The organism is Chryseobacterium sp. MYb264 (assembly GCF_035974275.1).
Classification (GTDB): Bacteria; Bacteroidota; Bacteroidia; order Flavobacteriales; family Weeksellaceae; genus Chryseobacterium.
Window position 1 is genome coordinate 4,206,627 of sequence record NZ_CP142422.1, and the last position, 115,343, is coordinate 4,321,969.

Sequence of the window (115,343 nt, forward strand, 5' to 3'; positions counted from 1 at the left end):
TCCTCCCCGTAATGCTGATGTATGACTCCCGTCTAAATCTGCACTGGATAAATCTAATTTCGATTTATTTTTTGATAATAGCTTTATCCAGCAATCTTGCCAAATATTTTTTACACACCATTTACGAAAATGATAGAAAACACTTTGATAGGTCAAAACATTCTCTGCAAAAAGACTTTTTACAGGTAAATAAGCCCATTGAACCCCTGTTTTCAGTTTGTATAATATGCAATTTACTATTTCAGCAAGAGGGGCTTTGGGAAAAAATCCTCGTTTTGGCTTAGGAAGATTAGGTACTATTTCATTTTATATTATATCTTTGTCTAGTACTTGGTACATCATCGGCTTGATTTGTTTTTTATGTTTCGCAACACAAAAATAAACAAGCCGTTTTTTATATTAAAAGTTTAAATGACTTCGATTGTAAAGAGCTGTTAAAAAATAATCTTATGAAAAGTAGGTTTTCTATACAGGAAACGATTAAGAAAAACAAAATAGGAGAGCGGAAAAAAATCATCCAAAGTTTGTTTCATATGCATATTAACCGACTTTTTGTATCAGATCAAAGATTGTTTGAAATGATCATTTATGATTATTTACATCGTTATTATAAAACTATTTTTTTTAAAAATATGCAAAAAGAAAATATTTAAATATGTGCTTTTATTGTTTTGGATGATATAGTTAACCTTTTTAAGGTTTTTTAGTTTAAATTTTTAATTATAAGCTCACTATTCTGAAACACAACCCAATCCCAATTTGAGATAATAAGAAAAACAAGAATTCAAACAATCGTTTGATTTTGTTAATATTTATAACCAATTATTTCATAAATGTGATTATTTGGCATTGAATATGTCTTTTTGTAGAATGTCATATTAGTGTGAAATTTATCATATTTCAGGGCAGTCCGCTTAAAAAATCTTAAAGTTTTCATAAAGTTTTAAAAAAGGAATGAAATGTTTTTGTAATTACGAAATATGTTGTACTTTTACAACGCCTTGAATGAGGGAACAAGTCAAGGTAATAAATTTTTTTTCATCATTTGTGTTTTTAGAATCGTATCGCCTGATACGATTCTTTTGTTTTAAGACTATTTTTTCATAGTGAAGTAATAAATCAATGAAGTAGGAATAGGTAACAGAGCCCTCCTGTTGATTGCTTTTCAGAAAGAGGTTATTGGTAAACCCGAAAAAGTCGTCCAGTAAACCCTGGTGCTTATAAATAAACGCTCTCTCGTACAGTCTGTCTTTTTTCATTTCCGGAGAATAATTCTTTAGAGCCGTTTTTACAAAATTTTCATCTTCATAAGCAATAGAATTCAGCAGACTTTTCAAAGTATAATATTCTGTGCTGTATCTTAACTCCAGATTTCCAGAATGTATTCCAATCAGATATCCCACAAAATTGGCCTCCTGTTCTCTTGCGAAACCAAGCTGATGTGAGCTTTCATGCGCCGATGTAAAAGGCAGGAATGTTGAAGGTAATTCCGAATTGTACTGTGCTTCTGCCGTAAAAGGATTGTAATATCCCAAAATTCCTGTAAAGCTCATTACATACTTAAATAGACTCGGTTTGAAAGAATTAATTTGTGGCGCTTTTTTATTAGAAATTAAAGCCGGTAATTTTGATTGTTGATAAAGAATCTCTTTTTGTATCTTTTCCAGATCGGTAACAATGAAAACACCGTTTTTATCCTGACTGACAAGTTTACGGGTTGTTTTACATTTTTCAAGGTATTGCAAAGCCAGTTCTTTTCTTCTTTCCAACGAAGTATCCGACTGATCTCCTTTTTTAAGTTTGTCTATAATCGGAGTCTGGAAATACAACATTCCCCAAAATATCTGATAGATAAAGTAAAAAGAATTGATACCAATTAATAACCGCAGCAGACCTGCATTTCGGGTTTTCTTTTTAAAATTTTTAATGATACAAAATAGAATAAAGGCTCCGAGCAAAACATATAAAACATCTCCTATCGAAAATGGGATCCATGAAAATAAGGTTTGATGAAAACTTTTCTGAATTTCAAAAAAATACTCAAAAAAAGAAATCATAAATTTCAGTTTTGAGAAGACAAAGAACAAAAGAAATTGGGCAAGTAATATACCTGCCCAAAATCTCTTTTTATATACTATTTTTCTATTCTTAATGACCACTTCCTTTGGTGATTTTATCAAGATCAATTCCCTGAGATTTTAAAATTCCGGTAACCCGGATCGCATAGAATGCAAGGTACGCAAAACAGATCACACCAACAGTATAACTCATGTGAATGGTTGTTAAATCTGCTACATATCCCTGAACAAGACTTACAATTCCACCTCCCATAATCATCATAATCAACAATCCTGAACCTTCGTTCGTATGTTTTCCAAGACCGTTGATTGCCAAAGCAAAGATACACGGCCAAAGTGTAGAGCAGAATAAGCCAACACTGGTGAAAGCATATACAGAAACCATCCCTTTTGTAAACATTCCTATTAATAAGGCAGTAATACCGGCAACAGAGAAAATTAAAAGCATTCTCGCCGGATTTCCTTTACTCATAATATCACAGATAATCATAGCGATGATAATAATACCGTAAACATAAAAAGGTTTCAAATCATGATGGGCAATGGCATTTACTAGTAAAAATACTGCAAAAGCCAAATAAGGCGCTAAAAATCGTAAGATCTTTTTGAATCCTGCACTGAAATCGAATGCGTCTACCGCTCCTGTCCAACGTCCGATCATCATCGAAGCCCAATATAATGAAATGTATGGAGCCACATCTTTGGTTTCAAAACCAAGGTCTTTTTCCATATATGCAGGAAGATTACTTGCTGTAGAAACTTCAACACCCACGTAAACAAAGATTGCGATCATCCCCATAATCAATTGTGGATAATGGAAAGCCGATTTTCTGTGATTTCCCGGAGTAGAATCGTCTGTATCTTCAATATTGGTAGGTGTTACTGATGGCAGAGAAGAAAACTTCAACATAACAGCCACCAAAACAAAAGCTACCCCCAGAATAAGGTAAGGAACTTTTACACTTTCAACGCTTACATCTGTACTTGCTGCGGTTGCAGAACCGAAGATGGCAAAAGAAACAATTAATGGCCCGATGGTAGTTCCGAAGTTATTGATACCTCCCGCCATTGTCAATCTTTGAGATCCTGTTTCTGCAGGTCCCACCTCAATTGCTAAAGGATTGGCAACGATTTGCTGTAGAGAAAAACCTAGTCCTACGATGAAAAGACCGGAGATCATTAATGGGAAAGATTCCATATTGGCAGCTGGGTAAAACAATAAAGTACCTGCTGCAGAAATAAGAAGCCCTATGATAAGCCCGTTCTTATATCCGATCTTGTTAATTAAATCTTGTTTCAAACCTTTTGAAACCGCCATATAAATTAATGAACCTACGGTATACGCTACATAAAAGCAGATTTGCACGAGCATACTTTCAGTTTGGGTTAAATCGAATGCCTTTTTGAAAACCGGGATCAGAATGTCATTGCTTGCCGCAATAAAGCCCCAGAAAAAAAATACAGTAACTAATGGTATGAATTGCCCCCAATTAGTTTGCTTTGAATAATTTGACATATTTGTTAAAAATTTCTTAATAACAAATATATATTATTTCTTTTAATTACGGTGATTCACCAAAGTTTTTTTTATTTCTTCAAAAGCCTTTGTTTTCAGCTCTTTCGGAGAATCTGAAGCGGGTAAAATTCCGTTAAAATAGACTTTTACTGTGCCCGGATAACCTTTTGAACTGTCAAACGGAAAAATTTCCTTTAATCCAACGAAGGTATGGATGGCAATAGGTGAATTATGTTTCGAGGAAAGCGTAAAAGCCCCATCTTTAAATTCATCTAAAATTACGGAAGTGTCATCCGGAACACCGCCTTCGGGAAAAATAACGATGTTGTTACCTTCTTCCATTTTTTCGGCACAACGTCGGTACACGTCGGCGCGGCTTCTTGCGCTGCTGCGGTCTACCATTACGCATATCCTTTTATATATGGTTCCGAAAATCGGGATCTTTACCAATTCTTTTTTGCCCACAAAACAAATAGGGTGGTGCGGATACAGAATGCAGGTAAGCATAATATCCATGATCGAAGTATGGTTGGAAATAATAACGTATTGCGTGTTCTTATCTATCTTTTGATCTGAAAGGTGGATGAGCTCGTATCGTAACCCCATTCCGTAAAACATTCCGTAGCTCCAGAATCGGATGAACCGGTAGGCAAACCTGTAATGCTTTTTATGAAAAGATAAAATATATACAGGAATCCCAAAAATAATTGTTAAAACAAATGCCAACAATAGTAACCATACTCTCCAAAAATAGTTTAAGATCTTTACCACACTCTATCCGTTAAATATTACTTTTTTCTTCACTGAATAATTCAGAACCGAAACTAATAAAATGGCCGCAATTTTACTGATCATTTCCGGACTTAATGTGTAAAATCTCAGATTGATATTGTCTTTAAATATCCAGCTGTAAAATACCTGAAAGAAGCCAAGGCTGAATAAGGTGGAAATAAATGAAACCAATATAAAATACGCAAACTCTTTCCTTTTTGAATGTTTTCCCCTTTCAAAAACAAACCAGATGCTTAGAAAATAATTCGTAATAATACCACAGCTTGTAGAAAAAATATTACTTAAAGGATAATGCACTCCGTGATAATCCGGCTCGTGCGGAAATATCTGAGGAAGAAGGGTGCTGAAGGTTTTAAAACTTCCGATTTCTACCACTGCACTTAGTCCTCCTGCAATGATGAAGAATAAAATCTGTTTGTGACGTAGTACTAATTCTCTCATCTATTATATATGATGTGCAAATTTATAACTATATGTTAAACACTTAAAAAAAGATGTTAAATATTTTTGTGAATTAAAATTAATTTCTAAATTTAATCTAACTAATACGGATCGATACTACCTGATAATAAATTCATTTTCAGCTGTTTGTGCTGTTGGTTTTTCTATCTTGTCAGCTGGGCATATTGCCCTGCAATTAAAATTTATTACCGCTTTTTACCCACTTAACCATCATTATTTGTATGAAAAATCAAAACAAATACAGAAAATTTCAGCTTCAGCAAAAAAATATTGAAGCACTGGAGAAAGAAAGTATACGCTTCAAACGCGTATACTCCGAATATGAAAATATGTCCAATGAACTTTGGAATCTTGAAAACTCCACCGGGGAACCTGTGCCGGATGATTTTATAAATGCAATGATACTTCAGACCTCCTATCTGGAAGATGAGATCGAAGATTGGTTGATACAGTTTAATGATAAAAAGACCAAAATAAAACAATAATGCAATCAATAGATTATGCATTTTAAAATAGAGGAGAAGTATTCTTTAGAATGCTTCTTTTTTGTGAATTGCAATTTTTTCCGGCCTCTCCACCTCCTTAATTTTAATCGCGCTCTTCAATATAATGATGGTAATATTTAAAGCAAAATGTAATTATTCCAAAATAAAAGAGCCATTTTCAAAAATAAATAACGGATATTTCAAAATAAATTGGGGGTTCGCAGGTTCAGAAATAACATATATGTCATGTCGAATATCTTATATCTTACAAGATAAATTCATAATTTAGCATCCTTAAACTAAAATGAAAGATATGGTTGCTATTGTTGATAGTGGTTCTACCAAAACAGACTGGGTAATACTCGATGATTTTAAAAAGGTTTTCCTGAAGACGGAAACCATTGGTTTCAACCCGAATTTTATCAGCAAAGAACTTATCGTTCCGGAAATTGAAAAAAATGCCAATCTGACATCCCTTAAAAACTCCGTTACCAGAATATTTTTTTATGGTTCAGGTTGTGGGGTTCAGGAAAACTGCAATACCATTATTAATGAATTGAGTAAAGTCTTTCTGGAAGCAGAAATTACGGTAAGAGAAGATCTCATGGCAGCGGCATATGCAGCGTACCGGGGCAAGCCTGCAATCGTTTGTATTTTGGGTACAGGCTCCAATTCCTGCTATTTTGACGGGAAGAATTTAACAATTAAATTACCTTCTCTGGGTTTTCTGATGGGAGACGAAGGAAGCGGAAGCGCTATCGGAAAACAATTGGTAAGAAGATTCTTTATGCAGAAACTTCCACAGGATTTGCAGGATGATTTTCAGAACACATACCATTTAACAATTGATGAAGCATTGATAAACATGTATCACAAAACAAGACCTAATGCTTTTCTTGCCGATTTCAATAAATTCGTGGTCGATAGAAAAGACCATCCTTATCTTCAGAAAATGGTATATGAGGAAATGCTTAATTTCTTCGATTATCAGGTTCTTCCCTATGAGGAATCAAAAAATGCTGAGGTCAGCTTTATTGGCTCTATAGCCTATTATTACGAAAATATTCTACGTTCTGCGGCAGCAGAGCTTAACCTTAATGTGGGCCAAATCGTACAAAAACCGATAGAAAGTTTAGTCGATTACCATATTAATTATATACTTTAAACAAAAAATAAAATTCTATGTCAAGTAAAACCCACCGCGACGAAAAGAACTTTAATCAGGCCGCGTTAGATTACCATAAGGCGGAACCTAAAGGAAAAATCGAAGTTATCCCTTCAAAGCCACACTCTTCTCAGAGAGATTTGTCATTGGCATACTCTCCGGGGGTTGCCGTTCCTTGTATGGAAATTCACCACAAGCCGGAGACCGTTTATGATTATACGGGAAAAGGAAATCTGGTAGCCGTTATTTCCAATGGTACAGCCGTTCTTGGATTAGGAGATATCGGAGCTGAAGCTTCAAAACCGGTGATGGAAGGAAAAGGCCTCTTGTTCAAAATTTTTGCAGATATCAATGTTTTTGATATCGAGATCAATGAAAAAGATCCGGATAAATTCATCGATATCGTTAAAGGTATTGCGCCGACTTTCGGGGGAATCAACCTTGAAGATATTAAAGCGCCTGAAGCTTTTTATATTGAGCAAAGATTAAAAGAAGAACTGGATATTCCTTTGATGCATGATGATCAGCATGGTACAGCCATTATTTCTGCTGCCGCTTTGATTAACTCTCTGCAGATTGCCAACAAAAATATTCAAGATGTTAAAATGGTGGTAAACGGAGCAGGAGCTGCGGCGATTGCGTGTACCAACCTTTATATTTCTTTAGGTTTGAAGAAAGAAAACGTGTTGATGTGCGACAGTAAAGGAGTAATCAATCATAAAAGAGAAAACCTTACTCCTGAAAAATTAGATTTCATTGTAGAAACAGATATTGATACATTGGAAGATGCGGTAAAAGGTTCTGATGTATTCATCGGATTGTCCAAAGGAAACGTGATGACGCCTGAAATGTTGTTAAGCATGAATGAAAATCCTATCGTTTTCGCATTGGCAAACCCGGATCCGGAAATTGCTTACGATCTTGCGCTTGAAACTCGTAAAGATGTGATCATGGCGACAGGTAGAAGTGATTATCCTAATCAGGTAAACAACGTGCTTGGTTTCCCTTATATTTTCCGTGGTGCATTAGATGTTCAGGCAAGAGGAATTAATGAAGCGATGAAATTGGCTGCCGTTCATGCCATCGCTGATTTAGCTAAAGAACCTGTTCCTGAAGCAGTAATTTTAGCATATAATATTCAAAATCTTCATTTTGGAAGAGAATATTTCATTCCAAAACCATTTGACAACAGACTGATTACAAAAGTATCAAGTGCTGTGGCAAAAGCAGCTATCGAAAGTGGTATCGCAGGAAAAACAATCGAAGATTTCGAAGAATATGAAAATCAGCTTCTTGACCGGATGGGAAGAGATGAAAAGCTGGTAAGGATGATGCAGAACCGTGCAAAATCTAACCCGAAAAGAATTACTTTAGGAAATGCCGAAGAATATAATGTGTTGAAGGCGGCTCAGATTCTTTATGAAGAAGGGATTGCTTATCCTAGCCTTCTAGGAAATAAGCAATATATTCAGGAGCAGATGGAGCGTTTCGGAATTCAGTTGGATGTTCCGATTATCGATCCAAGTGATGATGATCAGAAGGAAAACAGAAAGAAATACAGAGAAACTCTTTGGAAACTTCGTCAGAGAAAAGGAATGAACGAGTACAAAGCGAAGAGATTCGTTCGCCAGAGAGACTATTTCGGACCATTGATGTTGAAGCATGGTGATACAGATGGTTTAATCGTTGGTTTCTCTAAAAATTATGCCTCAGTTTTAAGACCAGTTTTAGAAGTAATCGAAAAAGACAAAGGCGTTGATAAAGTGGCGGCGATGATGATGATCCTGTCTGAAAAGAAACCTATTTTCTTCGCTGATACTTCCATCAACCAAAATCCTACAGCGGAAGATTTGGTTAATATCGCTAAAATGGCAGAGCATACGGTGAAATCTTTTGCGATTGAACCGAGAATTGCGATGTTAGGGTTCGAAAACTTTGCGGCGATTTCTGATACGTCTAAAAAAGTGGCAAAAGCGGTAAGTATCCTTCACGAAAAGTATCCTAAAATGATCGTGGACGGAGAAATTCAGCCGGATTTTGCAATGAATTCTGACCATTTGAGCGATTATCCTTTCTCAAAATTAGGAACAACTCCTGCGAATACCTTTGTATTCCCGAATCTGGAGTCAGCCAACCTTTCCTACAAAATCATCAGAGGAATGAAGGTGGCTCAGGTAATAGGGCCTATCTTGATGGGATTAAGCCAGCCGGTTCACGTTTTGCAGATGCGCTCAAGTGTAGATGAGATCGTTAACTTGGCAACGGTAGCCGTTCTCGATGCTCAGAGAAGAGAGAAAAAAGAAAAATAAATTTAAGTAATAGAAAACCTTCAGGAGCTCAAAACCTTGAAGGTTTTTTATTTTATACCCAAAAGTGCGAAAAGGGATTGGTAATGCTGTTATTTTAGATAATGAAAAACGCTCAACAGAATAAAAGTCAAATATTTTTTTAACGTATGTGATCTTTTCAGCAGATGAATAATAGCTTTTATGCCTTTTGTGGTTAAATAAAAGGTTTAGATAGTTTTTAATTAAATACAAATAGAAAAAAAATGGTTTTGAATACAAAAGCAATTATTTTCGATATGGATGGAACCCTTGTAGACAACATCCCATATCACGAAGAGTCCTGGATTATCTTTTTAAAAGAATATGGAATTATCATAGAGCCTGAGAATTTCTCAGCTCAAAATCATGGAACTTTGGATGAAATGATCATCCGTTTTTTCGGAAATGATTTATCCAGAGAGAGAATTCACGAGTTGGGCCTGGCCAAAGAAAATGCATACCAGCATCTTTACAGGCAACACCTTAAAGAAATGGAAGGCCTAACATCATTTCTTAAAAAATTAAAACAGAATAATATTAAAACAGGTCTCGCGACAATGGGAATTCCTTCTAGCATTGACTTCATTTTAGGCGGATTGAATATCAAAGCCTATTTCGATGAGGTTACCGGAGGAATGGAAGTCCTTAAAGGAAAACCTGATCCCGATATTTTTCTGAAAACGGTTGAAAAATTACAGGTTGATGGAAAAGACACCTTGGCCGTTGAAGATTCAATGGGAGGAATACAGGCTGCAAAAGAGGCCGGTCTAAAGGTAGTTGGAATTACAACTACCCATTCCGAAGAAGAGCTCATGGATAATGGCTGTACTTTCGTGATTCATGATTATGCCAATATCGATTTGAATTAAATAAGAGGCAAGTAAAAAGTAAAAAGTGAAAAGTAAAAAGAGCCAAGTAGAGTAAGTAGGGTTGAAATTTAAAAAGCTTCCATTTTAAAACATCATTTGAAGGGTAGCTGTGATGACCGAAAATACTTCCAGCCTCAACCTTCCCACTTCCTTCCCCATTAAAAAAGACTTCAAAATTTTGGAGTCTTTTGTTTTTTCGTAAAATCTTTAAAATCATCACCTAAAATTAAGTTAAAAAGCATTCCTGTGTTAAATGAAAATATTAATTGGTTTAATTTGCTATATTTGGGAGTTTTAAAAATTAATAATGATATTTTCACTTCAAGGCAATGTTCAGGAACTTACGCCTACCTATGCAGTGATCAACGTACAAGGAGTTGGTTACTATGTAGGTATCAGCCTGATGACCTCACAAACGCTGACTTTAAATAAGGAAACTTTCCTTTTTATTCAACAAATTATTCGCGAAGATGCCCATTTATTATTTGGGTTTAACACTCGTTCGGAAAAAGAAATGTTTAATCTGTTAATAAGTGTTAATGGGGTAGGGGCCGTTTCTGCTCTTATTTTGCTGTCTACTTTAAGCCTGGAAGAGATTGCTGGGGCCATTCTTTCAAAGAATAGTGCTGTCATTCAAAAAGCCAAAGGAATTGGTGCTAAAACAGCCGAAAGAATTATTGTAGACCTTAAAGATAAGGTACAGAAATTCAATAACCCCGAGGAAAATATTTATACACTCACAGATAATAAAATTAAGGAAGAATCGTTATCTGCATTAGAAGTTTTAGGCATTCCTAAGCGTATGAGCGAGAAACTTGCAGACCGAATCATCAAACAAAATCCAGAGATCTCGGTGGAGGAATTGGTAAAACAAATTTTAAAAACTATTTAACATTTGGTGGAAAATAATAAGTATCTGAAAATATTTTTGTTCCTGTCATTCTTATGTATGTCAGTAAGTGCCTTTGCACAGGTACCTGCTGAACCTCCTATTATTAAGAAAGACTATGAACTCGCGGATCCCACAACGTACGAGGCTTTTTATGATATAAAAACCGGAATGTACTATGTATATCCTAAGGTAGGTAATACAATTACCGGGCCACCTACAGCAATGTCTCCGGAAGATTATAAGGAATTTATGATGGCTACCCAAACAAAGGCCTATTATAAAGAAAAATCGGAAAAGTACAGTCTGCTTTACAGAAAAGATAAAGGAGATGCAGCGAAAAAAGGCCTTATTCCTTCTCTTATGATCCGAAATAAGCTCTTTGAGACGATTTTTGGAAGCAATAAGATCGAGATCATCCCGTCTGGGTATGCTTCCTTTGACCTTGCAGGACTCTATCAAAAAATTGACAACCCTCTTATTTTACCTCAGAACCGAACCAGTTTTACTTTCGATATTGATCAGAGAATTCAGCTGGGGTTATTAGGAAAAGTAGGAGAAAATCTGCAGTTAAAGGCCAACTATGATACCCAGAGTGGTTTTGCATTCGAAAACCGGATGAACCTCGTATGGCAATCCAAAGGAAGCTGGAAAGATCTTCAGCAGAAAGGACTGAATGACGTGAATTCACCAAGTGCCGGAGGAGAAGACAAAATCATCAAGAGGGTAGAGTTTGGTAACGTCAATATGCCGCTTTCCACAAGTCTGATCCGTGGTTCCGAATCTTTATTTGGGGTTAAAACCGAATTCCAGTTAGGAAAAACCTATGGAACGGTGGTGCTTTCCCAACAAAGAGGGGAGGCAAGAAACATCGTAGTACAGGGAGGGGGTGTGATGAATACCTTTAAATTCAATGCCCTTGACTATGAAGATAACCAACACTATTTTTTAGATCACTATTTTTTAAGAAACTATGATAATGCTTTAATTAACTACCCACAGATCAATTCAAAAATCAATATTACCAGAATTGAAGTCTGGGTTTTAGATCAGGGAAATAGTGCGCTTCAAAATCAGAAGAGTATTGTGGGGATCAGAGATTTGGGTGAAGCCGCTATAGGTTTTCCGGATAACTCTCAGAACGGACTGTACACTGCCGTTTCAAATGCTATGGGAACAAGAGAGCAGGGGAAAAATTATGCAGGAACTTTCCAAGGGCAAACATTTCCCGGAAGTACGGAGCCTTATCAAAATGGAGAACATTTTATCTATAATACAAAAGCAAGAAGGCTAACCTCAAACGAATTCATTTTCCAGCCACAGCTGGGGTATCTTTCTTTAAATCAAAGATTAAATGATAATCAGCTTCTGGCAGTTTCGTATTCCTATACCATGAGCGGAAGTGAAAAAGTGTATAAAGTAGGGGAGTTCTCTGAGGAGAGTCCTGTGGTTGTAACTAAGGTATTAAGACCAAACTCCACTATAAACACAGCTTCGCCAATGTGGGAATTGATGATGAAAAATATCTATTCCATGGATGCAAGCCAGGTGAATCAGGATGGATTTATTTTGAATGTTTTCTACAGAGATCCGAAAACAGGAGGTAAAGTAAATTACCTTCCTGATACTCCGGTTAAAGACATTAATTTACTTAAATTATTCAATTGGGACCGATTGAATGTAAATGGGGACTTACAAAATAACGGAAGCACAACGGGAGACGGTATCTTTGACTTTGTGAGCGGAATTACCATTCGACCGGAAAGCGGAAAAGTAATCTTTACGAAAGCTCAGCCCTTTGGTTCATACATGTCCCAGATATTGGGAAGTAATGATCCGCAATATGTTTTCTCAGATTTATACAGCCAGCAGAAACAAGTAGCTTCATCAAGTAACCTGGCACAAAGATATACCATCGAAGGCCGTTATAAAGGAACTCAGGGACAGGGGATCTCGTTGGGGGCGGTGAACGTGCCTCAGGGATCCGTAAAAGTGTCTGCCAATGGAGTACAGCTGACGGAAGGAGTTGACTACACCGTGGATTATATGCTGGGAACAGTAACAATCATCAACGAGCAGGTAAAACAGTCAGGACAGGCGATTAATATTTCATTAGAAAATCAATTGACATTTAATACCCAGAGAAAAAGTTTCTTCGGAATCAATTTAGAAAGGAGATTCAATGAAAACTTTACTTTGGGCGGAACAGTGGTGAGATACTCGGAACAACCTCTTACTCAAAAAGTAAATTACGGTCAGGAAGCGGTGAGTAATACCATGGCGGGAATCAATATGATGTATAATAATCAGTTGCCATTCCTGACAAGACTTACCAATAAAATACCGATGGTGAAAACAGAAGCACCATCTAACCTTAACTTCAAGATGGAAGCAGCTTATCTTCTTCCTGGTTTGAATAAGGGGACAAATGATCAATCCTATATTGATGATTTTGAACAGACCACTTCTAAGATTTCATTAAAGGAACCTACGGCCTGGAGCTTGGCATCAAAGCCTGAAAAATCAGGAGGTGTTTTTACCGGGGCAGGTAAAACAAATGATCTTACGGAAGGATACGGAAGAGGTTTGTTATCCTGGTACAATATCGATCCGAGATTCTGGAGTGTTGGTGGCAGGGCTCCTAACGGAATTACTCCACAATCGGTATCAAACCACGCTTCAAGGAGGGTTATGTATTCCGAAATCTATAATAACAGAGATTTTGTTGCCGGAGAGCAAACCTATACCAATACCTTTGATATTTCTTACTATCCGCAGGAAAAAGGACCATACAACGTTAACCCGAATAATGAGACCACTCAGCAGAGATGGGCGGGAATCATGAGACCTATCAGTGTTTCCAATTTTATCAACTCTAATATTGAATATGTTGAATTTTGGATGATGGATCCTTATGCAGATGGAGGAACACTGGGAGCAGATCCAAAATTATTGCTTCATTTGGGTAACGTGTCCGAAGATGTATTGAAAGATGGATACATGCAGTATGAAAACGGTTTGCCTACAGGTTCCACACCATCTACCACAACCAGCTCAAACTGGGGAACTCAGCCGAAACAGCCGCCAATTCTATATGCCTTCTCCAGTGAAGGTGATGACAGAGCAATGCAGGATTTGGGATATGATGGTTTGAGTTCAGATCAGGAAGCGATGAGGTTCGGGAATACTTTCGTAAACCCGGTGACCAATCTTGCTGACCCTGCAGTAGATGACTTCGTTTTCTATCTTTCTGATAAGTTCACGGGAAGTCAGGGGGCTTCAGTGGTTCAGCGATACAAATATTTCAGAGGCCCCGAAGGAAACTCGCGAAGCAATTCTCTTGAAGTGTCTACTCAAACTCCGGACGCTGAAGATATCAATAAGGATTATAACCTGGATCAAACAGAAAGCTATAATCAATATGAGGTTAGATTAGACCAGGCAAGTTTAGCATTGGGAACAGATAATAATATTGTTGACGAGAAAATTGTGAAAGCCCAATTCCAAAACGGGCAGACTGCTGATGTGAAGTGGTATTTATTCAGAATTCCTGTTAAAAATTATGACAAAACAGAAGGGGACCATAATGATGGAGTCCTGAACAATGTAAGATTTGCCAGAATGATGCTGACAGGTTTTGATCAGACTTCTACCTTAAGATTCGGAACCATGGATCTGGTAAGATCTGATTGGAGAACGTATCCTAAAAATATGGCTAAATATGGAACAGATACCGTTGCAGACCCATCTACGGATGAAGGGACTATAAACGTACCTGATCCTAATAATTTTGAAGTAGGAAGTGTAAATATTGAAGAGAATGCGCTAAACCAGCCACCTTACGTTTTGCCTCCGGGAATTGACAGACAGGTATTAAGCGGAAATGCAGGGGCACAAAGACAAAATGAATCTTCATTATACATGAAAGCAAGTAATCTCCCTGCAGGAGAATCTAGAGGTGTATTTAAAAATACTGCTCTGGATATGAGAAGATATAAGAAATTGAAACTTTTTGTTCATGCTCAGGATCCTAAAGACGGAACTTATACGGGAATTGACAAAAAAACCAAATTCTTTATTCGTTTCGGGAATGATGCTACCGATAACTATTACGAATATGAAGCGTCTTTGAGAATTACCCCCAAAAACGCAACCGCCCCTATGGATATTTGGCCATTTGAAAATGAGGTTAATTTAGATATTCAGGATTTTGTTGATGCAAAAATCAGAAGAGATAAAAATTTCCCTACTGATATTGCGAAAAGAATTATGGATAATCAGTTTGATGCTGGAGAAAATTTCAAGAAAATCTATATCAAAGGTCGTCCAAGTTTAGGAAATGTAGCAACAATTGTATTAGGGATTAGAAATGATGGGGATAATAGAAACCAAATAGAGAGAGTTCTATGGGTAAACGAAATTCGTCTTTCAGAGATTGAAAACGATGGCGGTTATGCTGGAAATGCCAGCTTGAATTTCAACTTAGGAGATTTTGCGGTTATCAATACAAGTGCATCGTATACTTCAGTTGGTTTCGGAAATATAGATTCCAAACCGGCAGAAAGAAGCCAGTCTACCCAATCGGCTTTCAGTATCAACGCAGCAGTGAACGTAGATAAATTACTTCCTGAAAAAACAGGGATCAAAATTCCTTTAAACTACTCATATTCGCAGACCATCGAAGATCCAAAATATAATCCTTTGGATACCGATGTTGAGTTTAGTAAAGCAGCCAACAAAGAGCAGCTTAAGAAAGTGGCAAGAACCTATACCCAGCAAAGAAGTATCGGGGTAGTGAACATGCATAAGGAAAGAGTGAATACCAATAAGAAACCTAAATTCTACGATATAGAGAACGTTTCGGTAACGGCTGTTTATAATGACGACTATTACAGGGATATTTATACGAAGAGAAATTACAGACAGTATCTGAGAGGATATGTAGACTATAACTATACCTTCAAACCATGGGTAGTAAAGCCGTTCAACAAAATGATCAGCGATACGGCAAAATCTACAAAATATCTGAAATGGGTTAAAGAGTTTAATTTTAATCCGATTCCGACAAGATTATCTTTCAGAACAGAAGTCGACAGAAATTACAATGAGCTTGAATTTAGAAATATAGAATCCATCTTAAGTGGGAATGTATCGGATGACTTCGGGGCCATTAGAAACAGAAACTTCTATTTCGGATGGCAGTATGGTTTAGGATTTAACTTCACTAAATCATTGAAGCTGGAGATCAACTCCGCAACCAGAACACTGAATGACAATGTGGATGTAAACACCATGGACAACAGTGCCATTTTTGGAAATGTATTCAGATCGGGTAGACCGGTTCTTTACAACCATAGGGTACAGCTGAATTATAAATTGCCGTTCCAGTACTTACCCTATTTGGATTTCATCGATGCGGAAGTGGGCTACGGCTTCACCTATAACTGGAATGCAAGGTCTACTTCTTTGCTTAGTTTTATTGATCCTGATACCAACCTACCGGCGAGTTTGGGCTCGGTGGGGCAAAATACTAATGTGATTCAAGCCACAGGTACAGCAGATTTTTCCAAGTTTTTTGGCCAGTTTAAATACTTTAAAGACATTACAGCGAAACTTCAGAAGCGTAAGCAGGAAATGGATTCGTTAAACAATGTTTATACGCAGCAGTGGGAGAAAAAAAGATTTAAATATAAGAGCTATAAATTCAAAAATAAACTTAGCGTATTTCAGAGTATGGCTTTTTTCCTTACTTCTTTCAAAACATTGGATGTAAGCTACTCTGAAAATAATGGTACCGTTCTTCCGGGATTGGTTTCTGCACCGAATTGGTACGGATACGGACAGACCTTGGGAGGCCCGACCATAGGGTTTCTTTTGGGATCTCAGGCAGATATAAGAAGAACGGCAATTGAAAATGGATGGTTGAGTAATTCAGCTTACATGACGGACCCTTATATCCAAATGTCAACCAAAGAATTAAGAGCAAGTCTGCAGGTAGTGCCTCTTGCCGATTTCAGAATTGATATTAACGCATTGCATACCTATAACAGAAATCTTACACAGTCAGGATTTAATGTGGATGCTATTGTTGATGACCCGAGCAGGCCAGAGTCTTTAGGGTTTAATAACTCATTTGCCACCGATATGGTGACTTATTCCAATTCAGCGATGTTGCTGAAGACATCATTCAAAGATGGAGCTGCGGTTTACCAGGCGATCAGGGAAAATGCAAGAGCAATTTCTCAACAGATGATTGGTATTCAGGGAAATGATGGTTTCAAACAGGGTTACAGTATTGCCAATGCATATGTATTAATTCCAGCGTTCAGAGCGGCAGTGGAAGGTAAATCGGCAAAAGCAATCGGAAATGCCAAAAAGGCGGGATTACCGGTTCCTAACTGGAAGGTTACATACTCCGGATTGAAGAATATTCCTGTGATTAGTGGACAGTTCTCAAAGTTTGATATTTTACATGCGTATAATGCAACGTATACTGCAACGGGAATTCAATCGAGTGTGGATTATTATAACGCAACTTATACAGGGGAGAGATTAGATGTGAATGGAGACTTTATCAACCCATACACATTCTCTCAGGTTGGTTATGTTGAATCTTTCTCACCGCTTATCGGGATTGATGTTACCATGAGAAATAATATGCAGTTTGGTATTCAGTACAACAAAAACAGAATGTTATTATTAGGATTGGTAAACCATACTTTAACGGAAGATGCAAATACGGAATATGTAGTTCGATTAGGATATATCATCCGTAACTTCAGATTAGGAATGACGAATGTGAGAGGAAGAGGTAAAGGAAAAGGAAGCGATTTAAACATTAGAGGAGACTTCTCATTGAGAGACAGCCGAACAAGTATTACAAACATCTTGTTAGACGATTCTCAAATCACGGGAGGGCAGAGATTAATGAATATTAAGCTTTCTGCAGATTACAACGTTTCAGAAAACCTGAACCTAAGAGTATTCTACGAGCAGATGACTTCAAAATATAAGATTTCCACGGCGTTCCCGTTATCAACGGTCAGAGCCGGGATCTCAGCAACATTTACCTTCGGTGAAACCGGTGGAGGTTTCTAAAATAACAAAACGATAAAAATGTCCCTCCAATTGAGGGACATTTTTTATAGGGGGTATTTGAAGCTTATAGAATTTTGAATACATTTGTAAAAATAAAAATTTAAAAATGAACACACCATCAGAATTAAAGTACACTAAAGATCACGAATGGATTAAGATCGAAGGTAATGTGGCTACCATTGGTATTACAGATTTCGCACAAGGAGAACTTGGGGATATCGTATATGTAGATGTAGATACTGTAGATGATGATTTGGAAGGAGGTGCAGTATTCGGAAGTGTAGAAGCTGTAAAAACAGTTTCAGACCTGTTCTTGCCGATCGCAGGAAAAGTGATTGAGTTTAATTCAGACTTAGAAGATGCTCCGGAAACATTAAATTCAGATCCTTATGGAGACGGATGGATCATCAAATTAGAAATTGCTGAAGGTGCTGATCACGGAGAATTATTATCTGCAGAAGAATATCAGGCGATCATTGGATAAGATTTCAAAAATATTTAGTAAGATATTGCCCATTTATTGGGCATTTCTTACTTATATGCTGCTAAAGCCGGGAGAAGAAAACCAGGAATACTGGTTCATGTTCAACGGCCTCGACAAAGTTTTGCACCTAAGCATCTTTGCCGCATTGGGATTTTGCTTTATTGCCACTTTCCCTAAAATTAGATTTTCCTATTTTTTTCAGATCATTCTTATCTACGCCTTTCTTACTGAAATCCTTCAGGAAGAAATGGGACTTGGAAGATCTATGGAAACCCTCGATATCGTCGCAGATACCATCGGCTGCCTTATCGGCTATTACACATACAAACTATTTGTCAAAAAATTCATCTAACACATTCCCGGGAGCAAGGTAGTTTCCAAACATTCCAACTCACCCGAACCTTACCGCTTCTTTCGAGTAATTCATAAGTAGCTTTTTCCCGCTTTCCGCTGTATCTTTTTTCCCCCTTCTTTTTTCAATCCTTCGCCAAAAAAGGATGCCGCTGCAATCGGGGCTAGGGGAGTCTCCCTTTTTTCACATGAGGCAGGAAGCAGGAAGTAAGAAGTAAAAAGTAAGAAGTAAAAAGTAAAAAGATCCAACAAGACAGAGTACTGATTTACCCGAATTGCCCTTCAAGTTCACATCACTTAAAAAACGTTCAATTGAAGCATTTCCCACCCTCAGATCCCCACTCTAAAAAATTCTCCTCCTCTGGAGGAGTGTCAAAAATTCAAAGAATTTATGACGAGGTGGTTCTTCCGAAGCTGCTCCCATCTATATGATAACATAACCTTGCCATCATCCACCATTTAACCCCCAACCTTATAGGTTTTCAAAACCTATAAGTTTTTCTTATCTAATAGAACATAATCCCATTCTACATATCTTCAACTTCATGGTCTCCACTCCCCCCAAACCCACCGACCCCTCAAACTCTACAACCCACGCATACAAAATCCTCGCACAGAAAACCCTTTCAATCAAAAAAAAATCTCCCAATCAATCAGCTCGTTACGCTCAAATATGAACTCAAAGTAAACATTATGTTAAATAAATTAGGATTGTATTGTCCAAAGCCCTTATCTTTGCCCCACTGAAAACGAGAGTATGTCAGTAAGCGCAGAAGAGCTTTTGAATAAGCAATAAATTAAAGATCACTTTAAGATAAACAAATAAAAACTACCAGTTTTTAATTTAAAATAATTTCAAAATTAAATTAGATAAAAGCTTGCGAGTTTAGAAAAAGTTTGTATCTTTGCAGTCCGGTAAAACGGGGAGCAGGAGTGAGGTTGATAAATAATAAACGAAGAGTTAAGGTCATCAAAAAACTTTAAAATTTTCTTCATAAAAATTTGGTCAATAAGAAATAAGTTATTACTTTTGCACTCGCAAATACGGGACGACACTGACAGAAAGATTGTCCTGGTAAAAAAGCGAAAGAACGAAGTTCATTGAAATATAATATAACAACCAAGTAAGGAAAAACTAAAGCGTCAAAACTTTGAGTGAGTCAGAACAAACATACAATGGAGAGTTTGATCCTGGCTCAGGATGAACGCTAGCGGGAGGCCTAACACATGCAAGCCGAGCGGTATTTGTCTTTCGGGACAGAGAGAGCGGCGTACGGGTGCGGAACACGTGTGCAACCTGCCTTTATCAGGGGGATAGCCTTTCGAAAGGAAGATTAATACCCCATAATATATTGATTGGCATCAATTAATATTGAAAACTCCGGTGGATAGAGATGGGCACGCGCAAGATTAGATAGTTGGTAGGGTAACGGCCTACCAAGTCATTGATCTTTAGGGGGCCTGAGAGGGTGATCCCCCACACTGGTACTGAGACACGGACCAGACTCCTACGGGAGGCAGCAGTGAGGAATATTGGACAATGGGTTAGCGCCTGATCCAGCCATCCCGCGTGAAGGACGACGGCCCTATGGGTTGTAAACTTCTTTTGTATAGGGATAAACCTACTCTCGTGAGAGTAGCTGAAGGTACTATACGAATAAGCACCGGCTAACTCCGTGCCAGCAGCCGCGGTAATACGGAGGGTGCAAGCGTTATCCGGATTTATTGGGTTTAAAGGGTCCGTAGGCGGATCTGTAAGTCAGTGGTGAAATCTCACAGCTTAACTGTGAAACTGCCATTGATACTGCAGTTCTTGAGTAAGGTAGAAGTGGCTGGAATAAGTAGTGTAGCGGTGAAATGCATAGATATTACTTAGAACACCAATTGCGAAGGCAGGTCACTATGTCTTAACTGACGCTGATGGACGAAAGCGTGGGGAGCGAACAGGATTAGATACCCTGGTAGTCCACGCCGTAAACGATGCTAACTCGTTTTTGGGTCTTCGGATTCAGAGACTAAGCGAAAGTGATAAGTTAGCCACCTGGGGAGTACGAACGCAAGTTTGAAACTCAAAGGAATTGACGGGGGCCCGCACAAGCGGTGGATTATGTGGTTTAATTCGATGATACGCGAGGAACCTTACCAAGGCTTAAATGGGAATTGACAGACGCAGAAATGTGTTTTTCTTCGGACAATTTTCAAGGTGCTGCATGGTTGTCGTCAGCTCGTGCCGTGAGGTGTTAGGTTAAGTCCTGCAACGAGCGCAACCCCTGTCACTAGTTGCCATCATTAAGTTGGGGACTCTAGTGAGACTGCCTACGCAAGTAGAGAGGAAGGTGGGGATGACGTCAAATCATCACGGCCCTTACGCCTTGGGCCACACACGTAATACAATGGCCGGTACAGAGGGCAGCTACCTAGCGATAGGATGCAAATCTCGAAAGCCGGTCTCAGTTCGGATTGGAGTCTGCAACTCGACTCTATGAAGCTGGAATCGCTAGTAATCGCGCATCAGCCATGGCGCGGTGAATACGTTCCCGGGCCTTGTACACACCGCCCGTCAAGCCATGGAAGTCTGGGGTACCTGAAGTCGGTGACCGTAACAGGAGCTGCCTAGGGTAAAACAGGTAACTAGGGCTAAGTCGTAACAAGGTAGCCGTACCGGAAGGTGCGGCTGGAACATCTCATTTTAGAGCGTCTTTAGACGTTAAACAAAATTAGTATCGCAAGATACACAAGTACTTACTTAAAGTAAAGCTTTAGTTTTTTGTTTGGTTGATTATATAAAAAATATAAAACCCACTAGAAATTAGTATAGGGATAGAGAGATTTTAGATTATAAATTATAGATTTTAGATTTAAAAAGCATTTAAAATTTTCAATTTAAAATTTAAAATTATAACGAAGTCTCGTAGCTCAGCTGGTTAGAGCGCTACACTGATAATGTAGAGGTCGGCAGTTCGAGCCTGCCCGAGACTACTAATTTTGAGTATAAGAGTTTTAGAGTATAAGGGAATATGAGTTTAACGCTCAAACTCTCCCACACTACTACTCATACACTCAACTAGAGGGGGAATTAGCTCAGCTGGCTAGAGCGCCTGCCTTGCACGCAGGAGGTCAAGGGTTCGACTCCCTTATTCTCCACAGTTTTGGAAGTTTGATTTAAAAGTTACGATTGGAGCCAAAAACAACAATTGTTCATCAAACGGAAGAGAAGAAATTAAGATCATTGACATTAACGGTAAAGACATCACAAAGAGAAAACCGAGCACTTATAAGTGCTTGAGTAACCTAAAAATAGGAAAGAAATCGTTAAGGGCGTATGGCGGATGCCTAGGCTTTCAGAGGCGAAGAAGGACGTGGTAAGCTGCGAAAAGCTGCGGGGATTGGCACACACGAATAGATCCGCAGATGTCCGAATGGGGCAACCCGGCAGGTTGAAGACCTGTCACCTCGTAAGAGGAGCAAACCAGGAGAACTGAAACATCTAAGTACCCTGAGGAAAAGAAATCGAAGAGATTCCGTAAGTAGTGGCGAGCGAAAGCGGATTAGCCCAAAAGTTTTTATATATTTAGAAGAATGTTCTGGAAAGAACAGCCATAGACGGTGATAGCCCGGTATTCGAAAGGTATATTAAGATGATAAATGAGTATGGCGGGACACGTGAAATCCTGTCTGAATATGGGGGGACCATCCTCCAAGGCTAAATACTCCTGAAAGACCGATAGTGAACAAGTACTGTGAAGGAAAGGTGAAAAGCACTTCGAATAGAAGGGTGAAATAGAACCTGAAACCGTACGCCTACAAGCGGTCGGAGCCCACAAGTTGGGTGACGGCGTGCCTTTTGCATAATGAGCCTACGAGTTAATTTTACTAGCGAGGTTAAGTAATTAAGTTACGGAGCCGGAGCGAAAGCGAGTCTGAATAGGGCGCATAGTTAGTAGGATTAGACGCGAAACCTTGTGATCTACCCATGGGCAGGTTGAAGCTTTGGTAACACAAAGTGGAGGACCGAACCGGTTGACGTTGAAAAGTCTTCGGATGACCTGTGGGTAGGGGTGAAAGGCCAATCAAACTGGGAGATAGCTCGTACTCTCCGAAATGCATTTAGGTGCAGCGTCGTAAAAAAGTTTATTAGAGGTAGAGCGACTGATTGGATGCGGGGGAGTCAAATCCTACCAATTCCTGACAAACTCCGAATGCTAATAAATGTTCTGCGGCAGTGAGGGCATGGGTGCTAAGGTCCATGTCCGAGAGGGAAAGAACCCAGACCAACAGCTAAGGTCCCCAAATATATGTTAAGTTGAAGCAACGCGGTTGGACTGCATTGACAGCTAGGATGTTGGCTTGGAAGCAGCCATTCATTTAAAGAGTGCGTAACAGCTCACTAGTCGAGCGGTCCGGCATGGATAATAATCGGGCATAAACATATTACCGAAGCTATGGATTTGTAATTTATTACATCTGGTAGGAGAGCATTCTGTTTGCGCCGAAGCAGTATCGTGAGGTATTGTGGAGCGGACAGAAAAGAAAATGTAGGCATAAGTAACGATAAAGGGGGCGAGAAACCCCCTCACCGAAAGACTAAGGTTTCCTCAGCCATGCTAATCAGCTGAGGGTTAGTCGGGACCTAACGCGAACCCGAAAGGGGTAGTGGATGGACAATGGGTTAATATTCCCATACTTGCTCACATTAAAAAGGGGACGGTTCGATGTAGCTACTGGAGACTGACGGAATAGTCAAGGCCTAGCCTTCGGGCGAAGCTGCTGTAGTGAACTCGGATCCAAGAAAAGCCGAAGTGAAGCAACCCGTACCAAAACCGACACAGGTAGTCGAGGAGAGAATCCTAAGGTGCTCGAGTGAGTCGTGGCTAAGGAACTAGGCAAAATAGTCTCGTAACTTCGGAAGAAGAGACGCCATCAGCAATGGTGGCCGCAGTGAAGAGGCCCAGGCGACTGTTTATCAAAAACACAGGACTCTGCTAAATCGAAAGATGCTGTATAGGGTCTGACACCTGCCCGGTGCTGGAAGGTTAAGGAAGGGCGTTAGCGTAAGCGAAGCGTTTGACTGAAGCCCCAGTAAACGGCGGCCGTAACTATAACGGTCCTAAGGTAGCGAAATTCCTTGTCGGGTAAGTTCCGACCTGCACGAATGGTGTAACGATCTGGGCACTGTCTCAGCCACGAGCTCGGTGAAATTGTAGTATCGGTGAAGATGCCGATTACCCGCAATGGGACGAAAAGACCCTGTGAACCTTTACTATAACTTCGTATTGACTTTGAGTAAGTAATGTGTAGGATAGGTGGGAGACTTTGAAGCAGGCACGCTAGTGTTTGTGGAGTCAACGTTGAAATACCACCCTTTACTTACTTGGAGCCTAACTTCTTTTAGAAGGACATTGCGTGGTGGGTAGTTTGACTGGGGTGGTCGCCTCCAAAAGAGTAACGGAGGCTTTCAAAGGTACCCTCAGCACGCTTGGTAACCGTGCGTAGAGTGTAATGGCATAAGGGTGCTTGACTGTGAGACCAACAAGTCGATCAGGTGCGAAAGCAGGACATAGTGATCCGGTGGTTCCGTATGGAAGGGCCATCGCTCATAGGATAAAAGGTACTCCGGGGATAACAGGCTAGTCTCCCCCAAGAGCTCACATCGACGGGGAGGTTCGGCACCTCGATGTCGGCTCGTCACATCCTGGGGCTGGAGAAGGTCCCAAGGGTTGGGCTGTTCGCCCATTAAAGTGGCACGCGAGCTGGGTTCAGAACGTCGTGAGACAGTTCGGTCTCTATCTATTGCGGGCGTTAGATGTTTGAGAGGGCTTGATTCTAGTACGAGAGGACCGAATTGAACAAACCTCTGGTGTATCAGTTGTACCGCCAGGTGCACCGCTGAGTAGCTACGTTTGGAAGAGATAAGCACTGAAAGCATATAAGTGCGAAACTCGCCTCAAGATGAGACATCTTTTAAGGGTCGTGGGAGATGACCACGTTGATAGGCTACAGGTGTAAAGTTGGTAACAGCATAGCCGAGTAGTACTAATTACCCGTAGATTTATAGCCTATTGGTTGCTATTAAACAAGCCTTATAAGTGCGCCACTGGTTTTGCCTTTGTGATGAAATTTACCGATACATATAATTTAAGAATGTACCATTTAACCAATGTAACAATAATTGTAAGAAATAAAATTAATTGTTACACTGTTACATTAACTACATTGTTATATTAAACCATATTTAGGGTGGTTTTAGCGGTGGGGCTCACCTGTTCCCATTCCGAACACAGAAGTTAAGCCCACCAGCGCCGATGGTACTGCTAACGCGGGAGAGTAGGTCGCCGCCAGTTTTTATTAAAAAGTCTCATACTTTAATTAGTATGAGACTTTTTTTTTGCTCGAAACTCAAACAAAGTTACCTTTGCCAGATGCCAGATGCCAGATGTCAGACGCTAGAAGCTAGAAGCTAGAAGCGGGAGAGCCCCGGAGGGGAGATCTGTTAATAGCCCCAGATGTTGACCCGGCGAAAAAGTTCCGTAGGAGCGACCTGTTACTATAAAGAAATCTGCGAATAGGTAAGGTAAATTCCAATCGCAAATAATTAGCAATCTTAATAGATAGGATTACATTTTTGCTTCCGCCGATCCTTTTTATGACCGTAAAATCAAAGATAATTTCCGAAAGCCTAAAGAAGCAAACCAACTCTATGATCTATGGGAAATGAAAATATCATTCGTGCATTCGTGGCAATAAAAAATTGTCATGTCTGCCATTGATACTTGTATTTTTGCCAGAAGCCAGAAGCCAGAAGCGGGAAAGCCCCGGAGGGGCGATCTGTTAATAGCCCCAGATGTTGACCCGGCGAAAAAGCTCCGTAGGAGCGACCTGTTACTATAAGAAATCTGCGAATAGGTAAGGTAAATTCTAATCGCAAATAATTAGCAATCTTAATAAATGAGATTATATTTTAGGTTTCACCGGTCCTTTTATGACCGTAAAATCAAAGACAATCTCCGAAAGCCTAAAGAAGCAAACCAACTCTATGATCTATGGGAAATGAAAATATCATTCGTGCATTCGTGGCAATAAAAAATTGTCATGTCTCCCATTGATACTTGTATTTTTGCTAGAAGCCAGAAGCCAGAAGCCAGAACCTTTTTTAATTTGATAGAAATTTGTGATTTCTTATCCTAAATCAATGATTTCGTCCGCAATCTGGTGTACATTTGTACTATAATTAACAACAAAAAATATTAATACAATGGCTACAAAATGGAACCTAGACCCTGCTCACAGTGAACTTACTTTTAAAGTAAAACACATGATGATCTCTAATATTAAAGGAAACTTTACCAACTTCACTGCAGAAATTGATGCTGAAGATGATACTTTTGCCAATGCAAAGACTACAGCTACTATTCAGACAGATTCTATCTCTACACACAATACGGACAGAGATAACCACTTAAAATCTGCCGAATTCTTCAATGCTGAAGCAAACCCAACCATTACTTTCGAATCTTCTGCATTGAACAACGAAGTAACAGGAAATTTAACAATTAACGGGATTACACAGCCTGTAACTCTTGATGTAGATTTCAACGGGATCAACGTAGATCCATGGGGGAATACGAAAGCAGGTTTCTCTTTCGAAGGGAAAATCAACAGAAAAGATTTCGGATTAAACTGGAATGCAGCTCTTGAAGCGGGAGGTGTAATGGTAAGCGAGGAAGTAAAAATCGCTGGAGAATTACAGTTTGTAAAACAAGCTTAATTAAACTAATTTTTTAGGAGTTCCGAAGGGACGACTTAAATTAGAATAGGATGCCAATTCTATTTTAAATCAAAAAAAAATTAAACATAAAAAGGTTCGGGGATTTCTAATAACCTTGAACCTTTTTTAATGTAATCATCTATAAAAAATGAACCTCAACGATCTACAAAACCTCAGCGAAAATTTCGGAAATACACAGAGAATGCCTGTTCTTTTTTTGGGACACGGTTCACCTATGAACGCGATTGAAGAAAATCAGTTTGTGAAGGGTTTCAGGAAATCAGCAACCGAAATTCCGAAGCCGAATGCTATTTTATGTATTTCCGCGCATTGGTACACCCAAGGAACGAAAGTGACTGCGATGGATATGCCAAGAACGATTCATGATTTCGGTGGCTTTCCGCAGGCTTTGTTTGATGTTCAGTATCCGGCTCCCGGAAATCCTGAGTTGGCACATGAAACGGCGGAGCTGTTAGCGCCTGTTTTGGTGGAAGAAGATCATAATTGGGGGTTAGATCACGGTGCATGGTCTGTTATTAAACACATGTATCCGAATGCTGATATTCCTGTCATTCAGATGAGTATTGATTATACAAAACCTCCGCAATATCATTTTGATTTAGCGAAAAGATTAAATAAACTCCGCGAAAAAGGTATTTTAATGATCGGCAGCGGAAATATTGTTCATAATTTAAGATTAATTGACTGGAGAAATATCAATACAGTCGGAGCTGGCTGGGATTGGGCTATTGAAGCTCGTGAGAAAACCAACAACTGGCTTCTGGACGGAGATTTTCAGCCTATTATCGATTATCAAAAACAGGGAACTTCTTTACGATACGCGGTTCCTACTCCGGATCATTATTTACCATTAATTTACACTTTAGGTTTAAAAAATAAATCTGAGGATCTGGCTTTATTTAATGATGAATTAATTGGCGGTTCGCTGAGTATGACGAGCGTGAGAATTGGATAAATAAAAAATCGGAAGAAAAAATTTCCTCCGATTCTTATACGAATATGGATTTTACTAAATTTTGTGGATAGACACAATGTGTGGCTTCCCCTCAATCGGAGCATAAATTTCCACAACAGCTTCCCAAACAACCTGAGAAGCTCCGGGCAAAGAGGCTAAACATTTGTAACGGTAATTTTTTCCGTTCACCAATTGCGTAGACACTTCCTGTGGCTTATAATTTACGCCCACGAATCCATGTATTGCTTCGTTAAATACGTTTTGATCTTCCGGTGTAAGAGCGTGATATTTTGTCCACCCTCCTGCTAATAATTCTTGTGTTGCCATGATTACTATTTTGTATTAGTTAAAATTCCTACTCTTTTGGCTTTTCGGATTTCGCCCCGTTTTTAATGGTTTTCGGACTCCATGGTCATTATTTTTTTAATACTTTTATTAAGATAAAAACTGAGATCGATTGCCACCACTTTTTATCATGTTTAAAAATTTACTGATATGATCACATGACAAAGCTACCAAAGAAAGAAAAATAATGCTAGCGTACTTATACTCAATTTTATAGCTAAGTAAAATTACGGGGAGTAATTAAAAATTTGTTTATCACTAAAAAAGTAGTAATATTGTTTACCATGAAAAAAACACTTTTACTTTTTTTAGTCTTATTGCCTTTTTATATGACAATTGCACAGGTCATTAAAGGAACTGTAGTGAATGACGCTGAGCAGAAAATTGTGAACGTCGCTATTTATATTGACGGCACAAAAACCGGAACCAGCTCTAAAGAAGACGGGAGTTTTAGCTTACATATATCGTCCAACAATTCAGGGAATATTGTTTTTCAGAAAGAAGGATATGAAACCTATTCTACGCCGGTTTCAGCGGTTCTCAATAAAACGTTAAAAGTAATTTTACTCAAAAGCAATGATATTGAGGAAGTCAGAATTATTCCTTATACAGAAGAAGCGTACAAGAATTTCATCAATTATTTCCTTGATAATTTTATTGGTCATGATCGTGAAAATGTAAGAATTAAAAATCAGCGGACTTTAAAATTTGCTTTCGATAAAAAGAATCAGACGCTTAAGGTAAAAGCTCCGAAAACATTAATTATTGAAAATAAAATTCTGGGCTATCAGATTGAATATAACCTTATCAATTTCGCCGCAGATTTCAATGAAAAAATGGTGAATTATGTTGGTACAAGCTTTTTCAGGGAAACCAAAAATTCAGATAAAATAAAACTTAACCGAATGAATGCCTACGACGGAAATATGCTTCATTTTTTCAGAAGTATTTATCAGAATACGATTTCTGAAGATCAGTTTATAGTCAATCATGTGGTGAAAGTTCCGAATCCGAAATATCCGAATTCAGAAGAACTGGAAGCCTTGAAGAACTTTAAAGAAATGGCGAGAATTTCGAGAGTTGCCTCAGTTCCCGATGATATCTTAAATATATCCCAAAGAAAAAACGCCAATAAACCTTACGCCTTAGCGATTACTAAAACCCTCATCCCAGACGCCGACTATGTGAAAAGAGAGGACGGAAAAGTATGGTTTAGCTTTAAAGATATGCTTCAGGTGAACTATAAGAAATATTATTACGAATTAAAAGGGAAGCAATTTATAAAAACGAAGGAACCTGTTATCATATCCTCTTTTTTGCATCCTGAAGGTGAAACTTTTGAGGTTTCAAAAGACGGAAATATTACCACTCCGGATTTATTGATCACTGAAGGAGATTTTTCTAAAAATAAAATTGAAAATATGCTGCCTCTGGATTATCAGTTGGGAGATTAGTAGAATTTATTGATCTAAATTTAACCGCAAAAGAGACAAACGTTTTTTTTTAGCTATCTGTTTAAGCTATGCAAATGTTAGCAATAGCAAAACTTTATTTAGGACTTTTGCGGTTAAAAATTTTAGTTAAGACTTATTGAACAGCCTGTAAAACATTGATATTCCCATATCCGTAATCTCCATTTTTCGTCGGATAGTACGTTGCAGACTGTCTCATTTTATTCAAGACCTGATCTCTCGTCCAGGAAGGATTTTTAGACCAAACCAATGCTGCAATTCCTGCTGTAGAGGCCGTTGCTACAGACGAACCGCCCACGTAATCTGTTTGCGCGTTGTAATAGCTCAGTACCGGAATATGATTTTCTGAAGCCCTTTCCATTTGATAGGTAAAAGCAATTTCAGCACCCGAGTGGCAAACATCACATTTCTGATTGGAAGTATTTTCTTTGACTCCAGTAATAGCTTGTGTTTCGGGCATCCATGCAGGGAAAATAACGCCGACAAATGTCGTAAAACTTGTGGAAGTTCCGCCCGCACAGAAAATTAGTTTTCCTTTTGAATACGCATATTTTACTCCGTCTTCAATTTTCCCTACTGAGAAAATATGTCCCATCGACATGGAAATAATCTTGACATTGCTGTTATTTCCTAATTCCGTAAAGGCTATTTTTACTCCGTTTTGTTCATGATAACCATCCAAAACCACATTAGATGCCGCTCTGTAAGTTACGAGATTAGCGTTATATGCCACTCCAACCGGCTGTCCCTGGTTATTTCTGGGAGCTGCCATTGCTGAAGCCATACTCGTTCCGTGTCCGCATTTATCTGCAGAACCATCATAACCGGTACTCCAAGGCCAGACAGAATCTACATAGACCCCGTTTTTACTGATCGTTCTTCCGGAAGAAAGTCCGTTGTTGAAACTGTTTCCCAATAAAGCCTGTTCAGGAGAAACTCCGCTGTCGATCAGTCCTATGGTTACTCCGGCTCCTGTGCTGTAACTCCATGCATTGATGATATTGTGTTTTGTGAAAGACCACGGTGCTTTTGCATTGGGAGTTACCGTTGTGTAGTCTGTCGTGCTCAAAGCAGTTGATTCAAATCCGCAGCCAGAAGAACTTCCGCTGGATTTTGCTGCTGTACCGTTGAACTTATTCTCATTTTCAAAATAACGGTAATCCGCAGGCTCCACATAACGGATATTTTTCATCTTTCGAAGAGCAATGATTGTTTCCTGCTTTTCGACCGCCACATCAATCTGATTTAAAAATTGATCTGAAGATAATAAAATACGGTCTGTTTTTCCTTCGTATTTTTTAATTAAATCTAAAATTTGGTTTTCAGTAGCAGTACTATTGGGATCAGAACCTCTGTCAAAAGATGAGCCGAAACCGATGGACGCAATTTTATTTCCCTGAAAGATGGCACTCCATAGAAAATGATCAGAAGATTCTTTCCAGGAAAATTTTCCTTTGGTTTTAATAGTTTCATTAATCTTTTCATTGATCTGTTTTGAGCTTAACGGATCTTTCTGCGCCACTTCAAAAGTAGCGGGACTATTCTGAACGTCTTCCCTGTTACAAGCAGTGAAAACCAAGAACAACATCATAAGGTAAAATACATTTCTCTTCATATAGATAATATTTTGATTGGTTAAACCAAGATATCACTTTATAATGAATTAAATAAAAATGAAATTTTAAGTTTTCTTTAATTTTGTTGAGCCTGAAATGCTTAATCAGTGTAAGGTACTAGAGTGCCTTCTTATAGCAGACACTATTTTCGATGCCAATATATTGTCCGTAATTGGGAATAAGCTTGTAGCCATTGTTTTGATATAAAGCAATGGCTTCAGGTTGTTTCAATCCGGTTTCTAACACACCAAAATTAAAACCGTCCTCTTTTGCCCAAATCTCCAGTTCTGCCAATATTTTTGAGGCGTAACCATTTCCTCTGAAGTCAGGTAAAACAAACATTCTTTTGATCTCAACTGTATCATCTTCAAACTTTTTGAATGCTCCACAAGCAACCGGCTTTTCATCAATATACAAAAGAACACAGTTTTTCAGCTGATTAATAGCATTAAACTGATGATAAAAAGAGTGTTCATCCCCATCACGAACGGCTAAATCCTGATCCAGGAATTGTACTAAATATTGAAAATCTGCGTTGGAAGAGTCTGTTCTTATGATTGTCATCGGATTATTTTTACGGTATAAAATTATTTATTTAAAAGCGAATTAAAGAATAAAACCTAAACATCTGAGTAATTTGTAAAATAAAATTATAGAGTGAGTTTTAAAAACAAAAAAAGACTCCCATTTCCGGAAGTCTTTGTATTATTTAAGTTTAAAATTAATTGACAATAAACCTTCTTTCATTAATTAATTCAGCAATTGCCAGCATATCATCCCCAATGAGTCGGTCATCTTCAAGTTTAGCTACTTTTGAACGAAGAATAGTGAAGTTTTCTTCAATGATTTTTGAACATTTTGCAGGTCTTCTGAATTCTAATCCTTGTGCAGCAAACATTAATTCAACAGATAAAATATTGACTAGATTTCCAAGAACCTGATTGAATTTTCTACCGGAAATACTTCCCATCGACACATGATCTTCCTGACCTAAACTTGTAGGAATAGAATCCGCCGAAGCCGGGAAACACAGTGTTTTATTCTCTGTAACCAATGCCGCTGAAGTATATTGAGGAATCATAAATCCTGAATTTAATCCTGAGCTTTCCGTTAATAATCTTGGTAAACCATATTTGCCTTCCAGCAATAAATAACTTCTTCTGTCGGAAATATTTCCTAATTCCGCCACCGCCAATGTTGCATAATCCAAAGGCATCGCCATCAGCTGACCGTGGAAATTTCCTCCTGAGATCGATTCTTCAGCACTTAAAACGATTGGGTTATCCGTTACAGAATTCAATTCCGTTTCTGCCATCATTTTTAAATGTTCAAAGGCATTTCTGCTCGCACCGTGAACCTGTGGAACACATCTCATAGAATAAGGATCCTGAACTCTGTCACAATATTCGTGAGCCTTCATATTTTCAGAACCTTTCAGAAATTTCAGCATTCTGGCTGCCACTTTTTTGCTTCCTTCAAATGGTCTGATGTCGTGAAGTTCTTTTTTGAACGGACTTTCAGAACCTCTGTATGCCTCAATGCTCATCGCAGCCGTCATATCCGCCAAATCCAATAGATATTCGAATTTTTCTAACCCTTTAATGGCATGTGAAAGGATAAACTGAGTCCCGTTAATCAATCCCAGACCTTCCTTCGGACCTAAAGTCAGTGGTTCAAGATCGTTTTTTTCTAATACTTCCGCTGTATTGAAAATTTCGTTTCCAACCCAAACTTTTCCTAGTCCCAATAATGGCAAAACCAAGTGAGCCAGCGGAGCCAAATCTCCAGAAGCACCTACAGAACCCTGCTCCGGAACCACAGGAATAATATCTTTCTCCAGCATCAGGATCAATCTCTCGATGACCTCTAAAGAAACTCCTGAAAATCCTTTTGACAAAGCATGAACTTTAGCAATCATCATGATCTTTGAAAATTCTTTATCAATCGGTTTTCCTACACCAACAGCGTGAGAAATAATTAAGTTATATTGTAATTGTGCCGTTTCATCAGCAGAAATTTTAGTGTCACAAAGAGGTCCGAAACCTGTATTGATCCCATAAACACATCGGTCTGACTCTACAATTTTCTGAACATTTTGTTGAGATTTTAAGATCTGCTCTTTCGCCGCTTTATTGAGTTTAGCTTTATTTGGAGTTTTACAGATTTCCAGCACATCGTGGAAAGTGAAAACATCTATACCGTATATCATTCTCTAAAAATTTGTCTTAAAATTACACATTTACCCATAACTGGAAAAACTAAATTGGGACTAAAAATATTTTGTTTCACAACTGGTTTAATTTATTATTTTTACGCGCTTAAAACAATTTTAATAACTTATGAAATTCAAAGCTTTACTCCTTGCATTAGGTCTTGTAAGCATGAGTACTTTTGCCCAAAAGGTAAAATATTCTAAAGAAGACATCAAAAAAATGGAAATGTATCTTTTTAATGAAGGATTCAACACTCCATCTCCTAAAAAAACATCCACCGTTATTTTAAAAGACGGAACAACCGTGAAAGGTTTTTGCAGCAAAATTGACACTAAAAAAGGTCAGATTTTCGAAGTAGCCATCAAAGACAGTGTTACGAAAAAACCATCTGTTTTGGAGGCAGATAACATCAGCGAAATGTATTTATTTCCAAACGAAGCTGAAAAATTCATGAAAGTGACAAAATACATGGGCAACATCAGAAATTATCAGACAAAAAAATTGAAAAATACCACAACCAATGGCCGTATCCATTTTGTAAACCAAACAGTTTCTTTGAAAAATAAAAAAGATGATAAAGAATTTTTAATGCAGGTAATCAACCCTGAATTTGATGGTATTATCTCCGTTTATCACGATCCGAGAGCGAAAGAAACTGCCGGCTTTTCTGTGATGGGTTCTCCAAGTCTGGGAGGCGGTGTTATCAAATCTTATTACGTAAAAAAAGGTGACAAAGTACTATGGCTGCACAAAGATGATTTCGAAGATAATTATGATTTCCTTTTCGGAGATAATGCGGAATTCATGACAAAATATCCTAAAAACTCTGTAGAGTGGGATTATTTCAGTTTCCTGGTGTATAAGTATACCGAAATGAGCAACGTATAAAATTTAATTTTAACATACATTATAAAGCTGTGGTAATTCTGCAGCTTTTTTTGTGGCTCTAAATTGCTTAATTTTGTTATATGAATTCTTCGTTAGAACTACAGCTGAAAACTTTACCATCCGAACCAGGCGTTTATCGTTATTATGATAAAAACGAAAATCTGCTGTATGTGGGGAAGGCCAAAAATCTAAAAAAGAGGGTTCTTTCCTACTTCAATAAAAACCTTCCGGGATATCGTATCAAAATAATGGTAGGCAAAATCCAGCGATTGGAAACAACTATTGTTAACAGCGAATATGACGCGCTTTTACTGGAAAATAATCTGATTAAGGAGCATCAGCCATTTTATAATGTCATGTTGAAGGATGATAAAACCTATCCTTGGATCTGCATTAAAAATGAAGAGTTTCCACGAATATTTTTAACGAGAAATAAAATTAAAGATGGTTCGGAATATTTCGGGCCTTACGCTAAAGTACGTCCGGCAAAGATTCTGCTTGACACGATCAAACATATTTATAAACTCAGAACCTGTAACCTGAACCTTGCGCCCGCAAAAATTGAAGACGGAAAGTATAAAGTTTGTCTTGAATATCATATTAAAAACTGTGAAGGGCCTTGTGAAGGGCTTGAAAGCAAGGAAGATTATGATGAGAAAATTGATGCGATCCGTGGGATTATCAAAGGGGATTTCCGAAAAGCAAAGGAATATCTTACTGGGCAGATGATGAAATATGCGGGCAGTCTGAAGTTTGAAGAAGCTCAGATCATTAAGGAAAGACTTGATATTCTGGAAGATTACCAGACAAAAAATACGGTAGTTAACCCGAATATTGATGATGTGGATGTATTCGGAATGACGAGTGATGAAACCGCCGCTTATGTAAATTTCTTTAAAATCAGAAACGGAAATATCATCCAGAGTTTTACGACAGAGATCAAAAAAATTCTTGAGGAAAGCGATGAAGATATTATGGAAGAAGCATTGATTGAAATTCGTCAGAAATTCGCTTCAGATTCCAGAGAAGTTTTATTACCTTTCCATTTATCTCTGGAGATTCCGAACGTAAAACTGATTGTTCCGAAAGTGGGTGATAAAAAACGAATCGTTGAATTATCAGAAAAAAATGCAAAAGAATATCGTTTAGAAAAATTAAAGCAGGTTCAGATTCTGGATCCCGAAAGACATACCAACAGAATTATGGCAGAGATGCAAAAGCTGCTGAGAATGCCTGTGGAACCCAGACATATCGAAGGTTTTGATAACTCTAATATTCAGGGGACTAATCCTGTTTCGGCTTGTGTTGTCTTTAAAGACGGACGACCTAGCAAAGCCGATTACAGAATTTTTCATCCCAAGACTGTAGAGGGGCCGAATGACTTCGCCACGATGGAAGAGGTGATTTTTCGCCGTTATAAGAGATTATTGGATGAAGGGGATGACCTACCACAATTAATTTTGATTGACGGAGGGAAAGGGCAGCTTTCATCTGCCATAAAAAGTTTAAAACTATTAGGACTTTACGGAAAAATAACCATCGTAGGGATTGCCAAACGTCTGGAAGAGATTTTTTTCCCTGAAGATCCTATTCCTTTATATCTCGATAAAAAATCTGAGACCTTAAAAATCCTGCAAAGAGTAAGAGACGAAGCCCACCGTTTTGGAGTAAAACATCACAGAACAAGACGAAAAAACTCAACCATAAAATCGGAATTAGACGAAATTCCGGGGGTTGGTGAAAAGACGATTGAGCTACTTTTATCTAAATTAAAGTCGGTAAAAAGAATTAAGGAGGCAGATTTGGTGACTTTGGAAGAGATCTTGGGGAAAAGTAAGGCGAAAGTGATTTGGGAGTTTTTTAATTCTTAAATTCCATAAAAAAGAAAAATCGTCCTCAGATGAAGACGATTTTTATATTTTACCAATCGGATTTATTTATTTTCCACTGAAAACCTCTCTGGAAAAATCTCCGCTAGCCTGAGGGATTTCAATAACAATATTTCCATTTTCAATATATCCAAGAGTAGATTCTCCATTTGCTAATTTCACTCTGAAAACGTCTTTTTTAGCTGTAGCTTTAAAAGTAGCATAAGGAACAGAGCTGTTAGGATCAGCTAATATAAACTGATCATCTGCCAACTGAATTTTCTGAAGATTAACTTTACCATTCGTAAATTTAGTCGCTGAACTTGTTGTGAAGGTTGTCGTTGCAGGTTCCTTAGTTTGATTTTGCGTAGCAATCTCTTTTACAGGTTCTGCACGCTGAGTATTTTCTACAGCAGCCAGATTAACTGTGGGATTTGACGGACTCACGTTTACCATTGCTTTTTTAACTGCATCCTGGAAACCTTCTTCGAATTCCTTGATATCGGTTCTTGCTTTCGATTCAAGAATTACTTTATCATTACAGTCTTTAAACTCTAATATTACTTTATTCACCAGCCAGCTGCTATCATCTTTTACGTCGGCAAAGATAACATTACAGGTGTTTCCATTGATTTCCGCAGGCCATTGACCTTTACCGGCAGAAATCACTTCGTATTTTTTACCTTTTAAAGACTTGATAAAAAAATCTTTAACTCCGTAATCCCTCTTGAAACTTTCAAGTTTTTCCGGCACGGCAATATATTTATAATCAGAAACTTTTTGTCCGAAAGCAACTGTCAGACAAAAAGAAAATACTACAACTGAAATCTTTTTCATACTATATAATTTCAATATTTTAAAATTAATCATTTCTAAACTCTCCCATATCCAATTTCAAAGAAAAGAAATTAGAATAGAAATTAGATCCTCCAATTCCTGAATTGGTAAGCGCATAATCCAGCGTTAAACCTCTATATCTGATTCCGATACCCGCACTTGGCTGGAACGAAACTTTTCTTTTCAAATCTTCGATATCTGTAATATTCTGGAAGCGGTTGACCCCTAATCTTACAAAAATCATTTTTTGATAACCTAATTCTGCTCCTGCATAAGGCGTTATACTGGCAAAATCTGTAGAGACAAGGGCGGCTGTTTTGGCGAAATCAACATTCAGACCTGCCTCAGGTAAAATGTATACACTGCTGTTGACATTAAAGATTTTACTTGCCCCAATATTTAGTTTTGGCATCGTAAGTTCCATCTTATCTTTAGGAGCCGGGTTGAATTCTTCACCGTTTACGACCGTAGACAATTCTTTCTGATTGACAGTCCAAAAATTGACAGTGGTAGTTGCGTCTCTAAGCATACCTCCCAATTTCCAGCCATTGTCCATTTTATAAATGGCACCAATGTCAAATCCAAAACCATATCCGTTGGCAAATTTCCCCACATTTCTGTACACCAACTTTGCGTTTACCCCAACATCCAATCTTTGGTTTCCTCCGGGATTGAAGGCGTAAGAAAGTACTGCAGCATAATCAGACTGAGAGAATTTCGTGATCTTGTCATAGTCAATATTCCCTTCAGGATCGATCATCTGAGTTGTATTCAAAATATTGTCAACCCCAAGTCTCACCACTGAAACCCCAAAAACACCCGTTTCTAAAACTTTTGCATACGCCAGATAATCATATTTGGCAATGGATTCAAAATATTCTGCGTGCATGGCCGCTCCTTGCCAGTCTCTCTGAATCGACATAAGCCCTGCCGGATTCCACATGGGTGAATATACATCATCCTGATTGGATATTACAGCTCCCCCCATGGCAAGTCCTCTGGCTCCAGCTCCAATATTTAAAAATTCATTGGAATATTTTCTGATAATTTGAGCCTGAGATACCCCAAAAACAAGGGAGAAGGCAAGCAAAAGATATTTTTTCATCATAGATGTCGATGCTTAATTTAATTTTTTTGTTTTCTTAGCTTTTATAAATCCATTGACAATGATTGCCAGTATCATAACACCTGATGCCACGTAAAAAACAGGGCTCATATGTTCCGATTCCCCAAAGATAAAAAAAGCTAGTATAATTCCATAAACAGGTTCCAAATTAACTGTTAAAATTAGTGTAAAAGGCGAAATATATTTCATTAAATTAACCGATTCCAGCATCGGAAAAGCTGTGAAAATACTTGCCAATAAGCATATTAACGCAATATCCCTGTAACTTATTTCATTCATTTGAAATATTTGTCCTGAAAACAAATAAATTATCATCAAAATAAACCATCCGCAGAAAATTTCGTAAAAAATAATATTACCAGAGCTCGTCTTTCCAAACATTTTTCCGTTGAAAACAGAAAATATAGTTCCGAAAATAGCACATAAAACGCCATACATTATTCCTTCTTTGTATTGAAATTCAGTTTTAAATATTAATAAAATACAGGCAACAATAACCAGACCCATCAAAACCTCAGAAATGTCAACCTTTCGTTTAAAAATTATAGGCTCTAAAACTGAGGCAAATAAAGTAGATAATGACAGACAGCTTAAAGCAATCGAAACATTGGATACTTTAATTGAATAAAAAAAACAATACCAATGTAGCGCCATTGCAAAACCAATTGCCGCCAGCTGAAAGAAAATTTTCTTTGAAACTTTGATGCTTTCCTTTTTATAGATTCTGATAAAGGCAAAAAGAAAAACAGCCGCAAAGAGCATCCGGTAGAACACAAGAATTTGTGCATTAGCATGAATCAGCTTCCCTAAAATTGCAGTAAACCCCCACAAAAAAACAATCAAATGCAACCTGAACAGTGCTAATTTATGCATATCTTAACCTCTTTGAATTTCAACATGCAAATGTACAAATAGGTTTTACAAATTTTATAAAAAATTCAAAAATTACAGGGGAAATTTAATCTTAATTAAAAAAGAAAAACCCTGAAAATTTGTTCAACTTTCAGGGCCTTCAAATAATAAACTATTAAAAAAATAAACTAGGAACTAGAGCGTTTTGGGGATAATATACCCCTTACTACTCTGATGTAAAGTTAGAAAAAATATCAGTTATTTAAAAATATTTTTTTGTTAAAAATTTCATAAATTTCTGAAAACCAATAAATTAAACGCTTGTTTTATTTAGATATAAAATCTTGCGAAAAATAGTATCTTTAGACGGAAAAATTAAAATTGTATGGACATTGAATTCAATAAACGGGAAGATCAAAACAGACTGAAGCTTTCAGAAATTAACAGGCTGCTTTCAGAAATAAAAAAAGGCGGTGGAGAAAAAAGACTTCAGAAACTACGTGATGAGGGAAAAATGACAGCAAGAGAAAGAATTGAATATCTTCTTGATAAGAATTCTGATTCCATAGAAATAGGTGCTTTTGCGGGATATGGGATGTATGAAGAACATGGCGGGTGTCCCAGCGGAGGAGTCGTTGTGGTGATGGGATATGTTTCCGGAAGACAATGTTTGGTGGTAGCCAATGATGCTTCTGTAAAAGCGGGGGCCTGGTTTCCGATCACCGGAAAGAAAAATCTGAGAGCTCAGGAAATTGCGATGGAAAACAAATTACCCATCATCTACCTGGTTGATTCCGCAGGGGTTTACTTGCCAATGCAGGATGAGATTTTTCCTGATAAAGAGCATTTCGGAAGAATTTTCAGAAATAATGCCAAGATGAGTGCGATGGGAATTATCCAGATATCGGCGGTTATGGGGAGTTGTGTTGCAGGAGGAGCCTACCTTCCGATCATGAGTGATGAAGCCATGATTGTTGCCGGAACAGGGTCAATTTTTCTTGCCGGAAGCTATTTGGTAAAAGCCGCGATTGGAGAGACTATCGATAACGAAACTTTAGGGGGAGCTACCACGCATTGTTCTATTTCCGGTGTTACGGATTATAAGGCTAAAGATGATAAAGATGCTTTAAACAGGATTAAAAATATTATGAAATCTCTCGGTTCAACTGAAAATGCCGGGTTTGACAGGATTGAAAGTGTCCAGCCGAAAGAAAAGCCTGAAAATATCTTCGGAATTATACCCGTTTCGAGAGCAGAGCAATACGATACTTATGATATCATTAAATGTTTAGTCGATCATTCTGAATTCGAAGAATATAAAGCGGATTACGGAAAAAGTATTGTTTGCGCTACGGCAAGAATCGATGGTTGGTCTGTCGGAATTGTTGCTAACCAAAGAAAACTTGTGAAAAGCGGTAAGGGCGAAATGCAGTTTGGAGGAGTCATTTATTCCGATTCTGCGGATAAAGCGACACGATTTATTGCGAATTGTAACCAGAGAAAAATTCCTTTGGTTTTCCTACAGGATGTTACCGGATTTATGGTGGGTTCAAAATCTGAACACGGAGGAATTATCAAAGATGGTGCAAAAATGGTCAATGCCGTTTCTAATTCTATAGTTCCTAAATTTACCATTATCACAGGTAATTCTTATGGTGCAGGAAACTATGCCATGTGCGGAAAAGCATATGACCCGAGATTAATTGTCGCTTGGCCATGGGCAGACCTTGCCGTAATGGGGGGCGCACAGGCAGCGAAAGTATTGGCTCAGATTCAGGAATCAACATTAAAAAAACAGGGAAAAGATATTTCTGAAGAGGAAAGAAAAAATATTCTTGATTCCATTTCAAAAAAATATCAAAAACAGACGGAATCTACTTATGCAGCCGCTAGATTATGGACGGATGCCATTATTAACCCGGTGGACACCCGAAAATGGATTTCTATGGGAATTGAAGCCGCCAACCATGCACCAATTACTGAAAAATTCAATCTTGGGGTCATCCAGGTCTGAAACCAAATACAATCTGCCTTGCTCCTTAGCAAGGCTTTTTTTTGTTAAAAAATATTAAATAAGGCTAAAGTTTCTAAACAACCTATGATAAAGGTAAGATTTTTGATGTTATTGTAAACTTAAAACTAATAAGCACTACAAAAATTTTTTATTACTAATCCAAAAGGAAACCTATGAAAAAACATTTTGCAGTTCTCATTTCTGTATATGCCATTTTTTTATTGTATATGATGTTCTTTGGTTCAGGCCGCGAAGCATCAGACTGCTTTTACCTGCAGCTAAAACCGTTTAATACCATTCACATGTTTTTTACGGATCGTCATGTCGGGGAAAAAGATTTTATAATTAACATTATTGGAAATGTATTTGTCTTCAGTCCTTTTGGCTGGCTGGGGCTTTGCATCAGAAAATTTAACAAGTTCTTTCCTATCACCTTATTCTTTATTATTACAATTACATTGATTGAGCTCACACAATCGTATACAGGTCGTGGAGTAGCTGATGTAGATGATGTATTCTTAAATACACTCGGAATGGTTATCGGTTTCATTTTGTTTAAATATGCGACATGGAAAAATCTGGCTAATATCAGATTTCATTTTGAATTATATGATAAAACATATAAAGTTCAGACTTCTTAAATTCTTAAAGAGGAAGAGGGATCAGGTACAAAAGTTGGGGATTAGGCCAAAAAGTTTAGATAATGTAAGATGAAATTTTTTGCTCTCGCAGATTCTTTTCCTTACACTTTACATAGTGAACACGAAGCTCCACCGAGTTTTTTTGACAAATAACCATTTCAGGTCTCACCATGCCATTCTACTTATCATAGAATACGAAGATTAAGCAAAAATAGATCAGCATCAGCATCTGTAAAAACCCGTGTATCTGTGGGAAATAAAATATACGTGAATTCGTGGCAAAAAATACATGTAAACAATTTCTCCCCAAGTTTTAGACTTACCCCAAAATAATTGCGATAAACACCAAACATCGTCTTAACACTTCTTAACGAACCATTTTTATTTCTTACTTTTGGTGGATTCAATTTTATGCAATGAAATTATATAAGTTATCTTTATTGATGCTGGTTTTGGGCGGTTCAGCAATGGCTCAGACCCAGAAATTCACAATGGCGGAGGCAGTTAATGGCTTGAGAACGAACTTAGCTGTTAAAAATATTTCACAATTTTCATGGTCGAATGATGGGAAATCATACATTCAGGCAGTGAAAGGCGGATATTTAATTACAGATTTAAAAAATAACAAACAGGATACGTTGGTATCTTTAACGCAGTTGAACAAAAATCTGGGACAAAATAAGCTCAAGGCAGTTCCACAAATCAAGTTCATCAGTAATTCCAACGGATATTACAATGCAGATGATAAAATGGTCTGGGTTGAAAAATCGGGAAGCGACTGGAAAGTGAAAAATTCTGTGGCTGTGGATAAAGAGGCTTCGAATATGAAGATCTTTGGAGATAACCAGACTTTTGCATTTACGGTAAAGAATAATTTATTTGTTAATAAAAACGGAAAAACGATCGCTGTAACAAATGATTCTAATGAAAATATTCTAAACGGAGCAGCAAATGTTCACAGAAACGAATTCGGAATCGATACAGGAATTTTCCCTGCACCCAATTCCGAAAGTGTAGCGTTCTACAGAATGGATCAGACGATGGTGGCAGATTATCCGATCATCGATTGGTCGGTAACACCGGCAGTGAACCACAACATTAAATATCCGATGGCAGGGCAGACTTCTCATCAGGTGACGTTGGGGGTGTTCAATATTAAAACACAGCAAACGACTTTCCTGAATGTGGAAGGTGAAAAAGATCAGTATTTAACAGCGGTTACATGGAGTCCGGATTCAAAATATATTTTCATCGCGGTGCTGAACAGAGGTCAGAATCACATGAAAATGAATCAGTATGACGTAACAACCGGGAATTTAGTTAAAACATTATTCGAGGAAACGAGCGATAAATATGTCGAGCCACAACATCCGTTGACATTCTTCCCGAATTCGAATACAGATTTCATCTGGCAGAGTCAGAGAACGGGCTACAATCATTTATTCCATTATAATTTAGAAAAAGGATTGGTTGCTCAGATCACGAAAGGAGATTGGTTGGTGACTGATATTTTAGGTTTTAATGATAAGAAAAAGGAAATTTATTTCGCATCTACGAAAGAAACGCCTTTGGAAAAACATTTATACAGAATCAACTGGACTAACTTTAAAATGCAGCGTCTTGACAATGCAGAAGGCGTACACACAGGAGTTTTAAGCAGTGACGGAAATTATCTGTATGATTCTTACAGCAATGCCAATATCCCAAGAAGTGTGAATGTTATTAATACGAATACATTAAAATCAAATAATATTTTAACTTCTGAAAATACGTTAAAAAATTATCAGCGTCCGGAAATCAAAAATATTGAATTAAAAGCAGACGACGGAACGCCATTGTACGGAAAGATCATTCTTCCAACGAATTTCGACCCGAACAAAAAATATCCGACCATCGTTTATTTATACAACGGCCCTCACTTGCAGTTGATAACCAATACCTTTCCGGCTTCAGGAAATCTTTGGTATGAATATATGGCTCAGAACGGATATATCATTTTCACAATGGATGGTAGAGGTTCTTCCAACCGTGGCTTGAAATTCGAGCAGGCGGTTTTCAGAAACTTAGGAACAACGGAAATGAACGACCAGATGAAAGGGGTAGATTATCTGAAATCTCTTCCTTACGTAGATGCTCAGAAACTGGGAATCCACGGTTGGAGTTTTGGTGGATTTATGACGACAAGTTTTATGCTTCGTAAGCCGGATGTTTTCAAAGTCGGAGTTGCAGGAGGCCCCGTAATCGACTGGAGCATGTACGAAATTATGTATGGTGAAAGATATATGGACACACCACAGGAAAATCCACAAGGCTACGCAACGGCAAATCTTTTGGATAAAGTTCAGAATCTGAAAGGTAAATTATTAATGATTCACGGAGCGCAGGATGATGTTGTGGTTTGGCAACATTCCGTAAAATTCATCAAATCTGCTGTCGATAACGGAGTTCAGCTGGATTACTTCGTTTATCCGGGACATCCGCACAATGTGATCGGGAAGGACCGAGTGCATTTAATGCAGAAGATCACTGATTATTTTGATCAAAATTTAAAGAAATAAACAACAAATCCAGTCACATCGACTGGATTTTTTTTTGGGAAAGGAAGCTGACGATCGAAGGCGGAGGTTTGATCAGTCTTTAAAAAACGAACTGTGTTAACTTCCAGCTTCCAGCCTCCATCTTCCCTTCTCAAAATCCATTCTTATCAAAGATCAATGTTTCTGAGTTTTCATTACCCTAATTTTGCTTATCTAAAATCAACAATATGGAATTAGGAATAGGAATGTTTGGTGACTTATCGGTTGACCAAACTACCGGAAAATATAGAGACGCAGGCGTGAAAATCCGTGAAATTCTGGATCAGGTAAAATTCATGGATGAGGTGGGAATTGATGTTTTTGCGATGGGTGAGCATCACCGTCCGGATTATGCAGTTTCATCACCTGAAATTGTTTTGGCTGCTGCGGCAAGCATCACTAAGAATATAAAATTGGCAAGTGGAGTAACAGTTTTAAGTTCTTCCGAGCCGGTAAAAGTATATGAAGATTTTTCAACATTGGATTTAATTTCCGACGGTCGTGCTGAGATTTTCGTAGGACGTGGAAGTTTCATTGAATCTTTCCCATTATATGGATATTCTCTGAACGATTACGAACAACTTTTCGATGAAAAATTAGAATTATTGCTAAAAATAAATTCTGAGGAAAACGTAACGTGGTCGGGAAAACTTCGTGCGCCGATGCAGAATCAAACCGTTTATCCGAGAGCAAAAAATGACGGGAAACTTTCGATCTGGAGAGCAGTTGGCGGAACTCCGCAATCGGTTTTGAGTGCGGCTCAGTTGGGAATGCCTTTGGTGGTAGCCATTATCGGAGGAATGCCGATTCAGTTTAAAAATTTAATTGAATTCTATAAACAGGAATATATAAAAGCAGGTCATGATGAATCGAAAATGCAGATTGCGGTTCATTCGCATACTTTTGTAAGTGATGAGCAGAATGTGGTAGACGGATATTTCCATAATTATAAATCTCAGATGGACAGAATTGGTTCTTCCAGAGGTTGGGCGCCTTATACAAAAGCACAGTATGACGGGGGAAGAAGTAAAGACGGAGCTTTGTTCATCGGAAGTCCTGCAGAAGTTGCTGATAAAATTGCTTATATGAAAGAGATCTTCGGAATTACAAGGTTTATCGGACATATGGATGTGGGGGATCCTACGCATGAAGTGATGATGAAATCTATTGAATTGTTCGGAACAGAAGTAAAGCCAACAATCAAAAACCTTTAAAAAAAATAAATATCCGCTGAGCTTTCAGCGGATATTTGCTTTAAAAAATCTATGGTAATCATCCGCCTGGCGGAAAAAATTAATACTTAAAAACGGGTTAAATCCCATTTCGTTAAATACTCTCATAATACGCAATCGCAACCTGAGGATGAAAGGCAAACATGAAGGTTTCCAGCCCATTTTCCGGATCGATATTCTTGCTGAGAAGGTATTTACTGTCTATAATATCAATCAATGCTAATTCCGGAGTATAAAATGTAATTCCAATCTTATGTTTTGACGGATCTTCTGTATTTGAACTGATAAGATCCAGCTTAAAACTTTCAATCGGAAAAAAGGTATTTCCCAATACATCAGGAAGGCTTTTTATCTCGCCGTTCAGTTGTGAAATATAATTCGTGACCGAAGTGCTCAGTAAAAAAGGAATTCTTTCGGCATGCTGATTTTTTGCCAGCAATTCCCAATAATTTTTCGCACGATTTTCTTTGTCATCAAAGACTTGATGCTGAATTTTATATTCAAAATAGGTATCTTCAAAAATATATTTATCCCAAGTCAAAGTAGAATTCTGATCGATAACAATTCGGAATGCCAGTTTTATTTTTGCTTTCATCTTTTTAGATTTTAAGTTTGTTTAAACTCATTTTAAATGTAACCGCAAAAGAAACAAATGACTTTATGGGATTTATTTAAAGTGTTTCAAAAGTTTGAAGAGAAAAAATCAAAAAAATTTTTAACTTATGTGCTCTTTTTTTTATTTAAATACTAAGCTTAAATAATTAAAGTGTTAAAATCTTTTGCATCTTTTGTGGTAAAAAAAGTTTAAACAAGTTTTTTAAATAAAATCAGGACAGTTTTCCACGTCTGCCCTGATTTCAAAACAAATTGATTATGAAAAAAAATAATTAATACTAAGTCTATTAATTGATCTGTAGTATTCGGTTTTCAGTGGATGTTCCGGATGAATTTTCAATTATGATCTTCACCTGATAAACTCCCTGCTTTAAATGATTTCCGCTAAATCTGATTTCCTGTCTTCCTTCTGAAAGTTCCTGTTGGTTAAGAATTGTCCGGATTTTTGTTCCGTTTTCTGCATAAAAAGTTATGGTTACACTTGATTTTTCATCTAAATGAATGAAAAAAGAAGTTTCACTTCGAAACAGATTGGGAGCATTTCTTTTCACGGTGTTTTCAGACTTCAAAAAACAAAATCAACGCGTTTTCGCTCAATGCTTCAAATTCCAGCATTTCCACTTCAGAAAGAAGAATCGCATCTCTGGTTTCCATCAATCGGTTTTGGAATTCAAAAGCACCGTTGATGACCATTCCGAAAATCGATTTTCTCTTTTTGTATAAATTATATTCCTGCTCTTTTCTTCCGTCATACAGACCGATGAAGTTGGGGAATTTTAAATTTTCAGAGATCTGAATCAATATATTTTTTTCACTGAGGTTTAAACTTTCAACTGAAAAAAAGGTCTCAGAGGCTTTATGCTTGAATTCCAGTAGTAGAATATCTGCTTTTTCATTCGGAAGATTGTTCTGAATTTTTAAAGTATCAGTTTCAATCGACTGCAAGGTGAAAACCTGTTCCGAAGAAATGGGCTTTTCAAAATCATTAATTAAAATTTCACCATACAGAACAATGATCAAAATACAGCTCTTTTCCTGATAGTGATAGTCGGAAGCTCCGTTTTCATCCACTATGATTTCGACAGCTCTTTTCAGCTTTACATTTTTCTCCTCCGAAAAAATAGTATTCACCAATGATGAATTTTCCTTTTTCCAAACCGAAAAATCGGATTTAAATATTTTTGACGGACTTTGGACTAACATAACTTTTCAGATGTAAGGGTTCCCATAAGGCACAGATATTCCTTCTGCTTTTGATTTTTAACACTTCACATATATAGTTTCTGTCAACATGTATCTGTGCCGTATATGGAAACAAGTAATAACTAATATTAAACAACCTCTCTAAAATTTAAGCCGAAACTTTTATGGTATGGGTCAGAGAAAAACCTCCGCTGACGCTTCCCGAAATACTGGACATTTCGTTGGAGGTTCCATCACTGAACACGTTATCATTCGCATTATAAGTATAGCCGCTCATTCCTTTGTAGCCTGTACTGGCACCTACCAGCACCACCGCACTGTCACTTCCTTCAGGAAAAGCAATCTGGGTTACCAAAAGTGATTGCCCCGAAGAGCTGTAGACATGAACATGAATATGCGTAGCTCTACCATTATACCAACCCGGAAAAATAGAGGTAAAAGCTACCTGACCGTTGGCATTCGTTGTCTGTCTTCCTCTCAGGAAATGCACCGTTGTATAGTTCGCCGACTGCATTCCCGTTCCGCCGTACTCAGAATAATTTCCGTCTTTATCGCAATGCCAGATATCTACCAGCGCGCCCTGTAAACTGGCACAGCTTGCATTGACATTCTGAATCGTAAGTGTAATCGTTAAAGGAACTCCCGTTCTGTCACTCACAATATCAGACTGAACGAGGCTTGAAGGAGATTTCGTAGGAAACGGACCTTCGGTTTCAGAATTCGTTACAGAACATCCTGTAGACGATGAGCCTGAAGAACTGCCGGATGTTGAGTCCAAAACGTCGTCATCACTTCCGCAATGGATTAAAAGAGGAGCAGCAACAGCAGTTATGCCTGCTAACCCAAGACTTTTTAAAAATCCTTTTCTTGTTACTGTTTTCATAATACGGGGTTTTAAGGGTTTATTATTTTAAAAGACAATTAGGATAGCTTTCCCATTTTTTTCGGTTTTTAAATTTGATACTTCAAATGTATTTTCAAAAAAAATTCCCATGAAATTTATGAGGTAAACCCATAAAATGTGTCGGTAAATGATTGTTTTTTAAGATTTGTTAAGAATTTATCGGAATACCTTAAAATTGTAATACGGTATGAAAAATTCCCCTCCATCGGAGGGGTGGCGAAAATTCGTAAGAATTTTTGACGGGGTGGTCAATAAAATACCTCATTCATAAATTCGGTATCATTAAAATGACAGAGGAGTTTCAAGACAAAAGAATAAGGATCATTTATTCACAATCCTCATCACCTCGGCTTTATACGTTTCCCCAATCGGAATAATAAAATCGCCAATGTGAATATTACGATTAACAATGGTTTTAATATTGTTAACGGGGACGATGTAAGAACGGTGAACGCGTGTGAAATCCTTTTCTGAAAGCTTTTCCAGAATATTTTTCATCGAAGAACGCGCAATGATTTTCGAATGATCTTTTAAATGGATCTGAATATAATCATCCAGACTTTCAATCAGCAGAATATCATCAAAATTGATCTTATGAAGTTTATAATCTGCACGGATCGAAAGATGTCTCACCTCGTCGGTTTCATTATTGGTCTTTACTTTTTCCACTGCCGCCTTGAATCTTTCAAATGAAAAAGGTTTTAGTAAATAATCCACGGCATTCAGGCTGAAAGCATCGACAGCATATTCTGAATAGGCTGTGGTAAAAATGACTTTGGTATTTTGCGATATATTTTTGTAGAAATCCATCCCGTTTTTAGATGGCATTTCGATGTCTAGAAAGATGAGGTCAACAGGAAACTTGTTTAAATATTTCTGGGCATCACTTTGGGTGTTGAAGATCTTTTCAAGAGAAAGATTTTCAATTTTTCCGGCATAATTCTCAATAATTTTCAGCGCGAGAATTTCATCGTCCAAAGCAATGGCTTTTATCATATTTCTTAGATTAAATTAATTTTTAAATCTACTTCAAAGGTCATCCCGTTATTATTCATTTCCAGGGTATGTTTGTCGGGGTAAATTTGTTGTAAATGTTCCACTGTATTTCTCAGTCCTACTTTCAGACTGTTTTCATAGGCTACTTTTTTATTCACAATATGATTGAACACATTGAAACTCAAAATATCTTCCTGTACAATCACTTTTACTGCAATTTTTGAGTTTTCCTCTGCATTAAAACCATATTTAAAGGCATTTTCAATAAAATTAACCAATATAAAAGGGGCAATTTTCAATCCTTTCATATCTCCGATTTCGGTATAAGAAAAATCCAGACTGTTGTCTGTTCTTACCAGTTGAAGGGCAATATAATCCTTTAAATATTCAACTTCTTTATCTAATTCAACGAAATCTTTACTGCTTTCCTGAACCACATACCGCATCACATTTGAGAGCTTTAAAATTCCGTTAGGTGCATCATCTGATTTAAGCAAGGCCAAAGAATAAATAGAGTTTAAAATATTAAACAAAAAGTGTGGTTGAAGTTGATATTTTAAATTTAATAATTCAGCTTTTGCTTTTGATTTTTCAAGTTCTTTTTTCTCATTATTTCTGAAAATAAAAAGGGACGACAGGAAGGAAAAAAGAAAGGGTAGAACGGAGGAAAAGATCATCTGTCGATAAGAACCCTCATTTCTTGGTCCACGATTTTCAAACAGAGGTTGCTCTGGCATTCCTTCTATTGCAAGTGGAGGGAAGTTTCCTTGATGAGGCTGCATCGATGGCGGAGCCATTTCCATTTTTGATGGTTCACCCGAAAAAATATTTTCCGAAGCCAAATAATAAGGCAGAAAAATCATCATTCCGAAGCAGACTAAAATACAAATGGTGAATGCTAAATATTTTTTCTTGTTGTAAAGTTTTGGTAGAAAAATATTCAGATTTACGTAAAAGAAAATAATCACCATCACAAAACGAATGAATTCCCTCTGAAACGGCGAAACTCTGAACACAGATAACGTACCGTCAAAATCCGGAGACGAAACAATCGGAATTGTCAACAGCAATGGAATCAGGATGATATGGGGCCAGAGTTTCTTCACGAATGAATATTTTTATTCAAATATAAATAAAATACAAAGTATATTAGTGTATATAGCTGCTTCAATAAATAAAATGACCTCTTAAAACTTCCGGCCTCCAGCTTCCATCTTTCAGCCAAAATTAGATAATCGTAATAATACTTCCCCGTTCTTCATCCTTCACAATTTCCAACGCGACAGGAATTTTTTCTTTCAGTTCTTCAACATGCGAAATAATTCCCACAATTCGGTTTTCCTTTTGAAGTGCATGTAGGGTTTCAAAAACAATGTTGACCGATTCAAGGTCTTGGGTTCCAAAACCCTCATCAATGAAAAAGAAATTTTTATCCGATTGTGCATTGGCCTGAACACTTTCTGCCAAAGCCAGCGCCAGACTCAGAGAAACCTGGAAAGACTGCCCTCCGGAAAGGGTTTTCACACTTCGGCTTCGTCCTTCATTCATATAATCAATGATTTCAAAATCATTGTTTTCATTCAATTGCAAACTGAGTTGGTTTCGCGTCATTCGATGGAATCTGATATTGGCGTGATCGCAAAGCTGTCGCAGATAAATGGAAGAAACATACTGCACAAAACCGGCTGCTTTAAAGAGATTCGTCATCACTTTTAAATTTTCGGAGCGCTTTTGAAGCGTTGAAAGCTCTTTCAGTAAATCTTCTTTTTTGCGGTATTCTTTTTCCAGTCTTTCGATTTCAGAAGATAGTTTTACAACCAAATCATTGATTTGCTTTAACTGATTTTCCGCTTCATTAAATTCATTTTCTTTGGCTGCAAACAATTCGTGATCAAAAGAAAAATCTTTCAATTTTACTTCCAGTTCGTGAATTCCGTTCTTTAAGGTTTCAAAATCTATTTTAAATTTCTGGATCCGGTTTCTTGTTTCTTCAATATTGATTTTCTGAAGCAAAATTGTCTCGATTTCGATGAAATCATTAAAATTATTTTGAATCAATGAAGTATTGATCAATTCCAGATTCGATGAAATTTCCAGCTTTAATTCTGAAATCTGTTTTTCCAGTTGAGTCAGAATTGCTTTTTCTTCTGCCAGTTTTGGAGAAATCTGTTTTTCTTTCTGAACTAATTCCTGATAATTTTTCTCTGTTTCGGTATTTGATTTTAATAATTTTTGATAAATATTTTCAATCTCTTCCGTGGTTTTATCTGAATAATTTTCCCAATTCAGGATCTTTAAATTAGAACGATTGCTATTGATCTGCTCTTCTTTTTTAGCTTCCTGAATTTTAAATGTTTCAAGTGCCTTTTTATATTTTTCTAAATTTTCAATTTCCCTGGCTAAGTTTTCGCGTTCCTTGGAAATGGTTTGGTTCAATTGTTCAATGTGCTTTTCCGTCTCCAGAGAAAAATTTCTTTTTGCCTCAAATTCAGCTTCTCTTTCAGGATTAAATTCAGTCCAGATAAATTGTTGAATATGATTTTGTAGAGTATTTTGAATTTCAGTGATTGTTTCCTGTTCAGACTTTAATTGATTTTCAAAGATTTTTTTTCTTTCCAAAATCTTATCAACATCTGCTTCCTGTTTCTGAAGATTAACTAATTCCTGATCTACTCGTTGAATGTTTTCCTGAATTTCTTTTAACTCATTATTCACATCGTGAAATTCAATAATATTAGGATGTTCCAACGATCCACAAAGCGGACAGGCTTCACCATGATGAAGTTCAACTGAAAATTTAGACAGCTCTTGTTGAATTTTTAAATGATCGAGTTTTTGATTAAATTCTTTCTTTTGAAGTTCAAGGTTTACTTTTTTCGTTTTAAAGTCTTCCTGAAAGTTTTCAGGAAAAGCTTTTAATTCTTCAGAAATTTGCTGGATCTGTAATTCCTGTTTTTTTATTTTTTCACACTGATCTTCCTGTGATTTCTTTATATTTTTATACTGAATAAACCAGTTTCCAACCTGTAAAAGCAAGGTAGAATCCAATTTTTTCAGCTTTAAAAGTTCGGTTTCTTTAGAAAGCTGATCAATGGTATGCTGAATTTTTTTCCTTTTTTCTTCAACTTCCTTTACTTCATTTGAACCTTTTTGTGTTCTTTCCTGAAGTTTTTTTATTTCTTCCGAATGGGTAAGAATCTGTAAGATGAGATTCAGGTCATTTTCCTGTATTTTAGATTGCTCTAACGCATCAAACTGGGGCTGAATAGCGGTAAGTTGCTCTTTTATGGAGTGAAACTGTGCTTCTGTTTCTTTAACAATGGTATTCTGTTTTTCGGCATCAGATTGCTTGGTCGATAGTTCCTTTGAAAGTTTGTCTTTTTCCACCAGTAATGGAGTGAAAATTCTGGAAAGGCGGTCGTAAAGATCAGTTTTAATTTCTAATAAATCGATCTCGGATTTCTGCTCCGAAAGCTTGCCGAAGGTTTTCTTTTTCTGCGTAAGGCTTTCAAAATCAGCTTTTAAATTTTTAAGCTGAAGAAAATTATTTGAGATCTTCTGAAAATTTTCCTTTGCTTCTGAAAGTTTTTGCTGTTCTGTTTTTAAATTTTCCTTCTGAACCGAAATTTGTTCTTCATTAATTTCTTCAAAACCTTTCAGCTGTCCTTCCAACTGGTCGAGTTCAGATCTGTTTCTAACATTCAGAGAAGCGACATTATTTTGAAGATCAAAACGCTGAAGGTTAAAAATTTCCTTCATCATCGTCGTTCTCTCTGTAGCACCGAGTTCTAAAAATTCTTTGAACTGACCTTGTGGTATAATGATGGTTCGTTTAAAATTAGCATAATTCAGTCCAATAATTTGTTCTGCATTCGAATGCTCAAGAGGAATCCATTTATCATCAATACGCTGATAAAAAGTGACCGAACTCGGTTTTACATCGTCAAATTTTTTAGAATTTCGGCGGAAATCTCTTGTAGCACGGAATAATTTATTTTCAAAATTTAAAAAATCAAACTCAATATAAGAGGTGTTTGATTTTAAATTCATCATATTATACGCTCTTTTATCACGCATATTCAGACGTTCCGTTTCGCCGTAAAGCGCAAAAGAAATAGCTTCAAGAACCGATGATTTTCCGGAACCTACCGATCCGAAAATCCCGAATAAACCTGCATCTGTGAGGTTTTTAAAATCAATAGTCTGTCTTTCCTGATAAGAATAAAGTCCTTCGATGGTGAGCTGAACAGGGATCATGGCTTTATATATTTAAAATTTCGTTAAACAGTTTCATCAGGTCTTCATTGGCTTCCTGACCGCCATTTTTTGATTTAAAATAATCCTGAAACAGAGATTCTATATTTTGATTTAGATTGATCTCATGAACCGAATTTTCATTGAATTCCTGATTTTTAATTTTTGGAATCAGATAGACAATGCCGCTATGAGACTGATACAAAAGTTTCCTTTCATCGGCCGTCAGGAAGGTCTCGCTTTCCAGTGTTAATTCAACAAAAGTATTTGGATTTGCAGTAAGCCATTCTATGGATTTTTCAATAGAATCAAATGTTTTTCGGACTAAATTTTTTCCGTTTTGTAGCTGAATTTTCTCAAAAGAAACATTTTTTCCGGATTCTGCCTGAATAATAGAAATATATTTTTTCTGTCCCGCTTCACTGAAACTATAGCAGAGAGGTGAGGATGAATAGATCACCGGTTTTTCTGCCGTTCCTATATTTTGAAATCCGTGCAGATGCCCCAACGCGGTATATTGAATTTGGGAAGGAATACTATCCGAAAAAATAAGATCCGCATTGCCTATTTTAATAGGTTTTTCACCTTCAGGCTCTTCAAGGATTTCGCTTCCTTTTTTGTTCATATATAAATGAGCGGTGAGAATATTGATGCCGTTTTCATCACAAAGCTCATCCGCAAGTTTTTTCCAGTTTTCCGCTAAAACTTTATTGATTTCCTCTTCTTTATTTTCTCCAAAATATTCTTTTAAACGAATTTCATTCGCATAAGGGGTGTGCAGAATACGAAGTGGCGTTTCTGAATTTTTCAACAATAATTCAATAAAGCCTTCCTCAGATTTTGAAATTGTAAAATATTCATTTTCAAAAGGATTAATCTTTGCTTTCGGATGACCAATAAGAATAATTCCGCATTCACGCGCCAGAGGATCAGGAGCATCGATGAGATTGGGGGAATCGTGGTTTCCCGCAATGGCAATCACGGGACGCTTTCCATTTAATGATAAACGTTTCAGTGTTTTATAAAATAATTCGACTGCTTCAACACTAGGATTGAAATTATCAAAAAGATCTCCGGCGATCAGTACGATATTCACATTCTGTTCATCGGCAATATGAACGATTTCATCCATAACGGAAACCTGTTCTTCAAGTCTTGAAAAACGGTCAAGGCGTTTACCCAAATGCCAGTCGGCGGTGTGCAGAATTTTCATACGATATCATTTTCTTGTCTTGCTTTAAAATCTTCCCGAATTTGCTTTAAACGTGCTTTTCTTTCTGCTTCCGCATTTTGCTGCTTCCGTTTTTTCTGATCGATTTTATTTTTATGTTTTTTCCTGTTGGCTTCGTTATTCTTGCTCATACTGATGTTTTTTCACGATTAATTTTAAATGGAATTGAGTGTGAAAATATATCCAGATCAAAAATACTAAAGATTAATAGGGGAAACAATTTTTCAATATATGCTTGACAAAATATTTTTACGAGGAACCTGCACAAACCTCACAGGTTTCAAAAACCTGTGAGGTTTATCAAGGATGTTTGTAATCACATGCAATTTTATGGGAGCGATTTTAAAACATCAGGGTTTAGAAATGAAATTAATATCTTTACAAAATTATGGAACAGCAATCTAAAGATCCGCTTCACGGAAAAAGGCTCGACGCTATTCTTGAAGAATTGGTGGAATATTATCAGGGCTTCGAAAAATTGGGCGAACAGATCAATATTAAATGTTTTACGGATAATCCAAGTATCAGCTCTTCGCTGAAGTTTTTAAGAAAAACAGATTGGGCAAGAACAAAAGTTGAGAGTTTATACCTTTTTGTCCTCAGACAGAAAAAGCGTGAGGAGAAAAGAGGGGAGAACTAGTATGGGGGAAATTCTTCTTTCAAACGGTTTACTCGATCAATGATTTCAAAAACAGTATATTTGTGCTGTTAATCGTGAACAGAAACTCACGACAAAAAATTAAAGTATGACAATCGAAAACAATCATGTTGTAGCTGTAAAGTACGTTCTTCACACGATAGAAGAAGATGGAACTAAGGTTTTAGTAGAAGAAACAACAGCAGAAAACCCACTTACATTTTTATACGGTGTAGGAATGATGATTCCAAAATTTGAACAAAATATCCTTGGTTTGAAAGCAGGTGATAAAGCAGATTTTGTAATTCAGCCTGAAGAAGCTTACGGTGAAAAACAGCCGGATGCTATTGCTCAATTACCAATTGATATGTTTCAGGAGGCAGGAATTCCGCCAGTAGGAGCGATCTTACCTTTATCTGATAATGAAGGAAATAACTTCCAGGCTTTTGTAGTAGAAGTTACACCAGAAGCTGTGGTTGCAGATCTTAATCACCCGATGGCTGGTAAAGTATTGGATTTCCAGGTTGAAATTTTAAATACACGTCCAGCGACTGAAGAGGAATTGTCTCACGGTCATGCTCACGGGATTGACGGAAACGAAGCTCACTAAGAGTTTTCTAAATAAAATATGAATGTCCGGCAGAAATGCCGGACATTTTTTTTGTTTAAATTATTCTGAGAATTTTACACAATCAATTTTATCGAAGATAAAATCCTTGCGCCTTAAAGCATAACGGTTATAAAAAACTTAGCACCTTTGCGATGACCAACAAAAAAATTATTCTAAAAATACACCACTCACATAAAACCAACGATTCTGAATCATTTTAAATGTTGATAACTCGTGATGAACTTGCTTCTGTCCATCCTGATCAGTATAAAATGCCTTAAACTCTACTTTATTCATTGAGGGTTTATCCACAATTTCCAATTTTGTCCATTCGTTGATTTCTCCCCATTCCTGCAAATCTTTTTTGCTGTGATTTTGTCTTTTGCTTGGCGAAGTGGTTTGCATTAAATAGTCACCATTCGGAATTGCAAATGCCGAAAACCTTGAACGCATCAAAGCTTCTGCGGTCGGAGTATTTTTTTTTCCCGTGTGATAAGGTTGGCAACATTCTTCGTAGGTTTTTCCTGAACAGCAGGGACAATTCATTTTCTAAATTTTATTTAAATACAAATTTACGTGAATATTATTAGTTTTTTGGTTTGCCACGAATTCACGAATTTTATAAACATATTAACAGGAGTAAAGCTAATATCAATAGGGACGGGCTTTAGCCCGTTTAAACAAAAGGAATAATTCCAATTCGGCTTTAGCCAAAACCTAAATAATATATTTCCCACAGATGACACAGATTTTAACAGATGTTTGCGTTTTAATTTTATAATGACTAAAAATCTGCGAATCCGCGAGAATAAATATTCGTGTTATCCATGAAAAACAAAAAAAGCATCCAAAAAAATGAATGCTTTTAAAAATTTATTTAATAAAACCTCTGTTTCTCAATAAAGGCTTAATATCCGGATCATGTCCTGTGAAATCTCTGAATGCCTGATTCAAATCAACAGAATTTCCTACCGAAAGAATATATTTTCTGAAACGGTCACCGTTTTCTCTGGTCAGTCCACCATTCTTAGAAATCCATTCCCAGGCATCATTATCTAAAGTTTCAGACCATAAATAAGCGTAATATCCAGCAGAATAACCACCGCCCCAAATGTGTGCAAAATAAGGGGTATGATATCGTGGAGGAACCGTTGCTAAAGTAAATCCATGTTTCGTTAACGACTGTTTTTCGAAATCTAAAACAGGAATCAACTGACTTTCATTGGTTACTGTATGCCAATCCATATCCAGCTCAGCGGCAGAAACTAACTCGCTGGTCATGTAACCTTGGTTGAAAGTTGATGCTTTTTTAATTTTATCAACCAAAGCCTGTGGAATTGGCTGTTTTGTTTCGTAATGTAAAGCGTAGTTTTTCAAAACAATCGGATCTAAAGCCCAATGCTCATTGATTTGTGATGGGAATTCCACAAAATCTCTAGGTACATTCGTCCCCGAAAGTGATGGGTATTTCTGGCTTGCAAACATCCCGTGAATGGAGTGACCAAATTCATGGAAGATCGTCGTTACATCATCATAACTAATTAGTGAAGGTTTTCCCGGAGCAGGTTTCTGATAATTGTAGCAGTTGACAATTACAGGTTTTGTTCCTAATAAATAAGATTGCTCAACAAAATTACTCATCCAGGCGCCACCATTTTTAGAATCTCTCGTGTAGAAATCTAAATAATAAATAGCAATAGATTTTCCGTCGTGATCGAAAACTTCGTATGTCACAACATCCGGATGATAAACCGGAAGATCTGTTCTTTTCTTGAAAGTTAATCCATAGAATTTTTCAGCCGCGAAGAAAACTCCTTTTTCTAAAACTGTTGTAATTTCAAAATAAGGCTTGATTTGATTTTCATCTAAATCGAATTTCGCTTTTCTTACCTGTTCAGCATAAAAATTCCAGTCCCAAGGTTCAACTTTGAAACCTCCCTTCTGCTGATCGATCAAATCCTGAATATCTTTTGCTTCACGTCTTGCTGTTTCTACGGCTGGTGTTGCAATTTGGTTCATTAAATTGGTTGCCGCTTCGGGATTTTTTGCCATCTGATCCTGCAATTTCCATTCTGCGAAACTTTTTTTACCTAAAACCTGAGCTTTTTTCAGTCTAAGTTTAGCTAATTTTTCGATTGTTTCTCTGGTGTCGTTTGCGTCGCCTTTTTCGGCTCTCAACCATGAAGCTTTGAATAATTTTTCTCTGGTTGCTCTGTTTTTTAGGTTTTGTAAAAGTGGCTGTTGCGTTGTATTTTGTAAAGCCAATAAATATTGACCAGGTTTTCCAGCATTTTTAGCATCAGAAGCTGCTGCTGCAATTTCATCAGCTGAAAGTCCGTCTAATTCTTTAGCATCATTAAAGAAAACGCCGCCTTGTTTTCTCGCTTCCAATAGTTTGTTGGAATATTGAGTAGAAAGTGAAGCTAATTCCTGATTGAATTGCTTTAATTTTTCCTTATCCGCAGAAGAAAGGTTCGCTCCGGCGATTTCGAAATTTTGCTTATAATATTGTAATAATCTTTTGCTTTCAGAATCTAAACCGTTTTCAGAAATCGCTTTAATTCTTTTATAAAGATTTTCATTCAGATACATTTTATCGGAATGTGCTGCAAAAATAGGAGCATATTCTTCGTCTAAAGCCTGTAGAGTAGGGTTGGTATTCGCACTTGTAAGGTTTGAAAATACGATGGTTGCTCTCTTCAGAATTTCTCCGCTCTGTTCTAATGCTACAATCGTGTTCTCGAAAGTAGGAGCTTCAGGATTGTTGGCAATTTTGAGGATTTCAGCGTCGTGTTGTTGTAATCCGAAATCAAAAGCAGGTTTAAAATGTTCATTTTTAATTTTATCAAACTCCGGAGCTTCGTATTGAAGCTTACTTTTCTTCATAAAAGGGTTTGATGCCAGTGAAGCAGGAATCGTGATTTCCTGTTGGGTATCGGTTTTTTTCATTGTAGTACATGAGTAATTAAATGCTAATGCAGAAATTAATAATACCGATGTAATATTTTTCATAAATTAGTTGTTAATAAAGTATAAAGATAATTAAAACTTAACTCATAAAACCATAAACATGAAATCTACACCTCTTTTTATATTCTCAGCCTTTCTTTTACTGTCTTCCTGTAATGATAAACATGAAAGAAGATCCAGCGAAAATGAAAAAACGACATGGGTGGATAAAGTTGTCAGTAAGGACAGCGGACCGCTAAAACAGAAGGAAGTAAGTGGAGAATTTGATGAAATAGAGGTTTCCCAAGCTATTGATGCGGAAATTATAAAATCTGAAACAGAAAGGGTGGTTATTTCTGCTCCTGAAGGTATTATTAATGAAATCCTTGTAGATATCGACGGAAAAGAACTTCATATTCATTACAGACCCGGCATCAGGATAACGAACAGTAATAAAGTCTCCGCGAAAATTTATACAAGAGACTTTACAAAATTAAAAGCAAATTCTGCTGCGAGTATCACTGTGAAAGATAAATTTACTCAGGAGAAAACTGAAGTTGATATCTCCAGTGCCGCAAGTATTTCCGGGGACTTAGAAGCGAATGATTTTGAAATTTCTGTGAGTAGCAGCAGTAGTTTTTCGGGGAAAATATGGGCTGTAGACCTTAATTTGGATGCATCTTCTGCTGCAAGCGTTGATATTTCGGGTAAAGCTAAGAATGCTGATATTTCCTCTTCTTCGGGCAGCAGTGTGAATGCTAAAAATGTAATGGCAGATAACGTAAGAGCAGAGTCTTCAAGTGGTTCAAGCATTGAAATCAGTGCAATTGCGAAAGTGGATGCAGATGCGTCTTCAGGCGGTAGTGTGAATGTGTATAAAAAGGGCAATCTTTCTACTGTTAATAAAACAGAAAGCAGCGGAGGAAGTGTAAGTATAGAATAAGTATAGTATATTGAATTATATAAGTTTCGGCGGCCAAAGGCCGCCGAAACTCTTTATTTTAAATTAAAGGTGGAAACTTTTCTGCCATTAAGAGGTTGGATTGCTCTGTTGTTATTTTTAGGAAGATGTTTTGCAATATCTTCAATTTCATCTTCGGTCATTTCAATCGGAGTTTTGAATACAATCCATGTCACGTTATCAGAGCAGGGAGGTGTTGTAAGTGAGCCTGCATATCTATAATAACTCTTATTTTTAGGATACATTTTTTCCGGATTAAAAATGATGTCAGTATCTTCTTTTCTATCCTTTGCCAATGTTTTGAATACTTTCAGTTTTTCAAAATAAGAATTTTCTTTTCCTTCTTTGACCATGACTCCAAGAACAAGAACGGTTCCGTCCAATGCTTTGTGAACAAAGTGAAGTTCCAGTGGATATCTTACCCCGTCAATCTTATGTTCAGATTCTTCATGTGCATGAAACTGCATCAGGAAATATTTTTTGTTGTCGTACATCACAAAATTTCCGTCTTTAAAATCGAATTGAAGCGTGTGTCCGTTATCATTGATGTCTTTGATGTCACTGTTTTCATAATTAAAACCAATGTTTTTAAGACCTTTTCCGGGAATCACCTTTGAGGTTACAATATTGATGGGCGACTGGCTTTTGCTTTGTCCACATTTTTCGTTTCCGGTCATTTCTCCCCAATGTTCCGGAGATTCATTTCCTTCATAGCCCCAATGTTGTTGGGCATTTGTAAGTCCTAGGGAACATAAGCTGATGGTAAAAATTAATTTTTTCATAAGATGATATATTTATAAAGATACTTGATATTGCAGGAGAACTGCATTTTTTGTTGTTATTTTATCACCGGAAGTGTTGTAAACCGGATGATTCTGATAGGAAGCCGTTATCTTGGAAGTCTGCCCCGAAAGCAGCCAGGTTACTCCCATATCCCAGAAATTAACAGACTGATTGAGTCTTTCAAAATCGGAATGCTGGAGAGATGCATACGGCATTAATGTCGTTTTGGCGATAAGGTTGTCTTGTTATCCTTTGAGCAATGGACAGCAGGTTTTAAACAGTCAGTGATTCAAAATAGCTGATAGAAAAATGTCCGTAAAGGAGTGTGAAAGTAAACCTGAGACGCATAAAATCCGGAACAGATATTTAGGAAAGATTTTAAACAGGTTCTCTAGTACTGTTTTCCATTAGCTCAGCCAAACTTGAATCCTCAGATTTTTAAAAACCTCCAGGTCGTTTAAATTAAATATAAAAGACAGAGATTTTGAGTTAAGAGAAGCAGTTTGACCGCCATTCACAAAACAGGTCATACAATTTCAGATCACTACCTGATCTATGGTGACCGATGATCACATCTGCTTTGTTTCCTGGAAGGATAAAAATAGAAATTCTGTCTAGGGAATAAACAGGACTGCTTAAGTACTCAAGGTGGTCACTATCATCAGCCAGATATAATGTTTCATTATCGGCTTCATTTCCGTCCGCGGTTGTATAATTTTTTTCAAAATATTTTTGGGAGAATGAATGAAGGCGCAACTCATGATTTTTATATGAAATAAAAATGATGTTTGCCAATACCAATATGAATACCGGTAAAAAACAGTTATTATATTTTAGGGAACCTCTGAACATTTGTTACCTGCAAAGGTAGTTCCTAAGAATAAAATATTATAAGAAAGGCAATAGATTTATTATATTAAAAAAAAGATCTGTTTGTTGTTTTTTATGCTCTTTTAGATAATTATGAATTAATTTTCGTCATTTTCCTTATTTTCTGGATAATCATCCAGTATTCCCGTCTCGAAGCTTAAATTATCATAGGCCAGTAATTCTTCTTCACGCTGTAAAATTTCCTTTGTGGTGAAGAGCCTGACCTCATTTTCATTGTCTTTTGCTTTTGCCAGTCTACGGATAGAAGCTTTATCAATGGTCATAAAGCGCTGCCCTAATCTTCTCGCAGCGTATTTACGCATTCCCGTTTCATGAAGAACATCTACCGCCATGTCTACAGCGGTGCCCAATGTTTCACGATAAATATTGTTGATTCCGTTGTTGAGATAATCATAGGCATCAATTCTGTTTTTAGCTCGTACAAAAATCTTCACTTTGGGATAATGTTCCCGCACAAGATCCGCGATAAATTTATTGTCCGCTGGATCATCAAGACAGAGAACCAGAATTTCGGCATCTTCAATGCCTGCTGCACGAAGAATGGGGATTCTGGTAGCATCTCCGTAATAGACTTTAAAACCATAACTTCTCAATAATTTCACCCGGTCAGAATCTCTGTCCAAAACGGTTGCTGATATTTTATTCGCTTTTAGTAAACGTCCGACAGTGCTTCCAAAGTGCCCGAACCCGACAATAATAATTTTCTTTTGAGAAACCTCATTATCCAAAATATTGAAATCATTTTCCTGTTCAGGAACTTCTTTAATAAATTTTGGAGTGATTAATTTATCATTTACAATTAACAGAAAGGGAGTGATACACATGGTAATTGCTGTGACTGCCATCATTTGAGCATTTAGTTCGGGACTTAAAAGATATAGACTTGAAGCATAATTAATCAGTACAAAAGCAAATTCACCTACCTGAGAAAGAGCGAATGCATAAAATAAACTTTGAGGCGTATCTATCCTGAAAAATTTCCCGATGGCAAATAAAACAATGAATTTTACGGCCAATACAGCAAAAACGGTACTGAAAATAAAGAGCGGATCTTTGGCAATCACATTAAAATTCATGGTGGAACCCACACTCACGAAGAATACAGCTAATAATAATCCTTTAAAAGGATCAATTTGTGCTTCCAGTTCATGACGAAATTCGCTGTTTGCCAGCATAACACCCGCAAGGAAAGCACCTAAAGCTGGTGATAAACCTATGGAAACCATTAATTCTGAAACGCCAATCACTAAAAATAGTGAAGAAGCGGTTAAAAGCTCTGTCATTCCGGATTTTGAAACATATCTCAGAAAAGGAACAAAAACATATTTGCCTAATAATATTAAAATAATTACGCCAAAGATAACGGTGGAGGCCTGCAGCCATTCGGGCAAGGTCTGTATTAAAACCTGAATATTATTATCATTGTGTTTCGCTTTATAATTGGCAACAATCGGAAGAATGGCTAAAATGGGGATTACTGCAATATCCTGAAACAATAGGGTGGAAAATGATGCTTCTCCGGCTAAAGTTTTCAGGTTGTTCTTTTCCTGTAACGTTTGTAAAACGATAGCGGTTGAAGACAGTGCAAAACACATTGCTATGGCGACAGCCTTATCAATTCTCCAGCCTGACCACAGAAAGATGACGAAAAGTAAAAAGATAGTGAGAAACATCTGGGTGAGCCCTAATCCGATTATTTTTTTCCGCATCTCCCAAAATTTTCTCGGCTCCAGCTCCAAACCGACCAGGAATAAAAGCATAATAACGCCAAATTCACTGGCGTGCATGATGTCGTTTACATCTTTTCCGGTAAGTCTCAGAACATAAGGTCCAATGATAATCCCTCCGGCAATATATCCTATCACGGAACTGAGCCCCAATTTCCTCGCCAGTGGAACCATAATAATGGCTACGCCTAAGAAAATAAGAGTGTTCATTGCTAAAGTAGATTCCATATTTTTTTATTGATTAAGAAGTTCCATGAATTCTTTTTTATGAAGAATAATATCTTTCTTAGAAAGTTTATTGGCTTCGTAAACGATTTTTATATTTTTAATGTTGGCCTTAAACACATTTAGAGAAACAATAAGTCCGCTGATGAGTTCCTCTACCGTATATTTATACGTGCCTTCTTTGGTGAAAGATCTTTCTTTCCCGCCAGTGGTAATGAGAATCTGAATTTCTTTTCCTTCCAAAGGATTATATTCGCCTTCCTTCAGCCAGTCTCTGTCGAAAACTTCATCTATCCAAAGTCGCAAAAGGGGAGGCATACCGAACCAGATCAGGGGAAACTGAAAAATGAACCGCTCATATTCAACAATTCTTTTTCTTTCCCGAAAAGCGGCAATGTGAAAATCCGGGTATTCTTCATAAAGATCCCGAAGAGTAAAATGCTGATGACGGACGTAGAAATTGATGAGCTCAACATTCGAGTTAGAGTGCTCTAAATAAGGGTGCGCAAAAACTACCAACGTCTTCTTCATAAACCTGTTTTCAGTAAATATAATGAAAAAAAATGAATTAAAGAAGGTTTTTGTGGGATATTATTAATTTTTTAATATTAAAACAGAAGAATTATGTTAAAATAAAGTAAAAAATGTGAATTTATATTTTGTTTTCTTTAATACTTAATTTTAACGCAAAGATTGCAAAGATTGCAAAGATTTTTTTAATAAATTGAGAATATTTTTTGGTTACAAAAGCTTTTCACTCAGCGAAGAAAATGCTGTTTTTTGTTTTAATTAAAAATTACATTTACTAGCCATTTTGTCATTCAGAGCGAAACGAAGTGTAGCGTGGAATCTAAGCAATGCTTTCTAAATTATTTTAAAATTCTTGCCTATATTCCTACGGAATTACAAATATTGTAAAACTTTAGTTTAAATTTTTTAATTAAAAAAAGTCAAAGAAGAAGAATATAGAAGCCGACATTGAGTGAAAATCTACCAGCCTCCCGAAGCACCGCCGCCGCCGAAACTTCCGCCGCCGCCGAAGCCTCCAAATCCACCGCCGCCTGAGCTGCCACCACCAAAACCGCCTCCTCCGAAGCTACCCGGAAAAGGAAAAAATCCTCCGGGATAGTTTCTGCGGCCGCGCCTGCTGATAATAACGTCGTCATCGTAACCACCGCCATTTCCGCCCCCTCTGTTTCTGAAAATAATAATGATGATCACAAAAATAATGAATGCAATAAGAATCGTTTTTAAAATACTCCCGTCATTGGAATCTGGCTCTGCTACCGGTTTAAATTTCCCCTGAACTGCTTCCATCAAGGCCGAAGTTCCGCGATTGATGCCCTCGTACCAACGGTTTTGCTTAAAATGAGGGGTGACGATATAATCTAAAATCTGTCCGGCAACGGAAGCTGTTAAATATTGTTCAACTGCTCTTCCTGGCTGAATGGACATGGTGTGATCCTTCGTGGCAATAAGAAAAACAATGCCGTTGTCAACTCCTTTTTTTCCAATACCCCATTTCTCACCGAACATCGTTGCTAAAAAGTTTATATCTTCTCCTTTGGTGGACGGAATGATGATTACTTCAATTTCCGTTGAGGTAGAATCTGCGAATTTGATCAGTTTACTGTTTAGATCATTTTTTTCCTGATTGGAAAGAATTTCTGCTTCATCGTAAACTGGATAAAGAATTCTGGGTTTGTCCGGAATACTGTATTGTGCTGATACAAAAGTGTAAAAGCATACAAATAAAAATGAAAATACTATTTTAAGAGAAGGTAATTTCATCAGACAATTGATTGGGATTTTCTCCGGTTACAGGAAAATGTTTTTTCAGTTCAAGTCCGGTTTCCAGAATTCCGCTTTTTAAAGCTTTATAATAATTTCCTTTGGCAAATTCAGAAGTGATATAGTCGTGCAGATGATCCCAATACGATTGGTTTACTTTTTCATGAACTCCCACATCACCAATGATAGTAAGGTATTTTTGATCAAAATTAACATGAAAAAGCACGGCATTTCTTTCAGTGGTTTTATTCATGCACAATTCTTTGAAAACCTCAAACGCGGTTTTGGCATTGTCGTCTTCTGTATTAGAATCAATATGCACTCTTATTTCGCCTGAAGAATGTTCTTCTGCCGACTGAATAGCTTCCACAAGGGAAGATATCTGCTGATTGGTTAAAAATCTGTTGTTCATTATTCTGAGAATACTTCAGGGGCTTTATTGGCTCCTGCTTCAGCTTTAAACAGAGGCTTTTCTTTAAAGTTGGTAAAATTCGCCAGAATATTGTTTGGGAAAGTTTTGATCGAAGTGTTATAATCCTGAACAGCCCCATTATAATATACCGTTTCTGTTCTGATGCTGTTTTCAATGGCAATATACTCTCTTTGGAAATTAATATACTGCTGATCTGCTTTTAAATCGGGATATTTTTCTACAACCACCATTAATCTGTTTAATGCACCGGATAATTCCCCCTGCGCTGCCTGGAATTTGGCAATGTCCTGCTCCGTCATATTGGTAGGGTCTACGTTAACAGAACTTGCTTTGGAACGGGCTTCTACTACCTTCGTCAAGGTTTCCTGTTCAAATTTGGAATAGGCTTTTACTGTTCTTTCCAGATTGGGGATAAGGTTGGCTCTTTTTTGATAAACAGTTTCTATATTAGACCATTTTGTATTAACATTCTGTTCTTTTGTAACAAAATTATTATAGCCATTTTTTCCCCAGAAGAATAGTACGGCAACAATAATAAGGAGAGCAATCCCGATGGTTCCGGCGCTCAGACAGCCCTTGTTTTTCATAGTTTAAATTTTTAATTTCTTGTGTTAATCAAATATACAAATTATGTGCTAATTTTGCAGAAAATTATTAGAATGACAACAATAGTGGTGGCAATGGGAGAGAAAAATGAAATTGGTTTCAATAATCAGTTGCTTTGGCATCTTCCGAAAGATTTAAAACATTTTAAAGATCTTACCTCAGGACATCCGATTATTATGGGGAGAAAAACGTATGAGAGTATTGGTAAGCCGCTTCCCAACAGAACGAATATTGTTGTTTCACGAAAAAAAGACTGGTTTGAGGAAGGAATTCTGATAGTTGGAAGCCTGAAGGAAGCTCTGAAATTTGCCAAGAAGATAGATGAAGAAGTTTTTGTGATTGGAGGCGGCAATATTTATCAACAAACGATAGAAATGGTAGATAAATTGGAAGTCACTTTAGTAAAGACTGATTTGGAAGCAGATACTTATTTTCCGAAGATCGATGCGAAAATCTGGAAGAAAACGAATGAAGTTTTCCACGAAAAAGACGAAAAAAATCAATATGATTTTTATTTTCAAACTTATGAAAAGGTTGATGGTAAATAGTTGTTGGTAGATCGTTTTAAATTGGATGAGAAAATGTTAGTAGTTTTAGCTATAAACCATCAATTAACAACTATTAACTACCAACCAAATTTCTTATCTTTGCACTTCTAAAATTTAATAATGAATAAATACATAAAGTTCGGAATATCTGCGTTAATTATTGCAGTAGCAGTTTATCTGATGATGAACAGAAATATTGGCTGGGGAATTGTTTTAGTTATCATTGCAGCATCACCCATCTTACTTTTCTTTAAAAATGAATATATTCTATTGGCATTCTGGCAGTTGAGAAAACAAAATATGGAGAAAGCTGCGGAGTGGTTAACGAAAATTACGAATTACCAGTCTCAGCTTCACAAATCCCAATACGGATATTTTCACTACTTATTAGGTTTAACTCAGGCTCAGGATCACCCGACGAAAGTGGAACCACTGATGAAGAAAGCTTTAGAATATGGTCTGAACATGAAGCATGACAGAGCGATGGCGACCTTAAATCTGGCAGCTGCGGCAATTTCAAAAGGGAGAAAGCAGGAAGGTCAGAAATTGTTGGAAGAAGCCAAAAGACTCGACAGTGCAGGAATGATGACAGATCAAATCAAAATGATGAAAGATCAGTTAAAAATGCCTACCATGCAGAAGCATATGCACAACCCGAATATGAGAAACAGAGGGAAATTCTTTTAATTAAGAAACTTCATAAAACAAAAATCACCTGACATTCAGGTGATTTTTTTGTGCTTTTAAATTTAAAATTACATTTCAGAATTATTGTGCTCGTAACCATAGAATTTTGGGATCTGCCAATGGTATTTTACGGCAAATGTCCGTATGGTAACAATCAGTAAAATGGTGAAAATCTGTATCACGGTATACGAAAAATGGGTAAATTTTGTTAACAGTAAAAACATTGATCCGCCCAGAATGCAGGCGGTTGCATAAATCTCTTTCCTGAAGATCAACGGTATTCTGTTCAGTAGAATATCCCGGATAATCCCTCCGAAACACCCCGTTATCGTTCCTAAACCAATACATATTAAAGGATGGATGTCAACATTTAATCCTTTCTGAATTCCGATAATGGTAAATAATCCGAGTCCGAAGCTATCAAAAATAAATAAGGTCACCTGAAAATTTTTCTCAAAAGACTTAAAAATCATCGTGAAAATGCTGGTGAGAATAATGACGGCACAGGTGAGAAGATCATGCATCCAGAAAACTGGAATATCCAATAAAAGATCTCTTACCGTTCCGCCGCCGACAGAAGTCACAAAGGCAATAATAAGCACCCCAAACGGATCAAGACGTTTTTGCATCGCTGCAAAACTTCCCGACATCGAAAAGGAAATGGTTCCGAGAACTTCTATGGCAAAATTGAACTGTTCGTGCATAATGATAAATAATAAGTAATTGGTAATGAGTAATGAAAATTATGACGTTGAATTTTGAGATAACTTAAATTTATACTTTGTCATTACTTTTACTAATTCTTCACATTCCAGTTTTAAATGTAGAATTTTTTCTTTATTTAAATATTCTAATTCTTCAATTATTTCAAGCCAAAGTTGGGTTTCATCAATTTCCTCAACCACAATACAAAGTTTTGCAAACCTTTCTTTTTCAAATCTTGCTCTGGAAACAGCCCGGTAATTGGCAGCAACTGAAGTTGCAGATCTTATAATTTGTTTTCTAATGATTGAAAGATCATCAGAATAGGGTAGTAGTGACAAAGATTTTATAATAGAAACTGAAAATTTTTTAGTTCTATCTCGAAATATTTGATTAAAATCCATCGCTGTAAAAATTACTCATTACCCATTACTCATTACCCATTACTTATTGCTAATTATTAGACTCTTACCGAATCCGGAACAAGCAATTCATATTCCCCTCCGTGGTTTAAGATTTCTCTCACAATGCTGCTGCTGATGAAAGATTTTCCGGATGAGGTTAATAAAAATACGGTTTCCAGTTTTTTATGAGCTAAAGTTCTGTTGGTATGAGCGATGGCTTTTTCAAATTCAAAATCAGCCGGATTTCTGAGGCCTCGGATGATGTACTGTGCATTTTTTTCAAAACAGTAATCTACCGTTAAGCCTTCAAAATAATCCACTTCCACATTGGGAAATTCTGCAACGGAATTTTGAATAAACTCCATTCTTTTTTCCAAAGGGAACATATATTTTTTCTGAGAATTTTGTCCGATAGCAATAATCAGTTTATCAAAAAGAGGCGCTGCTCTTTCGATAATATCATAATGACCTAAAGTAATGGGATCGAATGAACCCGGGAAAACAGCAATTTTCATATCCTATAAAGTTATAAATTAAGAGTTTTTGAGTTATGAATTTTGTGTAAAATCTAACTTCTAATCTCTAACTTTTAAAAATTATTTTTTCTTTAACGCTTTTTCAACCTCGTTTCCACAAAGGTCGGTGATGGAGATTCCGTAAATTTTTGCCTGTTGCGGAAGGATGCTTGCCGGTGAGAAACCAGGATTCGTATTCATTTCCAACATATAGGGAATTCCATTCATCAAGATAAATTCACTTCTTGAAAATCCGCTCATTCCAAGAGAGTTATAGGCTCTTTTGGAGATTTCTTCTACGCGAATTCTTGTTTCATCATCAATTCTTGCAGGGGTAATTTCTTCGGAAGCCCCTTCGTATTTTGCTTCATAATCGAAGAATTCATTTTGAGGAACAATTTCTGTGATTCCCAGCACAATAGTTTCACCTTTATAATCGATTACACCTACGGAAACTTCCATTCCGTCTAAGAAACTTTCAATTAAAATTTCATCATCTTCTTTGAAGGCAACTTCAGTCGCAGCCAGCAATTCTGATTTTTCTTTCACTTTTGAAATTCCCAAAGATGACCCCGATTGATTGGGCTTTACAAAAACAGGCAATCCAAGATTTTCGATAATTTCATCAACATTGATTTCTTCACCTTTTCTCAAATACACGCTTTTTGCAGAAGGAATTCCGTATTTTGACAATACAGCTAATGTATCTTTTTTATTGAAGGTTAAAGCACTTTGGTAAAAATCACATCCTGTATATTTCTGCCCTATGGCATCCCAATAGGCCTGAAGAATTCCGTTTTCTCCAGGAGTTCCGTGGATGATATTAAAACAAACATCGAATTTTAACGTTTCACCATTATCTAATGTTACCGAAAAATCTCCTTTATTAATGGCGTATTTCTGATCGTTTTCACCTAAAAAATACCACTCATCTTTTAGGATGACTACTTTATATACATTATATAGATCTCTGTCTAAAGAATCATAGATTAATTGACCGCTTTTCAGGGACACCACATATTCGTCTGAATAGCCCCCCATTACTACGGCAACATTTTTTTTGCTCATAACCATATAGTATCAATTAAGGCAAATTTAATCATTTTATATCATGCAATACCTGAAATTCACAAATTTTAAAGCTGAAGATAAAGCCATGAACAGAAATCACTGAGGTGATATTTAAAATGGGCTCTTAAGATACCGCAGTCTCTCTGAAAAAAGTCAGTTTAACAGCTTGACAAAAGGAGTTCAGGGGTTTGTTGTCAGTATAACAATAAGAAGTCTTTTAGGTCGAGTGATATTGCGAGCCGTGAATACTGAGTTTTGTTGTACAAGTCAATTTTGCAGATGAATAAGATACATGATTCACGATTCACGAGTTGCTAATGTGGATTTTGCGTTACAATTAGGAAATGAAATGTGTTAAATAAAAAGCCCATTCTAAAATTATTAGCTATATTTGCCGTTATAATTAAAGTATTTTTAAGTATGCTTAAATCACTTTTCAATTGGAAAGTTTTACTGAATTTAGTTGTGGCCATCGGTGTTTTCGTGGGGTTAGTCTGGCTTACGTTCCGTTGGCTGGAGTACCATACAAAGCATGGTCAGGAAACTCCGGTTCCTAATGTTGTTAATAAATCAGTATACGATGCTGTTAAAATATTGGAAGATGTAGGCTTGGATTATGAGGTAGACAGTGCTACTTACGATCCTAAATACAGACCTTTCCAGGTTTTAAAAATGTCCCCGTCCGCGGGTTCCCGTGTAAAAGACGGAAGAGCCATTCAGTTAAGGGTTAACCCTAGAACATGGGCACCAGTAGCCATTCCGGATGTTATTAATAAATATTCAGGATTAGCATTCCAGAGGATCAGTCAGGTAGGCCTGAAAGTGGGTGATACCATTTACGAACCTAGTATTCAGAAGGATGCCATCATCAGAATGCTCTTTAAAGGAAATGCGGTAAAGCCGGGAACACTGATTCCCCGATTTTCGACGATTGATGTTGTGGTAGGTTCAGGGCCTATGAGAAATATTTCAGTTCCTAACGTGGTGGGGCTTACGGTAAAAGAAGCGAGAGCGGTGATTGCAAGAAGCCTTTTTGAAGTGGGACTTGTAGAGCATGAAGATGGCAGCAAGGATGAATCTGATATTATTTATTATCAGGATCCTGCCGCAGGAGACGTAAGGGACCAGGGGATGCAGATGGATCTTTGGGCGAGTAAGAAAACACCGGCAGAATTGCAGTTTAAGATTGATCAGCTGAATTCTATGTATCGTATGAAAGTAGATACTTCATTACCTCCTGTTCAATATGAAGAAGTTCCGATGCATCACGAACCTGTGTATGAAACACCACCGGCTCCGAAAAAAGAAGCACCGAAACAACCTGAACCTGTAAGGACTGAAGTACCGAAAGCTGTGGCACCGTCACCGGTAAAATCAGCAAATTCTGCAACGGATACAAAACCAAGAACGCCAGCTGGCTCGAATAGCGGTAATTCAGGAAATAATAAACCGGCAAATGCCTCACCGGCAGAAAAACCAAAGGCTAAGAAAGTAGTTGTAGAGTAATACACACTTATTTATAAAAAATATGGGCTTCAACTTTAATTATGTTGGAGCCTTTTGTATAAAAGATTAAATAGAATGTCAGAAGATAACGAAGATTTTTTAGACGAAGAATTATTAGGCTCCGAGAGTATGGAGAATTTTGATATTGACGAGGAGAATAAAGGATTGTATGAGCATCTTAATATTACGGTTGATAAAAGTCAGGAACCTTTAAGAATTGATAAGTTTTTACTGATTTTCAGGCAGAATTCTTCGAGAAATAAAATTTCCCAGACCTGCAGGGCGGGGAATGTCGTCGTTAACGGATTTCCTGTAAAGCAGAATTATCGAGTAAAGCCCGGAGATCAGATTTCTGTTCTGCTGGCACACCCTCCTAGGGAAAATGTTATCGTTCCTCAGAATATTCCTATACATATTGTATACGAAGATGATGATTTGATCGTTGTAGATAAAGAACCAGGAATGGTGGTACATCCGGGGTTTGGAAACTGGGACGGAACACTGGTTAACGCACTGGCCTATCATTTCGAACAAAACGGAGCAAAATCTGATCTCGATAGAGTTGGTTTAGTTCACAGGATTGATAAGGATACTTCCGGATTACTGGTGATTGCCAAGAATGAGTATGCTTTGAGCTTTTTGGCCAAGCAATTTTTCGACAGAAAAACAAAAAGATTGTATTGGGCTTTTGTGTGGGGGAATGTTCAGGATGATGAAGGAACAATTCGCGGGCATATCGGTCGTCATCCGAAAAACAGAATGCAGATGCATACCTATGTAGACGGAAGCCAGGGAAAGCATGCCGTAACGCATTATAAAGTACTGGAAAGATTTAAATACATGACCTGGGTAGAGTGTAAACTGGAAACCGGAAGGACACACCAGATCCGAGCTCATTTTAAACATATAGGTCATACTCTTTTTAATGATGAAAGATATGAAGGACATACCCCTCTGAGAGGAGTGAATCTTCCTAAGTATAAGCAGTTTATCAAAAATGTATTCGAGATTCTGCCCAGACACGCCCTGCATGCGCATACTTTAGGATTTATTCATCCTACCACCAAAAAGGAATTGTATTTTGAAAGCCCAATGCCGAAAGATATGGCGGATGCTGTAAAAAAATGGAGAAATTATTTAGAAAACTAAAAATATATTGAGATTTTTTTTATATTTGTTGAATTGAAATCAAGATTTGTTATGAGAAAACTATATGCTATAGTGTGTTTGGCTCTTTTGTCAAATGCATACAAAGCACAAGAAACATTACCATATTATCAGCAATATCTTCTGGATGGTGAGTTCCTGTTCAACCCTGCACAATACGGTAAAACAGACAATGTTCAGCTCAACCTCAATTATCAAAAACAATTTATAGAATTCAGCGAGTCGCCAAACGTACAATCTATTGGTATGAATGCCAATATTTTTGACAGAGTAGGGGCAGGTATTTCAGTGTTTAGAGATGCAGGTGGTCCTATTTCTGCAGGTGGTATTACAGCAGGTGCTTCTTATTTTATTCCTCTAAGTAGTGAAGGAGACAGAAAAGATCAGTTCTCTTTCGGTACAAGTGTTAGTTTTTATAACATGAATATTGATTATACAAAACTTAATACCAATGATGCTTACGATCCATTGTTACAAGGCAATGAGCAGAATATTTTCATGGCTTATGCCAACTTCGGATTAGCGGCAACATATCATAATATTTTTGCCAATGTATCTGTTAACGATATTGCTTTAACAAATGACGAATCTATCGTTAACGGCCGCGAGCCTTCTCCGATTAAGTTTTTCTTAAACTTAGGATATGACTGGCATGTGGGAGACAATATGTATTTCACGCCGTCAGCATTAATCAACCTTAACACGAACTCTACAAGAACAATTGACTATAATCTTATGGCAACGTTCTTTAATGATATCAACTCATTTTCAGCAGGGATAAGCTACAGATCTGTTCAGAACAGATTTGACAGCCAGCAGCTACAGATTGCCCCGGTGGTTAAAGTTAGATTCAACAAATTTATGGTGGGTGCTACTTATAATATCGGATTGTCTGATATTCAGGAGTATGGCGGAAACTCTTTCATGATTGGTCTAGGATATAACTTCGATAATTTCATTAATCGTAGAGGATATAGATATTAATCAATTTAATTTAAATAAATTTGAGCTCTGATTTTTTCAGGGCTTTTTTTATGATTTATATTCACATTCCGTTCTGTAAGCAGAAATGCAGCTATTGCAATTTTCACTTTTCAACATCTTTGAATTTTAAAGATGAAATGTTGGCTGCCATGAAGAAAGAAATCTTTCTGAGAAAAGATGAGCTACAGAACAAAAATCTGCAGTCTCTATATTTTGGCGGTGGAACTCCTTCAATACTTTCTCCGGACGAAATCAAGTCTTTGATTGATGAAGTGTTGAAATATTTTAGTTTTAATAATGATATTGAAATTACACTGGAAGCTAATCCGGATGATTTAGATAAAAATTTTTTAAAAGGATTATCAAATTCACCGATTAATCGTCTTTCTATCGGAACTCAAAGTTTTTTTGAAGAAGATTTAAAATTAATGAATCGTGCGCACACCGCTTCAGAAGCGGAAGGTTCCATCAAAAGAGCCCAGGATTTTGGCTTTGAAAATTTGAGTATTGATCTTATTTATGGTTCGCCCACTTCGAATTTGGAAATCTGGAAAGAAAATTTAAATAAAACAATAGCGCTGGAAGTGCCGCATATTTCCTCGTATGCTTTAACGGTTGAACCGAAAACAGCCTTAGAAAACTGGATTTCAAAAGGTAAGATTATCAGTCCGAAAGAAGATGAGCAGAATAAAGAATTCTATTATTTATCGGATTTTCTGAAGGATAAGGGCTTTGAGCACTACGAGGTTTCAAATTTCGCTAAACCGGATCTTTATTCAAAGCATAACTCTGCCTATTGGAAATACAACGAGTATCTGGGTATCGGTCCGTCTGCGCATTCTTATAATGGTTTTGATGTGAGAAGCTGGAATATTGCTCATAATCAGCAGTATATAAAAAAAATAAATTTAGGTCTTTTGGCTAAAGAGGAAGAGCTGTTATCTCAGGAAGATCAGTTTAACGAAATGGTAATGATAGGTTTAAGAACAGTTTGGGGTGTAGATTTGGACAATTTAAATAATAAATTTTCTGAAAAAATTCTGGATCATTTCAGACATGAAATTAAATCTAAAACGGAAACAGGACATTTAATTATAGAAAATGATCATCTGAAAATTCCCGAAAAGCACTGGTTTATGGCGGATGGTATTGCTTCGGATTTATTTATCGTATAGTTGGGAAGGTCGAAAATGAAAGAACGGTTTGTGAAAAACTTCCGGTATCCGGCTTCAGGCATTCAACAATTTCACTATTTTTGTATAAAATTTCAACATTATTTTGAAAACTAAAAAGCAAGACTATTCGCATCTCTCAGCTAATCAGCCTATCGGAATTTTTGATAGCGGGGTGGGAGGCCTAACGGTAGCAAAAGAAATAAAAAGACTTCTTCCCCATGAAGATTTGATCTATTTTGGAGATACCAAGCATCTTCCGTATGGTGAAAAATCGAAGGAAGCCATTATCGAATACTCTACAAAGATCACTAATTTCTTGCTGGAGCAAAACTGTAAAGCCATAGTGATTGCCTGTAATACGGCAACAGCAAATGCATTAAATGAGGTCATGAAGTCCGTAGGAGGAAAAGTGCCGGTGATTGATGTGATTAATCCCGTAGCTGAAAAAGTTTCCTATGAAATTCATAATAATGTTGGGGTTATTGCTACAAAAGCAACGGTAAATTCGGGCTTATATAAGAAAAGCATCCGTAAGCATAATAAATGGATTAAAGTGGATGAGCTGGCGACGCCCTTATTGGTTTCGGCTATTGAAGAGGGGTTTAAGAATCATCCGATCACGCATGCGATAATTTATAATTACTTAAGTAATAGTAAATTAAAAAATATTGAAACTTTAATCCTGGGTTGTACCCATTATCCTCTATTGCTTGATGAGATCAAACAATACTATGGAAACCGTGTTCGGGTGATCGATTCTCCGAATATCGTGGCAAATCATCTAAAGATTATTTTAGATAAATATTGTCTTTTAAATGAAGCGAATCATAAACCGAATTATCATTTTTATCTTTCCGATCTCACTAAAAATTTTGAAAAGATCTCTAAAAAATTCTTCGGTAAGACCATTGATTTAGAATTAAAAGTATTATAAAAAAGACTTAATTTAGAGTTTTTTTCCGATTGAAATAGATTTATTATTTATTCGTATATAATTAATAATATTCAACATTTTGGATTATTTGTAGAAAAATTTTAATATTAGTATTTGTTTTCATAAATTCGTGAAATATTGATTATAAGATATTTAAAACAAATTTTTATGAAAAAAATTTTCTTACTGGCTACATTGGGACTTGCTTTCCAAGCATATTCACAAAGTGGTGTAAATACGTCAAACCCTCAGGGAGCTTTTCATGTTGATGGAGCTAAAGATAATAATGCTTCGGGGGCGCCTACTACAACTCAGCAACTTAATGATTTTACAGTAACCTCAATCGGAAGGGTAGGAATTGGTACTACTGCTCCGAATAATAAAGTTGAAATTAATTCAGGGACTGCCAATACGAGTGGTTTACGATTCACTAATTTAACATCTGCAACCCCTGTATCTACAGGGCAGACGATTGGTGTAGATGCTACTGGGAATATTGTTACTTTACCCAATCCTACAGCAACAAGTGTTACTACGGCAGAAGTTGCCTCCGCAAGTGGCGCTGATTTCAGTGTTAATGATACCGGAGAAACTTTACTTACGGGAACTGTTCAGACAATTACGGTTCCGGCAGGTGGAAAAGCTTTATTCATTAATTTTATGCTTGGGATCGATTTAGTGACAACTACCGGAGGAGCTGGGTATTATAGAGCAACATTATATATTGATGGGGTTGCTACCAATACTTATCTTACCATTCAGGAGCCTAATGCGGGATCACAGCTTCAATACACTTTAAATACCGTGAAGTTTCTTACCGCGGGAAATCATACACTTGATATTAGGATGAGAAGAACTGCTAATAACGGAACTGCAGCAGGTTTCAATGCAGGTTGCCGACCTATTTCAATGTCATTTAATGCTTCTTATTTAAATTAATTATTTATGAAAAAGAATCTATTATTTGCAGGTTTTTTAGTAGTAAATACTATATCTGCTCAAATAGGAATAAGTACCAATAGTCCGCAGGGAGCATTTCATGTAGATGGAGGGAAAGATAATAATGTTTCAGGTGCGCCAACTGCAACGCAGCAGCTTAATGACTTTATTGTTACTTCTGCGGGAAGAGTGGGTGTGGGAACTATTGCTCCGAATACAAAGTTTGAGATTAATTCAGGAACATCCAATGCTAGCGGCTTAGCTTTTACAAACTTTAACTCTACAGCCCCTATATCTACAGGCCAAACATTGGGTGTTGATTCTTCCGGGAATGTAGTGTCATTGGCAAATCCAGCAGCTGCAAGTGTAACAACGGTAGAGGTTGCTTCTTCCACAGGGACGGCTTTTAATGTTAATGATTTAGGTTATACAGCTGTTACAGGATCGAGTCAGTCTATTACCGTTCCTACCGGAGGAAAGGCTGTTTTCATTAATTTTATGCTGGGTATTGATTATACTTCTTTTCCGGAAGGTAGCGGAGGTGGCTATTATCAGGCAACGCTGTTTATTGATGGATCTCCCAGCACTGTATACCAGAGAACACAAGAAAGAGATACTACAGGTTCTCAAACTCAGTACACTTTAAATACAGTTAAATTTTTAACTGCAGGAAGTCACACCTTAGATGTACGAATGATCAGAGCTTTAAATAACGGTACGACCTCAGGAGCCAATATGGCCTGCCTTCCTATTTCAATGTCATTTAATGCTTCGTATATAAATTAATCGGTTGATTGTAAAAAAAGCTGTTTCATCACGAAACAGCTTTTTCTTTTTACTATGCTTCCAGAATCACAGTTTCACTTTTCAATCGTGATTTTGGAGTAATTTTGGGTTGATTACTGTCTTGTTCAGATCTTTCGCCAATGCTTACGGCAAATAATGTTTCGTAATTTTCATTGTTGAGAATATGATCATATTGAGCATTTTCAATACCTTCCATAGGAGTAGAATCTATTCTCATTTCTGCACAGGCAGACAGGAAAACGCCTAACGATAAGTAAACCTGATGCTTCAACCATGATTTAACGGCATCATTTCCTTTTGACTTTACAAAGGTTTTATAATAATTAATAGAACCTTCCGGCAAATTCCCTTCGATCTGTTTTTCAAAATCTTCAGGATTTTTTAATACTTGAAATACAACCAAATGACTGCTGTCCAATATTTTTTCTTTATTCCAATACGAGGCTTCTGCTAATTGTTCCCTTACTTCAGAATGGTTGTTTACAAAAACAAAATTCCAGGGCTGGCTGTTGATAGAAGATGGACTTAACTGTAAAATTTCCTTCAGCTGCTGAATTTTATCTTCACTAATTAGTCATTCCTTAAAAACCAAGTAATATTTTGATTATCAGTTTTATGCACTTATATTTCGTAAAAAATCGTTGTAAAAAATTGCAATAAATTGTATTTTTAGGATATAAAAAGTGGCAAAATGTTAGGCAAAATAAGAGAGGATTTACAGCAGAATTTATTCAAGACCAGGCTTACGGAGCTTATTAATATGGAGCATCCGGTGGTAAAATTAGCTGGGGAGATTTCCTGGGATAAAATGGAGTCAGAGTTTGAGAAATTATTTTCAGAAAACGGAAGACCTTCTATTGCTATCCGTAAAATAGCAGGAATGCTTTTGCTCAAGGAAATGTTTAAAGAAAGTGATGAAAGTGTAATAGAGAGATGGATTGAGAATGCGTATTGGCAATATTTTACCGGAGAAACCTTTTTCCAGACAGAGCAGCCTTTCGATCCGAGCAATTTTGTACACTTCAGAAAAAGAATTGGAGATAAGGGTTTGGAATTTCTTTTGGGACAAAGCGTTTCTCTCCATCCCAAAGCCAAAACAGAAGATGAAGTTCAGGTAGATACGACGGTTCAGGAGAAGAACATTACCTTTCCTACCGATGCCAAATTAGCAAAAAAAGTAATCGACAATTGTAGAAAAATAGCAGAAAAAGAGAGCGTTGTACAAAGACAAAGCTACAGAAGAGTGAGCAAACAATTATTGCGGGACGCTTTTTTTGGACATCATCCCAGAAGACAGAAGAAGGCAAAAATGGCGAGGAAAAAGCTCAGGACGATTGGTAAAAGAGTTCTTCGGGAATTGGAAAGAAAACTTCCTAAAGATGTTTTGAAAGGCTACGAAGACGTTTTTAAAATTTACCTTAAAGCACTCACCCAAGAACGTACCACGAAAGATAAAATTTACAGTCTTCACGAGCCACAAGTTGCGTGTATTGCGAAAGGAAAATCGGGAAAAGCATACGAGTTTGGGACAAAAGTAGCAGTAGTAAGAGGTCGGAAAACAGGGATCATCAGCTCGGTAAAGAGATTTTCTGGCAATCCTCACGATAGTAAAACTCTTGAAGAATCATTGGCACAGAGTGAGAGGGTAAGAAAATCCGTTGGCGGAACAAGACCTACGAAAGCCACTACAGACAGAGGATTTAAAGGAATCAAAGAAGTGGAAGGAACAGCAATTTTGCTTCCCGCAAAAAAAGAAAAAACAAAATATGGGCAACAAGTAGCCAGATTAAGATTCCGGGCAAGAGCAGCCATAGAACCTTGTATCTCTCATTTAAAAAGAAACCACTCCTTAGGATTAAACTTCCTGAAAGGAGTGGCTGGAGATATTAATAATGCATTATTAGCAGGGATTGGATACAATTTGAAGATGAGATTGAATCAAATCAAACAACAAATTCTTCTTTGGCTCGAACTTGTTCTCCGAATCTTTTTAGGCAAATATAATTTTCAAAGTCAAAAAACAGCTTTTTAAGGAGCGACTAATTACTCCTTGTGGATTATACTTTTTAACGGTATATCTCGATTTCATTTTTTCTAAAAAGCTCATAATTTTAAACTATATTTTTTATAGTTACAAAACTAATTTAAGTTTAATACATTTGCAATAACGGTAAAAAATGATAGTATAAAATATGTATACGATAGATAATAAATCTTATCCATGCTGCACAAGTGTGACCATGAAATTTATAGGCGGAAAATGGAAAGCTGTTATTTTGGTACACCTGATGGATGGCGCTAAAAGATACAATGAGCTGAGAAAACTGATTCCTACGATTACAGAAAGAACCTTAAGTCTTCAATTAAAACAATTGGAAGAAGATAATGTAATCAACAGAAAAGTATATACTGAAAAGCCACCTTTGATGGTGGAATATACGCTGACAGAGCTTGGAAATACTCTTATTCCCGTACTTGAACTGATTACAGAGTGGGGAAGGGGAGCCGATAAAATATCAAAAAAAATAATCAAGGATATTCCCTGATTATTCTGTTATTTCTGTATTTTCTTCTTTGTTAGGTTCAAAAAAACTGAAACTTACATTTCCATATTTTCTGGTATCTGTCAGATTCGGATGATCAAATTTCATTCTACTTTGATGTTCTACCACAAGAATTCCGTTTTCTTTCAGGTATTTGTTATTTAAAACCAAAGAGATCAGTTCGTGGTATTTTTTCTCTTCCATTTCGAAAGGAGCATCAGAAAATACGATCTCAAAAGACTTTTTATTTCTGAATTTCTTCAACCAATCAAACACATCGCCACGTTGCACATTTACTTGTAAATTAAATCCTAATTCAGAAGCAGTGGTATTTAAAAATGCTGTGTGCTTCGGATTCATTTCCACAGACGTTACGTCCTGACAGCCTCTTGAAGCAAATTCAAAGGAAATCGAACCAATTCCTGCAAAAAGATCCAGCACAGAAATCGACTGCATATCGTAAGTGTTTTCCAAAATGCTGAACAGCGCTTCTTTTGCAAAATCCGTAGTGGGTCTTACATCAAAATTTTTCGGAGCGGCTATTTTCTTGGCTTTCCATTTGCCTGAGATTATTCTGTACATGTTTTTAGTTGTTAGATTGTAGGTAATAGGTTGCAGGTTAGGAACTAAGACCTATCATCTGTTACCTGCGACCTAGTTTAATATAAAATTTTTATTAGGAAGATTATCAAATACAATTTTCAGATTTTTTACGAACTTTTGTAATTCTGAAATGAAGGTTTCATTTTCAGTAGTTTCTCCATAAGCGTAAAAGCTGGTTTCATTAATGCCGAAGCCTATTTTACTTAACGTAAACATTACAAAATAAAGAAAATCAACTTCTGAATTGATATCCAGATTGTTGTATAGGATAATTTTTTGATTGTCTATAGCGAAAAACTCACATTGATTATGATAGAGATTAATGTGAATTTCTTTATTACTTTTATTGTTGATGGAATTTAAAAACTTTTCACCTGAGAAATTAAAATGAACCGGAATGGCCAGCTCTTTTATTTTCTTGTACAAATCTTTAGGAAATGTATAGTAAAACTGAATTTTAAACTTTTTATTTACGGAAAGCATTAATTCTTCATTTTCTTTATCTACAGGAGCATTAAAGGAAATCAGATCAAAGCCCGCCTCATGCTCCGAAAAACCTTCAGGCATCAGGGTAAAATGATTCAGCGCTGAAATCACAGAAATTTCATCAAATCTCTGCTTAATTAAAACCTCTTCTAACTGATGAGAAATAAAATTTTCCGGTGTTTCTTCGTTGACAAAGTAGGCCTTTTCCTCCAAAACGTTTTTATTCTTTACGATTTGGTAGATTAAGCCGTCTTTGATAAAAAGTAAATTAAGTACGTTCATATTTCGATTCCTGCAAATTTAATGAAATTCTACCATTACCGCACCCGATTGATGGTGAAGTATTTCTTTATTATAAAAATCAAGACCGGTTTGGCTTTCTAAAACATCTAAGACCATTCTTTGCAATGTCCCATCCCCAATACCATGAACAATTTCCAGTCTTTTAAGATTATTTTTTCTGCAAAAAGCCATCACTTCCAGTAATTTTTCTTTCTGAATGAATAATCTTTCAAAGCTATCATAATCATTCGGATTTTTAACTAAATTATGAAAATGAAGGTCTAAAACCAAATGATTTTTATGATGTTTTTTAGAAACTATTTTTTTAGGTTCTGCTTTTTTTACAATTTTTATATTTTCGTAAAAATCAATGTTTTTAGGAACAAGTTTCTCTCTGGGATATTGATGAGTGAAACCATATTCATCCTTAAAAACCACAATATTTCCCTTCGTGGAAGTGACAATGCCTTCCAGATCCTCATCAACTACAGAAACTTTATCGCCAATCTTCATTATTAATTCTTTGGTCCCAATTCAATTACTTCCAAATCTTTTATCTCGGTATTATCCACCACAAAACGCATCATGGTTCGTACTTTATGCCATCCCTGTTTTCCGCATGCACCGGGATTGAGATGTAACAAACTGTTTTTCTCGTCATACATGGCTTTCAAAATATGAGAATGTCCTGAAATAAATAATTGGGGTGCTTTTTCAGCAATTTCAGCTTTAGCCAGTGGCGTATATTTTCCGGGATAACCTCCAATGTGGATCATCAGAACCTCAAGGTTTTCACAAAAAAAACGATTCACTTCAGGAAATTCAGAACGAATTTTTGGGCTGTCGATATTTCCGTAAACGCCCTTTAACGGTTTAATTTTTTCAAGCTGTTCAATCACATCCATGTTTCCAAAATCACCACAATGCCAAATTTCATCTGCCTGCATGGCATAATCTAAAATTCTGTCATCAATGTAGGAATGAGAGTCGGAAAGGAGAAGTATTTTTGTCATTATTGGAAATTCTCTGCAAATTTATGAAACTAATTAGTTTTTATAAAATTTCACCTACAAAGTAATTTGATACATCCTCGATTCCTCTTCCCAGGGATGATACCCCTGCCCGATATATCGATAGCCATATTTTTCATACAAACCAATATGATCGGTGCAAAGATTCAGATATTTAAAGCCTGCTTCCCTTGCATCTTCTTCTGCTTTTTTTAAAAGGATAGAGCTGTATTTATGTCCACGGTGTTTTTCATCAATAAATAAGGCACATATCCAGGGATAAAGGTCTATTCTGCTGATAAAATCATTTGTAATTAATCCGGCACAGCCAATAATTTCATGGTCTTTTTCCAGCAAATACCATTGTGGTAAATCCTGTTCTGCACCAATGGCATGAGTAATTGAATCTTCATACATTTTCGGATATACTTCAGACCAGCTTTCCTGAAAATATTGTATCGCCTTATCTTTATATTCCGGCTGTTGTCTTATGGAAATAATTTTCATTTGAATGTTTATTTTACGTATTAAAATTCAAATTTAATTAATAAATACTGAATTGATTAACTTTGAGAAAATTTAAAAAATATGAAGAAGAAATTTTCTTTTTTCCTTTTTCTTTTAACGGTGGGTGCTGCCAACGCACAGGTCGAAGAGAAAAAACTGGACGAGCTGGTTCAAAATACCTTAAAAACTTTTGACGTTCCGGGAATGTCTGTCGGAATTATCAAAGATGGAAAAGTGATTTATTCTAAAGGGTTTGGCGTTCGTTCGTTAACCACAAAACAACCCATGGACGATAATACTTTAGTTGGAATTGCTTCCAATTCTAAAGGTTTTACGTGTACGGCTTTGGCGATTTTGGCAGATGAAGGAAAACTGGATTGGGATGATAAAGTTTCAAAATATATTCCTGAATTTCAGATGTATGATGCGCATGTTTCCCAAAATGTAACGATCAAAGATTTGGTAACGCACAGAGCTGGTTTAGGTTTGGGACAGGGCGATCTGATGTTTTTTCCTGAAGGCGGAAATCTGACGGTGAATGACATTGTTCATAACGTAAGATATCTGAAGCCTGAAAATCCTTTCAGAACGACTTTGGATTATAATAATATCATGTTTATTGTTGCCGGAGAAGTTATCCACAGAGTTTCCGGATTAAGCTGGGCTGAATTTATTGAGCAGAGAATTATGAAACCTGTCGGAATGACTTCAAGTTTTGGAAGCTACAACAGAGCAAAGGCAGTTGCTAATAAAATTGATGCACACGCGCCGGTAGATGGAAAAGCAATCGCTGTTCCTCACGATTGGAATGAAACAGGAAATGCAGCGGGAGGAATTATGAGTAATATCAAAGACATGACGACGTGGGCAGAATGTCTATTAAATAATTTCACAACCAAAGACGGTAAAAAATTGGTTTCAGATAAAAATGTTCAGCAGCTTTGGAGCTTACAGATTCCAGATAAAGTGGCGGCTAAAAATCCTTATGACACCAGCTTTTATGGTTACGGAATGGGTTGGTTTCTAAGTGATGTGAAAGGGCATAAGCAGATTCAGCATACAGGCGGATTGATCGGTACGGTGACTCAGTTTACTTTGATTCCTGATCTTAAATTAGGAATTGTAGTATTGACTAATCAACAATCAGGTGCTGCTTTCAACACCATTACAAACACCGTGAAAGATTCTTATCTTGGAGTGGCAGACAGAAACTGGTTGAAAACTTACGGCGAACGAATGATAAAAGTGGATGAACTTTATGATAAACAGAAAAAAGAAGCTTTTGCTAAATCTGAAACCTTTAAAAAAGAGAAAAATCTTCATCCAAAATCTGAACAGTTTGTAGGAACTTACCATGACGTTTGGTTTGGCGATGTAGATATTGCTCAACAAGGAAATATGTACAGACTTTCATGTAAAAATTCTCCACGGTTAAAAGGTGAATTATTGCCTTTCTCCAATAATTCTTTCATCATCAAATGGGACGACAGAAGCTATGATGCCGATTCTTACATTATATTTAATTATGATGAATCCGGAAAAGCACAGTCTGCAAAATTAAAAGCTATTTCTGATGTTACGGATTTCAGCTTTGATTTTGATGATTTGGATTTAATTAGAAAATAATTTCAACAGGAATTATTCCTTTAAACCTGAGTTTGATTAAAATAAATAATTTAAAATATTAATTTTAAGATTGTTAACATGTATGCCGATAGCGTGGCTTCAGCCCAATGATAAAATCCCAAATCAAATAGGGGCTTTCATACAAATTGATTATAAATTTCGGCTAAAGCCTCTAGGAGTCTCATCTTTTTTAGACGGGCTGAAGCCCGTCCCTATCAATCTGGTAGAATATTTTACTAATCGAACTCAGGTTTTAAGACATTAATAGATAGTAATTAAATCTTAGCGTTAAGAAAAGAGTCACTTCATTCAACGCAAAGATTAGATTTACCTATTTATCGCTACCCATAAGGGATTACCCAATGAAACTAAGGTTGCTTAATCAGCTTTTTGCTTATTTCTCCTATTTTAAGAATATAATTGCCTGGCTGAAGGGTTCCACAGTATATTCTGCTATTATTAATCAGCCCCGACTGTATTTGTCTTCCACTGAGATCAAAAATTGTATATTCTTTTTCTGAAGTACCTTTTACCGTTACAAATTCTTTTACCGGATTCGGGAAAATGCTGAAATTATTTTTAAGGCTAACCTCTGAAGTATTCAGGGTATCAAGCTGCCCTGTAAAAATTGCATTCGCGAAAATATCTCCCACATACATCGTGTTATTATTAATTATTATTCTTGAGGCATGACTGAATAGAGAAGAAGTGAGGGTTACCGATACATTGGGAGGACTCTGATTCAGATTAATCTTTGAGATATTGTTCTCTTCTGGTAAGGCTACGTAAAGTTCATTATTTCTTGAAGCTAAACCAGAAGGATAGCTGTAAGTATTGAACTGATGAACCAGCGTATTGCTCCCCGGAATAGTGAGATTCATTTTAGAAACCCTGTCCAGTATTCGCTCGGTATAGTATATTTCATTCCCGATGATCTCGATATCAAAAGGTTTCTTAGCTTCTGTAACGACTATCGGAAGAGATGAAGGTTGGGAAACATCAAATTTAAAAATCTGATCGGAGCCTGATGAGGCAATATAGAGATCATTATTCAGAAACTCTAAACCAATGGGAAAAGTAATTCCGTTAACAAGGATTTCTGAATCTGTTCCCGGAGAAGCAAGGTTCTTTTTTCTGATTCTGTTTCCATTGAATTCAGAGATGTAAAGGACATTATCCTTTAAAGCAAAACCATAAGGTCTGAGAATATTTTCAACAACCGCTACGGGAGGAAGACTGGGGTTAAAAAGATCTACTTTTACGACTTTATCCTGATCGTAAAGTCCGATGTAAAGTATATTCTTATCGATAAGCATTGCATTGGGACCGCCTGCGAGATCCATTAATTTTGTTGCGACGTTCTGAGCACGTATTTCAGTATTGAAAAGCATAAGGAACAAGATACCCAAAAAATGGAATTTTTTTTCACTTTGTTTTTATTTAGAATAATTAAAGACAAAATTACCCCCATGGTTTTATAATCCCAAGTCTATCTGTCACAATTTTTAAAATGACAGATAAGTTCAAAATGACAATTCCTGTATTTTTTTAATTAAAATATATATTTAAAGCATGGAAAATAAGTTAATTATCGATTTGTAAAAAGTGTAACGGTTAAATTGCTCTGTTTTTAGTAAATTATTTTATTTACTCCCCGGTTTTTGTATGTTTAAAAAAAACATATTTTTCCGAAATAAAGATAAATTTATTCCTTTATCCTCCTAGCAACCTTTTTTTTGAAGGGTAATAGATTCCTGTTTTAGCTGTGGGTGAAAATAGGATTTTACTTAGAGTTTTAGTTTACTGGTGCTTACGATTGGTTTGGAACTTTTTTATCTTAAGATGTGTTGAGGGAAATCACGAATGATAAGTGAAAGATACATTAAAAAAGAGGGTAGATCGAGCTGAAATCAGTTTACGGTCTATTATAAAAATTAGGTATTCGGGATCATTTAAAAAAAGGAAAATACTTTATGTTTTCAGCTTCTTTTTTAGAAGGCAGATGAATTCTCTGTGTAAAGCTACATCCGCCTATTGATTCTTCTGAACTCAATGCAATAGGCTTTGCTTTTACATCACATTCTGGAGACAGGAAAAAAGGTAATTCCTTATTAAGATATCAATACATAAAACACGAGTAAAATGTGAACAGGCTTTTCAATATGGCGCCCACAGTAAAATATCTCTTTTGTCCTGTGAAAAGAGTAGTTGTAAAGGCTAAATACTAAAAGTTTCGGACTATTATTAGATTTTTCCCGGATCATAGAAGAATAGGAGCTTCTTTTTAGCCCCATCGAATTCCGACCAGGAATTGCAGTCGATCTCAAAACCGGCAACACCGCAGGTCGGGAAATGGAAAATATCTTCTGACATAGAATTGGCAAAATTGGAAATCCCGTTATTGTGGGAGAAAAATGCAACCGATTCGTGGCTGTCGTCTAAATCATAAATGACCGATTCAAAATTACTTTCTGAAGGATGATAAAGTTTTTCATCAGTCATGATATGGATATGGTAAGTCTGATTGAAAATTTTACATGTATTCAGTGCCCGAACCGCCGGGCTCGAAACAAAGGAATCAATAGAAATGTTGTTTTCTTTCATAAACCGTGACATGTGCATGGCCTCTTCTAATCCTTTGTCTGCCAATGGTCTGTCGAAGTCCTCTGTCTCTTCCGGCCAGTCGCTCTTTGCATGTCTTACGAGGATGAGTTTCTTCATATTTTCGTTTTTGGAAAATTAAAATTAGAAAAAAAATAACGGAATAAAACATGATTTATAAAAAAATCGATGTTGGGAATAAAATCATTAAAATTTACTAAATTTGCAGACTTATGGGACAGATCCTTGCAATAGACTATGGAAAGGCTCGTTGTGGCATTGCTGCGACGGATGATATGCAGATTATAGCGAGTGGTCTGGATACGTTACAAACTCCTTTATTGGTTGATTTTTTGAAAAAATATTTCAGCGAAAATAAGGTAGATGAATTTGTAATCGGCCTTCCTGTAGATTTGAGAGGAAATATTTCAGAAGTAGAAACTGACATTTTAAAGTTTATAGAAATTTTTCAAAAAGAATTTCCGACTGTAAAAGTGAATCGTCTGGATGAAAGGTTTACCTCAAAAATGGCTTCGTTTTTTATTTCTCAAAGTGGAAAAAGTAAAAAACAGAGACAGGAAAAGGGATTAATAGATAAAGTAAGTGCAACCATTATATTGCAGAATTTTTTAGAACAAAGAACAAGATGATTTTACCGATAAGAGCCTTTGGGGATTCAGTTTTAAGAAAAGTAGGGAAGGATATTGATAAAGATTATCCGGCGCTACAAGAGTTGATAGACAATATGTTTGAAACGATGTACAGTGCAAACGGTATAGGGCTGGCTGCACCGCAAATCGGGTTAGACATTCGTTTATTCGTGATAGACGTTACTCCTTTAGCAGATGATGAGGATTATGAAGATATTAAGGATGAATTGGCAGAGTTTAAAAAAGTTTTCATTAACGCAAGAATCTTAGAAGAATCTGGTGAAGAATGGAAGTTCAATGAAGGCTGTCTTTCTATTCCTGATGTGAGAGAAGACGTGAAGAGAAAGGAGACTATCGTTATTGAATATTATGATGAAAATTTTGTAAAACATACAGAAACTTTTTCCGATATTAGAGCCCGCGTAATTCAGCATGAATATGATCATATTGAAGGGGTTTTATTTACCGACCACTTAAGTGCTTTAAAAAAGAAATTGGTGAAAGGTAAATTGACGAAAATTACTCACGGGGACGTAAGCATCAGTTACAAAATGAGATTTCCAAAATAGTTTTGAATAATTAAAAAAAGAATAATAAAACGCAAAAATGCTGGTGTACTGAGCTTGACGAAGTGCATAGGCTAATTGCAGAATTTACAAAAAATAAAATTATGCTGTTAGAAAAAATAATTTCAATTTCCGGAAAACCAGGACTTTTCAAATTAGTTTCTCAATTAAGAAACGGATTTATTATTGAAGATGTTACCACTAAGAAAAAAGTAAGCATTGGAAACTCAAGCCAGGTAAGTTTGTTGGATAATATCGCGATGTTCACTTTTGATAAAGAAGTTCCTTTGTTTGAAGTTTTTGAAAATATTGCTAAAAACAATGAATACAAACAGGCTATCGCTCACAAATCCAGTGATGCTGAATTAAAAGACTTCATGTTAGCTTCACTTCCAAACTACGATACAGAAAGAGTATATGCTTCTGACATCAAAAAATTGGCACAGTGGTACAATATTCTTCAGAAAGCAGGATATATTACTCCGGACAGCTTCGTGAAAGCTGAGCCTGAAACATTAGACGGTGCACCGGCTGAAGAAGTAAGCTTAGAAACTGAAGCTCCTAAAAAAGTGGCTCCTAAAGCTGAAAAACCGGCAACCCCGAAAGTAAAAGCAACGGCAGCTCCGAAATCAGCTCCAAAAACGACGCAGTCTAAAAAAGGATAATTCTTTTTTGAACTCGAAATATCAACCTCATCAGAAATGATGAGGTTTTTTATTTGGTCATTACTAAAGGGGGAGGATTTCTGAAAAAATGCCTTTGGGAGTTACAGGAATTTTATCGAGGATGAAATAACAGGATTGCACGAATGCATCGACAAACTTAGCAGGACAATGTTGAAATTAGCGGTTACTATTAGAATTATCACACTGAACCTGTCGAAGTGTGTGGCTCCTTCGCGAATAACCAACAAAAAACATTTCATACTTTATCGATCTTTTGTTTCTGTATCAAAGAACATTAATCCCTAAATTTGTAAGACTTGAATTTTCAAATTATGAATACCAAACAGGAAAAACTGGAAGCTTTCGGAAGATTATTGGATATTATGGATGATCTGCGTGAGAAATGCCCGTGGGATCAAAAGCAAACCCTGGAATCGCTTCGTCATTTGACGTTAGAGGAAACCTATGAACTTTCGGATGCTATTTTACAAAACGATTTACAGGAGATAAAAAAAGAGTTGGGAGATGTGCTTTTACATCTTGTTTTTTATGCTAAAATTGGTTCGGAAAAGGAGAGCTTTGATATCGCAGATGTTATCAATTCATTAAACGAAAAACTGATCTTCCGTCACCCTCATATTTACGGTGATACCGAAGTAAAAGATGAAGAAGAAGTAAAGCAGAACTGGGAAAAATTAAAATTAAAAGAAGGCAATAAATCTATTTTGGGCGGAGTTCCAAAAAGTCTGCCGAGTTTGGTAAAAGCCTATAGAATTCAGGATAAAGTGAAAGGAATTGGTTTTGAATTTCACGATGCCGAAGATGCCTGGAAAAAAGTAGATGAAGAAATTCAGGAGTTTCATGCGGAAACAGATTTGGATAAAAAAGAGCAGGAATTAGGCGATGTCTTTTTCTCGTTGATTAATTATGCAAGAATTTCAGGAATTAACCCGGATTCTGCATTGGAAAGAACTAATTTAAAATTCATTTCAAGATTCCAGAAAATGGAACAGCTTGCAGCTGAGGCAGATTTTAAATTAGGTGAAATGACTTTGGAAGAAATGGATGTTTTGTGGGAAAAAGCGAAGCGTTTACAGTAAAAAATGAAAGTACACAATCCGACACAAAATAGATTGCAATATTTATTGGAATTTAAGCAGACAGAAAGAAAATGGCATTTTCCTGTTCTTGCAGCATTATGTATCGGAAGCTGTTTATTCATCGGTTATTTTTTAGGAAAACCGAATTACGGAAGCCTTTCCAGCTTGGGAGCATTAACGATTCTATATTTCACATCGGCGCCCATTACGCAAAGAATGATTCATCTGGTGACTTGTGCTTTTGGAATGGTTTTCTCGTTTACGATAAGTCTGTTTTTTGGTTTTAATGTCTACTTTTCAGCATTATCATTGGGGATAGTTGCATTTCTGGCTCATTTTATTTCATCTTATTTTAAAATTCCGCCGCCTGGAAATTTTTTCTTTATCATGGTTGCAGCAATGGCAAGTACCTTCAAATTTGATTTGGAAATGATTCCTACAAGAGTAGGACTGGTTGCAATGGGAGCCATTTTATCGTGTTCTTTTGCCTTTATCTATTCAGTTTTTGTTGAAAAAGGAAAAGTGGTAACAATTCCGAGAAGAGCATTTAGTAAAAGACGTTATACCAAATTTGTAGAAAGTACGATTATCGGGATTTTCATGGCTTTAACCTTAATTATCGGTCATGTTTTAAAGTTCAATAATACGTATTGGGTCTCTATTGCGGCCATTGCGATTATTCAGGGACGAAATTTTGAACATGTGCGACAACGAAATATGCACAGAATTTTAGGGACTTTTATTGGAATAGGTCTTGCATGGCTCATTCTGTTATTTGACCCTGAAAAGATTGTGACGATCGTTATTATCACCATTTTACAGTTTATCATTGAATTGATGGTGGTGAGAAATTATGGTTTAGCGGTGATTTTTATTACTCCTTTAACCATTCTTTTAGCAGAAACGGGAAGTGAGATTCATCATAATGTGGAACATTAGATGCACGCCAGATTGCTGGATACGATCATCGGAAGCCTGATAGGTCTGGCAGGAGGTTTTTTCCTTCACCATAAGAAGATTATTAATAACGTAGAGAAAAATATCAGATTCTCTTATTTTCAGTTTAAAAAATTAAAAAAATGAATATGTTGCGAACTCTTATCTTATCAGCATTCTTTTTGTGGAGCTGTAATCCGAAAGCTCAGGATTCGCCGAAAAATGAAGCATTACAAGTGGAATTTTCTTTACCTAAAAAGCTAAAAGAGGTTTCCGGAATCGCTTTGTCTCAGGATAAAAAAACAATTTGGGCCATAGAAGATCAGGGAAATAAAAATGTTGTTTATGGTTTGGATCTGCAGGGAAAACAAATTGCAGATGTTTTGGTGGAAAATGCAGAGAATAACGACTGGGAGGATATTATAAAAGATACTCAGGGAAATATCTATATCGGCGATTTCGGAAATAATGATAACAACCGCCAAAACCTTGCCATCTTAAAATTGGATCTGAAGGATGCTTCTCAAAAAAGTACGGAAGTTACTCAAACCACAAGATTTCATTATGAAGGTCAAACCGAATTTCCTCCAAAAAAATCGAATTGGCTGTATGATTGTGAAGCTTTCATAGAAATGGACGGAAATTTTTATCTTTTTACCAAGAACAGAAGCAAAGGTTTCGACGGAACTTTTCTTGTTTTTCAGGTTCCTAATAAAGAAGGCGATTTTGAAGCAAAATTGATTGCCCGATTGAAGCTAAAAGGTGGATACAGCGATGCCGCGATCACTTCAGCCGCGATCAACAGTACAAAAGATAAAATCGTTTTGCTTAATCATAAAAATATTCAGGTTTTAACCGGATTTACGGCTAATGATTTTTCTAAAGTAAATATCCAAAAAATCTCTTTACATCATAATTCTCAAAAGGAATCTGTTGTTTTTCTTAATGATAAAACATTGCTAATTGCTGATGAAAAGGATAAGAAAACGGGAGGGAATGTGTATAGATTTTCTTTTTAAGTATGTAAAGCTTATTTTTGCAAAAATTAAATTCATGATAATATGATAAAAAGAATAGTTTACTTTTTTTTTGCTTTAAGTATCATATCATGCAGTACATCTGATGAAGTTTTAGAAGAACAAAATAACCTACAGCAGGAAGACTTGCAGCCTGAGAAAATATTGCCTCCATATGTTTATACTAATGCCACATTTAGTACTGGAGGGTATTTTAAGTGTATATATGATAATGGCAGGCTAAGTAAAATATATGGTAAGTATGTGAAATCACAAACTATACAGTTTCCCGATACATTTAATTCAGATACATTCATTAGTTTAACTTATAATAATGATCAGGTAAAGCTAGAATATTCAGATAATTCTGATGAGTTTATTATTTACGAAACCGAAAATAATAGGCCTGTAAAATCAGAATTATATGTATATGATGAGCTGGTAACTTCCACAAAATATACTTATGAATCTGATAAAATAATGATTTATAAGGATACATACAATAAGAATAGGGAAGAGTTTATCACGTACTTCTTTGATTCAAATAAAAATTTAACTAAAAGTGAAAAATTGGAAAAATCTGGTGGTGTTGAAACTAAATTAACAGTTACTAATTATTCCAATTTTGATCATGCAAAAAATCCATTCAAAAAGTTAAGCTTGATAAATGATAATTTTTTTGAGAAAAGCTTGTCAGCAAATAATTAGTCGCTCCTTAAAAAGCTGTTTTTTGACTTTGAAAATTATATTTGCCTAAAAAGATTCGGAGAACAAGTTCGAGCCAAAGAAGAATTTGTTGTTTGATTTGATTCAATCTCATCTTCAAATTGTATCCAATCCCTGCTAATAATGCATTATTAATATCTCCAGCCACTCCTTTCAGGAAGTTTAATCCTAAGGAGTGGTTTCTTTTTAAATGAGAGATACAAGGTTCTATGGCTGCTCTTGCCCGGAATCTTAATCTGGCTACTTGTTGCCCATATTTTGTTTTTTCTTTTTTTGCGGGAAGCAAAATTGCTGTTCCTTCCACTTCTTTGATTCCTTTAAATCCTCTGTCTGTAGTGGCTTTCGTAGGTCTTGTTCCGCCAACGGATTTTCTTACCCTCTCACTCTGTGCCAATGATTCTTCAAGAGTTTTACTATCGTGAGGATTGCCAGAAAATCTCTTTACCGAGCTGATGATCCCTGTTTTCCGACCTCTTACTACTGCTACTTTTGTCCCAAACTCGTATGCTTTTCCCGATTTTCCTTTCGCAATACACGCAACTTGTGGCTCGTGAAGACTGTAAATTTTATCTTTCGTGGTACGTTCTTGGGTGAGTGCTTTAAGGTAAATTTTAAAAACGTCTTCGTAGCCTTTCAAAACATCTTTAGGAAGTTTTCTTTCCAATTCCCGAAGAACTCTTTTACCAATCGTCCTGAGCTTTTTCCTCGCCATTTTTGCCTTCTTCTGTCTTCTGGGATGATGTCCAAAAAAAGCGTCCCGCAATAATTGTTTGCTCACTCTTCTGTAGCTTTGTCTTTGTACAACGCTCTCTTTTTCTGCTATTTTTCTACAATTGTCGATTACTTTTTTTGCTAATTTGGCATCGGTAGGAAAGGTAATGTTCTTCTCCTGAACCGTCGTATCTACCTGAACTTCATCTTCTGTTTTGGCTTTGGGATGGAGAGAAACGCTTTGTCCCAAAAGAAATTCCAAACCCTTATCTCCAATTCTTTTTCTGAAGTGTACAAAATTGCTCGGATCGAAAGGCTGCTCTGTCTGGAAAAAGGTTTCTCCGGTAAAATATTGCCAATACGCATTCTCAATCCATCTCTCTATTACACTTTCATCACTTTCTTTAAACATTTCCTTGAGCAAAAGCATTCCTGCTATTTTACGGATAGCAATAGAAGGTCTTCCGTTTTCTGAAAATAATTTCTCAAACTCTGACTCCATTTTATCCCAGGAAATCTCCCCAGCTAATTTTACCACCGGATGCTCCATATTAATAAGCTCCGTAAGCCTGGTCTTGAATAAATTCTGCTGTAAATCCTCTCTTATTTTGCCTAACATTTTGCCACTTTTTATATCCTAAAAATACAATTTATTGCAATTTTTTACAACGATTTTTTACGAAATATAAGTGCATAAAAACTGATAATCAAAATATTACTTGGTTTTTAAGGAATGACTAATTATAGAAAAATAGAAGGGACCACGGAGTTGTTAAATACTCAAAATCCTTTTCCTAATGGTAATTTCAATTCAGAATGGACTTATCAGTATGATTCAAACGGACAGGTATTACTATACCATTCTTTATAAAAAAATCCGCAGAAAATTTCTGCGGATTTCTTATAATTAGTCATTCCTTAAAAACCAAGTAATATTTTGATTATCAGTTTTATGCACTTATATTTCGTAAAAAATCGTTGTAAAAAATTGCAATAAATTGTATTTTTAGGATATAAAAAGTGGCAAAATGTTAGGCAAAATAAGAGAGGATTTACAGCAGAATTTATTCAAGACCAGGCTTACGGAGCTTATTAATATGGAGCATCCGGTGGTAAAATTAGCTGGGGAGATTTCCTGGGATAAAATGGAGTCAGAGTTTGAGAAATTATTTTCAGAAAACGGAAGACCTTCTATTGCTATCCGTAAAATAGCAGGAATGCTTTTGCTCAAGGAAATGTTTAAAGAAAGTGATGAAAGTGTAATAGAGAGATGGATTGAGAATGCGTATTGGCAATATTTTACCGGAGAAACCTTTTTCCAGACAGAGCAGCCTTTCGATCCGAGCAATTTTGTACACTTCAGAAAAAGAATTGGAGATAAGGGTTTGGAATTTCTTTTGGGACAAAGCGTTTCTCTCCATCCCAAAGCCAAAACAGAAGATGAAGTTCAGGTAGATACGACGGTTCAGGAGAAGAACATTACCTTTCCTACCGATGCCAAATTAGCAAAAAAAGTAATCGACAATTGTAGAAAAATAGCAGAAAAAGAGAGCGTTGTACAAAGACAAAGCTACAGAAGAGTGAGCAAACAATTATTGCGGGACGCTTTTTTTGGACATCATCCCAGAAGACAGAAGAAGGCAAAAATGGCGAGGAAAAAGCTCAGGACGATTGGTAAAAGAGTTCTTCGGGAATTGGAAAGAAAACTTCCTAAAGATGTTTTGAAAGGCTACGAAGACGTTTTTAAAATTTACCTTAAAGCACTCACCCAAGAACGTACCACGAAAGATAAAATTTACAGTCTTCACGAGCCACAAGTTGCGTGTATTGCGAAAGGAAAATCGGGAAAAGCATACGAGTTTGGGACAAAAGTAGCAGTAGTAAGAGGTCGGAAAACAGGGATCATCAGCTCGGTAAAGAGATTTTCTGGCAATCCTCACGATAGTAAAACTCTTGAAGAATCATTGGCACAGAGTGAGAGGGTAAGAAAATCCGTTGGCGGAACAAGACCTACGAAAGCCACTACAGACAGAGGATTTAAAGGAATCAAAGAAGTGGAAGGAACAGCAATTTTGCTTCCCGCAAAAAAAGAAAAAACAAAATATGGGCAACAAGTAGCCAGATTAAGATTCCGGGCAAGAGCAGCCATAGAACCTTGTATCTCTCATTTAAAAAGAAACCACTCCTTAGGATTAAACTTCCTGAAAGGAGTGGCTGGAGATATTAATAATGCATTATTAGCAGGGATTGGATACAATTTGAAGATGAGATTGAATCAAATCAAACAACAAATTCTTCTTTGGCTCGAACTTGTTCTCCGAATCTTTTTAGGCAAATATAATTTTCAAAGTCAAAAAACAGCTTTTTAAGGAGCGACTAATTAGTCGGTTGCTTTCTTTTTAAAACGTCATTCCTAAAGCTGCCGAAATTCTTCCGCCGTCTGAGCCATAGAAATAGTTTAATCTTGCCGAGAACATTTCTACAACGCTTAGCCAAACTCCTCCACCCACAGATTGATGCCATTTTTTGGAATATTCTCCATCATTCCAGACTCTCCCGAAATCATAGCCAATCAAGATTCCCATATTGGCAGGAACAATATTATTTCTTACTCTTCCGAAATCCCAACGAATTTCCGAGTTGTTGGTCAAGTAAGACCTTCCTGAAAATCTGTCGTTTCTGAAAGCTCTCATTCCATTGTTTCCGCCAATGCTCGCGGCCTGATAAAATTCAAAATTATTATTGCTGATCCACATACCGTTGCTGGAATTCGCAAAAACGAAATTTCCTCTAGGATCAATTCTGTGATCAATGGTAAAGGTTCCCTGGAGTGCAAAAAAGTTTTTATCCAGATTGGACAGATTGGTTTTCCATTGCAGATTGGCCAAAAATTCCATACCCAAAGTCGGAAAGGCGGTATTGTCAAGATTTTTATACCCAAAAGTGTAGTTGGCACCTCCAAAATACTGATTATTGAATACCTCAGGATTTACATCTTGCGAAACATCTACAAAGCGGTTTCCTTTTCGCTGAACTTTATTATTTTCAAAATTCAGTTGAAATGTATTCTCAATATTTCCCCAGCTTTTTCTTGAAATAGACGGTGAAAAATAGATCTTCGAAATTCTGGCTCTGTTGTATTCCCGTTTTGTTTCCTGCTTGTCATACGGACTTTCGTTTGATAATCCGAAGAAGTTTTCGGAAAATCGGGGGGTACTGTAGAGTGCATCTACATTAAAGTCCCAGCCCCAGATCGCTTTCTTGAAAATTCCTTTATACGCTGCGTTGAATCCTGCGGTTGCTGTATAAAAATTAACCTTTAGCGTATGTCTTTGGGTAAAAGGGTCGCGGATAAAGTTATTGACAGTATAAGATCCCAGTAAACCTACAATCACACCATCATCGGGATTAAAATCTAAACTGGGATAGCCCGCAAAGAAGTTGTATTTCGGATGTTTATAGTTATAGGTATTAATATCATAGTCATCAGAGATGTTTTTCGTGACTCCGTGTGTGTTGTACGTGTTTTTCTGAGATTTAAAGTCGTAAATTTTAACTTTACTGCCATTGGTAACATTATAAGTGTCATGATTATACCCTCCAATCAGTCGGATGGTCATTTTAGGTTTTCCATCTCCTGAAACATCGTAAATATCATCATCTTCCAAACCGTAGATCCAAAGCTCTTTGGTTTTAGAATCATCGTATGTTTTTTCAAATACCAATTCGGGGTTCTCCTGTTTTTTATCTAATTTATATTGTTTTACATTCACCGTATTTCCTGTCTTTGTAATTACAAATTTATCCGGATGTACTGTTCCCGTTAGCGGAACTTTTTCCTGTAAAACATCAAAATATTGACTTGCATAGGTCTGTAATTTAAGTTTTCGGGCTTTTAATTTTCTCTGAATATCAGCAATTGTTTCATCTCTTACTTCTTTCGGCAGGTTGTCAAAAGCTTCATCAATATCTTGATCACTAAGATGATCCTGAATATATTTTGCCTGCTCTATCCATTCGGGTTCTGTAGAGCCTTTTAAAAAAATCAAATCCAAAGGATAAGGTTCCATCGCCAGCCATTTTACGCTTTTAATATCGTCTTTAAAGGACTTCATATGTCGAATCGCAGGAATGTTCATAATGAGCTTAAAAGCAGCACCGTCATATTTACTGAATGCCTGATCCCGGTCCCGCGGGATCGGTTTATAAATGACTTTGTCGCCATCCTGATATTCTGCCCATTTCCATTGGTCAGAATGCCTGTCCCAATCTCCGATTAACATATCAAAGATTCGGGCGCGGATGTATGATTCCTGATCGATGGAATATTTATAACTTTTATTCAGGTTTTTCAAAACATCATCTGTAGAAACAATATCTTTTGCATTGCCTAATGATGCCAGTGTTTTCGGATCTGTAGAAAAACGTTCTTCGATCATATACATTTCGTCTCCGTAATGCTCGTTATATTCTCCCAAAGCCTTTTGCTTCGGGATATAATATAATCTTGGGTTGCTGTGGAAAAGATTCACTTTATCCGCCAGATTTCCTACTGAAAAAGGCGTAAAAGGATGATTGGTTGTATAAAAATCAAGCAAGAACTTTTCAGGAAACGTATTGTTCAGTTCATTTCCGAAGGTACTTTTTTTGAAAGCGACATTGTTAAGAAAACGAACCGCGCTTTTTTTTACCCCTCGCATCACAAATTCCTGTCCGTCCTGTGCTTTTAATCTCAAACTGTTAGACTGGTTGCCACCACCTTCACGGAAAGGTGTATAACCGCCATCCAGTGTGGCAATATCAGCGGTTGGCAGATCGATGGGCATTCCGTAATATTTTCGGTAATGTTCGCCCCACAGCCAAGTGTAAAATCCTCCTTTTTCCGTTAATTTTTTAGGATAAATGGTGGATGAAACATGAGAAGGAATTGAGCTTGGAAAATCATTGATGAACTTTTTGGGCTTATCAAACACTTTTATCTGAGCTAATTTTTCGAATGTATTGTCTTTTGTAGAAAAATATTCTACATCGGCACTTTGATCTTTTCTGATATTTAAAACAGCAAAACCGCTTCCTCCGTAAGAGAAATCAGTATCTTCTGCAATCGTCGCCGGATCCGTTTGTGAGCCTGCACCGCTAATGATTTGTCTGATATTTCTTTCCTGATGATATTGCAGATTATGATCGTGTCCGGAAACAAAAATAATATGGTCTTTATCCTGAACTATACTTTTTAATCTTCCGGCAAGATCGGCGTAATGTTGATTGTTAATATCCTGTGGATTGGCTCCTGAAGCGTTTCTCAAAATATTGATCGTCGTAGCAATTGCCGGAGCCGGAATTTTACCCTTAAAAGGAAAAAGATGAGTTTTTGCAGAATTATAGCCTGCATGAGTTCCGCTGCTGATAATCGGATGATGAAGGGCTACGATAATTTTTTTATCCTGATTTTTATTAATTAAATCTTTAAATTCAGTGAAAAGATCTTCGCGGGTCTTGATGTCGCAGTTTTTATTGATTCCCGGATATTTGTCCCAATTGGCGAGTGCCCATTCGGTATCAATAACGATTAATTTAATATCTTTTGTTAAGTTGATATCATCAATTCCGCATGAATTTTTGGGAAGAAAAGCCTTTTTATCATTAAAATAATTTTTAACGAAATCTTCCTGAGCCTTTAAACCGTTCAACCCTTGATACCAGTCGTGATTTCCGGGAATGACAACTGTTTTACCTTTGAAATTTTTAGTAATATCGAGCTGATTTTCCAGTTTTTGCTTTGCCAATGCATACTCTTTGCTGGATTCTTTGGGCATTCCGCCGGGATAGATATTATCTCCCAAAAAGATCAGCATAGAATTTTTATCGGCAGAATCCAGCTTCGAGCGCAAAAAATTCAGGGTATTCTGAGCTTGGGGCTCGTCCGAATTACCGGCATCACCGATAAGGAAAATTTTAAAGTCATTTTCAGATGGGATATCAAATTTTTCTACTTCAGATAAGTTTTTACCCTTTTTTACGTTATAGGTTGCGCAGGAATACAGAACTCCGGCAGACAATACTACTCTAAGGACAATAGAAGTATTTTTTAGATGAGTTTTAAAGGATAAATTCATAAATTTACATTAACAAAAAATCGGCCATGAGCATTTTACAAAAAGCCAAAGATTACGTTGAAATCTTATTCAAAGATAAGTTATCTTCTGTATATTTTTATCATAATTTTATCCATACTACGTATACGGTTAACAAAGCGGAGGAAATTATGAAAAACACACCGGTCTCTACAGAAGATCAGGAAAAAGTGTTGTTAGCGCTTTGGTTTCACGACACGGGATATATCGAATGTGCGCTTAATCATGAGGAAAAAGGCGTGGAGATCATGAAAAATTTTCTACAGAAGGAAAATTATCCTGAACAAAAGATTGAGGAGATCCAAAAACTCATTTTGGCGACTAAAATTACCTATGAACCTCAGAACTTATTGGAACAAATTGTAAAAGATGCCGACTGCAGTCATTTCGCAAGTCATGATTATAACGATATTTCTGATGCGCTGAGAAAAGAGTGGGAGCTTACCAATGTAAAATGTTTCTCGAATGATGAATGGAACGCAGGGAATCTTGAAATGCTGAAAAACAAGCATCAATATTATACGGAATACGCGAAGGCCAACTGGCAACCGCTGAAAGAGAAAAATATTAAGAAAATTGAGAAAAAACTAGAAAAAGAAGAAGATAAAAAGGAAAGTTCGGGAAGTAAAAAGGAGAAGGAAAAAGAAGTGAAACCGGATAGGAGTGTGGATACCCTATTCAGGGTAACTTTGAATAACCATACCAGACTGAGTGATATTGCAGACAGCAAAGCGAATATTTTACTTTCTGTAAATGCCATTATCATATCGGTTTGTCTTTCTGTTTTAGTTCCTAAATTAGATGCTCCGAAAAATTCTCACCTGGTTATTCCGAGTTTTATTTTGTTATTGTCCAGTGTTTTAACAATTATTTTTGCCATTTTATCCACAAAACCGAATGTGACAAAAACAAAATTCACGAATGAGGATGTTCAGAACAGAAAAGTAAATCTTCTCTTCTTCGGAAATTTTCATCAGATGTTGTTTGATGATTATCATAATGCAATGAAAGATCTGATCAAGGATCGCGATTATATTTATGATTCTATGGTGAAAGATCTTTATTTTTTAGGGAAAGTTTTAGACAGAAAATACAAGCTCTTATCCACCACCTATAAGATTTTTATGGCAGGAATCATCATTTCTGTGTTGTCTTTCGGGTATGCGTTTTTGAGTCTTTAGTGGTGGAAATTTAATTTAAACAAAAGAAAAATGATTGTCAGACAGCGTGCCAATTGGCTGAGAATGTTATTTATATGGAGAGGTTCTGTGTTGAAGAAAATTATCGTTCAGCTTTCCGTGATTTTGCTGTTCTCTCTTTTTATTTATTTTTTTAAAGGAAGAATTTTTGATTATAAAGTTCATCTTAATCCTACTATTTTCACGTTAATAGGATTGGCTTTAGCTATTTTCATGGGCTTTTGCAATTCCGCGAGCTACGACCGGTTTTGGGAGGGACGAAAATTGTGGGGATTACTGGTAATAGAAACCCGATCTTTGACCCGGCAGATTTTATCTTTTGTTCCACATGTTTCCAAAGAAGAGAAACAACAAATTATAAAACTGATCTCCGCATTTTGTTGGGCTTTGAATTATCAATTAAGAGATAAATCGGATACGGGAAATTTGTCCCAATTGCTTTCTTCAGAGCAGATGGAGCAGATAAATGGGAAGAAATTTATCCCCAGTATTATTTTAGGTTTTATTGCCGATTGGCTTCAGGAACAACATCGAAAAGGGAATATCGATACGATTATTTTAACTCAAATGGATGATGAGCTGAATCAGTTTTCCAATATTTCCGGAGGTTGCGAAAGAATTTATAATACACCCTTGCCTTTTGCATACAGTGTTTTGCTGCACCGTACCGTTTATTTGTATTGTTTCTGGTTACCTTTCGGGCTGGTGGATACTTTGGGTTGGATGATGCCGCTGATTGTTTTGTTGATAAGCTATACTTTTATTGCGCTGGACGCTATTATTCAGGAGATTGGCGAACCTTTTGGAGAAGAGGAAAATGATTTAGCTTTGAACAGTATTTGCAGAACCATCGAGTTTTCTATTTTTGAACAGGCAGACATTCCGCAAGGTGAATTGAAAAAGCCAGATTCTTATTTTGTGGATTAAATATGAGTTAAGGAAACCCTCAATGCTAATAATCCTGTAATCCCCTGCAAATCTTCAACTCTTAAAAACTCAATATCACTCTGAAGAATTCCTTTTTTCTGCAGTTTGGTGATGTATTCCAGATATTCCTTTTGGTTTTCCATTCCGAAATAAACGATGGTAATTTTTCCGGGACAGGTAATTCTTTCGTCAGAATCTTTCACATGCGCTTTATCCAGACGTTTTTTAATAATCTCGTAATAAGAATTATAAGCACCGTCAATATCAAAACGTTTTTCATCCATTCGGAAACGGATATCTACCTTTTCATTATAAACAAAAATCAGTGAAGCGATATCTAAAGGAATCGAAAGATCCTGTTTGAAATTCTGAAATTCCCGTTCCATATTGCAAATGGTTTTCAGCTGCCAATATCTCAGCTTATGAACAACTTTTGAAGAATATTGGAGATCGGGAGCGATATTCTGTCCGATAAACAAATTATGCTCAACACCATCAGATTTAAAACGCTCATAATAATGTGGGAAAATCTGCTGTGCTTTTACCTGACTTTCATCCAGCATGTCTGCTAATTTTCTGTTAACAAGTGTTATAGACTCGTCCAGGCTTCTTCTGTGGTTATAGAATAAATGATTCTGACTGAAAATTTTAGAAAAATATTCTTTGATTTTTTCCTTTGCATTTTCAGAGCTTTTTACTTCAAGCTTACCTTGTAGATAAGGATGAATTTCGTCTCTCAGCAATCTTTGTAAGCGTTGTTCCGTGTCTGCCTTAATTTCATTATTCAGTTCGTTTTCAAAAATATCCAAAGCCAGTAAATATTTCTCAGAATCTGAATTAATGATTGAAAAAATATCGTGAAGGCAATCAATTTGCTCATTAAGATCTTCCAACATTAGATTAAAACGTTTTTCTGAAGAAGAGCGAATATCTGAAAAGCTGAAAAGCGGCGTGAGATTTTTAAAAGAAATCTGTTTAAGGGTGTATATTTTTTTTGCTAAAAATGCGTTGAAATACTTTTCGGCTTCACTTCTGAATTTCCAGACAACACTGTCGTGAATTGTGGTATATTCGCGCTGAATAATGGCTTCAATCTGATTGTTACGCTCGAAACTGAATCTTGAGAGTGAGAAAAGAATCATATCAACAAAAAATTCCAGTTTTTTGAGTTTTAAACCATTTAAGCTGTTAGGCTGAGGTGAAGTAAATTCCATGATCGCCAGCAATTCGTTATCTTTCATAATCGGAATCACCATAAAACTGTTGATATTGTTATCTTTTAAAATATTAAAAGATGGCATTTTTTTGATATGGGAATCTAAGTTATCAACATTTGAAACTACAATTGGTTTTGAATTATAGCTGAAATTTTCAAAGGCAGTTTTCCGAACCTCTTCATCAAAAGTATTGATCCAGAAATCGAGAATATGATTGGTGAATACATTTTCGTAGATCGGAACTTTATCAAGTCTTTTTTCCTTTTTATTGAAAAGCATTAATCCAAAATTCAGCTCGGAAATATCGAAGTAAGATTTGAAAATTTCGGTTAAATTTTCATCGGGAATCAGATTTTCAGGATCAATTTTAATCATACTGGATTTCAGATCCGATAACGCTACTTCAGAAGTACAGTCAACCAGCGAAATAATAGAAAACCCGCTCAAAACCCATGATTTTGTGGGGAAATATTTTTTCCATAACTTGATATCGTCAAGATTTTCCAACAGCATATTGATGGTATCTTCATCCGGAATTTTCACTCCGTCTGTAGGATAAACTTCACTAAAATCTGAGTTTACCGTAATTTTATAATGCTTCATAATTCCCTGTTGATTGGGAATGTCATAATAGAATGGGATAGAGGCTTTTATATCGCGCTTAAAATACGTTTGCACGATCAGACAGCAGCAGAAAACGTAGAATTCATCATCGTTGATGTTTCGTAATTCGATTTCAAAATCCTGTCCGGCATCTTTCAGAATATTTTTAAACCTTTCGGTATAATTAAATGTAATATTGGAGAGCGGAATACTTGCGGCCTTTATTTCATTGTTGGTAAGTCCGGTCGGAAAAAGATCAGCCAAAAGCAGTTTGATGAGGTCTTCGTATTTGTCGATTAAACTTAAATCCTGAAATCCATCTCTCAGTTCCTGAAAATTTTTGGTTTTATCGATTAGCGATTCAGCGTAATTGACACGATACTCCAGTCTGTCGTTATAGCGGATATGCTCCAGCACGTCCAAATATTTTTTGAACGAAATGTAAACCTGAAATGGAGAGTCTTTTTTGTGCAGATTTGCCAAAGCTGAAATTTCAAGTAAAGTTATGAAAAAAGCGGGATTTGGAAGTTGTGTATTTTTATTATTCTTCTAAATGTTCGAATAGATTGTTATCAGATTTTATTTAATTCCCAAATTCAACATCAGAAAAATCAGGCTTTGGAAGATTTTTATTCTTTGTAGAGAAAAGTGAATTATTTTTGATTTGTTTTAATGAAGAATATCTATTTTGTAATATTTAAAGCTCTTTCCATTGTCTGAGGTTACTTTAATCAGTATGTTGTTTTTCCTAGCCCAAACAAGTTGATGAATATTAAACTGATCAGACATAAAACTTCGTGATTCTTTAAAATAATCTTTACTTGCATTACTTTCTAAAACTCCTATTTTCATCATAAACCTGATTATAAAAGTAGGTGATATGGCTGTTGTCGGGAGATATAAAAATTTGATCAATTCTATCATCGCCTGGTGACAGAATCTTGGAAATTTTACCACTGGCTTTATTGATCAGCTCAAAATCGCTAAATCCTAATCCTTCGCTTACGGTGTTAGAAGCAACTGCATACATATTTAGGGAAGGATAAAATCCTAAATATTCGTACCGGTTTTCGCCTTCTTTGCGATTCATTGCATTGTCACTTTCCTTTTTAAATTGTAAAATTTTATGATTTGTTTCCAAATAGAAATTATCACCATTCATCTTTGGTTTCTTGTTTATGATTGAATGATTGGGCTTATCATATTTTTTAAACTCTAATTCGGTTATTTCTTTTAATTTTAATGGAGGATTCAGATCATATTTATCTTGAAAGCCAAAAGATTGAAACTGCTGATTTTCAAAATTTACGATTTCTTTACGGTTAGATTCTGTACTTATTTTCTTTGTTTTTTGGCAATAAACCAAAATGAATAGGATAGGGATTATGAATATTTTTTTCATCATTTATTTTTTAGCATTTCTAGTTCTTTAAGGGTAAATAAGAATTGCTATCTATGAAAAATGAGCTCTTTTTCCCATTGTCATCAATAGTAACAATCTCTATATTTCCTGTTATAATACCGTTTTTATAATTTTTTATGCAATAGTTGGTATGTGTATTACTGAGAGTTTCTTTCCAAACACCTTCTTTCAAATGATTTTTTATTATACCAAGCAATCCGTTTTCATTTACTTTTCTCAAGTTTTAGCCATTTGTTACTCTCAAATCTTCCTGATTTTATATAATAAAATTTTTTAATCCTTTTTACATATATTGTATTTATAATACTATCACTTGAACATATGCCTTCTCCTATATATTTCAATATTAATATTTTGTTTTTATTTTCCTTTAATGAGTATTCTCCCTCGCAATAAGCTTCTTGAGAATTCTTTGTATCTAGCCTTAAGAATACTTTATCAGTATCAAAATAAAAATCAAATTTCATATTAATTATATTCTCAGTTCCAATTTCTTCTACTTTTGTTGTAATGGTGTAATTACCATTAGGAAAATTTTGAGCATAACTATTAAAAAATAATATAAATGCAAAAACAGAAATGGTTTTTCTCATTAGGTTCATTTACTTGCATTTCAATTATTACACTTGACCAATTTAACAGTCTGTGGACTATCCGTCCTATTAAATTGAGAAATAACATTTATTCTTTTTTTGCTTTTAGTATCATAAATGCCATACCATATCAGATCAATTCCTCCTTTGTTTTTTACAATTTTACCTATACTTTCATTTTTTGAAATGTTAGTTTCATCTATTTCATTTTCAGATGCAAGTGGAGGTGACATGTCTTGAGCTGAATATTTTATATAGTAGGTGTCCGCTTCCTTACCTTTTTCTAAGTTGAATTCTATAAAAATTGCTGGAGGTGCTACAGCTATAATTCCATCTAAGTTTTTTTTATTTTGAAAAATTTCTAAACCGCTATTTGGTGTTGCACAATCAATTTGCCAAGAGCCTATTATAGAATTATCGGTATTTTCACCAGCAATAAGAGCAATATCTTTTTTCTTAATATCAGAACTGATTAATGAGGGGTTAAAATCTCGGTCAGTAAACAAATATTCTTTATTATTTTTATCTAAATAGCTAATGTTCAAATTTTTATTTTTTTTATTGGCTTGATAAATATGTGTTTTGTTAGCAAAATTTGATAGATTGGTAGGCAGCTCAATGTCTTTAACAAATTGTAGTTTTTCTGAATTAAATTGATATACAAAATACGAAGTATACTCTTCTGTAAAACTTGGTAAAAGTAAGATGCCTTCAGCGTCTGAGCTATTATAAAGTACATGAATATCCTTTTCAGCAAATTCATAGGAACTGTCGTAGAAAAAATTGATATTAAGTGGTTGCCAATCGCTGACAGTTTTATTTTTTAAACTATACTGAATATAAGCCCGTTCTTCTATATACTTAATTTTAAATTCAAAATCTTGAAATTTTATATTAAGACTTTTTACAGGCTCTTCGCTATAATTACTTGTTATATCTAATGTTTTTATTTCATTATAGATCGTTTTATTATCCTTTAAATAAGTTGATTGTATATTTTCATTTGAAGTTTTTTTACAAGAATAAAAAATATTTAGAACGAATAGTACTAAAATCAATTTAAAAGAGAGGTTAATTTTTTCCATTAAATTCATTAATTTTTCCATTTTTAGCTGTTTTTATTTGGATATTGATTTCTTCTGAACTTTGATCATCAAACGATTTATAATTTATATAGTAACCAGGATTACATCTTCTTTTTTGTGAATCTCTAATTTCAAAATGCACATGTGGTGCACATGTTCCACCGCTTTGAACACCCGACGTCCCACTTAGAGCTACTGGCTTAGATATATCTTCAATTATATCTCCTTTTTTTACAAGTACTTTCCTTAGATGTCCATAAAATAGATAAATATCACCATCTTCATTATACCCAGAGTCTTGTTTACTTTCTTTTTGAGGATATTTTAATTCATAATTACGTTTATGTTCTAAAAAAGTTTTTTTATCAAGTATTTTTAAAGTTAGGGATATTCCGTAACCTGCTGTTGCTGGATATATAATATTAGTAACTTCAGCTTTAACACATGCATATACTGATGAGCCTGGTATTGCAAATAAATCTAATCCTTTATGTGGTCTTGTACCATTTCTAGCGTTAAGACCAAATAATCCCCAGTGTTTTCCCGCATAGTTTACAATACCGTTTGTTTGGCTTTGGGTGAAGATAGTACATATTGGATTGTTTACAGGATCATGCCATTTTCCATTACTAACTTCATCTATTTTGGGTTTAATAGGTTCTTCATCACAGCAATAATATTCAAACTCTTTTAAAAAACCTTTTTTTAAATGTAAATCACTTTTACCATCAAGTTCCTCTTTTAAAAATTTTTCATAGTTTAATTTACAAGCTTGTTTTGTTTCGCTGGGTTGTCCGTAAGGAGCGTCTGGTAGGCTTGCCCAACACAAACTGGATATTAATAATGCTTTATCCCAATTATCATCAATTATTAGTTTTATAATATCTCCATAAGCATCATTGAATTTTTGACGACTCGGTATTGGTTTTCCGTTTTTATCATGAAAAAATTTATTAGATCTTTTTTGTACATAATTATGTTTTAGTATAATTATACATAATTTATCCTGCGATTCTTGATTAAAGCTAGTAATACTATATTTTTTGATGTAATTTAATTTTTCAGAGTAATGCCATTTTTTATTTTGATCCATATAATATCCTTGAAATCCTTTATATGTATCTTCCATAATTTGATATGCTCCTGCTGCTGTTGATGAATATCCGTTAGCAACTATAGTTATTTTAGGGTGGGAGCTCATATCTTTATTATAAGGAGGCTTAGTAAAATTTTTCTTACTAAATAATCTGGTATAACCCACTTCTCCAGATGCTCCTTCTCCGACTCGCAACATTCTTATAAATGCTCTCACTTTAGCTTCACATTCACAAACTTTATTATCTTCTTGTTTTTTCTGCTCTTGCTTTTTCACCCCAACCGTACTCGGTTTGGTTTCTATTTTTGTTCTTAGGGCATCATCTCTTAAATTTAAAACAGAAGAATTAACGGTTTCCGATGTATATCTAATTTCTATATAATACTGCTGATCAAATAGATCGCCACCTGCTTCATACATCTTCTCATCAATCTTAATTTGATGAAGCGAAACATCACTACTTATGGTTACATATTTTTCGTATACGGGATCATCAAAAGCGGCATCATCTTCAAAAAGCGTAAGTTTTATCGTTTTTCCTTTCATGCCCTGAGATCGGATTTTTGCATAAAAGGGAACATTTAATTGTAAATCTTTGAGCGGTTGCTGACCAAGCGTCACAAAATGGGCACTCAGAATTTTCCCTTTCGGATCAGCAGCTTTTGTTTTTGCTCTTTCTGTTACGGGTGTTTTGAAGGCATCTTTTTTAGGCTTTTCAGGAGCCGGAACAGGTCGCTTATGAGGTTCTTTAGGTTTGGGAGGAAATTTTTCCGGATACTTTTGTTCGATAGCTCGTTGAATAGGATTATCGTAATTGGGGTTTAGGATATTCACATTCTTACTTTCACCAACCATTTTTCCGTAATAATCTACTGTAACATAGTATTCATGATTTTTCCCTTCATTTTTATCACCTTTTGCCACCTGCATATCTGCAATTCTTGCCGCCTGAGTATACAGAGGAAGATTAAATGCGACTTCGGCCTCACCGTCTTTTACCGTTTGACGAAGAGGAATCATGTTAATTTTATTAATTTCATTGATCTTATCGTGCCCGCTTCCCGCCGCATCATCTTCCCAAAGAGTGAAAAATACAGTTTCACCTTCCATTTCATTGCAATAGGCTCTTGCAATGATGGTGTCCATATAATTTAAGGATTTTGTAATCTTCTGATAGTTTCTGTCCAAAAGGTCAATTTTGGTTACTTTAGGTTTTCCTGCTCTTTTTGTCTTAACCTGAAGTTCACCATAATCGTTCCCTCTTGTGACCACTATTTTAATCCCTTCTCTAACCAGACTTTTTTGGTTAAAATTATACGTGACCGTATCACCTGTCTTTGTATTCTGTCCTGTTTTGCGCCATCTGCTTTTTTCCAGCACATAAATTTCCCAATGAACCGGTGTAATTGAGATAGGGGAGGTTGGGTGAGAAATGGTATTACCAAAATCAACCGGAGAAATACTGTAGATGATCTCTTTTCCTATTTCTGGATTTGTTTCCCCTGATATTTTTAAATCTGCCATTGTACCTGTCGTATTTTATGAATAAAAATTGTCGCCATCCAACTGCTCATTAAACCTTCTCAAATCCACCATCGGATTGATATACTGATGTACTTTTGCATCCGCATTTTTAAAATTTTGCTTGCTGAGCTCCTCCCGTTGTCCGTGATCTTTAATTTTTATTTTTCCGCCAATGGAGCACTGGAGCTCGGAAATTTCTGTTAATAAAGCATTTCCTAATACTTTTACATCCGTATATACTTTCTGCCATTTTCCGGCAGGCGCAAAAGTACAGGGCTGATTATTTTTTAATGAACAGTTCCCAAAAGGAGCTGCTGGGGGATTAAACTGGAGATCATTTTCAGTGACGGCTAAGTAATCAGGAGCGTGACCTTCATTATTCAAATAATGTTTTTGATGACTGCTCACTTTAAATTGTGGAAACTGAGTTCCCTTATCACATATCGCTTTTCCTTTTTGGATCACGAAAAGTTTACCGTCATGTTCGCCTGCTTCTTTCTCCTTGGTTTCTTTTTTTTCCTGTTTTTCCTTTTCTTGCTGGTCGTTTTCAGGTTCCTTTTCAGGTTCGGGTTCAGAACTTTCAGTATCGATAGAGTTTTCCTGCTCCAGTTTCTTCTTCTTTTCCAATTCTTCCATTCTGCGAGCATAATTCTCACTGATTTCTTTGGCTTCGTGTTCTTCCGGAACGGTAAGGATCATGCCTTTTTGTACTTTGTATGTTTTCATCTATTATTTTTTTGTGTCGTTGGTCGTTGGTTTCTTGCTGTTAGTTGTTAGTTCTTGGTTGCTGGATGCTGGTTTAATTTGTTGAAATCAAGCCTTTCAGCGATTAACTATAATATATTATTCCCGCTGAATTTTAATTTTGGTGGTTTTCTTTACACCAAAGAAGTAAGAATCAATAGCGATATCTGCCCTCTGGAGTGTTTTATAATTTTTGTCCAAATAATAAGTCGCATTGAGCTGAGATTCCAGGAATTCACTTTCATCATGTTCATCATGGCTGTAGTTCAAATGATTAATAAGTTCCTGTTGACTTCGCGGATCGATGCATTGTCCATTTTGGCGGATCTCTATTTCCTCAGAAGAAGTGATGAGGTATTCATTTTTGTATAAATTGCGGTAGATCGAAAACATTTCCCCGGTTTCTGCTTTGCCTTCCCTGAATATTTTATAATAAGGTGCCAGCATAAACTGTAAAGTGAGATCATACCGATACGTTGCGGTAAGTTCGTCCTCATCTTCTATGGTCTCATTTACTTCATTAATATATGTCAGAGAATAGAGATCATCATATTTTTTGAGTAAATCGTGGCGGATCTCTTTCCAGTCACGACGGATTTCCCGATAATTGGATATGCCTGTAATTTTTCCGTTGCAGTCAATTGTGAGCTCGGCAGGAGAAAGACAAGAAGAACATTTTAATGCTAATTTGTATAATTTGCTGTTCGGTTTTTCTCCGTTTAGGGTAAGTATTTTTTTGTAATATCTGAAGTGATACTGCTCGTCAGTTTTAGAAAGATAAATCAGATAGTTTTTATAAGTCGTTTCGGCAGTTAGCACGTCATTGGAAAAATCTTCAATAATAATATGGTATAAACATCCACCACGCGAAAAGTCCGGATACAAAGTATTGTTTTCAAGCAAATGCCGAATATGGACCTGCCTTTCTTCTCTTTTTTGATTTCGCATTGCGATGATATTTTCTACATCATCTTTACCGGGAATAAAAATTTCCTGTCTATGTCTTAAAGTATGTCCTAAATCACGGGAGTCTTTTGATGCGTGCTTATAATGAAAATATTTCAGCATTTCAATATCAGGAATGTCATAAAGGGCGGCAATATCTTCCAGCGTTTCCCCTTTTGTAACCGTATGGGTCTTCAAAAAGAAACTCATAATGTCTCAAGTCTATCGTGAAACATTATTTCTATGTAGGAAAATGCCCGGTGGAAAGGGCAGAAAACAGAATCATTCTGAAAATCAGCTTTTTTCATTATCGTGTGTTTTATATTTCAAATGTAAAAAATAAAAATCAGATAATGAGTATTTTGGAATAAAAAGTTCAGGTAGGAATTATTTTATGAAAAAAGAAAAGGAAAAAGGTAAAGGTTAAAAGAGCCAAGTGGATCGCACTAAGATGAGGTTTCCAAGTATGGGTTTTGGTTTGCTTTCAAAGATAAACTTAAAATATATAAGGTATTATTCTACAAGAGAAAATAAAATTTGTTTCCCTGTCCTAAAAGGTACAAGCTTCATTTTCTTACTTATTTTGTTTATAAGATCAACTACTGGAATCTTCAAAAGGAAAGGACAAATTCTGTGTAAAATATATTCAAATGACACTCTTTAGAGATTGGGAAATCATTTACTCTATAAAGAGATTGAAATGGTATAAAAACCATCGAAGGCAAAGAATATAATATCAAAATATAACTCAACCCTAAGTTTTCAACCAACAAAAAAGCACAACATGAATGCTGTGCTTTTGATTTTTATCTTAAAGATTGATTTTACAATCCGAAAACTCCCGCGAATAAATCAGGAGCAACTCCTAAAACAATTACTGATGCGATGATGCAAACAGCAACGATATTATAAGTCAACGTTACTTTTTCTGAAGATTTGAATGTGCTTTCTTTGAAGAAGAACATAGAAATGATCAGTCTTAAATAGTAAGCAATAGAAAGGGCAGAACCCAAAACTGCTACGATTACTAAGAATACTCCATGATTAGAATTCATTGCCTGAGAGAATAAAGCAAATTTCCCCATGAAACCAGCCGTTAACGGAATTCCAGCCATTGAAAGCATTGAAATTGCCGCTACTGTTGCTAATAAAGGTTCTGTTTTTGCCAATCCTTTGAAAGCTCCGAAAGAAGTTTCTCTTTTTAGTTTTTCAACATAGATCAGACACATGAAAACACCTACTGTTGATAAAGCGTACGCAAATAAATAGAACGCCAGATTGTAAGTAGAAAGGCTTGTCATTCCGAAGAATACCAACCCAATGTATCCCGCGTGAGAAACTGAAGAATAAGCCAACATTCTTTTTGCATTCGTCTGAGCAAGACCCATAACGTTTGCCAAAAGCAATGTGATAATTAAAAATACTCCGAAAACATTGATCCATTCTTCTGTAACACCTCCGAATCCGATGGTCATTAATCTGAATAGAGCGAAAAATCCTGAGATCTTCACTACACTTGCCATGAAAGCCGTAATCAATGAAGGGGCTCCGAAATACACATCAGGGCTCCACATGTGGAAAGGCGCTAATGCTACTTTGAATGCCAATGCACAAAGAATTAATAAAACTCCTAAGATGAACATGACATTGTGAGGATTTGATACTCCGAAATCCTGGATTTTATATAAATCAAAACTTCCTACACTTCCGTAGATAAACGCGATACCGAACAGTAAGAAACCTGTTGCGAAGGCACCCATCAGGAAATATTTTATGGAAGCTTCGTTTGATCTTAAATCAGTTTTATTAGCTCCCGCCATTACATATAAAGGAATAGAAAGAATCTCAACTCCTAAGAATAGCGTTACCATGTTTTGGTATCCGAAAAGGATAATTCCGCCACACAATGCGAAAAGCATCAATGCATATAATTCTGACTGGTGACTTCTGTGGTTGCTGAAAGCAAAACCTCCCAGAAAGAATAACAATAATGTGGTTACGATTGATATTTTTGTGAATAACGCGGTATTTGCGGTATAGTCGTACATGTGTTTGTACTGTCCGAAGAAAGCACATTCCGGCATGAAACTTACCCATAATGCGATGATTAATCCCAAAATCCCAATGTATCTTGCGAATTTCCCTTGTTCAAAAACTCCTGAAAATAACGCAACAACTGCCGTTAGGAAAACAATAATTAAAACACTCATTTCTTAAAATATCAAATTAGCTTACCATTGATTGGTAGATAAACTTCAACGAACTATTCACCATTTCGATTATCGGTTGTGGGAAAATACCAAATACAATCACAAAAACCGCTAAACTTGCCAATACAGAGAATTCTACTGCAGATAAATCTTTTACTGTGCTTAGCACTGCATCATCACCTTGCCCGAACATTGCTTTTCCGTAGAATCTCAATAAGTATACAGCGCAAAGAATTACCGTAAGACCAGCAATTACCGCTGCCAATCCGTTAAAATCATATACTGCTTTCAACAGGATAAATTCTCCGATGAATCCATTAGTCAATGGAACTCCCATTGAACCTAATAAAATGATCAAGAACAACACGGCAAACTTAGGAGCAACTTTCGCCAAACCTCCCATTTGTCTGATGTCTCTTGATTTAAATCTCTTATATAAAATATCACAACAGTAGAATAGACCTGCCACGTTGATACCGTGAGCAAAAGTCTGTACCAAAGCTCCTTCAGCACCTTCGATGTTGAAAGTTCCTCTTAAAGTAATCACCGCTGAAGCGAAGATACCTGCCACCATTAATCCAACGTGAGAGAAAGAAGAATACGCAATGATTCTCTTCATATCTGTCTGGATGATCGCGATCAAAGCTCCATGAACAATTCCTACAATAGCAAGGATAATTACAATCTGTCCTGAAATTCCTGCAATTGGAAGGGGAGTGATTGGTAATAAATAACGCATAACTCCGTACACCGCCATTTTAAGCATGATACCTGATAAAAGCATCGATCCTTGAGTAGGTGAATACGTATATGTATCCGGTTGCCAAGTATGGAAAGGGAATACTGGTAATTTCACTGCAAAAGCAAAGAAGATAAACCAGAATACCACAGTCTGTTGTGTTTCGTTTAATTGAGCATTATATAAATCTGTCAGTGCAAAAGATGCAGAGTGGTTGTAAACATAAATCAACCCAGCTAACATGAATAATGACCCAATGAATGTATATACGAAGAATTTCGTAGTGAATTCCATTCTTTTATTTTCCTGACCCCAAAGTCCGGCGATGAACCAGATCGGAATCAAAGTTACTTCCCAGAAAATGTAGAATAACAATCCGTCAAGCGATGTGAAAACTCCTACAAGCCCGAACTGCATTAGCAAGATCAAACCGTAGAATGTATTTCTGTAGCTTACATTTTCATTAAAAGAAGATAAAATAATGATTGGCGCTAAAATATTCGTCAACAATAAAAGAAGTAAACTCATCCCATCGATACCGAAGTGAAGAGAGCTCTTCATAAATTGTGACCAAGGGTAATTGATCTCGTGCTGCAATACGCTGTCTACTGTTGGCGTAAAATCAAAATCCGCCGTAATGTAGAAGGTAACCAGCATCTGTACCAATGCAATTCCCAGTGCCAAATATTTGCTGGATTTATCTTTCCATGCAAAAACTAATCCCGAACCTACTAGAGGTAATAGTAATAATGTTAATAATAAACCAGACATTATTGTAATATAAAGTTAACAATCAGTATAATTCCCACAGCTAAAGACATGATCAGAATGTAGTTTTCCACATTTCCGTTCTGAATACGCTTCATCGCTTTTCCGCTGTCTTCAGCGCCTTCTCCTACGAAGTCTACAAAACGATCAAGAATACCTTTATCAAACATCTTTCCTCCGCGTCCTAATCCTTCAACAGTTTTTACAATTAATGCATTGTAAAGTTCGTCAATATATAATTTTTTAGCAGACAGTTTTTCCCATCCTGTGTACTGTGCCTCTGGTAACGCTTGTTTTTTCTTATTGACATAAGTATTTTTAACGATAAACCAAACACAGAAGAACATGGCAATTGTTGCTCCTAAAAGAATCATTTCAGTACCAAACGGAACTCCCGAAAGAGTAGCTTCCATTTGTTTAAAGCTTTCCTCCGTAAGAACCGGCTTCAACCACTCCATTAATTTTGCATAATGACCGTGACCGATGAAGTGAGGAAGGTTAATTAAACCACCTAAAACAGAAAGAATAGCCAACACGATTAATGGTAATGTCATATTCGTAGGACTTTCGTGTAAATGGTGTTTTTGTTCTTCAGTACCTCTGAACTCTCCGTGGAAAGTTAAATAGTATAATCTGAACATATACGTTGCAGTAACAGCTGCTAAAATGAATAAGAATACCCAATAAATTGGATTTTTAGCAAAAGCTGCTACTAAAATTTCGTCTTTAGAGATCATCCCCGATAATAAAGGGAAACCTGAGATTGCCAATGTTCCAACCAAGAAAGTTGCGTGCGTGATCGGGATGTATTTTTTCAAACCTCCCATGAAACGCATGTCCTGCTCGTTGCTCATTGCGTGGATTACAGAACCTGCTCCCAAGAACAATAATGCCTTGAAGAAAGCGTGCGTCATTA

100 protein-coding genes, 2 tRNA genes and 3 rRNA genes (2 of these 105 cut by a window edge) are annotated in these 115,343 nt (G+C 36.4%); 50 read left to right on the forward strand and 55 right to left on the reverse strand.

Translation table 11 applies throughout. From position 1 onward, the window contains the following. Positions 1-300: the 5' portion of a transposase gene (locus VUJ46_RS18350; RefSeq protein WP_326985111.1), read on the reverse strand. 492 nt of this gene lie to the left of the window's left edge; 300 of the gene's 792 nt are visible here — the first part of the coding sequence; the start codon lies at positions 298-300; its stop codon lies off the left edge, out of view. 149 nt (positions 301-449) lie between these two features. Here VUJ46_RS18350 and VUJ46_RS18355 point away from each other — a divergent pair, with 149 nt between their 5' ends. Continuing rightward, on the forward strand, positions 450-653 hold the full coding sequence (locus VUJ46_RS18355; protein ID WP_326982149.1) for a lantibiotic dehydratase C-terminal domain-containing protein: 204 nt from the start codon (positions 450-452) through the stop codon (positions 651-653). A gap of 318 nt (positions 654-971) precedes the next feature. Here the strand turns inward: VUJ46_RS18355 and VUJ46_RS18360 are convergent, their stop codons facing one another. The 4 genes from VUJ46_RS18360 to VUJ46_RS18375 form a co-directional block, all read right to left on the reverse strand. Beyond that, positions 972-2,057: a DUF3810 domain-containing protein gene (locus tag VUJ46_RS18360; RefSeq protein ID WP_326982150.1), complete on the reverse strand. Its 1,086-nt coding sequence runs from the start codon at positions 2,055-2,057 to the stop codon at positions 972-974. Positions 2,058-2,148: 91 nt separating this feature from the next. Continuing rightward, on the reverse strand, positions 2,149-3,594 hold the full coding sequence (locus VUJ46_RS18365) for a sugar MFS transporter (protein ID WP_326982151.1): 1,446 nt from the start codon (positions 3,592-3,594) through the stop codon (positions 2,149-2,151). Positions 3,595-3,636: 42 nt separating this feature from the next. Further along, entirely contained in the window at positions 3,637-4,365 is a 729-nt protein-coding gene (locus VUJ46_RS18370) for a lysophospholipid acyltransferase family protein (RefSeq protein ID WP_326982152.1), read from the reverse strand. Positions 4,366-4,368: 3 nt separating this feature from the next. Next, on the reverse strand, positions 4,369-4,827 hold the full coding sequence (locus tag VUJ46_RS18375) for a GtrA family protein (protein WP_326982153.1): 459 nt from the start codon (positions 4,825-4,827) through the stop codon (positions 4,369-4,371). A 242-nt stretch (positions 4,828-5,069) separates the two neighbouring features. Between VUJ46_RS18375 and VUJ46_RS18380 the strand changes: the two genes are divergently transcribed. The 15 genes from VUJ46_RS18380 (at position 5,070) to ygiD (ending at position 27,257) form a co-directional block, all read left to right on the forward strand. Next, positions 5,070-5,333 carry a hypothetical protein gene (locus VUJ46_RS18380; protein ID WP_326982154.1) on the forward strand — a complete coding sequence of 88 codons (264 nt, stop codon included), beginning with the start codon at positions 5,070-5,072 and terminating at the stop codon, positions 5,331-5,333. A gap of 313 nt (positions 5,334-5,646) precedes the next feature. Beyond that, entirely contained in the window at positions 5,647-6,498 is an 852-nt protein-coding gene (locus VUJ46_RS18385; RefSeq protein WP_326982155.1) for a BadF/BadG/BcrA/BcrD ATPase family protein, read from the forward strand. Positions 6,499-6,515: 17 nt separating this feature from the next. After that, positions 6,516-8,807 carry an NADP-dependent malic enzyme gene (locus tag VUJ46_RS18390; RefSeq protein ID WP_326982156.1) on the forward strand — a complete coding sequence of 764 codons (2,292 nt, stop codon included), beginning with the start codon at positions 6,516-6,518 and terminating at the stop codon, positions 8,805-8,807. A 242-nt stretch (positions 8,808-9,049) separates the two neighbouring features. Further along, a complete protein-coding gene (locus tag VUJ46_RS18395; RefSeq protein WP_326982157.1) occupies positions 9,050-9,694 on the forward strand; it encodes an HAD family hydrolase in 645 nt (214 codons plus the stop codon). Between the two features lie 307 nt (positions 9,695-10,001). Further along, complete coding sequence (gene ruvA, locus VUJ46_RS18400) at positions 10,002-10,586, forward strand: Holliday junction branch migration protein RuvA (protein ID WP_326982158.1); 585 nt, start codon at positions 10,002-10,004, stop codon at positions 10,584-10,586. Positions 10,587-10,643: 57 nt separating this feature from the next. After that, positions 10,644-17,681, forward strand: a complete 7,038-nt coding sequence (gene sov, locus VUJ46_RS18405) for a T9SS outer membrane translocon Sov/SprA (protein WP_326982159.1) — start codon at positions 10,644-10,646, stop codon at positions 17,679-17,681. Positions 17,682-17,787: 106 nt separating this feature from the next. Next, entirely contained in the window at positions 17,788-18,165 is a 378-nt protein-coding gene (gcvH, locus tag VUJ46_RS18410; RefSeq protein WP_326982160.1) for a glycine cleavage system protein GcvH, read from the forward strand. Between the two features lie 25 nt (positions 18,166-18,190). After that, positions 18,191-18,517, forward strand: a complete 327-nt coding sequence (locus VUJ46_RS18415) for a VanZ family protein (RefSeq protein WP_326982161.1) — start codon at positions 18,191-18,193, stop codon at positions 18,515-18,517. Positions 18,518-19,689: 1,172 nt separating this feature from the next. After that, positions 19,690-21,206, forward strand: a 16S ribosomal RNA gene (locus VUJ46_RS18420). 215 nt (positions 21,207-21,421) lie between these two features. Continuing rightward, positions 21,422-21,495 (forward strand) — tRNA-Ile (locus VUJ46_RS18425). Positions 21,496-21,586: 91 nt separating this feature from the next. After that, positions 21,587-21,660 (forward strand) — tRNA-Ala (locus VUJ46_RS18430). 158 nt (positions 21,661-21,818) lie between these two features. Further along, positions 21,819-24,573: ribosomal RNA gene (locus tag VUJ46_RS18435) — 23S ribosomal RNA — on the forward strand. Between the two features lie 176 nt (positions 24,574-24,749). Continuing rightward, a 5S ribosomal RNA gene (rrf, locus tag VUJ46_RS18440) occupies positions 24,750-24,857 on the forward strand. Together the 16S, 23S and 5S rRNA genes with 2 tRNA genes alongside form the textbook arrangement of a ribosomal RNA operon. A gap of 911 nt (positions 24,858-25,768) precedes the next feature. Then, the gene (locus VUJ46_RS18445; protein ID WP_326982162.1) at positions 25,769-26,281 is read left to right on the forward strand and encodes a YceI family protein; all 513 of its coding nucleotides are present in this window, start codon (positions 25,769-25,771) and stop codon (positions 26,279-26,281) included. Between the two features lie 148 nt (positions 26,282-26,429). Continuing rightward, a complete protein-coding gene (gene ygiD, locus VUJ46_RS18450) occupies positions 26,430-27,257 on the forward strand; it encodes a 4,5-DOPA dioxygenase extradiol (protein WP_326982163.1) in 828 nt (275 codons plus the stop codon). Between the two features lie 54 nt (positions 27,258-27,311). Here ygiD and VUJ46_RS18455 read toward each other — a convergent pair whose 3' ends face one another. Beyond that, positions 27,312-27,584 carry a hypothetical protein gene (locus VUJ46_RS18455; RefSeq protein ID WP_326982164.1) on the reverse strand — a complete coding sequence of 91 codons (273 nt, stop codon included), beginning with the start codon at positions 27,582-27,584 and terminating at the stop codon, positions 27,312-27,314. Between the two features lie 302 nt (positions 27,585-27,886). Between VUJ46_RS18455 and VUJ46_RS18460 the strand changes: the two genes are divergently transcribed. Continuing rightward, complete coding sequence (locus VUJ46_RS18460; protein ID WP_326982165.1) at positions 27,887-29,056, forward strand: carboxypeptidase-like regulatory domain-containing protein; 1,170 nt, start codon at positions 27,887-27,889, stop codon at positions 29,054-29,056. A 133-nt stretch (positions 29,057-29,189) separates the two neighbouring features. Here VUJ46_RS18460 and VUJ46_RS18465 read toward each other — a convergent pair whose 3' ends face one another. From VUJ46_RS18465 to hutH, 3 genes are all read right to left on the reverse strand, one after another. Then, positions 29,190-30,689, reverse strand: coding sequence for a S8 family peptidase (locus VUJ46_RS18465; RefSeq protein WP_326982166.1), 1,500 nt, complete (start codon positions 30,687-30,689; stop codon positions 29,190-29,192). A gap of 118 nt (positions 30,690-30,807) precedes the next feature. After that, positions 30,808-31,254, reverse strand: coding sequence for a GNAT family N-acetyltransferase (locus tag VUJ46_RS18470; protein WP_326982167.1), 447 nt, complete (start codon positions 31,252-31,254; stop codon positions 30,808-30,810). Between the two features lie 157 nt (positions 31,255-31,411). Continuing rightward, positions 31,412-32,899: a histidine ammonia-lyase gene (gene hutH, locus VUJ46_RS18475; protein WP_326982168.1), complete on the reverse strand. Its 1,488-nt coding sequence runs from the start codon at positions 32,897-32,899 to the stop codon at positions 31,412-31,414. Between the two features lie 130 nt (positions 32,900-33,029). Between hutH and VUJ46_RS18480 the strand changes: the two genes are divergently transcribed. Together VUJ46_RS18480 and uvrC are read left to right on the forward strand one after the other, a co-directional pair. Further along, complete coding sequence (locus VUJ46_RS18480) at positions 33,030-33,791, forward strand: hypothetical protein (RefSeq protein ID WP_326982169.1); 762 nt, start codon at positions 33,030-33,032, stop codon at positions 33,789-33,791. An 80-nt stretch (positions 33,792-33,871) separates the two neighbouring features. Further along, entirely contained in the window at positions 33,872-35,662 is a 1,791-nt protein-coding gene (uvrC, locus tag VUJ46_RS18485) for an excinuclease ABC subunit UvrC (protein ID WP_326982170.1), read from the forward strand. Between the two features lie 66 nt (positions 35,663-35,728). Here uvrC and VUJ46_RS18490 read toward each other — a convergent pair whose 3' ends face one another. From VUJ46_RS18490 to VUJ46_RS18500, 3 genes are read right to left on the reverse strand one after another with little or no spacing between them, the layout of a single operon-like run. After that, positions 35,729-36,496 carry a hypothetical protein gene (locus VUJ46_RS18490; protein WP_326982171.1) on the reverse strand — a complete coding sequence of 256 codons (768 nt, stop codon included), beginning with the start codon at positions 36,494-36,496 and terminating at the stop codon, positions 35,729-35,731. Between the two features lie 25 nt (positions 36,497-36,521). Next, the gene (locus VUJ46_RS18495; RefSeq protein WP_326982172.1) at positions 36,522-37,604 is read right to left on the reverse strand and encodes a PorV/PorQ family protein; all 1,083 of its coding nucleotides are present in this window, start codon (positions 37,602-37,604) and stop codon (positions 36,522-36,524) included. A 12-nt stretch (positions 37,605-37,616) separates the two neighbouring features. After that, positions 37,617-38,495 carry a DMT family transporter gene (locus VUJ46_RS18500; protein WP_326982173.1) on the reverse strand — a complete coding sequence of 293 codons (879 nt, stop codon included), beginning with the start codon at positions 38,493-38,495 and terminating at the stop codon, positions 37,617-37,619. A 364-nt stretch (positions 38,496-38,859) separates the two neighbouring features. Here VUJ46_RS18500 and VUJ46_RS18505 point away from each other — a divergent pair, with 364 nt between their 5' ends. The 4 genes from VUJ46_RS18505 (at position 38,860) to VUJ46_RS18520 (ending at position 44,919) form a co-directional block, all read left to right on the forward strand. Continuing rightward, complete coding sequence (locus VUJ46_RS18505; RefSeq protein WP_326982174.1) at positions 38,860-40,488, forward strand: acyl-CoA carboxylase subunit beta; 1,629 nt, start codon at positions 38,860-38,862, stop codon at positions 40,486-40,488. A 173-nt stretch (positions 40,489-40,661) separates the two neighbouring features. Then, positions 40,662-41,129, forward strand: coding sequence for a VanZ family protein (locus VUJ46_RS18510; protein ID WP_326982175.1), 468 nt, complete (start codon positions 40,662-40,664; stop codon positions 41,127-41,129). Between the two features lie 416 nt (positions 41,130-41,545). Then, complete coding sequence (locus VUJ46_RS18515) at positions 41,546-43,687, forward strand: S9 family peptidase (protein ID WP_326982176.1); 2,142 nt, start codon at positions 41,546-41,548, stop codon at positions 43,685-43,687. Between the two features lie 206 nt (positions 43,688-43,893). Next, positions 43,894-44,919, forward strand: a complete 1,026-nt coding sequence (locus tag VUJ46_RS18520) for an LLM class flavin-dependent oxidoreductase (protein WP_326982177.1) — start codon at positions 43,894-43,896, stop codon at positions 44,917-44,919. A 112-nt stretch (positions 44,920-45,031) separates the two neighbouring features. Here the strand turns inward: VUJ46_RS18520 and VUJ46_RS18525 are convergent, their stop codons facing one another. From VUJ46_RS18525 to VUJ46_RS18565, 9 genes are all read right to left on the reverse strand, one after another. Beyond that, positions 45,032-45,532 carry a hypothetical protein gene (locus VUJ46_RS18525; RefSeq protein WP_326982178.1) on the reverse strand — a complete coding sequence of 167 codons (501 nt, stop codon included), beginning with the start codon at positions 45,530-45,532 and terminating at the stop codon, positions 45,032-45,034. Positions 45,533-45,839: 307 nt separating this feature from the next. Next, entirely contained in the window at positions 45,840-46,103 is a 264-nt protein-coding gene (locus VUJ46_RS18530; protein ID WP_326982179.1) for a hypothetical protein, read from the reverse strand. A gap of 7 nt (positions 46,104-46,110) precedes the next feature. After that, a complete protein-coding gene (locus VUJ46_RS18535; protein ID WP_326982180.1) occupies positions 46,111-46,755 on the reverse strand; it encodes a pirin family protein in 645 nt (214 codons plus the stop codon). A 148-nt stretch (positions 46,756-46,903) separates the two neighbouring features. After that, complete coding sequence (locus VUJ46_RS18540; RefSeq protein ID WP_326982181.1) at positions 46,904-47,638, reverse strand: dioxygenase family protein; 735 nt, start codon at positions 47,636-47,638, stop codon at positions 46,904-46,906. Positions 47,639-47,980: 342 nt separating this feature from the next. Beyond that, on the reverse strand, positions 47,981-48,655 hold the full coding sequence (locus tag VUJ46_RS18545; protein WP_326982182.1) for a LytR/AlgR family response regulator transcription factor: 675 nt from the start codon (positions 48,653-48,655) through the stop codon (positions 47,981-47,983). 5 nt (positions 48,656-48,660) lie between these two features. Then, positions 48,661-49,761 carry a sensor histidine kinase gene (locus VUJ46_RS18550; RefSeq protein ID WP_326982183.1) on the reverse strand — a complete coding sequence of 367 codons (1,101 nt, stop codon included), beginning with the start codon at positions 49,759-49,761 and terminating at the stop codon, positions 48,661-48,663. A 121-nt stretch (positions 49,762-49,882) separates the two neighbouring features. Continuing rightward, positions 49,883-52,912: an AAA family ATPase gene (locus VUJ46_RS18555; protein ID WP_326982184.1), complete on the reverse strand. Its 3,030-nt coding sequence runs from the start codon at positions 52,910-52,912 to the stop codon at positions 49,883-49,885. A gap of 4 nt (positions 52,913-52,916) precedes the next feature. Further along, complete coding sequence (locus tag VUJ46_RS18560; protein WP_326982185.1) at positions 52,917-54,122, reverse strand: metallophosphoesterase family protein; 1,206 nt, start codon at positions 54,120-54,122, stop codon at positions 52,917-52,919. Next, positions 54,119-54,271 (reverse strand): hypothetical protein, encoded by a 153-nt coding sequence (locus tag VUJ46_RS18565; protein WP_326982186.1) that lies wholly within the window; start codon positions 54,269-54,271, stop codon positions 54,119-54,121. Before VUJ46_RS18565 ends, VUJ46_RS18560 begins: the two co-directional genes overlap by 4 nt. Before the next feature lie 257 nt (positions 54,272-54,528). Between VUJ46_RS18565 and VUJ46_RS18570 the strand changes: the two genes are divergently transcribed. Then, positions 54,529-54,780 carry a VF530 family protein gene (locus VUJ46_RS18570; protein WP_326982187.1) on the forward strand — a complete coding sequence of 84 codons (252 nt, stop codon included), beginning with the start codon at positions 54,529-54,531 and terminating at the stop codon, positions 54,778-54,780. 106 nt (positions 54,781-54,886) lie between these two features. Further along, positions 54,887-55,387: an FKBP-type peptidyl-prolyl cis-trans isomerase gene (locus tag VUJ46_RS18575; protein WP_326982188.1), complete on the forward strand. Its 501-nt coding sequence runs from the start codon at positions 54,887-54,889 to the stop codon at positions 55,385-55,387. 168 nt (positions 55,388-55,555) lie between these two features. Here the strand turns inward: VUJ46_RS18575 and VUJ46_RS18580 are convergent, their stop codons facing one another. Together VUJ46_RS18580 and VUJ46_RS18585 are read right to left on the reverse strand one after the other, a co-directional pair. Beyond that, on the reverse strand, positions 55,556-55,933 hold the full coding sequence (locus tag VUJ46_RS18580) for a YchJ family protein (RefSeq protein ID WP_326982189.1): 378 nt from the start codon (positions 55,931-55,933) through the stop codon (positions 55,556-55,558). A 327-nt stretch (positions 55,934-56,260) separates the two neighbouring features. After that, positions 56,261-58,399 carry a M3 family metallopeptidase gene (locus VUJ46_RS18585; RefSeq protein ID WP_326982190.1) on the reverse strand — a complete coding sequence of 713 codons (2,139 nt, stop codon included), beginning with the start codon at positions 58,397-58,399 and terminating at the stop codon, positions 56,261-56,263. A gap of 58 nt (positions 58,400-58,457) precedes the next feature. On the opposite strand from VUJ46_RS18585, the gene VUJ46_RS18590 reads away from it, so the two are divergent. Then, positions 58,458-59,279: a GIN domain-containing protein gene (locus tag VUJ46_RS18590; protein ID WP_326982191.1), complete on the forward strand. Its 822-nt coding sequence runs from the start codon at positions 58,458-58,460 to the stop codon at positions 59,277-59,279. Positions 59,280-59,332: 53 nt separating this feature from the next. Here the strand turns inward: VUJ46_RS18590 and VUJ46_RS18595 are convergent, their stop codons facing one another. The 8 genes from VUJ46_RS18595 to VUJ46_RS18630 all read right to left on the reverse strand — a co-directional run bounded on the left by VUJ46_RS18595 (position 59,333) and on the right by VUJ46_RS18630 (position 65,734). Then, positions 59,333-60,079: a carbonic anhydrase gene (locus VUJ46_RS18595; protein ID WP_326982192.1), complete on the reverse strand. Its 747-nt coding sequence runs from the start codon at positions 60,077-60,079 to the stop codon at positions 59,333-59,335. Positions 60,080-60,091: 12 nt separating this feature from the next. Continuing rightward, positions 60,092-60,295 (reverse strand): hypothetical protein, encoded by a 204-nt coding sequence (locus VUJ46_RS18600; RefSeq protein ID WP_326982193.1) that lies wholly within the window; start codon positions 60,293-60,295, stop codon positions 60,092-60,094. Positions 60,296-60,569: 274 nt separating this feature from the next. Then, entirely contained in the window at positions 60,570-60,836 is a 267-nt protein-coding gene (locus VUJ46_RS18605; protein ID WP_326982194.1) for a hypothetical protein, read from the reverse strand. Between the two features lie 212 nt (positions 60,837-61,048). Continuing rightward, positions 61,049-62,926: a monovalent cation:proton antiporter-2 (CPA2) family protein gene (locus VUJ46_RS18610; RefSeq protein ID WP_326982195.1), complete on the reverse strand. Its 1,878-nt coding sequence runs from the start codon at positions 62,924-62,926 to the stop codon at positions 61,049-61,051. Between the two features lie 6 nt (positions 62,927-62,932). Beyond that, the gene (locus VUJ46_RS18615) at positions 62,933-63,454 is read right to left on the reverse strand and encodes an NAD(P)H-dependent oxidoreductase (RefSeq protein ID WP_326982196.1); all 522 of its coding nucleotides are present in this window, start codon (positions 63,452-63,454) and stop codon (positions 62,933-62,935) included. 459 nt (positions 63,455-63,913) lie between these two features. After that, a complete protein-coding gene (locus VUJ46_RS18620) occupies positions 63,914-64,714 on the reverse strand; it encodes a TPM domain-containing protein (RefSeq protein ID WP_326982197.1) in 801 nt (266 codons plus the stop codon). Next, positions 64,695-65,126, reverse strand: a complete 432-nt coding sequence (locus tag VUJ46_RS18625) for a TPM domain-containing protein (protein ID WP_326982198.1) — start codon at positions 65,124-65,126, stop codon at positions 64,695-64,697. The genes VUJ46_RS18620 and VUJ46_RS18625 overlap by 20 nt, the downstream gene beginning before the upstream one ends. Beyond that, entirely contained in the window at positions 65,126-65,734 is a 609-nt protein-coding gene (locus tag VUJ46_RS18630) for a LemA family protein (protein WP_326982199.1), read from the reverse strand. The genes VUJ46_RS18625 and VUJ46_RS18630 overlap by 1 nt, the downstream gene beginning before the upstream one ends. A 72-nt stretch (positions 65,735-65,806) precedes the next feature. Between VUJ46_RS18630 and VUJ46_RS18635 the strand changes: the two genes are divergently transcribed. Together VUJ46_RS18635 and VUJ46_RS18640 are read left to right on the forward strand one after the other, a co-directional pair. Then, positions 65,807-66,301: a dihydrofolate reductase gene (locus VUJ46_RS18635; RefSeq protein ID WP_326982200.1), complete on the forward strand. Its 495-nt coding sequence runs from the start codon at positions 65,807-65,809 to the stop codon at positions 66,299-66,301. 120 nt (positions 66,302-66,421) lie between these two features. Then, complete coding sequence (locus tag VUJ46_RS18640) at positions 66,422-66,988, forward strand: DUF2892 domain-containing protein (protein ID WP_326982201.1); 567 nt, start codon at positions 66,422-66,424, stop codon at positions 66,986-66,988. Between the two features lie 68 nt (positions 66,989-67,056). Here VUJ46_RS18640 and VUJ46_RS18645 read toward each other — a convergent pair whose 3' ends face one another. The 4 genes from VUJ46_RS18645 to VUJ46_RS18660 all read right to left on the reverse strand — a co-directional run bounded on the left by VUJ46_RS18645 (position 67,057) and on the right by VUJ46_RS18660 (position 69,677). After that, positions 67,057-67,692, reverse strand: coding sequence for a trimeric intracellular cation channel family protein (locus tag VUJ46_RS18645; RefSeq protein WP_326982202.1), 636 nt, complete (start codon positions 67,690-67,692; stop codon positions 67,057-67,059). A 39-nt stretch (positions 67,693-67,731) separates the two neighbouring features. Next, positions 67,732-68,094: a four helix bundle protein gene (locus VUJ46_RS18650; RefSeq protein ID WP_326982203.1), complete on the reverse strand. Its 363-nt coding sequence runs from the start codon at positions 68,092-68,094 to the stop codon at positions 67,732-67,734. Positions 68,095-68,150: 56 nt separating this feature from the next. Beyond that, the gene (gene coaD, locus VUJ46_RS18655) at positions 68,151-68,609 is read right to left on the reverse strand and encodes a pantetheine-phosphate adenylyltransferase (protein ID WP_267404299.1); all 459 of its coding nucleotides are present in this window, start codon (positions 68,607-68,609) and stop codon (positions 68,151-68,153) included. Positions 68,610-68,690: 81 nt separating this feature from the next. After that, the gene (locus VUJ46_RS18660; protein ID WP_326982204.1) at positions 68,691-69,677 is read right to left on the reverse strand and encodes a D-alanine--D-alanine ligase; all 987 of its coding nucleotides are present in this window, start codon (positions 69,675-69,677) and stop codon (positions 68,691-68,693) included. 423 nt (positions 69,678-70,100) lie between these two features. Here VUJ46_RS18660 and VUJ46_RS18665 point away from each other — a divergent pair, with 423 nt between their 5' ends. From VUJ46_RS18665 to VUJ46_RS18695, 7 genes are all read left to right on the forward strand, one after another. Then, positions 70,101-71,186 (forward strand): PASTA domain-containing protein, encoded by a 1,086-nt coding sequence (locus VUJ46_RS18665; RefSeq protein ID WP_326982205.1) that lies wholly within the window; start codon positions 70,101-70,103, stop codon positions 71,184-71,186. Positions 71,187-71,315: 129 nt separating this feature from the next. Then, the gene (locus VUJ46_RS18670; protein ID WP_442784959.1) at positions 71,316-72,335 is read left to right on the forward strand and encodes an RluA family pseudouridine synthase; all 1,020 of its coding nucleotides are present in this window, start codon (positions 71,316-71,318) and stop codon (positions 72,333-72,335) included. Between the two features lie 51 nt (positions 72,336-72,386). Further along, entirely contained in the window at positions 72,387-73,337 is a 951-nt protein-coding gene (locus VUJ46_RS18675) for a PorP/SprF family type IX secretion system membrane protein (RefSeq protein ID WP_326982207.1), read from the forward strand. A 50-nt stretch (positions 73,338-73,387) separates the two neighbouring features. After that, a complete protein-coding gene (gene hemW, locus VUJ46_RS18680) occupies positions 73,388-74,512 on the forward strand; it encodes a radical SAM family heme chaperone HemW (RefSeq protein WP_326982208.1) in 1,125 nt (374 codons plus the stop codon). Positions 74,513-74,615: 103 nt separating this feature from the next. Continuing rightward, positions 74,616-75,446 carry a glutamate racemase gene (gene murI / locus VUJ46_RS18685; RefSeq protein WP_326982209.1) on the forward strand — a complete coding sequence of 277 codons (831 nt, stop codon included), beginning with the start codon at positions 74,616-74,618 and terminating at the stop codon, positions 75,444-75,446. A gap of 168 nt (positions 75,447-75,614) precedes the next feature. Further along, positions 75,615-76,385: a beta galactosidase jelly roll domain-containing protein gene (locus VUJ46_RS18690; RefSeq protein WP_326982210.1), complete on the forward strand. Its 771-nt coding sequence runs from the start codon at positions 75,615-75,617 to the stop codon at positions 76,383-76,385. Positions 76,386-76,391: 6 nt separating this feature from the next. Further along, on the forward strand, positions 76,392-77,171 hold the full coding sequence (locus VUJ46_RS18695) for a hypothetical protein (protein ID WP_326982211.1): 780 nt from the start codon (positions 76,392-76,394) through the stop codon (positions 77,169-77,171). Between the two features lie 52 nt (positions 77,172-77,223). Here VUJ46_RS18695 and VUJ46_RS18700 read toward each other — a convergent pair whose 3' ends face one another. Next, positions 77,224-77,763 (reverse strand): nitroreductase family protein, encoded by a 540-nt coding sequence (locus VUJ46_RS18700; protein WP_326985112.1) that lies wholly within the window; start codon positions 77,761-77,763, stop codon positions 77,224-77,226. Positions 77,764-77,883: 120 nt separating this feature from the next. On the opposite strand from VUJ46_RS18700, the gene VUJ46_RS18705 reads away from it, so the two are divergent. Then, on the forward strand, positions 77,884-79,224 hold the full coding sequence (locus VUJ46_RS18705; RefSeq protein WP_326981209.1) for an IS5 family transposase: 1,341 nt from the start codon (positions 77,884-77,886) through the stop codon (positions 79,222-79,224). A 160-nt stretch (positions 79,225-79,384) separates the two neighbouring features. Then, positions 79,385-79,738 carry a winged helix-turn-helix transcriptional regulator gene (locus tag VUJ46_RS18710; RefSeq protein ID WP_326982212.1) on the forward strand — a complete coding sequence of 118 codons (354 nt, stop codon included), beginning with the start codon at positions 79,385-79,387 and terminating at the stop codon, positions 79,736-79,738. Here VUJ46_RS18710 and VUJ46_RS18715 read toward each other — a convergent pair whose 3' ends face one another. The 5 genes from VUJ46_RS18715 to VUJ46_RS18735 form a co-directional block, all read right to left on the reverse strand. Further along, positions 79,739-80,317, reverse strand: a complete 579-nt coding sequence (locus tag VUJ46_RS18715) for an RsmD family RNA methyltransferase (RefSeq protein ID WP_326982213.1) — start codon at positions 80,315-80,317, stop codon at positions 79,739-79,741. A gap of 72 nt (positions 80,318-80,389) precedes the next feature. Beyond that, positions 80,390-81,106: a DUF3822 family protein gene (locus VUJ46_RS18720; protein ID WP_326982214.1), complete on the reverse strand. Its 717-nt coding sequence runs from the start codon at positions 81,104-81,106 to the stop codon at positions 80,390-80,392. Positions 81,107-81,124: 18 nt separating this feature from the next. Next, on the reverse strand, positions 81,125-81,619 hold the full coding sequence (locus VUJ46_RS18725; protein ID WP_326982215.1) for a Smr/MutS family protein: 495 nt from the start codon (positions 81,617-81,619) through the stop codon (positions 81,125-81,127). Positions 81,620-81,621: 2 nt separating this feature from the next. Beyond that, positions 81,622-82,119 (reverse strand): metallophosphoesterase family protein, encoded by a 498-nt coding sequence (locus tag VUJ46_RS18730; protein WP_326982216.1) that lies wholly within the window; start codon positions 82,117-82,119, stop codon positions 81,622-81,624. A 54-nt stretch (positions 82,120-82,173) separates the two neighbouring features. Further along, a complete protein-coding gene (locus tag VUJ46_RS18735) occupies positions 82,174-82,623 on the reverse strand; it encodes a GNAT family N-acetyltransferase (RefSeq protein ID WP_326982217.1) in 450 nt (149 codons plus the stop codon). A gap of 81 nt (positions 82,624-82,704) precedes the next feature. Between VUJ46_RS18735 and VUJ46_RS18740 the strand changes: the two genes are divergently transcribed. Next, positions 82,705-84,249, forward strand: coding sequence for a serine hydrolase (locus VUJ46_RS18740; protein WP_326982218.1), 1,545 nt, complete (start codon positions 82,705-82,707; stop codon positions 84,247-84,249). Between the two features lie 368 nt (positions 84,250-84,617). Here the strand turns inward: VUJ46_RS18740 and VUJ46_RS18745 are convergent, their stop codons facing one another. Next, positions 84,618-85,640, reverse strand: coding sequence for a T9SS type A sorting domain-containing protein (locus VUJ46_RS18745; RefSeq protein WP_326982219.1), 1,023 nt, complete (start codon positions 85,638-85,640; stop codon positions 84,618-84,620). A gap of 853 nt (positions 85,641-86,493) precedes the next feature. Continuing rightward, a complete protein-coding gene (locus tag VUJ46_RS18750; protein ID WP_326982220.1) occupies positions 86,494-86,970 on the reverse strand; it encodes a SixA phosphatase family protein in 477 nt (158 codons plus the stop codon). A 113-nt stretch (positions 86,971-87,083) separates the two neighbouring features. Here VUJ46_RS18750 and ruvX point away from each other — a divergent pair, with 113 nt between their 5' ends. From ruvX to VUJ46_RS18790, 8 genes are all read left to right on the forward strand, one after another. Then, the gene (gene ruvX / locus VUJ46_RS18755; protein ID WP_326982221.1) at positions 87,084-87,500 is read left to right on the forward strand and encodes a Holliday junction resolvase RuvX; all 417 of its coding nucleotides are present in this window, start codon (positions 87,084-87,086) and stop codon (positions 87,498-87,500) included. Beyond that, positions 87,497-88,069 (forward strand): peptide deformylase, encoded by a 573-nt coding sequence (gene def / locus VUJ46_RS18760; protein ID WP_326982222.1) that lies wholly within the window; start codon positions 87,497-87,499, stop codon positions 88,067-88,069. The genes ruvX and def overlap by 4 nt, the downstream gene beginning before the upstream one ends. A gap of 101 nt (positions 88,070-88,170) precedes the next feature. Beyond that, positions 88,171-88,731: a DUF5606 family protein gene (locus tag VUJ46_RS18765; RefSeq protein WP_326982223.1), complete on the forward strand. Its 561-nt coding sequence runs from the start codon at positions 88,171-88,173 to the stop codon at positions 88,729-88,731. Positions 88,732-89,063: 332 nt separating this feature from the next. Continuing rightward, positions 89,064-89,831 carry a nucleoside triphosphate pyrophosphohydrolase gene (mazG, locus tag VUJ46_RS18770; protein ID WP_326982224.1) on the forward strand — a complete coding sequence of 256 codons (768 nt, stop codon included), beginning with the start codon at positions 89,064-89,066 and terminating at the stop codon, positions 89,829-89,831. A gap of 3 nt (positions 89,832-89,834) precedes the next feature. Then, the gene (locus VUJ46_RS18775) at positions 89,835-90,770 is read left to right on the forward strand and encodes an FUSC family protein (RefSeq protein ID WP_326982225.1); all 936 of its coding nucleotides are present in this window, start codon (positions 89,835-89,837) and stop codon (positions 90,768-90,770) included. Then, complete coding sequence (locus VUJ46_RS18780; protein ID WP_326982226.1) at positions 90,771-90,914, forward strand: hypothetical protein; 144 nt, start codon at positions 90,771-90,773, stop codon at positions 90,912-90,914. Positions 90,915-90,916: 2 nt separating this feature from the next. Next, a complete protein-coding gene (locus tag VUJ46_RS18785; protein ID WP_326982227.1) occupies positions 90,917-91,786 on the forward strand; it encodes a hypothetical protein in 870 nt (289 codons plus the stop codon). 42 nt (positions 91,787-91,828) lie between these two features. Next, positions 91,829-92,491 carry a hypothetical protein gene (locus VUJ46_RS18790; protein ID WP_326982228.1) on the forward strand — a complete coding sequence of 221 codons (663 nt, stop codon included), beginning with the start codon at positions 91,829-91,831 and terminating at the stop codon, positions 92,489-92,491. A gap of 7 nt (positions 92,492-92,498) precedes the next feature. Here the strand turns inward: VUJ46_RS18790 and VUJ46_RS18795 are convergent, their stop codons facing one another. Further along, positions 92,499-93,839 (reverse strand): IS5 family transposase, encoded by a 1,341-nt coding sequence (locus VUJ46_RS18795; RefSeq protein ID WP_326981209.1) that lies wholly within the window; start codon positions 93,837-93,839, stop codon positions 92,499-92,501. Positions 93,840-93,953: 114 nt separating this feature from the next. Here VUJ46_RS18795 and VUJ46_RS18800 point away from each other — a divergent pair, with 114 nt between their 5' ends. Then, entirely contained in the window at positions 93,954-94,091 is a 138-nt protein-coding gene (locus VUJ46_RS18800; protein ID WP_326982229.1) for a hypothetical protein, read from the forward strand. A gap of 157 nt (positions 94,092-94,248) precedes the next feature. Continuing rightward, complete coding sequence (locus VUJ46_RS18805) at positions 94,249-95,589, forward strand: IS5 family transposase (RefSeq protein WP_326981209.1); 1,341 nt, start codon at positions 94,249-94,251, stop codon at positions 95,587-95,589. A 30-nt stretch (positions 95,590-95,619) separates the two neighbouring features. On the opposite strand, the gene VUJ46_RS18810 is transcribed toward VUJ46_RS18805, so the two are convergent. Then, on the reverse strand, positions 95,620-99,336 hold the full coding sequence (locus VUJ46_RS18810) for a metallophosphoesterase (RefSeq protein ID WP_326982230.1): 3,717 nt from the start codon (positions 99,334-99,336) through the stop codon (positions 95,620-95,622). Between the two features lie 26 nt (positions 99,337-99,362). Here VUJ46_RS18810 and VUJ46_RS18815 point away from each other — a divergent pair, with 26 nt between their 5' ends. Next, positions 99,363-100,535: a Pycsar system effector family protein gene (locus VUJ46_RS18815; RefSeq protein ID WP_326982231.1), complete on the forward strand. Its 1,173-nt coding sequence runs from the start codon at positions 99,363-99,365 to the stop codon at positions 100,533-100,535. A gap of 30 nt (positions 100,536-100,565) precedes the next feature. Beyond that, positions 100,566-101,480: a bestrophin family protein gene (locus VUJ46_RS18820; protein ID WP_326982232.1), complete on the forward strand. Its 915-nt coding sequence runs from the start codon at positions 100,566-100,568 to the stop codon at positions 101,478-101,480. Here the strand turns inward: VUJ46_RS18820 and VUJ46_RS18825 are convergent. The 10 genes from VUJ46_RS18825 to nuoL form a co-directional block, all read right to left on the reverse strand. After that, complete coding sequence (locus tag VUJ46_RS18825) at positions 101,477-103,783, reverse strand: GAF domain-containing protein (protein WP_326982233.1); 2,307 nt, start codon at positions 103,781-103,783, stop codon at positions 101,477-101,479. The genes VUJ46_RS18820 and VUJ46_RS18825 overlap by 4 nt on opposite strands. A 343-nt stretch (positions 103,784-104,126) precedes the next feature. Continuing rightward, positions 104,127-104,702, reverse strand: coding sequence for a hypothetical protein (locus tag VUJ46_RS18830; RefSeq protein WP_326982234.1), 576 nt, complete (start codon positions 104,700-104,702; stop codon positions 104,127-104,129). Positions 104,703-104,926: 224 nt separating this feature from the next. Then, positions 104,927-105,316, reverse strand: coding sequence for a hypothetical protein (locus VUJ46_RS18835; protein WP_326982235.1), 390 nt, complete (start codon positions 105,314-105,316; stop codon positions 104,927-104,929). A gap of 20 nt (positions 105,317-105,336) precedes the next feature. Beyond that, a complete protein-coding gene (locus VUJ46_RS18840; RefSeq protein WP_326982236.1) occupies positions 105,337-106,422 on the reverse strand; it encodes a hypothetical protein in 1,086 nt (361 codons plus the stop codon). Further along, positions 106,388-109,021: a hypothetical protein gene (locus VUJ46_RS18845; RefSeq protein ID WP_326982237.1), complete on the reverse strand. Its 2,634-nt coding sequence runs from the start codon at positions 109,019-109,021 to the stop codon at positions 106,388-106,390. Before VUJ46_RS18845 ends, VUJ46_RS18840 begins: the two co-directional genes overlap by 35 nt. Before the next feature lie 15 nt (positions 109,022-109,036). After that, the gene (locus VUJ46_RS18850; RefSeq protein ID WP_326982238.1) at positions 109,037-109,747 is read right to left on the reverse strand and encodes a DUF4280 domain-containing protein; all 711 of its coding nucleotides are present in this window, start codon (positions 109,745-109,747) and stop codon (positions 109,037-109,039) included. 117 nt (positions 109,748-109,864) lie between these two features. After that, the gene (locus tag VUJ46_RS18855) at positions 109,865-110,920 is read right to left on the reverse strand and encodes a hypothetical protein (protein ID WP_326982239.1); all 1,056 of its coding nucleotides are present in this window, start codon (positions 110,918-110,920) and stop codon (positions 109,865-109,867) included. Positions 110,921-111,534: 614 nt separating this feature from the next. After that, a complete protein-coding gene (locus VUJ46_RS18860) occupies positions 111,535-112,920 on the reverse strand; it encodes an NADH-quinone oxidoreductase subunit N (protein WP_326982240.1) in 1,386 nt (461 codons plus the stop codon). 16 nt (positions 112,921-112,936) lie between these two features. Beyond that, a complete protein-coding gene (locus VUJ46_RS18865) occupies positions 112,937-114,430 on the reverse strand; it encodes a complex I subunit 4 family protein (protein ID WP_326982241.1) in 1,494 nt (497 codons plus the stop codon). Continuing rightward, positions 114,430-115,343: the final stretch of an NADH-quinone oxidoreductase subunit L gene (nuoL, locus tag VUJ46_RS18870; protein WP_326982242.1), read on the reverse strand. Its footprint extends 1,000 nt past the window's final position; the window shows 914 of its 1,914 coding nt (coding positions 1,001-1,914); the start codon falls outside the window, past its right edge — the gene reads right to left on this strand; its stop codon occupies positions 114,430-114,432. Before nuoL ends, VUJ46_RS18865 begins: the two co-directional genes overlap by 1 nt.

Coding starts and splice junctions, on each gene's coding strand:
- VUJ46_RS18355 (WP_326982149.1), top strand. CDS start 450: ATGAAAAGTAGGTTTTCTATACAGGAAACGATTAAGAAAAACAAAATA.
- VUJ46_RS18360 (WP_326982150.1), bottom strand. CDS start 2,057: ATGATTTCTTTTTTTGAGTATTTTTTTGAAATTCAGAAAAGTTTTCAT.
- VUJ46_RS18365 (WP_326982151.1), bottom strand. CDS start 3,594: ATGTCAAATTATTCAAAGCAAACTAATTGGGGGCAATTCATACCATTA.
- VUJ46_RS18375 (WP_326982153.1), bottom strand. CDS start 4,827: ATGAGAGAATTAGTACTACGTCACAAACAGATTTTATTCTTCATCATT.
- VUJ46_RS18380 (WP_326982154.1), top strand. CDS start 5,070: ATGAAAAATCAAAACAAATACAGAAAATTTCAGCTTCAGCAAAAAAAT.
- VUJ46_RS18385 (WP_326982155.1), top strand. CDS start 5,647: ATGGTTGCTATTGTTGATAGTGGTTCTACCAAAACAGACTGGGTAATA.
- VUJ46_RS18390 (WP_326982156.1), top strand. CDS start 6,516: ATGTCAAGTAAAACCCACCGCGACGAAAAGAACTTTAATCAGGCCGCG.
- VUJ46_RS18395 (WP_326982157.1), top strand. CDS start 9,050: ATGGTTTTGAATACAAAAGCAATTATTTTCGATATGGATGGAACCCTT.
- ruvA (WP_326982158.1), top strand. CDS start 10,002: ATGATATTTTCACTTCAAGGCAATGTTCAGGAACTTACGCCTACCTAT.
- sov (WP_326982159.1), top strand. CDS start 10,644: ATGTCAGTAAGTGCCTTTGCACAGGTACCTGCTGAACCTCCTATTATT.
- gcvH (WP_326982160.1), top strand. CDS start 17,788: ATGAACACACCATCAGAATTAAAGTACACTAAAGATCACGAATGGATT.
- VUJ46_RS18445 (WP_326982162.1), top strand. CDS start 25,769: ATGGCTACAAAATGGAACCTAGACCCTGCTCACAGTGAACTTACTTTT.
- ygiD (WP_326982163.1), top strand. CDS start 26,430: ATGAACCTCAACGATCTACAAAACCTCAGCGAAAATTTCGGAAATACA.
- VUJ46_RS18455 (WP_326982164.1), bottom strand. CDS start 27,584: ATGGCAACACAAGAATTATTAGCAGGAGGGTGGACAAAATATCACGCT.
- VUJ46_RS18460 (WP_326982165.1), top strand. CDS start 27,887: ATGAAAAAAACACTTTTACTTTTTTTAGTCTTATTGCCTTTTTATATG.
- VUJ46_RS18465 (WP_326982166.1), bottom strand. CDS start 30,689: ATGAAGAGAAATGTATTTTACCTTATGATGTTGTTCTTGGTTTTCACT.
- VUJ46_RS18470 (WP_326982167.1), bottom strand. CDS start 31,254: ATGACAATCATAAGAACAGACTCTTCCAACGCAGATTTTCAATATTTA.
- hutH (WP_326982168.1), bottom strand. CDS start 32,899: ATGATATACGGTATAGATGTTTTCACTTTCCACGATGTGCTGGAAATC.
- VUJ46_RS18480 (WP_326982169.1), top strand. CDS start 33,030: ATGAAATTCAAAGCTTTACTCCTTGCATTAGGTCTTGTAAGCATGAGT.
- uvrC (WP_326982170.1), top strand. CDS start 33,872: ATGAATTCTTCGTTAGAACTACAGCTGAAAACTTTACCATCCGAACCA.
- VUJ46_RS18490 (WP_326982171.1), bottom strand. CDS start 36,496: ATGAAAAAGATTTCAGTTGTAGTATTTTCTTTTTGTCTGACAGTTGCT.
- VUJ46_RS18495 (WP_326982172.1), bottom strand. CDS start 37,604: ATGATGAAAAAATATCTTTTGCTTGCCTTCTCCCTTGTTTTTGGGGTA.
- VUJ46_RS18500 (WP_326982173.1), bottom strand. CDS start 38,495: ATGCATAAATTAGCACTGTTCAGGTTGCATTTGATTGTTTTTTTGTGG.
- VUJ46_RS18505 (WP_326982174.1), top strand. CDS start 38,860: ATGGACATTGAATTCAATAAACGGGAAGATCAAAACAGACTGAAGCTT.
- VUJ46_RS18510 (WP_326982175.1), top strand. CDS start 40,662: ATGAAAAAACATTTTGCAGTTCTCATTTCTGTATATGCCATTTTTTTA.
- VUJ46_RS18515 (WP_326982176.1), top strand. CDS start 41,546: ATGAAATTATATAAGTTATCTTTATTGATGCTGGTTTTGGGCGGTTCA.
- VUJ46_RS18520 (WP_326982177.1), top strand. CDS start 43,894: ATGGAATTAGGAATAGGAATGTTTGGTGACTTATCGGTTGACCAAACT.
- VUJ46_RS18525 (WP_326982178.1), bottom strand. CDS start 45,532: ATGAAAGCAAAAATAAAACTGGCATTCCGAATTGTTATCGATCAGAAT.
- VUJ46_RS18535 (WP_326982180.1), bottom strand. CDS start 46,755: ATGTTAGTCCAAAGTCCGTCAAAAATATTTAAATCCGATTTTTCGGTT.
- VUJ46_RS18540 (WP_326982181.1), bottom strand. CDS start 47,638: ATGAAAACAGTAACAAGAAAAGGATTTTTAAAAAGTCTTGGGTTAGCA.
- VUJ46_RS18545 (WP_326982182.1), bottom strand. CDS start 48,655: ATGATAAAAGCCATTGCTTTGGACGATGAAATTCTCGCGCTGAAAATT.
- VUJ46_RS18555 (WP_326982184.1), bottom strand. CDS start 52,912: ATGATCCCTGTTCAGCTCACCATCGAAGGACTTTATTCTTATCAGGAA.
- VUJ46_RS18560 (WP_326982185.1), bottom strand. CDS start 54,122: ATGAAAATTCTGCACACCGCCGACTGGCATTTGGGTAAACGCCTTGAC.
- VUJ46_RS18565 (WP_326982186.1), bottom strand. CDS start 54,271: ATGAGCAAGAATAACGAAGCCAACAGGAAAAAACATAAAAATAAAATC.
- VUJ46_RS18570 (WP_326982187.1), top strand. CDS start 54,529: ATGGAACAGCAATCTAAAGATCCGCTTCACGGAAAAAGGCTCGACGCT.
- VUJ46_RS18575 (WP_326982188.1), top strand. CDS start 54,887: ATGACAATCGAAAACAATCATGTTGTAGCTGTAAAGTACGTTCTTCAC.
- VUJ46_RS18580 (WP_326982189.1), bottom strand. CDS start 55,933: ATGAATTGTCCCTGCTGTTCAGGAAAAACCTACGAAGAATGTTGCCAA.
- VUJ46_RS18585 (WP_326982190.1), bottom strand. CDS start 58,399: ATGAAAAATATTACATCGGTATTATTAATTTCTGCATTAGCATTTAAT.
- VUJ46_RS18590 (WP_326982191.1), top strand. CDS start 58,458: ATGAAATCTACACCTCTTTTTATATTCTCAGCCTTTCTTTTACTGTCT.
- VUJ46_RS18595 (WP_326982192.1), bottom strand. CDS start 60,079: ATGAAAAAATTAATTTTTACCATCAGCTTATGTTCCCTAGGACTTACA.
- VUJ46_RS18600 (WP_326982193.1), bottom strand. CDS start 60,295: ATGCCGTATGCATCTCTCCAGCATTCCGATTTTGAAAGACTCAATCAG.
- VUJ46_RS18610 (WP_326982195.1), bottom strand. CDS start 62,926: ATGGAATCTACTTTAGCAATGAACACTCTTATTTTCTTAGGCGTAGCC.
- VUJ46_RS18615 (WP_326982196.1), bottom strand. CDS start 63,454: ATGAAGAAGACGTTGGTAGTTTTTGCGCACCCTTATTTAGAGCACTCT.
- VUJ46_RS18620 (WP_326982197.1), bottom strand. CDS start 64,714: ATGAAATTACCTTCTCTTAAAATAGTATTTTCATTTTTATTTGTATGC.
- VUJ46_RS18625 (WP_326982198.1), bottom strand. CDS start 65,126: ATGAACAACAGATTTTTAACCAATCAGCAGATATCTTCCCTTGTGGAA.
- VUJ46_RS18630 (WP_326982199.1), bottom strand. CDS start 65,734: ATGAAAAACAAGGGCTGTCTGAGCGCCGGAACCATCGGGATTGCTCTC.
- VUJ46_RS18635 (WP_326982200.1), top strand. CDS start 65,807: ATGACAACAATAGTGGTGGCAATGGGAGAGAAAAATGAAATTGGTTTC.
- VUJ46_RS18640 (WP_326982201.1), top strand. CDS start 66,422: ATGAATAAATACATAAAGTTCGGAATATCTGCGTTAATTATTGCAGTA.
- VUJ46_RS18645 (WP_326982202.1), bottom strand. CDS start 67,692: ATGCACGAACAGTTCAATTTTGCCATAGAAGTTCTCGGAACCATTTCC.
- VUJ46_RS18650 (WP_326982203.1), bottom strand. CDS start 68,094: ATGGATTTTAATCAAATATTTCGAGATAGAACTAAAAAATTTTCAGTT.
- coaD (WP_267404299.1), bottom strand. CDS start 68,609: ATGAAAATTGCTGTTTTCCCGGGTTCATTCGATCCCATTACTTTAGGT.
- VUJ46_RS18660 (WP_326982204.1), bottom strand. CDS start 69,677: ATGAGCAAAAAAAATGTTGCCGTAGTAATGGGGGGCTATTCAGACGAA.
- VUJ46_RS18665 (WP_326982205.1), top strand. CDS start 70,101: ATGCTTAAATCACTTTTCAATTGGAAAGTTTTACTGAATTTAGTTGTG.
- VUJ46_RS18670 (WP_442784959.1), top strand. CDS start 71,316: ATGGAGAATTTTGATATTGACGAGGAGAATAAAGGATTGTATGAGCAT.
- VUJ46_RS18675 (WP_326982207.1), top strand. CDS start 72,387: ATGAGAAAACTATATGCTATAGTGTGTTTGGCTCTTTTGTCAAATGCA.
- hemW (WP_326982208.1), top strand. CDS start 73,388: ATGATTTATATTCACATTCCGTTCTGTAAGCAGAAATGCAGCTATTGC.
- VUJ46_RS18690 (WP_326982210.1), top strand. CDS start 75,615: ATGAAAAAAATTTTCTTACTGGCTACATTGGGACTTGCTTTCCAAGCA.
- VUJ46_RS18695 (WP_326982211.1), top strand. CDS start 76,392: ATGAAAAAGAATCTATTATTTGCAGGTTTTTTAGTAGTAAATACTATA.
- VUJ46_RS18705 (WP_326981209.1), top strand. CDS start 77,884: ATGTTAGGCAAAATAAGAGAGGATTTACAGCAGAATTTATTCAAGACC.
- VUJ46_RS18710 (WP_326982212.1), top strand. CDS start 79,385: ATGTATACGATAGATAATAAATCTTATCCATGCTGCACAAGTGTGACC.
- VUJ46_RS18715 (WP_326982213.1), bottom strand. CDS start 80,317: ATGTACAGAATAATCTCAGGCAAATGGAAAGCCAAGAAAATAGCCGCT.
- VUJ46_RS18720 (WP_326982214.1), bottom strand. CDS start 81,106: ATGAACGTACTTAATTTACTTTTTATCAAAGACGGCTTAATCTACCAA.
- VUJ46_RS18725 (WP_326982215.1), bottom strand. CDS start 81,619: ATGAAGATTGGCGATAAAGTTTCTGTAGTTGATGAGGATCTGGAAGGC.
- VUJ46_RS18730 (WP_326982216.1), bottom strand. CDS start 82,119: ATGACAAAAATACTTCTCCTTTCCGACTCTCATTCCTACATTGATGAC.
- VUJ46_RS18735 (WP_326982217.1), bottom strand. CDS start 82,623: ATGAAAATTATTTCCATAAGACAACAGCCGGAATATAAAGATAAGGCG.
- VUJ46_RS18740 (WP_326982218.1), top strand. CDS start 82,705: ATGAAGAAGAAATTTTCTTTTTTCCTTTTTCTTTTAACGGTGGGTGCT.
- VUJ46_RS18745 (WP_326982219.1), bottom strand. CDS start 85,640: ATGCTTTTCAATACTGAAATACGTGCTCAGAACGTCGCAACAAAATTA.
- VUJ46_RS18750 (WP_326982220.1), bottom strand. CDS start 86,970: ATGAAGAAACTCATCCTCGTAAGACATGCAAAGAGCGACTGGCCGGAA.
- ruvX (WP_326982221.1), top strand. CDS start 87,084: ATGGGACAGATCCTTGCAATAGACTATGGAAAGGCTCGTTGTGGCATT.
- def (WP_326982222.1), top strand. CDS start 87,497: ATGATTTTACCGATAAGAGCCTTTGGGGATTCAGTTTTAAGAAAAGTA.
- VUJ46_RS18765 (WP_326982223.1), top strand. CDS start 88,171: ATGCTGTTAGAAAAAATAATTTCAATTTCCGGAAAACCAGGACTTTTC.
- mazG (WP_326982224.1), top strand. CDS start 89,064: ATGAATACCAAACAGGAAAAACTGGAAGCTTTCGGAAGATTATTGGAT.
- VUJ46_RS18775 (WP_326982225.1), top strand. CDS start 89,835: ATGAAAGTACACAATCCGACACAAAATAGATTGCAATATTTATTGGAA.
- VUJ46_RS18780 (WP_326982226.1), top strand. CDS start 90,771: ATGCACGCCAGATTGCTGGATACGATCATCGGAAGCCTGATAGGTCTG.
- VUJ46_RS18785 (WP_326982227.1), top strand. CDS start 90,917: ATGTTGCGAACTCTTATCTTATCAGCATTCTTTTTGTGGAGCTGTAAT.
- VUJ46_RS18790 (WP_326982228.1), top strand. CDS start 91,829: ATGATAAAAAGAATAGTTTACTTTTTTTTTGCTTTAAGTATCATATCA.
- VUJ46_RS18795 (WP_326981209.1), bottom strand. CDS start 93,839: ATGTTAGGCAAAATAAGAGAGGATTTACAGCAGAATTTATTCAAGACC.
- VUJ46_RS18800 (WP_326982229.1), top strand. CDS start 93,954: ATGACTAATTATAGAAAAATAGAAGGGACCACGGAGTTGTTAAATACT.
- VUJ46_RS18805 (WP_326981209.1), top strand. CDS start 94,249: ATGTTAGGCAAAATAAGAGAGGATTTACAGCAGAATTTATTCAAGACC.
- VUJ46_RS18810 (WP_326982230.1), bottom strand. CDS start 99,336: ATGAATTTATCCTTTAAAACTCATCTAAAAAATACTTCTATTGTCCTT.
- VUJ46_RS18815 (WP_326982231.1), top strand. CDS start 99,363: ATGAGCATTTTACAAAAAGCCAAAGATTACGTTGAAATCTTATTCAAA.
- VUJ46_RS18820 (WP_326982232.1), top strand. CDS start 100,566: ATGATTGTCAGACAGCGTGCCAATTGGCTGAGAATGTTATTTATATGG.
- VUJ46_RS18830 (WP_326982234.1), bottom strand. CDS start 104,702: ATGAAAAAAATATTCATAATCCCTATCCTATTCATTTTGGTTTATTGC.
- VUJ46_RS18835 (WP_326982235.1), bottom strand. CDS start 105,316: ATGAGAAAAACCATTTCTGTTTTTGCATTTATATTATTTTTTAATAGT.
- VUJ46_RS18840 (WP_326982236.1), bottom strand. CDS start 106,422: ATGGAAAAATTAATGAATTTAATGGAAAAAATTAACCTCTCTTTTAAA.
- VUJ46_RS18845 (WP_326982237.1), bottom strand. CDS start 109,021: ATGGCAGATTTAAAAATATCAGGGGAAACAAATCCAGAAATAGGAAAA.
- VUJ46_RS18850 (WP_326982238.1), bottom strand. CDS start 109,747: ATGAAAACATACAAAGTACAAAAAGGCATGATCCTTACCGTTCCGGAA.
- VUJ46_RS18855 (WP_326982239.1), bottom strand. CDS start 110,920: ATGAGTTTCTTTTTGAAGACCCATACGGTTACAAAAGGGGAAACGCTG.
- VUJ46_RS18860 (WP_326982240.1), bottom strand. CDS start 112,920: ATGAGTGTTTTAATTATTGTTTTCCTAACGGCAGTTGTTGCGTTATTT.
- VUJ46_RS18865 (WP_326982241.1), bottom strand. CDS start 114,430: ATGTCTGGTTTATTATTAACATTATTACTATTACCTCTAGTAGGTTCG.